The following is a 107,582-nucleotide window of genomic DNA, read 5'->3' on the forward strand; positions in this document are numbered from 1 at the left end:
ACGAGCCTTAGCTACGTCGGCAGCGTTTTCCGCGCCTGAGATTCGGAACTTCAGCTGCTTCCAAATCATGCCGGCCAAATCGCGCTTCTTGATGAAGCCGCGCTCGACCAAACCCATGGCAAAGAGGAAGATTGATGCGCCCTGGACAAGCGTGTTGTCCACATCGAAGAAAGCGGCTGCGCCTTGATCGCGTTCGACACCTGGAATGGGCTGCGAGAGCACACGTGCACCGCCAGCGGCATCTTCGGCACCCGCTACACTGCGAAATCCCGTAGCCAGTTCTTCGCCGCCGACGTCGTAGACTTCGCCGAGAGCTTCCAGTGCATTTGCAGCCGCTGCAGCACCAGCTTCCTCCTGTGCTTCGTCATTGAGCGGAGCGAGAACTACCTGCTCGAGGAAGTTGCGGACGTTACCCTGCGAGGACGCAAGGTCACCCAGCATGTCGATGGGGAAGGGGGAGCGGTTGTCGGCACTGAACTCACTCACGGCACGAAAATCTCTTTCCACGGTGTATGCAACCGACATCCGTTATCGGAAGCTCTTGTTGAATATTATCCGCTCTTTAGGCAAAGCTGCGCGCTGAGATTCAAGGAGCGGATAGGGGCAAGGATAAGAAGAGTCACTTTTGCAGGGGAAGTGTGGGGAGGGGGACGTCGTAAAGCGAAACAGTCGACCTTTAGACTGGCCGTTATGGTGACTGTGACGGTGATGAGTAGGAAGACGTGCGGTTCGTGCGCCCGAGTGATTGCGCAGATTGAGCCGCTAGTTCGGGACCAAAATGCGCAGTTCCAGGTGGAAGACGTCGATACCGATCCGAACTTGGCCATGGAATTTGGCGATCGCGTGCCGGTGATTTTGGTCAATGATGAGGAAATCGCTTGCTGGGAAATCGATGATGATGAACTCCTGGAAGCGATAGCGGAGGCCGAATAAGTTCGGGAGACAACTCTGCCAAACTGCTAGGAGCTGCGGAGACATGGCAGAATGTGGAGTAGCGGCAAAGAAGCAGGGGAGTGCTGCGAACATCGAGGTAGAGACTAAGTAAAGTATGCCTTTGTTGTGACGAGATGGCAGGGTTGTCTAGCGTTAACAGTCATAGCTGTGTGAAAAAGCCCGTAGCGGGGCCTGTGAAGGAGCAATAGAGCGGTGATTGAGCGGTGAGTGTGCTTCTCGTCGGAATGTCGTACCGGTCTGCACCGGTGACCCTTCTTGAAAAGGTCTCCGTCGGTGAAACTGAGCGAGAGGCCATTTTGGCTCGGCTGGTCGCGGATGAAGCGATCAGCGAAGCGATGCTGTTGTCGACCTGTAACCGCGTTGAGTACTACGTGGTGGCCAACGGCTTCCACTCTGGGCTATCGGCCGTGGTCCGTGAAATTGTCGGTCGTACTGGGCTCGAACTCGATGAACTGACACCGCACCTCTATGTGCGGTACGCACAGGCCGCAGCGGAGCATGCCTTCTCGGTGTGTGCTGGTCTTGACTCGATGGTGCTGGGGGAACAGCAGATTATCGGTCAGCTTCGCAATGCTTACCAGGAAGCGGACGAAGCCGGCACCGTCGGTCGCATGCTGCATGACTTGGCGCAGAAGGCGCTGCACACAGGCAAGCGAGTCCACAGCGAAACACTGATCGATAATGCGGGCGCATCGATGGTCTCCGTGGCCATCGACGAGGCGATTGCTGCGCTGCATCCTGGGTTCAACTCTGGTGTTGACGTCGCTGAGGGTACCGATATTCTGGCCGGACGTTCGGCCCTTATCCTCGGTGCCGGCGCGATGAGCTCGCTGGCCGCCAGCTACCTGGGGCGCTGCGGCATTGACCGTCTGATTATTGCCAACCGCACCGTTGACAGGGCGCAGAACCTGGCTAACCACTCCATCGAAGCGGGCATCCCCGCCACTGCGATTGCATTGCATGATTTCGCCGATGTCCTCGATGATGTGGACATTCTCGTCAGCGCCACCGGAGCCATGACTCCAGTGGTTTCAGCTGCCGATGTCATCGACAACGGCTCGCTCGCCATCGTCGATTTGTCTATGCCTCGCGACGTCGCGGAGGATGTCTCCGGGCTTGAGGGGATCGCACTCTTCAACATCGAATTGCTGCAGATGACTCGCACGGAGGTTCCGGGTCGTGATGATGAGGCTGCAGCGCGCGACATTGTGGCCGAAGAGTTGGAGTCCTACCTCACGGCGCAGCGCGCAAGCGAGGTAGCACCGACTGTTCGCGCTCTGCGTGAGCGCGCGGCGGATGTGGCGGCGGCTGAGCTCGCTCGCCTGGAGGCGAAGACACCGGGTCTTACTCAAAAGGAACGTCGCGAGGTCGAGTCCACGGTTCGCCGCGTCGTCGATAAGCTCTTGCACGCGCCAACGGTACAGGTCAAGAAGCTTTCTAGCCAGCAGGGTGGTGGCAACTACGCGCTTGCCCTGCAGAAGCTCTTCGACCTGCCCCTATCCGCCCCCTCTGGCCTGTATGCTGACACCGATATCCCCGCAGATCTCATGGTAGAGGGCCGAATTGGGCGGATGCAGGGATTTGAGCAGTATGGTCTTGACAGTAGTGCCATCATTGAAGGCGTTGCTGAAACCACCAAGAATTAACACCCGGAGGGAAACATGCCTGACCCAGCGACTATTCGTATCGGTACCAGGGGCTCGGAACTGGCCACGACACAGGCCGGTCACGTCCGTGATGCACTGATTGAGCTGGGGCAGCCTGCAGAGCTGGTGATTGTGAAGACCGCCGGTGACCATAACCGCCACGACCCGGTGGAAAAGATTGGCATCGGTGTCTTCACCCAGGCGCTGCGTCATGCACTCCGCGAGGGGGTGTGCGATATTATCGTGCACTCGTTTAAGGACTTGCCGACGTTGCCGGAAGACGACATGATGGTCGCAGCCGTGCCGGAGCGCGTCGATCCGCGAGAAGCGCTGATTTCCCGTGATGCTACGCCGCTGATGGACCTGCCTGAGGGTGCTCGAGTGGGTACCTCCGCGCCGCGTCGTGTCTCTCAGTTGCGTGCGCTGCGCTCCGACCTGGAACTTGTACCACTGCGTGGAAACATCGAAACCCGCATGGGGCGTGTCTCTGAGGACTTGGACGCTGTCATTCTGGCTCGCGCCGGACTGGAGCGCACGGGTCGCCTCGGAGAGATTGCGGAATCCCTGGACGTGGACGTCCTCATGCCGGCCCCGGCTCAGGGCGCCCTGGCGCTGGAGTGCCGCACTGCTGACCGCGAAATTGTGGATATTCTGCGCAAGATTGACCACCCGGTGTCCCATGCCCGCGCTGTCGCTGAGCGCGCGGTACTCAATGAGCTGGAAGCGGGCTGCACCGCTCCGGTCGCGGCCTACTCAACCGTGAGCGACAGTGGTGAACTCACCCTGCAGGCGGGGGTGTTCGCACTCGACGGTTCGCGTCAGTTGCTCGAGACCGCTACCGCAAACGTGGATAAGGCCGATGAGCTTGGCCGGAAGGTTGCGGCGGCCCTGCTCGAACGGGGTGCTCATGAGGTAATGGGCGATACCCTGCGGGAATCTCAAAAGTAACCGGTTAGTTAATTTGGCTCAAACCCTTTATGCTAATAGGCCTGTATGCATGCCGTTGGGATAAGGGTTTCCTTCGTGCGCTCGCATGTGAGATTCAGGTATCTACCTGCCCCTCACATGCGTTGGCGCATGTCCGCTTTCTTCCTTAGAGACTCATCGGCACGAAAAGTGAACAACCAATAGAAAAGAAATCACTCCGCAACGATGAACACCTCCCTCCCCTCAGCAACGGGACGCATCCTGTTCGTCGGCGCTGGTCCTGGAAATCCCGACCTGCTGACGCTTCGCGCCCGTGAGATTCTCGCAGACACCGCTATCGCCTATGTCGACGCCGATGTCATGCCGGGGGTTCGAGAGCTCGTCGCAACCGATGTGCCTGTTCCTCCCGAGCTGCTGAAGGAAGCCGAGGAAGAGTACGAGCGCATGTGCGCCGCAGCCAAGGCCAAGGGATCTCGTCGTAAGCCGCCGCGTCCGGCACCACCGACCGCCGCAGATCTGCGCACGCCTATCGACGATCCCAAGAAGATGGCCAACCTGCTGGTCGAAGAAGCCGCTAAAGGCAATGACGTGGTGCGTTTGGTGGCAGGCAATCCGCTGACCAACGATTCGCTGCTGGCCGAAATCAACGAGGTCTCGCACGCCGATGTTGAGTTCCAGATTGTCCCTGGCATGTCCGTGCCCTCCACCGTCCCGGCATTTGCCGGTATCGCGTTGGGCTCGACGTACACGGAGACCGATCTCGGTCGCGCCGATGTGGACTGGGACGAGCTGGCCCAGGCACCACAGCCGCTGGTACTGCAGGCCGTGCAGGACGACCTGTCCGCCATTGCAACTGAGCTCGGCGAACGCGGCCTGCCGTCGTCGTTGCCGGTGTCGGTGACTGTCAACGGTACGACTCGTCTGCAGCGCACCTACGACGTCACGCTGGGCACCTTGGCGCAGCTCTCGGGTGACCTGACCGGTCCGCTGGTGGTCACGCTTGGCAAGGGTGTGGACAATCGTTCGAAGTACTCATGGTGGGAAAACCGCGCTCTCTACGGATGGAAGGTGCTGGTCCCACGTGCCAAGGCGCAGGCAGGGCCGATGAGTGCCCGTCTCGTTGCGCACGGCGCCATCCCGATTGAGGTCCCGACCATCTCAATCGAGCCACCGCGCAGCCCGGCGCAGATGGAACGCGCCATCAAGGGGCTTGTCGACGGCCGTTACCAGTGGGTTGTCTTCACTTCCGTCAACGCCGTCACCGCAGTGTGGGAGAAGTTCCAGGAATTCGGCTTGGACGCGCGCTCCTTCGCCGGGGTCCGCATCGCAGCAGTCGGCCATCGCACCGCCGCTGCCATCCGCGATCTCGGCATCACTCCGGAGCTGCTTCCGGATGACACTCGTCAAAATGCCGCGGGCATTGTCGACGTGTTCCCGGAGTACATCGAGGATCTCGATCCGGTCAACCGCGTGCTGCTGCCGCGCGCCGATATCGGCACCGATGTGCTTGTCGACGGTCTGATTGACCTGGGCTGGGAAGTTGATGATGTGGTCGCTTACCGTACCGTGCGGGCAGCGCCACCGAGTGCGGATATCCGCGACATGATTAAGTCCGGTGGCTTCGACGCAGTGTGCTTTACCTCGGGGTCGACGGTGAAGAACCTGGTCGGCATCGCGGGTAAGCCGCATGCTCGCACCATCATTGCCTGCATCGGGCCGATGGCCGCAGCCACGGCTCGCGAGTACGGCCTGCGGGTAGATGTCGTGCCGGAGCGCGCAAGCATCCCGGAGCTGGTGGATGCGCTGGCAGAGCATGTTGCGCAACTGCGGGCGGCAGGGCAGCTGCCACCACCGCGCAAGAAGCGTCGTCGTTCGCGTAAAACCAAGGACTGAGCAGGGGCGTACCGGAGCGAGTTCGCGTTTTGATTAAGGTTGTCTTTATGACTACATCTGGAGCTTCTGAATCATCCCGCGAAATCGATCTCGAACAGTTTGGATTTCCTCTCCCGATTCGTCGCCCACGCAGGCTGCGCACCAACCCGGTGATGCGTGCGATGACGGCGGAGACGACACTGACTCCGAAGAATCTCATCCTGCCCATGTTTGTTGCAGATGGTATTGATGAGCCGAAGCCAATCAGCTCCCTGCCCGGGGTAGTGCAGCATACCGAGGACTCCCTGGTAGAAGCTGTGCGCGAGGCTGTTGAGGCAGGTATCTCGGCAGTTGACCTCTTCGGTGTCCCGCTGGATGCGGACAAGGACGGCGAGGGCTCTGAGTCCTGGAATCCGGAGGGCGTACTCAACCGTGCCCTGCGTCGTCTCCGCGACGAGTTCGGGAATGACATTTTGATCATGGCCGACACTTGCCTGGATGAGTTCACTGACCACGGCCACTGTGGCGTGCTGGGCACGGATCGCTTCGGCAACACGGTCGTTGAGAATGACCGCACGCTGATTAACTACGTCAAGATGGCCGTTGCGCAGGCCGACGCCGGTGCACATATCGTGTCCCCATCGGGCATGATGGACGGCCAGATTGCCGCCATTCGCGAGGGTCTGGATGCCGCTGGCCATGAGGATGTCTCCATCATGGCGTACTCGGCAAAGTACGCGTCCGCCTTCTACGGTCCATTCCGTGAAGCCGTTGGCAGCTCGCTGCAGGGCGATCGCCGTACCTACCAGCAGGATCCTGCAAACCGTCGTGAGTCCCTGCTTGAAGTGCAGCTCGACGTTGACGAAGGTGCGGACATGGTGATGGTCAAGCCGGCCATGAGCTACCTGGACATTCTGCGCGAGGTCGCGGATATGTCGCCGGTGCCGGTTGCCGCCTACCAGGTCTCTGGTGAGTACGCGATGATTCACGCCGCTGCCGCCAACGGGTGGATTGACCTGGATGCTGCGATGATGGAGGCAGTACTGAGCATTCGCCGTGCCGGTGCGGAGCAGATTTTGACCTACGCAGCGGTGGACTTGGCGAAGAAGCTGCGCGCCCAGTTCTAATTCGCTCGGGTGAACGTGCAGTAATAATTATCGAGAAGTGGACGGATGACTAAAGAAGAGAAGAAGCCTGCAATTCCCGAGCAGGTCGAGGGAGCTAGGCAGGCGTGGCGGGTTACGGCCGTGTTGCAGCTGCTCGTCGCTGCGGTAGCTACGGTGACCTACTGGCTGCATCCGGAAATGCTGATGGGCCCCTCAACCGCTAAGGAGAATTTCCCGGGGTTCAGCGAGGGCCAGATTGATGCTGCCATGAAGGCGACTATCGTTATCGCGTTCTTTTTCGCAGTGGGGCTTTGCATCGCGTTCTTCGCCATCATCGAGCGAATGCGCAAGGGGAGCGAAGGTGCTCGCACCGTGCTGGTTATCGGCTCGCTTTACCTGGCACTGTCGGCGCTGATGTCCTTCTTCTCTTCTACGGCTTCAGAATCGGGAGTGCCGGCATCCCTCGTTCTTATCAGCGGAATTGTGCGAATCGCCTCGGCCACTGCCGCGGTAGCGGGCCTAGTGCTCGCCGCTTCGAAGGAATCCAAGGACTACTTCGATCATCAGCGCCCGTCGAAACCGTGGACGCCGTCCGCTCCGGAATCGCATCTGCCGAGAGCGTCGAAGCATGGCGCTGATCCAAAGCGGCAACAGCAGCTGGGCCAGTCACAGCCCAAGCAATCCAAGCAGCCTGAGGAGTCCAAGCGATGATGTCCCTGCCGAGTCGGCCCTGGCAGTGGGTGCTCTTCGTCGCGCTCATCGCCCAGATTGTCCTGAGCTTGATACTGGTCACCGGCGACTACTCGCAGGCTCCCGCCGCCGTTGGCCGCGATATCTACATCGTCGCCGGTGTGACGCTGGTCTGCTCGCTTATTGGTAGCGGCTGCTTGCCGACGGCCACTGAGTTCAAACTCTCCCGGAACTGCCTGCTCATCATGGTGATTATCACGGCTCTCGCCATGTTCTTTGCCATTATGGCTGGAGCGCTGACTGTATGGGTTATCGCGCCCAGCCTGGCGATGGCGTGTGGACTACTGTTGCTCTATCGTGAATTAGCGCTCACGCGCGCCAACCAGCCACAGGATTAGACGGAAAGTTTCAAAGGCCATGAGTGACACCGGTGAGTTTGATTTCTCTCTGGACAATCGCGTTGAACAAGCGATTGTGGATGCCAAGGTCGCTGCTCGTAAGGCATTGCCACGAAGCCGTCAGGACATCGACGAAGAAAGTGCCCATCAGCGGCTTGCACACCGCAGAGGCCAGTCCAACACAGCTTTCGCACTCATCCTGGAAAACTTGGAAAACGCCGAGAGTGCTGAGCGTGCTGAGCATGTTTTGGAATCCTTTCCAGATGTGACGGCCTCTGTGGTCTACAAGCCCGGACGCGCGTGGATTACAGCGCCCGATACCATCGATCCGAATCAGTTCATCGAAGCTCTCCGCGAAATTGGGGTCGAGTCGTACCTCACGCGCAGCACGCTTCGGCGTCGTGCAACTCGGCTGGATGTGTCACAACATCGCCGTCCCGCTGTTCCGGCTGCCGCTCAACAGAATGAGGAGGAGCGCATTCGCCGTCGTGAAGCGGCCCTGCGCCGAAGCGGCGGCGGTGCGGAAGTATTGTTCACGGCGCGTGAACTGGTGACCAAGCAGCGCTTTTGGGGCAGCCTGTTCCTATCGATTCCGGTGCTGGTGACGTCGTTGAACGTCAACTGGCAGTTCCCGGGTTGGCAGTGGATGTGTCTTGTGCTGACCACGATTGTGGTGTGGTGGGGTGGCTGGCCGTTCCACCGTGCAATGGCGGCGTCTCTGCGTCGGCGGATGTCGGCGCTGGATGGGGCGAGCTCCATTGCCATCCTGCTGGCGTGGCTGTGGTCACTGGCGCAGCTTATTTTTGGCCCCGCGGGACAGATTGGCTATACCACTGCGCCCACGTGGTTTGCTTTCAACTACCGGGAAAGCGCCTCGGCAGAGGTGTTTTTCGACGTTGCCTGCGGTCTGACCGTGCTGTTGCTAACAGGTCGCATGTTTACGCGCTACAACAAGGTGCGTACTGGACAAATCTTGCGCAACCTGCGCATTCCAGCTGAGCGAAACGTGACAGTCGTGCGCAAGAGCGCTAAATCCGCGGAGCCGAAACGGGTGGAGGTGACGGTCGCGGAGCTCAATATCGGTGATGACATCGTGGTTCCACCGCACTCGGTGATTCCAGTTGATGGCTCAGTCATCGGTGGTGCGTCCACGATGGATGCGCAGCTACTCGGTATCGGCGTTGAACCACAGAAGGTCAAGGTCAATTCCAAGGTTTGGGCCGGCGCAATCAACCTGGATTCGGAGCTCAAGGTGCGTGTGGAGCGCACTGGTTTCAAGACCCGGGCGTCATCGATAGCACGTTGGCTGCGTCAAGCGGTTCGAGAAGAAACGGTGATGCACCAGACCGCAGTGCACTCGGCATCAGAGCTGGTGCCATGGACGCTGTCGTTGGCGGGCGTGGCTTTTTGCGGTTGGTGGCTGGCGACGGGCACGATGAGCGGTGCCCTCGCGGTGGCGCTGGCTATGCTCTCGGGCATCGCGCCGGTGGCATTGGCAATGTCTACGTCGACCGTGCAGCGCATCGGGATTCTGGCCGGTGCTAGTAACGGAATCTTGATTCGTGGCAATGAGACTTTCCGAAAGCTGGCCGCTGCTGATGTGGTGATTTTTAACCGAGTTGGAACGCTGACCGAGGGTGACACCCACGTGCTCGGTGTCGCCGCTGAGCGCAATGAAAATCCGGATCTGGTTCTGCGTGTGGCGGGCGCTCTCATGATGGAGAGCAACCACCCGGCATCAGCGGCAATCGTGCGCGCGTGCCGTGTATCCCGCGACGCCGGTTCCGGCGGTGGTGAGGTGCCGCACTGGATTGAGACTGTACACGTCGCAATTGCGGAAGACGGTGCGTTCGTTGGCCAGGTAGAGATCCCGGTGAAGGACTCGGACGACAAGTTGGAGATGCGCTTTGTTGAGGGGCGTGTTTGGCGTCCGCGTGATCTCACTGCACTCAGCGAGAAAATGGCCGTGGCTGCGCTCAGTGGCGGTACTCCGATGGTGGTGTCGTGGCGTGGCAAGGTCCGTGGTGTCATCACCATTGGTGAGGACATTAAGCCCGATGCGGTCGAGAGCATCGACCAGCTTGAAGATATGGGCGTGGACACCATGATGATCACGCGAGATCCGTATCCAGTAGCCCGTCGTTTTGCTGACCGGCTGAATATCTCACGAGTATTCGCGGGCATCATTGCCTCCCGCAAGGCCATTGCGGTGCGTTCGGTCCACAGTGACGGCGAGACTGTCGTGATGGTTGGCGACAAGGACATCCGGGACTCTCTGCGTGCCGCTGACGTGGGTGTTTTGATGGACAATACCGAAGGCAATCAGAATCTTGATGTTGATTACGCCGATGTCGTGGCACTGCGTAACAACGTGTTGTCGATTCCGGAGGCCATTGAAATCGCACGTGCTGTGGTGCGGATGATGGACTCCAACATCTACTTTGCGTGGTTCTACAACGTTGCGGTCATCCTGCTGGGTATGACCGGTATGATTCACCCGCTGCTGGCATCGCTTTTGATGATTTTCTCCAGCTTGTGGATCGACTGGCGATCCCGTCGAGTGTCCTCTCGCCGCAAGCATCTATTCAGGGTGAAGCTGGGACGTTGGTAGGGCAGGGTAGCCCTTCATCCGAGTGGCCGTCTACGATGGTCACCGTGACTCAAGACATTAATGCTCCTCATGTCCCAGAAAACGTTGAGCTCACCGATCGTTCGGCAGAGTTCTTTACGCAGGCTCAGGCAGTGACGCCGGGTGGCGTGAACTCGCCGGTCCGCGCCTTCGGTTCCGTCGGTGGCACCCCACGTTTCATTGACCACGCCGCGGGCTCTCGTCTCGTGGATGTTGATGGCAACGAATATGTGGACTTGGTCTGCTCGTGGGGTCCAATGATTCTGGGCCACGCGAACCCGGCAGTGGTGGAGGCCGTTCAGAGCGCCGCCACTCGCGGTTTGTCTTTCGGCGCTCCGACGACGGCTGAGACCGACCTGGCTCGTCACATCGTTGAGCGCACGTCGGTAGATGAGGTGCGTCTGGTCAACTCCGGCACTGAGGCCACTATGTCCGCAGTACGCCTGGCTCGCGGTTTCACTGGCCGTTCCAAGATCATCAAGTTCGCCGGCTGCTACCACGGTCACGTGGACGCGCTGCTGGCATCGGCCGGTTCCGGTGTCGCTACTTTTGGTCTGCCGGATTCGCCGGGTGTCACCGGTGCATCGGCTGCCGACACCATTGTTGTTCCTTATAACGACATTGAGGCCGTCAAGGCCGCATTCGCTGAGAACCCGGGCGAGATTGCCTGTGTCATCACTGAGGCGGCAGCGGGCAACATGGGTACCGTCGCACCGCAGGACAACTTCAACGCGAAGTTGAAGGAAGTCTGCCACGCAGACGGCGCACTGCTGATTCTCGATGAGGTCATGACTGGCTTCCGCGCTTCCTACAACGGCTGGTACGGCATTGATGGTGTGGCCGGTGACCTGACCACCTTCGGCAAGGTCGTCTCCGGTGGTCTGCCGGCAGCTGCCTTCGGTGGTCGCCGCGACGTCATGGAGTACTTGGCTCCGAACGGTCCGGTGTACCAGGCAGGCACACTCTCCGGTAACCCGGTCGCTATGGCAGCTGGACTGGCCAACCTGGAAAATGCCACGAAGGATGTCTATGACACCGTCGCAGCCAACGCAGATCGCCTGGCCACGATTCTGTCCGACGCCCTGACCAAGCAGGGCGTGGCCCACCACATTCAGCGTGCGGGCACGATGCTCTCGCCACGCTTCGCCGAGGGCGAGGGCCATAACTTTGAGCAGATGCAGGCAGCGGATACTTTCCGCTACCCGGCTTTCTTCCACGCCCTACTGGCCAATGGTGTCTACCCGCCGGCTTCTTGCTACGAGACCTGGTTCGTCTCCGCTGCGCTGACCGACGCCGACTTCGAGATTATCGAGCGTGCAGCAGCCCGCGCGGCCGAGGCGGCGGCAACCGCCAAGCCGGAGTAGGTGACACGTGCCGAACAAGACCAATTCGCAGGCCGAGCAGCAGGAATCGCAGCCGACACAGCCGGAGAACCAGGCATCCAAGCGTGCAACAAAGCACGCCAAGACCACGGTCGTACATCTCGTCCGCCACGGCGAGGTTTATAACCCGGATAAGATTCTCTACGGTCGCCTGCCCGGCTGGCACTTGTCTGAGCGCGGTCAGCGCCAGGCAGCGGCCACGGCCTCGTCCTTCGAAGGCCACGACATCCGCTACTTCGCCTGCTCTCCGCTGCAGCGCACGCAGGAAACCTCGCGGCCCTTCACCGAGGTAATCGGCATGAAGCCGACCCTGGATGAAGATTTGCTGGAGGCTGGCAACTCCTTTGAGGGTTTGCACATCAAGGGCATTGACTCCGCACTGTGGAATCCGAAGTACTGGCCACGGCTGCGTCGTCCGAGCGTGCCCAGTTGGGGCGAGCCCTACGAGGAGATCGCGGACCGTATGTTCCACGCCATCGAGCGAGCCCGCGAGGCCGCCGAAGGAGCGGAAGCGGTGCTGGTGACGCACCAGCTGTGCATCATTGCAGCTCAGCGTCGTGCGCGGTACTTGAAGCTCGCCCACAACCCGGCAACTAGGCAGTGCGATCTGGCGAGCGTGACCTCTTTGATCTTCGTCGGAGACACCATTGTCGACGTGCGCTACAGTGAACCGGCCGGTCACCTGTAAGGTGAATAAATAGTCTTGTTGAAGTTTCACTGACCCCGGAAGGTGGCACCCCAGGTGGCCAAGGTCTCATCGTCCCGAATTGCAGCAACGCTGGCGGCAGCAACTCTGTCTCTGTCGCTCGTGGCATGTAACCCCGGAGAGTCGGTGGGACACGACGCCGTTGCCGTTGGCGGTCAGTTCGAGTTCGTTTCTCCGGGTGGTCAGCAAATCATTGACTACGCACCGGAGGAGCGCAAGCCGGTCGGCAATGTCTTCGGTCCTTCTCTCGAGGACGACGACAAGGAAATCTCCCTCGATGACTTCAAGGACCAGATTGTGGTTCTGAACGCCTGGGGCCAGTGGTGCGCACCGTGCCGCTCCGAGTCGGATGACCTGCAGTACGTCCAAGAACAGATGGAAGAGGAAGGCATCGGCACTGTCCTCGGCATTAACGTCCGCGACAATGTCCGCCAAGCTCCCATCGACTTTGTGAAGGACAACGGCATCACCTACCCGTCCATCTACGATCCGGCTTTCGTCAACGCCGGTGCGCTCGGTGGTATCCCGGCGTCGGTGATTCCGACGACCATCATCCTGGACAAGCAGCACCGCCCGGCGAAGGTCTTCCTCCGCGAGGTCGATCACACCATGCTGATGAAGGCTGTCAATGAAGTGAAGGCGGAGGGCTAGGCCCCGGCATGTCAACTCTTGCCATGGACACGATCTTTTCTGCCGATGGCATCGGCCAACAGTTCGCCGACGTCGCCACCGGCGGTCCCATTGTGTTGGGGCTGCTCGCCGCTGCACTGGCCGGTCTCGTCTCCTTCGCCAGCCCGTGCGTTATTCCGCTTGTGCCCGGTTATGTCTCCTATCTCACTGGTATTTCCGGAGCATCGGGGGCGCAGGGCAATGGCGTGACGACGGGAGTTGCGGACGCAACCGCCGTCGATAAGCATGACGGCGATGGACACCGTGGCCAGCGTTCCTCAACAGCCCGCGTCGGCCTGGCTGCGTTGCTGTTCGTGTTGGGCTTTACTGTCATTTTTGTGCTGGGTTCGGCCTCTATTTTCGGGCTCGTGTCCACGTTGCGTTTGCAGGCGCGCACGCTGACGATTGTTGGTGGCGTGGTGACCATCGTGATGGGACTTGCCTTCATGGGCATGGTGCCAGCGCTGCAGAAAGACACCCGCATGGCGCCGAAGCGCTGGACCACGTGGCTGGGAGCGCCACTGCTCGGCGCGGTGTTCGCGCTGGGGTGGACGCCGTGTCTGGGCCCGACGCTGACTGCAATTATTTCGGTGTCCGCAGGTACACAGGGCATGACTGCGGCCAGGGGAGTGGCGCTGATTATCGCTTACTGCCTGGGGCTGGGGCTGCCGTTCATTTTGGTGGCGCTGGGGTCGGCACGTGCGATGCGTGGAGTGGACTTCTTGCGTAAGCACTCGCGAACCATTCAGCTCATCGGTGGTGTGGCGCTGGTGCTGGTCGGAATTGCCCTGGTCACGGGACTGTGGGATGTTTTTGTTGCCTGGGTTCAGGCCGCTTTTATTACTGATACGGTAACGCCAATTTAGTGAAAGATTTTTTCAATGTCGGTGAATTGGAATAAGGTACGACAGCCCTTCCAGCAGGTCTGGAATTGGTTGACCAGCATGCGCACGGCGCTGATTCTGCTGTTCATCCTCGCTTTCGCAGCGGTTCCGGGTGCCCTGTTGCCGCAGCGCTCGCTGAATAAGGACAAGGTCGACCAGTATCTTGCCGCCAACGGCAAGACCGCCGAGATCATGGATAAGCTGCAGCTTTTCGATGTCTTCTCGTCCGTCTGGTTCGTCGCCATCGTGGCATTGCTGCTGATTTCCCTGGTCGGCTGCATTATTCCGCGCACCATCGACCACTACAAGGCCATGAAGACACCACCGGCTAGGGCGCCGAAACGGTTGGCGCGTCTTCCGCTTCACGACGAAGCCGTGGTCGATGCTTCCGCGGACGAAGTTTCTGAGCGGGTGCGTGAGCGCCTGAACAAGTGGGCGTTGACCGAGACTCCAGCAGATGAAGATCGCGCCGGGGCACGCTCCTTTTCCGCGGAGAAGGGCTACCTGCGTGAGCTCGGCAACTTGGTATTCCACCTGGGCATTGCGCTGCTGATTATCATCGTCGGCTTGGGGCGCATGATCTATTACGAGGGCCAGGTCATTCTGCTGACCAACACCGGCACCGAAATTTCTGATGACAACGTCAACAGCGCGGTGGGCGTTCCGTTCTGTAACACCGCTGCGGCGAACTATGACTCGCTGCGCTCGGGAAACACCTTCGACGGTACGACTTTGAACCCGTTCTGTATTCAGGTAGAGGACTTCGCGGCCGATTACCTGCCGAACGGCCAGGCCAAGATGTTTACCTCGCACATCCGATTCGCAGAAGAAGAGGATATGCGTAAGCCTGTCGATGAGTGGGAGAAGACCACGCTGCAGGTCAACCACCCTCTGCGCGTCGCCGGTGACCGCGTCTACCTGCAGGGGCACGGCTTTGCGCCTGCGTTCAAGGTGACCTGGCCGAATGGCGAGTCGCGTACGTCGATTGTCCAGTTCCGTCCGGATGATCCGACCTTCTTCCTGTCCTCTGGTGCGCTGCGCTTCGACCCACCAGCAGGCATGTACCCGGACTTGTTCGAGCGCCGCCAGAACCAGATTGCAATCGAGGGACTGTTCGCTCCGACCGCGGAGTTTACTGGTGAAAAGGGTGCTCTGCTGCAGTCCTCTTACCCGGCGATGCAAGACCCGGCCGTGGCTGTCGACATCTACCGCGGCGACGCGGGCTTGGACACCGGTCGTTCGCAGGGGCTGTTTTCCCTCGACCGCGATCTGATGCACTCGGGTCAGCTGGCTAAGGAAGCCCGCGTCAACCTCAAGCAGGGCGAATCCACCGAGCTTGCCGACGGCACCAAGATTGAATTCCTCGGTGCGAAGGAATTCGTCAACTTGCAGGTTTCGCACGATCCCACGCAGTTCTGGGTGCTGGTGGCAACTGTGGCCGCACTGGCGGGCATGGTTCTTTCGTTGGGCATTAAGCGCCGACGTGTTTGGGTGCGCATGTTCCCGCTGGAAGATGGCCGCACTCGCGTTGAGTTCGGTGGCCTTGCCCGCACCGACAAGGCAGGTTGGGGCGAGGAGTTCCAGTACATCGTAGATGACATCCTGGAACGTGACAGTGATGACGAGGATGCTGCTGACAACAATGCTGCGACCGACGAGAGCGCGGACGACAAGGACAAAAGCTAACTGACCACTAAGTCTGGTCCATCATTACTGCAGGGTGAATGCGCGGGGGCGAGAATTGCGCCTCCGCGCATTTTTGCGTCCCCCGTGTCCCCGGTCCCCTTTTGCTTAGTCCTGCTTTAGTACTAGGGTTTGAAGAAGTATTCCGCTAATTCCACACTTTGGAGCCAAGTACATGCTCGTCAATAAGACACTGGCGCAGTTTTCGGACTGGTCGTACTTCACGGCCTTCGCCTTTTATCTTGTGGCCTTTGTTATTTCCATTGCCTACTACAGTCGTCGTATCGCGGCCGCTGAAGCGAAAAGCCAGGTTGCGGAACGCGAGCTGGTAGCCGCCGGTGCGGGTGAGGGAGCTACCACCGCTAGTGTTGCTGACTCGGGGGAGTCGGCGACGAAGTCGTCGGCAAGCGAGCCTAAGAACCAGGTGCTGACGAACCGACTCGGCGTTGTGACGGAAATGCTGATTTACGTCGGGGTGGCCGTGCACTTTGCATCGGTGCTGCTGCGTGGCCTGGCCGTGCAGCGTTTCCCGTGGGGCAACCTCTACGAGTACGTATCAGTTTCAATCCTCTTTGCTATGGCAATTGCAGCTGGCGTACTGCATCGTGAAACCATGCGTGTGTTCTGGCCGTGGCTGTTGGCTCCGATTCTGGCGCTGATGTTTTACGGTGGTAAGAACCTATATGTTGAGGCTGCTCCGGTGGTGCCGGCACTGCAGTCGATTTGGATTCCGGTTCACGTCTCGATTATTTCTATCGGGTGCAGTATCGCACTGATTTCCGGTGTTGCCTCGATTCTCTACATGCTGCGGATGTACAACCGCGAGGGCAAGGAAAAGGGCTTCCTGGGCAAACTGGTCGCGCCGCTGCCGGATGCTCAAAAGCTGGATGCGATTGCTTACCGCACCGCTATTTGGTCCTTCCCACTGTTCGGTCTGGGCATTGTGCTGGGCGCTATCTGGGCCGAGTCCGCATGGGGTCGTTACTGGGGCTGGGACCCGAAGGAGACCACGGCGCTGATTACCTGGATTATCTACGCCCTGTACCTGCACGCTCGCGCGACTTCGGGTTGGCGTAATACCAAGGCCGCGTGGATCAACATCTTCGGTTTTGCCACCATGGTGTTCAACCTCTTCTTCATCAACCAGGTGGTTTCGGGCCTGCACTCCTACGCTGGTCTGAACTAAGTCTTCACACTTGTACAAAGCCGGCATCGCCGGGTGAACTAGAATCGCTTCCATGCGCGTTCTCGTCACCGGTGGTGCCGGCTTTATTGGTTCCAACTTCGTTCTCCGCACTCTGGCTACACGGCCCGATGTGAATGTCACGGTGCTGGACGCTTTCACCTATGCCGCGAACCCTGCGAGCTTGGATGGCGCGGACTGTGAAATCATCCGCGGCGATGTTCGTGACGCGGAGCTGATCGATCGCCTCGTGCCCCGCTTCGACGTGGTCGTCCACTTCGCCGCAGAGAGCCATAACGACAATTCGCTGGTGGATGCCGATCCCTTCGTCACCACTAATGTCATGGGCACCGTGAATCTGGCCAAGGCTTGCGCCACCCACGACGTCCGCCTTCACCACATCTCCACCGACGAGGTCTTCGGCGATCTCGCTCTCGACGATCCAGCACGCTTTACGACGGCCACCGCGTACAAACCCTCCAGCCCCTACTCGGCCTCCAAGGCTTCAGCGGATCACTTTGTCCGGGCGTGGGTGCGCAGCTTCGGGTTGGTTGCGACGATTAGTAACTGCTCGAACAACTACGGGCCGAGGCAGCATCCGGAGAAGCTGATTCCCCGCCAGATCTGTGGTCTGTTGCGCGGTCGTAGCCCTCGCGTGTACGGCACTGGCGAGAATGTTCGGGACTGGATTCACGTCGATGACCACAACGACGCGGTCTGGGCAATCTTGGATTCTGGCGAGGTGGGGGAGACCTACCTGATTGGTGCCGATGGCGAGCGTTCCAACCTCGACGTGGTCGGAGACATCCTGGAGGGCTTCGGTCGTGAGCGGTCCGACTTTGTCCATGTCACTGACCGCCCGGGGCATGACCGTCGTTATGCGATTGACCCCGCATCCATCCGCAGCCTTGGCTGGCAGCCGCGCTACCAAGACTTTTCCGCGGGGCTCGCCGAGACCATCGACTGGTATCGCGCCAACGAGTCCTGGTGGGCGGCGGCCTACGATGCCGCTGAGGCTGGCTACGCGGAGCGCGAGCAGGAGTTGTAGTTCGCTGCTGGGGCATGCCTAGCGAACCCTCAACGCACACTCAGTGCACACTCAACGCGTGCCACAGCCTCAGCCCGGGCGCCCCGTCTACACTTGTTACCCATGAGCCCTAAGAGCACATTCCAGCCCACTTCTATCGACGGCGTTTTCACCTTCGAACCGGTCATCCACGGCGACAGCCGCGGTAGTTTCCACGAGTGGTATCGCCTCGACGCATTCGCCGAGGCCACGGGCTACCCGTTCTTCCCGGAGCAGGCCAACATGAGTGTCTCCGCCGCAGGCGTTGTCCGTGGCCTGCACTTCGCTGACGTCAGCACCGCGCCAGATGGCCACCCCGGCCAGGCGAAGCTGGTTACTTGTCCCGCGGGCCACATCCTCGACATTGCGGTTGACCTGCGTCGCGGCTCCGATACCTTCGGCAAGGTCGAGGTTTTCGAGCTCGACAGCAAGACCCGCCGAGTGGTCTATCTGCCCAACGGCATCGGACATGGCTTCGTCTCGCTTGCCGACGACTCTGTGCTCACTTACCTCACTTCCACCGGTTACAACCCGGAGGCAGAGCGTGCTGTTAGCATCCAGGACCCGACTCTCGGAATTGACCTGGCTGCGCTGCTGGCCAAGGGTGGTCTCACCGACGCGGACATGATTCTCTCCGAGCGCGATCAGAAGGCTCCGACTATCGAGCAGTTCGAGGCCGAGGGCAATAAGCTCCCCAGTGAGTTTGACTGCAAGGATCTTGAGAACATGGCTCGCGACGAGTGGGCAATCGCCAACGAAGCGGCCGGGCAGTAAGGCAGAAAGGCGCGAGCACTATGAAGGGCATCATCCTCGCAGGTGGTACGGGCTCTCGGCTGTTTCCCATCACACTTGGCGTAAGCAAGCAGCTGGTTCCCGTCTATGACAAGCCGATGATCTACTACCCGCTGAGCACGCTGATGCTAGCGGGAATCAGGGACATCCTCGTCATCACCACGCCACATGATGCCCCGCAGTTTGAACGCTTGCTTGGCGACGGCTCGCAGTGGGGCCTCACCCTCACCTTTGCCACCCAAGACGAGCCCCGTGGTCTCGCTGAAGCGTTCATCATCGGTGCGGACCACATCGGCGATGACTCCGTTGCCCTCATCCTCGGCGACAACATCTTTTACGGTGCTGGCTTGGGCACGCAGCTGCGCCGCTTCCATAACGTCGATGGCGGAGCGATCTTCGCCTACTGGGTCGCAGATCCCACAGCCTATGGAGTCGTGGACTTCGACCAAAGCGGCAAAGCCGTGGCGATCCAGGAGAAACCGAAGAAACCACGCAGCCATTTCGCGGTGCCTGGTTTGTACTTCTATGATGCCGAGGTTGTTGAGATAGCTCGCTCGCTGCAACCGTCGTCACGCGGCGAATTGGAAATCACGGATGTTAACCGCGCCTACTTGGAGCGCGGGAAACTGCAGGTAGAGGTGCTGCCGCGCGGCACGGCATGGCTGGACACGGGCACGGTGGACAATCTGATGGCCGCGGGCGATTTCGTGCGCACGATTGAGCAGCGCCAGGGGCTAAAGATTGGCTCGCCGGAAGAGGTGGCGTGGCGCATGGGATTCATCGACGATGCAGCGCTTAGCGCGCGTGCCGACGCCCTCAGCGCCAGCGGCTACGGGGAGTACCTGCAGCAGTTGTTGCTGCGAGGCAAAGACGTTTAGTCGGTTTCGCTGGGATTATCGGGGTTGTCGTCCTGCTCCCGTTCGCGCCGCTCCTGCAGCTCCTGCTCACGTTTACGGCGATCGAATTCGGCCTTCTTGAGCTTCCAGAGAAACTCCGGATCATCGTCGGGAGCGAGCGGACGGGGTTCCGGTTGCGGAGCGGAAATACGTCGCATGCCGTTGCCGCGACTGCCGGGGCCAAATGCCTTCCACAGCATGACTACGACAAGGATGATGAACAGCAGCAGAATGAGCCGACCCATGTAATAGCTAACCTCCTGGATTTACCGACTAGAATACGCAACGAGTCCCGTAGTGCCCACGAGGGGTATCGCACTGCATGCGGTACGGCGTACAGAGTTCGTTAGGGTACAAAGGAACGTTGGACACGAACAGCCATGGACGCTAGCAACGCCCGGGCACAGCACAGGCGTAACACGTAGAGGTGAGGGTTTAATGACCAATCCAGCAGAGCAGGACAAGTTGGCTTCTGAGGCTCAGATGCCAGCAGCTCCGGTGACCAAGAATGCTGGTCGCGGCAATGCCATGAAGGGGCTGTTCTGGTACGGCCTTGCTCGTCTGCTGCTATTCCTAGTGCTGTTCTTCATTCTGCTCGTGATTATCTACCTCGTTAATGTGCAGATTCCGGCTGCAATTACGGCTGTGTTCGCACTGATTATTGCGATGCCGCTGTCGGTTTTTGTGTTCCCGAAGCTGCGCGTCCAGGCCAATGAGTCTGTTGCAGTGTGGTCGGAGAACCGCCGCGCGCACAAGGAATACATTGCGCAGCAGATTAAGGACCGCGAGGAAAACTAGCGCACCTTCTCTAACACTCGCTCGATTGCCCGGTTCACCGCTTCAGGCGCCTCCAGCGGCAACATGTGGCCGGCCCCGTCGACTTCAACCAGTTCGGCGTCCGGCCACTTTTCCATAATTAGGTCTGCTTGCTTGCGCGGAGTGACATCGTCCTTCGTGCCCACCAGTACCGCTCCTGGCAAGCTCGCCAAGTAAGGTCCGGCCGCGAACTCGTCGTGATCCTGCAGGTCGTCGAGATATCCCACGAAAGTTTCCAGCGGTGTTTCATTAATCATGGCCGCGTGGAACTCGATGATCTCGTAGTCCGTGCGCCGGGCGAACACCGCCACCGCCAACGACGGCGCCATCAGTGACGCGATTGCCTCGCGGAACTTGCGAATCTCCTTCGGCGAGGACTCAATTGCATTGCGCGCCGCATCCGCCACCGGGGACGCCAGAATCTGCGGCACACCCTGGGCGGCCAGCTTGTCGATAGACGTGGAAATCAACACTACGCCCGCGATCCGACGGCGAATGCTCTCCTCGGCAGCCCGCACCATGTGCAGTGCAATCAAACCGCCTAGCGAATGCCCAACCACAATGAGCTTGCCGGTCGCGGCACGTTCCGCGATCACGGCAAGCGCATCGGCCGCAGCCCCTTCGACCGTGCAGAGTGAAGCCGGAACCGCACCGGTCTGGCCGTGGCCGCGCAGATCCATAGTCAACAGGCGTGCTTCCGGGTGCGACTTCCGCAGCGCGTTGAACTGCCGGTACCAGGACTCGCCAGCCAGGGTGAAGCCGTGGACGAAGACGATGGTCACGGGTTCTTTGGCGGGTTCGCTAGGTTCAACCTCGTACCAGTGCACCGGAATATCGGTGGTGACAGCATCCGGCTTGTCGCTGGCCTTCCGCTCATCGTCCTTGGCCGCAATCTCGGCTGTGACCGGTGCGGTCTTGATATGCACCACGCCGGTTGACGTGAGATTGGTGAGTCCCGGTTCACGGGTCTGTGAATGCAGCGCGCCGTGCTCCAGCGCCAGTCGGCGTCGTCCCGATTTGGTCAGGCGCAGAGCAGCGCTGCGGGCGAAAGCTGGAGCCTTGGCTGCTGTGTCGCCAACTCGGGTTGCGGCCTCCTGGACGTCGTCAAGCGCCTTGTGCGTCAGTGTGCGGAAGTCCATCGGTACCCCCTAGCTGAGCGCGAGTGCGAGTGCCGTAATGACGGACCAGGCAAGCATCATCTTGCCGGTAAGCCCCAGTACCGGGATGAGCTCCTTGCCCTTCTTATGCATGCGAATTGGCTCGGAGGCCTTCACCCACAGCGGCACGATGAGCAGACCCACCAGCGCCCATGGGCGCCAGAAAGCGATAAAGATGCTGGCCAGCGCGGGCATGAGGGAGAGAATCTGCCAGACGATGCGGGTGCGGAAGTCGCCCAGGCGAACTGCCAAGGTGATCTTGCCGGTGGCGGCGTCGGTGGGGATGTCGCGCAAGTTGTTCGCCAGGTTCACGGCAGAAGACACCGAACCAATACCAATTGCGCAGGCCAGGCCGACCCAAGACAGCGAGCCCGTCTGGGTGAATTCCGTGCCGAGCACCGCGACGAGACCGAAGAAGACGAAGACCGAGACCTCGCCAAGTCCGCGATAACCGTAGGGATTTTTACCGCCGGTGTAGAACCACGCAGCCGCGATGCACAGTGCACCGACCAGAATGAGCCACCACGCGCTCATCAGGGACAGCGCCACACCGGCAAGACCGGCGACACCAAAGGAACCGAACGCCGCGTACTTCACAACCTTCGGCTCGACCAGACCAGAACCCGTCAGGCGCAGCGGGCCCGAGCGGTCATCGTCAGTGCCGCGGATGCCATCGGAGTAGTCGTTGGCGAAGTTCACGCCCACAATCAACGCCCACGCGACAACCAGCGCGAGCACCGCACGTCCCCAGATAATCGGCGCGTGCGTCGATGCCGCTCCGACACCGACGATGACCGGCGCAAACGCATTCGCCCAGGTATGGGGGCGCGCGCCTTCCAGCCAATCGCTTAACGACGCCGTTGCAGGACTCTTTGGTGCTTCAGACATGAATTAATAATAGGACGTGACACCAAATGCCTTGAACTAATGCGTGTCTGAATGAGCTAAAAGAGCGCCGCGACTTTCTTCCGGTCGACCTTGCCCGGACCAATCAGTGGCAGGACCTCCACGCGACGCAGGTCCTTGGGAATCATCCAGTGATTGATTCGCCCGGCGTCTTCAGCATCGCCGAGCCCGTCCATGACATCGCCGAGCTCAGCGATGCCTTCATACGCTGCGACGATAGCGTGGCCGAGCCGTGGGTGTGGCACACCGACCACGCAGGCTCCCGTAACTCCATCGATGGCGAGCAGTTCACGTTCGAGGACTTCGGGGTGCAGCTTCAACCCGCCGGAGTCGATGATGGTGTCCAGGCGTCCCGTAATGACTAGTCGGCCATCGTGGATCTCGCCCGCATCGGAGGTGGCGAACCAACCTGGTTTATGGAAAGCCTCGTGACTGGGCGCGTTGCGGTAACCGTGTGCAATCATCGGTCCGCCCAGCCAAACGCGACCATTTTCGATGGCGACCTGTGCACCTTCGATGGGCTGTCCGTCATAGACGCAGCCGCCGGCTGTCTCGGAGGAACCATAGGTGGTCACGACGTTGATGCCGAGTTCTTCGGCGCGCGCTGCCACCTGCGGGTTCAAGGCTGCGCCGCCGACAAGTACGGCATCGAAGAGGCGCAGGGCAGCCGCGCCAAAGGGTTCTTCCATCGCCTTGGCCAGCTGCATCGGAGCCAGCGAGGTGTAGGCGCGGTGGCCGGCGCCAGCGCCTGTGAGAGCCTCGGCGCCGTCGGCGAATGCGGCTACATCAAAACCGTCTGTCACATCCACACACACCGGATCCGTGCCCGCGAGCAGCGAACGAATGAGAACCTGCAGGCCAGCGATATGGTAGGCCGGCATCGCCAGCATCCACTGTCCTTCACCGCCGAGCCACTGATGTGTAGCGGTAGCAGAGGAGACCAAGTTATCCACCGTCAGTTGTGCACCCTTGGGAGTGCCGGTGGAACCGGAGGTGCCGACAACAAGCGCGATGGATTCATCAATTGGCTCACCTGCGCGTTGTGAGTTCCGCAAGATTGAGGCGCGCGTGCCGTCGTGAAGCGGAACGGGAAGAAAAGAGACCTCGCCGTTCAGCGCGGCTCGGAGGTCGGGCAGGATGGCGGTCGGGTCGTGGGGATTGACGGAAAGCAGGCTGAGCGTACGCACAACCCAAACCATAGCCCGTGTTGTGCCGTAGTTTCTGGTGGCGAGGTCGGAACAATCGTGGCCTCGGGCGCGTTGCGCAGACCAAAGACAGTCATAGATAGAAGGGCATCGAAAATGGGTTGGATTTTTGGTAGGTCAGCGGAGCTGGTGCCGGAAGATGAGGCACTAAAGGGCGGCTCGCACCCGGTGTTGGAAAATCCGAAGCCGCATGCGGTGCTCGGCACGCCAATCACCGGTCCATGGGAGGATGGCCAGGAGGTCGTCTACATCGGTATCGGCTGTTACTGGGGTGCTGAGAAGCTGTTTTGGGAAACACCGGGTGTGCTCAGCACGTCGGTCGGGTTCGCCGGTGGCGTGACGCCGAATCCCACCTACCGCGAGTCCTGCACTGGGCGGACCAACCACACCGAGATTGTGGAGGTCGTCTATGACCCGGAGCAGATTAGCTTCGACCAGTTGGTCGCGAAGGCCTTCGAGGCCCACGATCCCACGCAGGGCTACCGCCAGGGTAATGATGTCGGCACGCAATACCGTTCCGCGATTTACACGACGACGCCCGAGCAGGCGCGCCGGGCGCAGGAGATCGCCGATGCGTACGCACCGAAGCTTGCCGACGCTGGCCTGGGCCCCATCACCACGGAGATTAAGCCACTGTCGGAGACCCCAGCAGGGGAGTACTACCGAGCTGAGGATGAACATCAGCAGTACTTGTTTAAGAATCCGAACGGCTACTGCCCAGTGCATTCGACCGGCGTGGCCTGCGGAATTTAAAGGCGAAACTTCGTAGAACGCCTTATTGCAATTAGTAAAACTCACTGAGAAAAGTAAGGTGGTTGTATTAATCCGATAGTCGAATAGGAGTGAACCCTTGTGGTGAAGCAAGTACTGCGCGTTGCATTTGCTTTCGTCGGCATCGTCGTCGGCGCGGGCTTTGCGACGGGTCAGGAAATCATGCAATACTTCGTCGCCTTTGGCATCAATGGTGTCTGGGGTGCCGTTCTCTCGGCGGTGATTATGAGCCTGATGGCGATGATTATTTTGCAGCTGGGAAGCTACTTTCAGGCCAGCGAGCACGGCGAAGTTTTCCGACGCGTATCGCACCCCATCTTCTCGCGAGTACTGGACATTGGCGTGATTATCACGCTCTTCGCCACCGGGTTCGTCATGTTCGCCGGTGCCGGTGCCAACATGGAGCAGCAGTGGGGTATCCCCGTGTGGATCGGTGCCGTAATCATGGTGCTGGTGACCATCGCAGCCGGTTTCCTCGATGTTGACCGAGTGACCACAGTGATCGGTTCCATCACGCCGTTTATCGTCGGCTTTATCCTGCTGGCCAGTGTTTATACGCTGGCGTTCACCGAGGCCACCCCAGCCGCGGAGCAGGCAGCTGCCGTTGCGGAAGTCCCGACCACTCTGCCGAACTGGGTTGTCGCCGCAGTGAACTATGTCGGCTTTAACCTGATGGTTGCGGTTTCCATGGCGATTGTTATTGGCGGTAGCCTGTTCAATCCCCGCGCCGCAGGAGCCGGTGGATTTACCGGTGGTTTGATCTACTCCGCGATGCTGCTGATCACCACCATCACGCTGTTCCACACTGTTGGTACCGTCGCCACCGATGCCGTGCCAATGCTCACTGTCATTAATCGTCTGCACCCGTGGCTGGGCCAGGCCATGGCCGTGGTGATTCTTGGCATGATCTTCAACACGGCACTTGGCATGTTCTACGCGCTGGGGCGTCGCGTCACCGCTAAGCACCCGGAAAAATTCAAGATTGTTTACGTCAGCCTGGTTCTGCTCGGTTTCGCCTTGAGCTTCATGGGCTTCCAAAACCTGATCGGTTGGGTCTACCCAATCTTGGGCTACATCGGGCTGCTGCTCATTACTGTCATGCTTGTTGCCTGGTTGCGCGGCCGCGAGCGCATCAGTGAAGAAACTTCCCGCCGCAAGCGCATCTTCCGCCTGGTCCGCCGAGGACGGAACCAGGAAGCTCGCAAGGAAATTGAAGACTCCAACCTCAGTGTCGAAGAGGTTCGCGAGGCTATCGAGGAGTAGGTGGGGTGGCGCGTGACTGCAGTCAGCTCTGCTGTTTGCGCCGCCGTCAGCTCCGGGTGCGGATGGCCTTTAGCGATGTCGCCCGAGCCCAAGCCACGAACGCCGCCATCACAATGGCGGACACGAGAACCATCACTGGCCACCGATCGGGGTAATCACGGACTACCCAAGTCCATCCCCATTCCGAGGTCCACCACAACGGTGAGGCGCTGAGGACATCACCGCCAACCATCACCGCCCAACCCCCGAGCGCGACCGAGACAAAGATTGCGGCCGCCACACTTTGCCGCGCAATTAAGCCGGTCACGGCCACAATTATCGCGGCCACAAGAGACGCGATTACCGCCTGGTACGGCCAGGGGTTAATGCCGGTCTGGCTATTGGTCTCGCCGCCTGCACCACTGATAACCACCGCAACCACCAGCACCGGCACGAGAAACGCCATATCCAAGGCAAACAGTCGGAGCGTGATGCTGCGTCGCGCACGCCGATACATCAGTGCTGGCCAGGCATCGGCTTGCGAAGTCCATGTCATGATGGCCACCACTGTTGCGGCCGTCGGCACGCAGACGAAACTCAGCAGCCCCAGCGCATACTCCGGGTTCCACACCACACGCACGACCGCAAGTCCGGCAAGCATCAGCGCTGCGAGACTCCACCAGGTGCGCCAGGGAAGGGTCGCGCTCATGCCATGGCTTAACGACGAAGTGCTGCGTTCCCGGCCCGTCGGCAAGCTGAGAGATTTTCCGTGCGCAAGCAATGCGATGGCAAATAGACCTAGCCCGAGGAGTAAATGCAGCAACGCGGGCGGCAGGATGGCGATGTTCCAGATCTCGCTGTCGGCGGGAGCCGAGATGGAATTAGCCTGCACTCCGTGGATAGGTAACGTTGGGCGGATTGCCCAGGTCCACGGGAGAACTTTCCAGTTTGGGCTCATGGCGTCCAGTGTTCCTGCGATGGCCCAAGCGATGGAAGCGAGCGGAGCGAGGAAGAGAGCTGCGCGTGGCACAAGGCGCCATAGGGCAAGGCTGAATGTCCAGAAGACGAAGAATGACAACGTGCTAAAGAGCGTGAATTGCAATGCGGTGCTCACGCTCCGGGCAAGGAGTGCAGCCATCAATGCGTGACCGAGGGCCGCGGAGGCAATGACAGTGGCTGCGCGGGCAAGGAGCACTCGAGTGCCCGAGATATTGCGCCAGATTAGGCCGCCTTGGCGGAGTTTTTCTTCACGGTTTTGGCCGATGACGGACGTAATAGCAGCCAGGGGAGGAAGCAGGATAAGCGAGTAGATGTGGGCGCTCGCCATGGCGGTGGCGTCAACGCCTCTAGAAAAGACCATGCTGACCAGAGCGATTGCCACCATGATGATGGGAAGAAACATGGTGAGTGACCACTTTGCCCGCAGTAGCTCGGCGCGGAAGTAGCGGCGGGCAGGAACGGTGCGCGTGTTAAGAGTGCGCGTGTGCGGTTGAGTGCTCATCGGGCAACACCTACTGCGGTGAAGAAAGCTTGCTCGAGGGATTGACCAGCAGCCGCAAAGTCAGCCAGCGGGCCTTCGTAGACCAGTCGGCCACCAGCAAGGACGCCAAGGTGGTCAACGCTCTTCTCGACCTCTCCGAGTTGATGGGAGGACACCACGACGGCCTTGCCACTAGCGGCAAGATTTCGCAACAAGGTGCGCAGGCCCACGATAGCTTCGGGGTCGAGGCCGTTGGTGGGCTCGTCGAGAAGCACAATGTCGGGGTCGGTGAGCAGCGCCATCGCTAGCGAGAGACGAACCTTCATGCCGGTGGAGAAAGCGCGGGCACGCTTGTTACCAGCATGAAGTCCGACCAAGTCGAGGACTTCGGCGATACGGCTCTTGTCCGTGCCGGTCAGATGTGCGTGCACTTTGAGATTGTCGGTGGCTGAGAGCTGTGGGTAGAACGCCGGGCCATTGATGGAGGCGCCGATGCGGTCCAGGTCGACAACGGACCACGGGTGTCCCGCGATGCTGATTTCACCGGAGTAGGGAATTAGCCCAAGCACCGTGCTCATCAACGTGGATTTACCTGCCCCGTTGAGTCCCAATAGCCCGTAGACCTCGCCGGCGCGGACGTTCATATCGAGGCCGTTCAGGACAGGTTCGTTCTTGCCGTAGGAGACAGTGATGCCGCGCAGCTGAAGGAGGGGAGCGGCGGCATCTGCGGAAGGGCCTGAGGTAGGGGTTGGTGCGTTCATGCCTTAAGTAATAGGAGTGTTTGGCACGGTTCGCGCCCTCCCTGAGGATGAGGTGGCGGAAACATCCTCCCTAGGGAGGAGGCGATAGCGAGGATGACGGTACCAGCGAGGAGAAGCTACAGCAGCCCGTTTTTCGCAGCCCAAATGACAAGATCCACGCGACTGCGTGAGCCCGTCTTGGTCAACAGGGATTTCACATGGGTTTTCACTGTCGTTGTAGCAACAACCAACCTGCGAGCAATTTCGTCATTGGAAAGCCCTTGGCAGACGAGGTTCAAAATCTCCTGTTCGCGGGGTGTGAATTGGGTTCCTGTGTGAGTGGGGTCTGAGTCAGCGCCATGTGTCGAGAACGCTCTCGCTGGCTGTCCTGAGTGCGGTGCGCGCGGTGAAACATGCCGCAACACCATCGGCGTCACCTTCGGATCGATGACTCCTTCACCACGGTGGATACGCATGATGGCCGAAAGCAGCTCACGGGGATTGGAGTCTTTGAGCAAAAAGCCTGCGGCCCCAGCTTCTAAAGCGCCGAGCACCAGGTCTTCTTCGCGGAAAGTGGTCAGTACCAAGACTTTTGGAGTGGAAGCGCGAGCCGCACCTCCGGACGGCACGCCTCGCACAATCTGCCGTGTGGCCTCGATACCGTCCATCACGGGCATTCGAATGTCCATGACGACCACATCCGCACCGGAGGCACGACGCACAGCCTCGGCGCCGTCGCCCACGGCACCAATGACTTTCATCTGCGGGTGGGCATCAATAAGCTGCGCGAAAGACTGTCGAATCAGAGCCTGATCTTCAGCCACTAGTACTCGAATTACACCCATTGCTCGTCTTTCTCGACAGAATCGCCAGTCAGCCTTGCTTCGGTCGAACTGCTTACAGCCGAATACTGACGCGGAACATGCCGTCGCTTTCACCATAAGTCATCTCACCACCGAGCTGCGCCACGCGTTCATCCAGACCAATCAGGCCAGCGCCAGCTCGCTTCCTGGGTTCCAAAGTATCGCTCGCAGCCCGATTTGCGGTCACCAAATGTACCCGCGCCGGGCTGTCATCAGCATCGGCAGGTGGATCGATTACCAGTGCCAGCTGACCAGCGCCCGATGAGTGCTTGGCCATATTCGCGGCCAACTCCGTCACTGCCCGCACCAAAGTCAAACGCTTCGCGAGTGGCCAATCCACCAGGTCTCCATAAGACTCCGGCAGAGTCACCGAAACATCGCGACCCGGCGGACAAACTGCCGCAACCAGACGCGGAATCTCATTCGGGTCAGCGCTAATCTCGCCGCCATCACGTAGCGCATCGACAAGCGCATGCACATCCCGCAACGATTGGTCTGCGGTCTGGGCAATACCTTCCAGCGTGGTCTTTTCAGCAGCGGATTCCGCTCGTGAGCCATCCATCTCCGCCAGGTACAGAGCGGTTTGGGCCTGAACCTTAATAGAGGTGAGTCCGTGCCCCACGACGTCGTGAAGCTCCCTGGACAACTCCAGCTTGTTGAGCGCCACGACGTTCTCCAACTCCGCGGCATGTTCCTCGGCGTTGATGCGCAGCCATAGTGGCACTGCGTACGCGCTCGCCGTGATAAGCACCGCCGGTAGTCCGAAGACCAATAGTCGTTCCGGGGTAAAGCCGAAGGCAGGAACTGCCGGGTTGAGGAAGCTGCCAATCAACCCTAAAAACAGCCCAACGATGCCCCAGGTGCGATTCGGTTCCCACCTGGTCACAGCCCATAGAGATAGTGGGGCAGCAACAATAATGGGGTCTAGCCCAAGGTTCACTGGGGATAGCCACACCAGCAAGGCGAGACCCGCTAGGGCACTGTACGTAACCACAAACGATGCACGCACTGCTTTACGACGAAACGCTGCGGCCCCGGCAATCATCGCGGACAGAATCACATTGGTGACATAAGTAAAGCTCGGGCCATAAGTAAGTAGCGGCGTCATGCTCAACCAGCAGCACAGCAGGAAAGCAGTCGCAATAGCGAGATCGGCAGTTGGGAACGAGCCGACAAAGAAACGTACCCGGCTGCGCCAGTCGAGTGGGGCAGGGGTCTGCGCGGTGGCAGGCTGTGCGTGCATGGAGGAAGCGGTGCGCTGCATGTGTCTAGGCTAGCGGTCGGTGGCTTGCGCGGTTTAGTGTGAGTTTTCCACTTGCCGGAATGTGATGTTGATGCGGCCCTCTTTAAGCCCGCACCCTTCCGGCAGCGTGCCCGGACGAGTCTTGGGCACACCATGAAACGCAAGCCGCTTCGGACCACCAAACACAATCACATCCCCGCTGGCGAGAGTCACGTCATCCCAGGGTTTGTTGCGGTTTTCAGTCCCGCCAATGCGGAACAGAGCCTCATCGCCGATAGAGAGTGACACAATCGGGGCAGGGTAGTTTTCGTTTCGATCCTGGTGCATCCCCATGGTGGCCCCGGGCGGGTAGTAGTTGACCAACGCCATGTCGGGCCGAAAAGTGGTGGGCCACTGGCTGAGGGATTCGTCGTAAAGCGCGGCAGCGCCGAGTGCTTCGGTAGCGAGCTGTAGCAGGTTGTCAGGCACGGGCGGGACGCGAACGCCGCCTGCGTGCGTGACGTAGCGGTAGGGATTGGTGGCCCACATGCGGCCGAGATGCAGCATAAAGACCTGCATCTGACCACTTTTGAGCTGCGGGCGAGTCATGGCCAGGGGAGTGCCGGCAACGTCGCGGGCGATGTCGCGGAGTTGCGTGATGATGCCCGCCTGCCGGTCCAGGGGAAGCCATCCCGGCAAATGAACAACTCCCGGCGTGATGCGGGCATCGTCGCGCGGGAGTTGATCGAAGAGCATAGGTCTAGTTTGCCTCTTAACCCGCGATGATTGCGTTAACCGGGCGGGAAAGGAACTGCGGACCAATCTTGCCCAGGTAGCGCAGGATAAAGTCTGCCGCCGACACCGAGTAGAAGTGACGCTGGCGCTCAATGAAGTTCTGCGGGTGCGTTGCCTTCCACACAGCATCAGCGACTTGGTTCGGCGTAATGCGCACGCCAAGACGACGGGTGGAACCGGCGGAAACGTCCGCCAGCTTGGTCTTCGCCCACAGCGGCATGATTGCGACGACGCGGATCTTGTCCTTGCGCCACTCCAGATCCAGAGCCTGCGTCAGACCAGAGACGTAGAACTTCGACGCGGAGTACGGCGCGATGTGCGGCTGGCCGTAAATGCCCGAAGCCGAACCCATGTTGACCAGGTGAGACCCCTTAGTGCGCTTCAGGTACGGGTGCGCCGCCTTCGCGCCCAGTGTCAGGCCGGTGCAGTTGATGTCCACCTGCGCGCGGATAATCTCCGGTGACTGGTCAGTGATATCGCCATCGCCGATGATGCCCGCGTTATTGTCCAGCACCGTCAGCTTGCCGCCGGTGTGGGAGGTGAAGTCCGCAAGCGCGTCCTCCCACTGCTTAAAGTCCGTCACGTCCAGCTTGCCGACGATTACCTCCGGGCGCTCAGCCTTGAGCTTCGCCAGGGCATCCTCATTGATGTCGTAGACGCCGACGGTCCAGCCTGCAGCCAGGAACTTCTCGGCCACCGCGCGGCCAATGCCCTGCGCGCCGCCGGAGATGAAAATGGACGGGGAATCAGAAGTGGCCATGGTGTCTCAATCCTGCCTTTTCTTGCTGTTTTTATAAGTGGATAAGTGTTATTCGCCAGCTTAGGCGAGCATTTGTTGTTTAACAGCGGATTGGAGGAAACGGGACCCGATCACAAACGCGTCCTGACTACACTGGCCACCATGCAACCCCTGAACATCCCGCCAGGCCCTGGCATCCCAAAGGGCCTTGTTATCCCCGCAGCGGAGCTCACCGAACGCTTCGCGCGCTCTGGAGGGCCGGGCGGTCAGGGCGTTAACACCACGGACTCCAAGGTGCAGCTATCGGTGGATATCGCCGAGCTCAGCGTGCTTTCCGACGTCCACCGCCGCCGCGCTCTCCAGAACCTCAGCCACCGACTCGACGGCACCACACTCACCGTGTCCGTTACCACGCAGCGCTCCCAGGTACGCAACCGCGCGGAAGCCAGGCGGCGCTTAGCGAAACTCATCCGAGAAGCCGTGCAGCCACCGCCTCCGAGGCGCCGGCGGACTCGACCGAGTCGGGCCTCGATTGCCCGTCGTAAAGCGCAGAAGCAGCGCCGCTCCGAGCTCAAAGCCAGCCGACGTCGCCCCAGCCCCTACTAGGGAATATGGGATTTTCGCGCATCCGTTGCAATATAGATGGTATGAGCGAAAACCAGGCCCCTACTGAAAAGGCAGCTGAAACTGTCGCGGAGTTCAACCGCGTGCCCTCGATTCTGTCCATCCAGTCGCATGTGAGCTATGGCCACGTGGGCAACTCCGCTGCGGTCTTCACGCTGCAGCGCGCAGGTTTTGAAGTGTGGCCGGTCCACACCGTCGATTTCTCCAACCACACCGGCTACGGCCAGTGGCGCGGCCCGATGATTCCGGCCACGGATGTGCGCGAGGTCATCAAGGGTATCGATGAGCTGGGCAAGCTTGACGACGTCGACGCGATTATCTCCGGCTACCAGGGCGGTAGCGATATTGCGGATGTCATCATCGAAGCTGTGGCGCTGGCCAAGCAGCGCAATCCGAAGGCTATCTACTCGTGTGACCCGGTGATGGGAAATGCCAAGAGTGGCTGCCACGTGTCGGATGACATTCCGCCGCTGCTGCGCGACAAGGTCGTGCCGGTGGCAGACGTGATTACGCCGAACCAGTTTGAGCTGGGATACCTGACGGGCCGCGAGGTGAGCGACCTGGAGTCCACGATTGCGGCAGCCCATGCTGCTCGTGAGATGGGGCCGGAGGCCGTGTTGGTGACCAGCGTGCTGCGTCCGGAGCGCAAGGAGGGCGAGATTGAGATGCTCGCCGTCAACGGCTCGGGCGCATGGCTGGTGGCGACACCATACTTGCCGCTGAAGCGCAACGGCTCCGGCGATGTCGCGGCTGCGCTGTTCGCGGGCAACCTGCTGCGCGGTCGCGGTATTGACGGTGACCTTTCGGTCGCGCTGGGCAACACCGCGGCCAGTATCTTTGAGCTGCTAAAGGTCACGCACGAGTCCGGCTCTGGCGAGCTGGAGCTCGTTCGTGCGCAGGAGGCCTACGTCCACCCGGAGCAGCGTTTTGAGGTTACGAAGGTGGGGTAAGGCTGGGCAGTAGGGCTGGGGGTTCACGCCGCTAAGCCAGCCCTAGCAGTGTCCCAACAGGCCTAGTAATAGAACGGGAACTCGTCCCAGTTCGGGTCGCGCTTTTCCAGGAACGCTTCCTTGCCCTCGACGGCCTCGTCGGTCATGTACGCCAGGCGAGTAGCCTCACCCGCGAAGACTTGCTGACCCATCAGGCCGTCATCGGTCAGGTTGAAGGCGAACTTCAGCATGCGCTGCGCCGTCGGGGACTTACCGTTAATCATGCGACCCCACTCGACCGCGACATCTTCCAGCTCAGCGTGGTCGGCGACCTCGTTGACGGCGCCCATGCGGTGCATGGTCTCAGCGTCGTAGGAGCGGCCGAGGAAGAAAATCTCGCGGGCAAACTTCTGGCCAACCTGCTTCGCCAGGTAGGCCGAGCCATAGCCGGCGTCGAAAGATCCCACGTCAGCGTCGGTCTGCTTAAAGCGGGCCTCCTGGCGCGATGCGAGCGTCAGGTCACACACGACGTGCAGGGAGTGTCCGCCACCTGCGGCCCAGCCATTGACCACGGCAATGACAACCTTCGGCATAGTGCGAATTAGGCGCTGCACCTCCAGGATGTGCAGGCGGCCTCCCTCGACCTTGGCGCGCGCGGTATCGATGGTGGATGCGTCCGCGGTAGCGTCGTCATGCTCGTGGGACGTTGCGTACTGGTAGCCGGAACGACCGCGAATGCGCTGGTCACCGCCCGAACAGAATGCCCAGCCACCGTCCTTGGTGCTCGGGCCGTTACCGGTCAGCAGCACTACGCCGACATCCGGGGTGCGGCGCGCGTGGTCGAGCGCGCGGTAGAGCTCATCGACGGTATGCGGGCGGAATGCGTTACGAACCTCCGGGCGATCAAACGCAATACGCACAATACCGTTCTCGCGGCCCTCGCCGACGTGCCGGTGGTAGGTGATGTCGGTCAAATCCTCAAAACCATCAACCGTCTTCCACTGCTCGGGGCGGAAAGGGTTATCGGTCGAGTACTTCGCGGTATCAGTCATGGCTTCCAGCATAAAGGTCTCTAGCATGAGGGGTATGTCTGTGTCCGCTGCGCCCAACATCCAGCTTCCGCCAATCGACGACATCCTCGACCGCGCCCACGTCGTCGCGCTGCCCATGGCAGTGAAATTCCGTGGCGTCACCACCCGCGAGGCACTCCTCATCGACGGCCCCGTCACCTGGGGCGAGTTCGCTCCCTTCCTGGAGTACGAGGCGTCCGAGGCCGCCGCGTGGCTGCGCTCGGCCATCGAATGCGCATACGTCGGCCTGCCCACCCCGAAGCGCGAGTTTGTCGAGGTCAACGCCACCATCCCCGCCGTCACACCCGACCAGGTGCCGGAGGTCTTGGCGCGCTACCCCGGGTGCCGCACGTTTAAGGTCAAGGTCGCAGAGAGCGGCCAATCGCTTAACGACGACATCGAGCGCGTAGCCGCCGTCCGCACCGCGGTGGCCGAAGCCTATGGCTATGAACCTGTGGTGCGGGTGGATGCGAATCGTGGCTGGTCGGTGGAGCAGGCCATCCGCGCCGCTCATGAGTTGGGGCCGCTGGAGTACATGGAGCAGCCCGTTGCGACTGTCGCCGAGCTCCGCGCGGTCCGCGACACAGTGGGGGAGTTTTGCCCGATCGCTGCCGATGAGTCGATTCGCAAGGCCGAGGATCCGTATTTGGTTGCGCGCGAGCAGGCTGCTGACGTGGGCGTAATGAAGGTTGCGCCGCTTGGCGGGCCACGCCGTTTGCTTCGGTTGGCCGAGGAACTGGAGATGAAGGTGACCGTCGCCAGCGCCTTGGATACCGGCGTTGGTATGGCCGCCGGTTTGTTCACGGTGGCGGCCCTGCCTGCTACCGAGCTGCAGCCGGAGCCGAACGCGGCGGGTTTGGCCACGTCCTCGCTGTTTATCGAGGACGTCATCGAGCCCCGGCCACTTATCGATGGCCGACTGCCCGTCACCAACCCCGCGCCCGACCCTTCCCGCCTGGCCGAGCTCGCCGCGCCGGGCCCCCGCCGCGATTGGTGGTTCGACCGCCTCCGCGCGGCGTACGCCCATCTATAACGCCAAGAAAGTGACTAGGTTTATGACACTTTGAGCCCGAAAAACGGCTTCCAAACTGACATAAACCTAGTCAGTAACTTCCGGCAAGTAGCCTATTGAGTGTGAACGACAACCAGGACACCTCTCAAGACCCGGACACCGGCGCGGCCGAAACCACTCACGCCGTCCAGTCCACACAAGCCCCATCCGCAGTGGTAGCGGGCCTCATCGTCGATGAGCTGCTGCGTCTCGACATGGTCGATGCCGTGGTGTGCCCGGGTTCCCGGTCCGCCCCACTCGCCCGCGCTCTGGTCCAGGCCGCTGACGCGGCGAAGGTTCGCCTACACGTGCGCATCGATGAACGCTCCGCGGCCTTCCTCGCCCTCGGCCTGGCCTCGCGCACCCGCAAGGTGACCCCGGTAATTACAACGTCCGGCACAGCAGTGGCGAACCTCGTGCCCGCCATGGTGGAGGCCACCGCGTCGGGCATTCCGCTGCTGGCACTGACCGCCGACCGCCCCGCGCATTATCGCGGCACCGGCGCGAACCAGACCATCGTCCAGGACCGCCTGTTCGCTGATGCCTCCGTCGTCGAGTTCGATCTGGACGGCACCGCCCCGGTCACGAAGGCCACCGCCGCGCAGATCCGCGCTCGCATTGATCGCGTTGTCGCCGGCATGGGATCCGGCGCCGGCCACCTTAACGTCCGTTTTGTCGAACCGCTCGTGCCTGACGACGACTCCGTCGCCGACATCCCCGAGGGCCGCGCCGACGGCGGCCCCTGGACCACGATTGCGCCTACCAACAGCAACAACGTCGGCGCGGCCGCCATCGCAGCCAACTCGGCCACCGCAACCGGCCCGGCCAACGCGGCTAGCACAGCCACAATTGACATCAGCCGCCGCACACTCGTGATTGCGGGTTCGAATGCCCCGCACCTGCCGGCGCTGGAGGATCTGCCAACCATCGCTGAGCCGAATGCATATGCGCCGGCGCACCCGGTGCACCCGCTTGCGGCGGGCACTTTCGCGCAGATTCCGCCGGAGCAGATTGTGCTGGTCGGCAGGCCGACGCTGCACCGAGGTATCTCTAAGCTGCTGGCCAATCCGGATATCGAGCTGACCGTTGTCTCCGAAGCGGAAAACCACGGTTTTGGGGTGGAGTTCCCGGATGTGACGGCGAACGCAAGGGCCGTCGTTAGGCATGTGCAGACTGTGGGGGAGCAGGACCCGCAGTGGACGAAAATCTGTGAGGCCGCCAGCGAGTTGGCGGTGAAGTCCGTGCGAGAGACGCTTACCGAGTCGATTGAAGCGGAGGAACCGCTGACCGGATTTCATGTGGCGGCGGCTCTGACGGACAGCCTGCGCACGGGTGACAATGTGGTGCTGGGCGCGTCGAACCCGGTGCGCGATGCGTCGTACACGGGCCTGCCTTTCCCGGGGGTGAACACGTATGCGGGACGAGGTGCCGCGGGCATCGACGGCACGGTGGCGACGGCAATCGGTATTGCGCTGGCGTCCGACCGCGAGCATGCCGACGAGATCCGCCCGCCGCGGACGATTGCACTTATGGGTGACCTGACGTTCCAGCACGACTCCGCAGCGTTGGCGATTGGTCCGCTGGAGCCGAGGCCGGAAAACCTCACCATCGTGGTGGCCAATGATGCCGGTGGCGGTATTTTCGAGACGCTGGAGGCGGGCAGCCCGGCTCTGCGGGGAAGCTTTGAGCGCATCTTCGGCACCCCGCAGGACGTGGACTTTGAGGGCATCTGCCAGGCTTACGGGGTCGAGCACGTGCGCGTTGACCGCCTCCCAGATCTGCTCGCGCAGTTGCACCCGGATACCGACGTCGATGGCATCCGCGTCATTGAGGTGGCGACCACGCGTGCGACGCGTCGGCAGTTGCATCACAAGCTGGCATACAATGCGGAGATTGGGGTGCTGGACAAGCACTAGCTGGACAAGGCTCGCTGGACAAGCACTAGCCGGCCGGCAGCATCCAATCAGAGCTGGAAACAATCAGGGACAGAAAAATAGGGAGGTCGCGACCGCCATGCAGTGGAAAACTGCCCTGGCCAATTGGCCGCGCCTCCTTCGTCAGGTACTGCTCTTTGTGATGATTTGCCTGTTGCTGTCGTGCCTGGCCATGGTGGTTGGCTGTTTCATTAATGACCGCAATATCGAGTCGAACATGGGGCAGTCCGTAGCCAATGTGCGCTCGGTCGAGCTCCTTCGCACCACGGTTGATTTCGTCGACGAGAATGGCGATTTTCAGTCGCCACCAACCGGTTTGCTCTATCCCGTTGGTCTGGAAGAGGGGCAGCGCGTCCGCGTCGAATACGACCGCACTGATCCCAATGTCGTCCGCGTCGCCGGGCGCACATGGACGCTGTCACTTCTCCCGGCGACCAGTATCGCTGTGGTTACATTTCTCGTCGTCGCGCCGTTGTGGTGGTCGTCGTTGCGCGCAACCCGTCGTTTACAAAGAGATCCCCAAAAGGTAAACAGAGGGTCACTTTCGCTTTCCGACGAGATGGAAAACTAGCACCATGCGCGTTGCCATCATTGCTGAAAGCTTCTTGCCCAACATCAATGGAGTGACAAACTCCGTGCTGCGGGTGTTGGAACACTTACGCCGTGAAGGACACGAGGCGCTGGTGATTGCGCCGGGTGCTCGGGACTGGCAGGAAGAGGCAGAGTTCTACTGCGACTACCGCATTGAGCGTGTGCCCACTGTGATGGTGCCGTTGATTGATTCGCTACCGATTGGTGTGCCGAACCGTCGGGTAGCGTCGGCGCTGACGCAGTTTAAGCCGGATGTTGTCCACTTGGCTTCGCCATTTGTACTTGGCGGTGCGGGCGCGTTGACTGCCAAGGCACTGGGCATCCCGGCTGTGGCTATCTATCAGACTGACGTTGCGGGTTTTGCCAAGAACTACAAGTTGGCGGGGCTCTCCACGGCCGCGTGGTTGTGGACGCGCGTGATTCACAACTCCTGCGCCCGAACGCTGGCGCCGTCCTCGCCTACTATTGAGGACCTGCAGAATCACAAAATTCGTGATGTCTACCGCTGGGGCCGCGGTGTTGATGCGGTTCGCTTTACTCCGACAAAGCGTAGTGAAGAGCTCAGGAAGCAGTGGAGCCCGGAGGGCAAGCCGATTGTTGGTTATGTCGGCAGGCTCGCGGCGGAGAAGTCCGTGGAGCGGCTGGCAGCGCTGAACGGCCGCGATGATATCCAGGTGGTCATTGTCGGCAATGGCCCGGAGCTGCAGAAGCTGCAGAAGCAGATGCCGAATGCCGTCTTTACCGGACAGCTCACCGGCGATAAGTTGGCAGCGGCATTCGCCAGTCTGGACGTGTTCGTCCACACTGGTGACTTTGAAACCTTCTGCCAGGCGGTACAGGAAGCCCACGCCTCCGGTGTGCCGGCCATCGCTCCGAACGCAGGCGGCCCGCGCGACCTGATTACCAACGACGTCAACGGCTACCTGCTGGAACCCAAGACTTTCACCCGCGATCTGTCTGAGGCGGTCGACAAGCTACTGCTCGTCGACGATGAGCTGGCACGCAAGCAGCTGCGCAACCGCTGCCGCGACACCGTGACCGAACGCACCTGGGAAGCACTGTGTGCAGACCTGGTTCGCCACTACGAGGAGGTTTCTGGGGTTTCCGCGGCCGAGACGTCAAGCAAGGTCGCAGCAGATGCGATTGATGCCTCCCATGCAGGTGCTGCTACGCGTCAGAAGTCGGTCGCGTAATCTGGACATCGTGTCTAGGGCTGATTTAACGAAAAATCCCAGCGAAGTCGCCTCGATGTTCGACGGCGTGGGGAAGAATTACGACATCACTAATACCGTGCTCACCGGTGGCATTGACCACTACTGGCGCGTGCGCACGGCAAAGCGCCTGAACCTGCAGCCTGGCCAGAAAGTCCTCGACCTGGCCGCCGGTACGGCTGTTTCATCAGTGGAGTTGGCAAAGTCTGGCGCATACGTCGTTGCCTGTGATTTCTCCCGAGGCATGCTCAAGGCCGGTGCACACCGCGATGTTCCCAAGGTCTGCGGTGACGGCATGAAGCTGCCATTCCCGGACAACACTTTCGACGCGGTGACCATCAGCTTCGGTCTACGCAACATCGTGGACTACAAGGCGGGCCTCGCCGAACTAGCCCGCGTAACCAAGCCCGGAGGCCAGCTAACAGTCTGCGAGTTCTCCACCCCCGTGGTGCCGGTGTTCAGCACCTTCTACAAGGAATACCTGATGCGGGCACTGCCGCAGATCGCCAAGGTCGTCTCCTCGAACCCGGAGGCCTACGTGTACTTGGCGGAGTCGATTCGCGCCTGGCCAAACCAGCCGCAGCTTGCCCGCGACATCAATGCCTCCGGCTGGGAGGATGCCGGTTGGCAGAATCTCACCTTCGGTATCGCAGCGCTGCACTCGGCAACCAAGCCCGCGCAGTAGCTCGCTAGCTCGCAGCAAAGCCCGGTCGCAGGGCCCGTCGTAAAGCGATTCCTACTGCCAGGGCTGGCGCCCGAACCACTTATCGGAGGCCAGCGCTGCTCTCCCCGAAGCGCGCCAGAGTCGCGCCACTACGTCGCGGTCGTGTTCCGTGACCAGGTTGCCCATCAGGCGTGCGGCAACACCCATGAGCTGGCTGCCCCACGGGGCACCGATGGTCAGCGGGCCGACCGTGGGAAGGAAGCTCGGGTACGTCAGCGTCAGCGCCAACTTGCGAGCCAGCGAGAAGCCGGTGCCGTAGTGCTCGCGAAGGAGGGCGGGCCAGGAGTGAGTCAGCCCATCGCGGCCCGCACCAATCGAACTAATCAGCTCCACCGCCAGCCGCGCCGACTCCATGCCGTAGTCAATGCCCTCACCGTTGAGTGGATTGACCAGGCACGCAGCATCACCGAGCAACGCCCAGTTCGGCCCCGCCACATTCGATACAGCACCACCCATCGGCAACAGCGCCGACGTCACGTGCTCTGGTTCGCTCATCTGCCACTGATCACGCACCTGCCCGTGGTACTCGCGTAGCAACTTCTTCACGTTCGTGCGCGCCGGGCGTGCCGACGTCGCCAGCGCCCCACACCCCACATTCGCCTGGCCTGCTCCCAGCGGGAAAATCCAGCCATAGCCCGGGTGCGTCTGCCCCTCGGAGTCGCGCAGTTCCAGGTGCGAGTGAATCCAGTCATCCGCTACGTCCGCGCTGTCGAAGCTGACATATGACCGCGCGGCCACGCCAAACACGCTGTCCCGATGCCACGCACGCCCCAGCTGCTTGCCGACGGTACTTCGGACCCCATCGGCCACGAGCAGCCAGCGGGCCGAGATGGTGTGTGGCTTGCCTTCGCGGTCGGAAAGTTCCACCTCGCGCACGCCGTGGCCCCGCGTGCCGCCAGTGTTCAGCGCTCCGAGAACCACCTTCCGCGCAGCGACCCCATCGAAGACCTGCGCACCGGCATCAGCGGCGGCATTGAGCAAGAAAGTGTCGAGCTCAACTCGCGGCATCGCGGATCCGACAGCGGGGAAAGTGCCCGAGGCATCATCTGGCCAAGGTGCGGTGATGGAGCCGCCGAAACCGTGTAGCTTGAGTCCGCGGTTGCGGTTGCGGCGCAGGAGCTCGTCGTCAAGCCCTAGACGACGTAGCTCAGCGATGGCACGAGGAGTGAGCCCGTCGCCACAAGTTTTGTCGCGCGGGAAGCGCTGGGAGTCGACCACAGTGACCGAAAAACCGGCGCGGGCGGCGTGAATTGCGGCTGCGGAGCCGGTGGGGCCTGCGCCAACAATGAGCACGTCAGTGCTGCTGGGTAGAGCGACGGTGCCGTCGAACGTGGGGGAAACTCGCGAAATCGGGCTTGAGGTCATTGCCCCAGCGTATAACGACGTTGAAACAAATATGGGAACTGGTCTGCTAGCCACTATGCTCGTAAGGTAGTTTATTTAGCAGTTTCTTATCTTTTATCGTCAGTTAGGCAGGTCTCGAATGCGTACTGGAGACTACTCCGGGCTTAGTTCCGGAAGTGCTCAGGGCACTGGTGAGCACACCGCCACTAGTTCTCACTTCGTTGATGAGGCGCTGGAAGCAACAATCACCGAGGGAATGCGCAAGAGCGAGGACCTCCTGATTACCGAGCTGGGGCGCGGCGAGGACTTCCTAGTCGAGCGGGTTTCCCACCTAGCTCACGCTGGTGGTAAGCGCTTCCGCCCGATGTTTACCATGCTGGCCGCGCAGTTCGGGGAGAACCCGGAGAGCGATAAGGTCATCACCGCCGCGACGGTGCTGGAGCTGACGCACCTGGCGACGCTCTACCACGACGACGTCATGGATGAAGCGGATAAGCGCCGCGGCGTGCCCTCCGCAAACTCGCGCTGGGACAACACCGTCGCCATTCTGGCCGGTGACTACCTCTTCGCTGCTGCGTCCCGCCTGCTGGCAGAGCTCGGCTCCGAGAGCGTGGCTCACTTCGCTGAGACCTTCGGTGTTCTTGTCACAGGTCAGATGCGCGAGTGCCTCAACGACTTGGACCTGCCGATAGAAGAGCGCATCGAGCGCTACCTGAAGGTCATTGCCGAAAAGACCGGTGTGCTCATCGCATCGGCCGGTTATCTCGGCGCCTATCACGCCGGTGCGTCGGCCGAGATTTCCAACGCGCTGCGCCGCTATGGCGAACTAATCGGTATCGTTTTCCAGATTGTCGACGACATCATCGACATCTCCTCCAATACCGATCAGTCCGGCAAGACTCCGGGTACTGACTTGCGCGAGGGCGTCTTCACGCTGCCGGTGCTCTACGCGCTGCAGGAGGATACCCCAGCCGCTGACCGCCTCCGTGAGATTCTCGTCGGCCCAGTTTCCGACGACGCGCTTGTCGACGAGGCCCTCGAGCTCCTGGCTCAGACCAACGGTGTGGCTCGCGCGATGGAGAAGGTCAATGAACTGCTGGATGAGTCCGACCGCGTCATCGCTGACCTTCCTGACTGTGCGGCCAAGGAGTCCCTGCGTCACGTTGCTCGCTACACCGTGGAGCGCGTGGGGTAGTGGATTGAGCTCCATCGGCGAGATGGGCCTAGGGGCGAGCACTGCTCTGAGGTGAGCTCTGCTCTGGGGTGAGTTCTGCTGAGGGGTGAATCCAGGTAGGGAAATATCCTCTCGACCTGCCGATTTGTGTAAATGACAGAGTAGTGGGTAGCATTCCATTCGCACCGTTTAAGAGTGCACGCCAGATTGCCCGAGCGGCCAAAGGGAGCGGATTGTAAATCCGTCGGCATTGCCTTCGTTGGTTCGAATCCATCATCTGGCACAGTGAAATCACCGCGAGAATTTTCTCGCGGTGATTTTTTTGTAGGGCCCGTTGATGGGGATGCGGGGCGGGGGTTTGGGGTAGGGGTTCGAGTGAGGGGCTCTGGATTAAGCGGGGGCAGGGGCTCGAGTTAGGGGCTCGGGTTAGAGGGCAGACACTCATCGATGAGCTATTCACTTATGGTTCCGCTGGAGCTCATCGATAAGTGAATAGATTATCCATAAGTGCGCGCCAAATGTCTGCAAACGTGACAAGAAATACCGCTGCCTACCTGCTGATTTGTGCTTAGTGGTGATTTCGGGTTAATCTTTGCAAGGCTTCACGGAGAGCACAGAGCGAAACGAAGCGGTCAACAATTGGCCACGGAGTTACGTGCTGAGTTCAACGGATGCTGATGCCCCCTTAGCTCAGTCGGCAGAGCGTTTCCATGGTAAGGAAAAGGTCGACAGTTCGATTCTGTCAGGGGGCTCTGTTCTTTTATACGGACTTATGTCCGGTAGAGAATAGGGGCGATGTAGCTCAGATGGTGAGAGCGCACGACTCATAATCGTGAGGTCGGGGGTTCGATCCCCCCCATCGCTACTACGGACAGTGATGTTCGTCGAACCCCGCCTTGATTATGCAGCAATGCAGTAAGGTGGGACATTGTCAGCTAAGGACTGGAAAGTTCTTTTGCTGGTGGTGAAGGGGCGTGGCTCAATTGGTAGAGCAGCGGTCTCCAAAACCGCAGGTTGCAGGTTCGAGTCCTGTCGCCCCTGCAGCTACCCGTCATCCAGGGCGTATGAAAATGCGTCTGGGTGGCGGGTTTTTCGTTTATGTTCGGTGGCGGTGGGGCAATGCGAGTTACTGACTGCGTTTATGACAAAAACAGCCCGAAAAATGGCTTGAAAGTGTCATAAACCCATACAGTTTCACATTTGCAGCCCGAGCGAGCAGCCCGTAGCTCTTTGGGGTTGTCAGAATCGAATCTCGAAGCCTGCGGTTCCCACGAAGGGCATTTCTTCGATAGTGTGGATTATCGGCTAGAATTTACGCACTGAACCAGACTTGCTCTGCACAGTGGGGGCTTGGCTCCGGAGAACTTCCCCGGAGTTTGCCCTTGAAGAATTCACGTTTGAGTTTCACTGTGCAGTATCTTTAGGTCTCATATGCACGAAGTAGCGAAGGAGCATCGTGTCTGAGGAAAACCAGACTTTCCAGGCGGCGGCTCGCCCGTCCGGTAAGCGCCAGGCGACGGGCGCGCAGACCACCGTGGCGAAGAAGCCTGCGCGTGAGAAGGAGACCAACGAGCTTTCGACTCGTAACCCTTTGGTTTTCATCAAGCAGGTTGTTGACGAGCTGCGCAAGGTGATTTGGCCGACCGGCCGCCAGATGGTCACCTACAGCATCATCGTGATTCTGTTCTTGATTGCCATGATCGTTCTCGTGTGGGGTGTGGACACGCTGGCCGGTCTGGGTGTCCGATCGGTGTTGGGTAAGTAATCGGTTATACTGTTTCGCAGTGATGCTTTTCATCCCGCCTCCGAGTTCCGGACGGCGGGATTATTCGTTAGCGCAGCTGGTGTCTGGCTGTGCGAAGTGATTGCGGATGGCATATTGGCTCTTAGGACTCTTTAGGCGAAGATGCCAATGTCGCGAACCGTTGATGTAGATACAAGAGGGGTTAGCACGACATGAATGATGGTCAGAATATTTTCTCCGACGCCCAGTCCGCGGATGCTGCCGCAACTGAGCAGGATGCGCAGGACGCACCGGCTCAGGTAGAAGCTTCGGCCGAGGGTGCAGTCGCAGCCGCAGCCGACGCAGCCGCAGCTGACACTGCTGCAGCAGAAGCAGCGCCGGCAGAGGAGACTGCCGCTGACGCTGAGGCACAGGCAGCTGCTGACGCAGATGCCGAGTACCGTAAGCGCCTGCGCGAGTTCCAGCGTGAGCTCAAGCGTCGTCCGGGCGACTGGTACATCATCCAGTGCTACTCCGGCTACGAGAACAAGGTGAAGACCAACCTGGAAATGCGCGCCCAGACCATGGGTGTCGATGAGCAGATCCACGAGGTCATCGTTCCGGTTGAGGAAGTCGAAGAGCGCAAGGACGACGGCAAGAAGAAGATCGTTAAGCGCAAGCTGCTGCCGGGCTACGTTCTGGTTCGTATGAGCCTGGATGACCCGTCCTGGTCCGTCGTCCGCGACACCCCGGGTGTTACTTCCTTCGTCGGTAGCGAGGGCCAGCCGTCCAAGGTCAAGATTCGCGAGGTCGCTAAGTTCCTCATGCCGAAGGAGACCATCACCGCGGACGCCGCTGAAGAAGCTGCAAATGCCGACGGTGAGCTGGCTGTCGCAGCGGCGCCGCAGGCGGAGAAGAAGGCCGTCGCCATCGACTATGAGGTCGGCGAGTCCGTCACCATCCTGTCCGGTCCGTTCGCATCTGTGGCTGCGACCATCTCCGAGATCGACCCGGACACCGGCCGCATGAAGGCTCTGGTTTCCATCTTCGGCCGTGAGACCCCGGTCGAGCTGGGCATCGATGAGGTCGAGAAGCTGAACTAGGCCCGACCTCAAGCCAGGCGCAGAGCCAAGCGGAGAGCACCGCCAAGCCAAGCGCCGAGCAAGGCACCAGCTAGCTCGCTCGCGCAACCAATCCGGTAACGGATTTTGATGCACGCCATACGCTGCGGTAACGTAGCCAGGCGTGCATTTTTGTGCCTTGAGCACAGATGCGCCAAGTAATTCGTATCCCCGGTGGCTGGCACCAACTCAATGACCAGCGCCAGTGGCCATGATGGTCGAGGGCGCAAGGGTCGTCGTAAAGCGTCGGCATCCGGACGGGGTGAGTCGCCTTTTCATCGGGGCGGCGTGCCCCGGTAACTAGGAAGTAGGTTAATCCGATGGCTCCGAAGAAGAAGCTTTCTGCGATTATTAAGCTGCAGATTCAGGCTGGTCAGGCTAACCCGGCTCCGCCGGTTGGTCCGGCACTGGGTGCCCATGGTGTCAACATCATGGAGTTCTGCAAGGCTTACAACGCAGCAACTGAGAACCAGCGTGGCAACGTTGTCCCGGTTGAAATCTCCGTCTACGAAGACCGCTCCTTCACCTTCGTTCTGAAGACCCCGCCGGCAGCTAAGCTGCTGCTGAAGGCCGCTGGCATTCAGAAGGGCTCTGGCGTTCCGCACACCAACAAGGTCGGTTCCGTGACCTGGGAGCAGTGCAAGGAAATCGCCGAGCTGAAGAAGCCGGACCTGAACGCTAACGACATCGAGATGGGTGCACGCATCATCGCCGGTACCGCTCGCTCCATGGGCATCACCGTCGAGGGCGCAAAGTAAACCGTCAGCGTTTAGCTGCTCCTTCATCAAGTGGTAGGGCCAGCTTCGGCCCGCTACACACCACAATCCAACCATTTCACTTAATTGAGATTGGACTTTTCATGAGCAAGAACTCTAAGGCATACCGCGCCGCCGCCGAGAAGATCGACGCCGGCCGCATCTACTCTCCGCTCGAGGCCGCTAACCTGGCCAAGGAGACCTCCTCCAAGAACTACGACGCCACCATCGACGTTGCCATCCGCCTGGGCGTTGACCCGCGCAAGGCTGACCAGCTGGTTCGCGGCACTGTCTCCCTGCCGAACGGCACCGGTAAGACCGTCCGCGTTGTCGTCTTCGCTGCTGGCGAGAACGCCACCAAGGCTGAAGAGGCCGGCGCTGACTTCGTCGGTTCCGAGGAGCTGATTGAGAAGATTCAGGGCGGCTGGACCGACTTCGACGCTGCTATCGCTACCCCGGACCAGATGGCCAAGGTTGGCCGCGTGGCTCGTATCCTCGGCCCGCGTGGTCTGATGCCGAACCCGAAGACCGGCACCGTTACCCCGGATGTCGCTAAGGCTGTCACCGAGATCAAGGGCGGTAAGATTTCCTTCCGCGTCGACAAGGCTGCAAACCTGCAGGCTGTTATCGGTAAGGCTTCCTTCGACGCTGAGAAGCTGGCCGAGAACTACGGTGCGCTTATCGACGAGCTGATGCGCCTCAAGCCGTCCGCTGCTAAGGGTAAGTACCTGAAGAAGATCACCGTCTCCGCCACCAACGGCCCGGGCATCCCGGTTGACACCAGCGTGATCAAGGACTACACCGCCTAAATCAGCATCAGCCGATAGGCGAGTGTGCTCTTCACGAGTCACTCGAGAGTGACTCTGAGCAAAGCTCTTTAAAACCGCCGCCGCGCGCACTTTCCAGAGTGTGTGAGGTGGCGGTTTTGCATTGGCATAAGGGGTATCGATAGCGCGGTGGGGGCTTGGGCGCGGTAGACGTCGTAAAGCGAATTGCTAATCCAAACAACTAATCCAGGCGAAATGGACTCACAGCCAAAGTTTGTTGCTTAAAATCGCGACTATGACGTTAATTTTGGAACCCGAAGAAGGGCTGGAGGCGCTCGGCGAGATTAATCGCCTGGCGCAGCTCGACGACGGTTCCGGAATTATTGAACCGCAGCTCATCTCGTATCTCGACTCGTTGGGCGACGACGCCTATGACATGCCCTGCCTGCGCATCGCGGGACAGACTCTGCTGGGCGAGGTACTGACGGGGCTAGGGGAGGACGAGCGCGTAGCTGAGGTCCTTCGCCGCAATATCCAGGACTCTGTGGTGCTTCCGGGGATGAGTGAGGAGGAAGCTCTACAAGCTCGGGCGGCGCAGGTCGTGGTCGTGCGGCTGTTGCGCATCATCGCGCGGATGGAGGCCGTCGAGCTGCGTAATGTCGTGGCGCAGCAGTGCCTGGCATCGCAGATCCCGCCGGTTGTGCGCGTGGCACTGACACTCACCGTGGATATTCTCGACGCCGCCAGATTGGACGCACATCCCGACGACATGGTGCGCGTGGTGCTCGACTACGCCGACCAAGTGCTCTGGCTTGCCGACGACGACCTGAATGCGTACTTTGCCGAGCTCGAGATGATTGTCCAGCAACGTGAGAAGGACCTGGAGTTCGGCCGCTTCGGAGAGCCAGGTGCGGCGCGGTTTGGATAGGCGATTTGGTTAATTGCCAGGGTCTGGTATAAAGTTTCGTCACGAAGTTTGACCGGCTTCCAATCGGTACCAACATCGAGTTGGGAAGATGGAGGTTGGTACTCAAGTTTCACCGAAGACCGTCGGTCATTCGCTTTGAAAGAAGCGGATTGAAGGTTTCATTGTAGGAATACAGTGAGCGGCCCACGCAGGAGGACTTGGAAGCGCTTGCGCAGTTTGACTTCACCTGTTGACCTTAGGGTCGGCGGAGTTGAAGTGGAACATGCCAAAAGAATTGTGCGCCCCATCCTTGTGCGAGGATTGGGGCGTTTGTTGTATTTGCGCAAAAGAATCCTTCACTTGGCCGAGCGGAAAATTGCAAAGACCAGGAAGGAGGCGAGAGTACACATGGCAGCAAATGCTGAGAAGATTGCAGCTGTTGCAGCGCTGAAGCAGGACGTTGAAGAGTCCAACGCTATCGTGCTGACTGAGTACCGCGGCCTGTCCGTTGCGGAAATCACGGAACTGCGTCGCGCCCTCGGTGCTGATGTTAAGTACTCCGTCGCCAAGAACACCATGATCAAGATCGCTGCCGACGAGGCAGGGATTGAGGGTCTTGATGAGCACCTGAACGGCCCGACTGCAGTCGCCTTCATCAAGGGCGAGGCTGTGGATGCGGCTAAGGCGATTAAGAAGTTCGCCGGTGACAACAAGAACCTCGTGATCAAGGGCGGCTACATGGACGGTGCTGCAATGGATGCAGCACAGTTCGAGGCTCTTGCGGATATGGATAACCGTGAGACCACGCTGGCAAAGCTGGCTGGTGCCTTCAACGGCGTTCTGGCGAACGTCGCTGGCCTGCTCGACGCTCCGACCTCCTCGGTTGCCCGCCTTGCTGCGGCACTCGAGGAAAAGAAGTAATCCCGAGCGGCTCGCGATCTACGCGAACTAAATCACGCGAAAAACTTTTCAATATCACTTTGACGGCTTCGACCCCAGGGATCTCTGAGGGGAGCGGCCGCACCACACTCATAGGAGAATATCCATGGCTAAGTACACCACTGAGGAACTGCTCGAGGCTTTCAAGGAAATGACCCTCGTTGAGCTCACCGAGTTCAAGAAGGCTTTCGAGGAAGAGTTCGACGTTACCGCTGCTGCTCCGGTTGCAGTTGCTGCTGCAGGCGCTGCTGGCGGCGAGGCTGCTGCTGAGGAGAAGGACGAGTTCGACGTCGTCCTCGAGGACGCTGGCGCTAAGAAGATCGGCGTTATTAAGGCTGTCCGCGAGATCGTCTCCGGCCTGGGCCTGAAGGAGGCTAAGGAGATGGTTGAGTCCGCTCCGAAGGCTATCCTGGAGGGTGCTTCCAAGGACGACGCTGAGGCTGCTAAGGCTAAGCTGGAAGAGGCTGGCGCAAAGGTTGCCCTCAAGTAATTCAATTACTTGCCTCGGCCCCGGTAGCGGCCTAAAGCTACCAATTCTGACCGCCAATTCTGGGCTTCGTGCCCGGGGTTGGCGGTTCTTTTTTTCTGGGGCCTTTGCTAACCCACCTGACCCGGGCAAAACCTCACTAATCTCACCCGTCACAGGGAGTTGAGGCAAAAACCAGCCCACTCATTGTCTTGATTACCCTTATTGGCCTGTAAAGTATCTAACATGCTCTCACGGCCGAGAATTCTGTCTATCCTTCTGTTGGGTCTAGGCACCGCACTGCTTGCTGCTGGCATTTTGCTGCCCAAAGTGCTCAATGTTGATCCCAAAATGCCGCTTGACCTGCCGCCGGTGTCGTATACCCTGCGGGCGGAAGACGGCGTATCCACCAGGATTAACGAAGAGGGCAAGCGGGAAGAAGTGCACTCGCCGCTGCAGCGACAGCTTCACGGCGTGCTCATCGAACCCGCGGATGCGGACAAGGTTTCGCTCCGCGTCGGCGTGACTGAAATGCGTGAGCTTCCCCCTGAGGTTATCGGCACCGACCCGCTGACGGAGCTTATCGAGGCCAATATCTGGACAGTTACCATCGACCGACTCACCGGCGAGGCGCTGGCTCCTGCGACGCTTGTCGACCGCATGGCGGGCGTTCCACGGTCAGTGGCTTTCGAGGGGAACTGGGTGAAGCTCCCGGCCGACACGGAGGAAAAGGAATACCTGATCTTTGATGATCTCCTCCACGATTCCTTGCCAGCAAAGTTTGTCGGGGAAGAGGAGCGCGGTGGTAACCGTGTCCTGCATTTCCGTCAGGACATTGAGAAGACGAATCTCGCCCAGAAGTACCGTTCTTATGTCTCTCAGCTAACCCAGGATGACAAGTCCGGCTTCCTCCAGTACCAGGGCACCCGTGATTTGTGGGTTGAGCCCAAGTCTGGCTCGGTCATCGATATGGCCGAGGACATCCACCTTTGGTGGGAGACCCGCGACGGCGAGCCGATCATGGACTACCTGCGCTTCAACGGCAAGATGGACGAAGGCCTTTCCAATCAGCTTCTCTTTGGCGCAATACAGAATTTCCAGCGCCCAGCTCTAGAGCCGTGGTCAATCGGCCTCATTGCGTCCGGTTCAATTCTGGTATTCATCGCAATCGTGGGCATCGTGCGTCCTTCGACCCGTCGTAAAGCAGAGTAACGCTTTACGACGGCCATAGCGCCCAGGCCTCATCGTTATATCGGTAACGGGTGAATGCGACACGCCCGATTTGTCAAGTTGTACTAGACAACTGCCAGTTTTTGATATAGGCTAAATCGTTGCGCTGGAATTAGTGTATCTGTCGCCAGCTCTTTTATAGTTTGCGCTCGGAGCGCGGGGCTATTACGTAGCACCGTTTTTCGTGCATCTAGCTGTTAAAGGAGTTGCTGCGGCGCCGCCGTTAGGGCTCGGGGCTCGCCTTTAAAGGCTGGTCTTGGAGGCCAAGTGGCGGGGGAATCACTTTCGTGTGTGACCAAAGGTTAGACGCAAAGTATCCCGGTGCGCAACAGAAATAATTCCTGCAACTTGAATCGCGTATAAACCAAGCGGGCGGAGCGCACCACCGGTTGCCGGTGTGCTCCACCGCGTGAGGTGCTGGAAGGACGCATCTTGGCAGTCTCCCGCCAGACCAAGGCAGTAACCGGTATTCCCGGAGCTTCGAAGAGGTACTCGTTTGCAAAGATTCAGGAGCCGATTGCGGTTCCTGGTCTGCTCGACCTGCAGCGTGAGTCTTTCGCATGGCTCATTGGCACGCCTGAGTGGCGTGCTCGTCGCCAGGAGGAGCTCGGAGAAGACGCTCGGGTTACCAGCGGTCTCGAAGATATTCTAGAAGAGCTCTCTCCGATCGAGGACTACTCCCAGAAGATGTCCCTGACGCTGTCGGACCCATGGTTCGACTCCGTCAAGAACACCGTGGATGAGTCCAAGGATAAGGACATCAACTACTCGGCTCCCCTCTACGTCACCGCGGAGTTCACCAACCGCGAGACCGGTGAGATCAAGAGCCAGACCGTCTTCATCGGTGACTTCCCGATGATGACGGACAAGGGTACGTTCATCGTCAACGGAACTGAGCGTGTCGTTGTTTCTCAGCTGGTGCGCTCTCCGGGCGTCTACTTCGATGAGACCATCGACAAGTCCACCGAGCGCCCGCTGCACTCGGTGAAGATTATTCCGTCGCGCGGTGCGTGGCTGGAGTTCGACGTCGACAAGCGGGACACCGTCGGCGTTCGTATTGACCGTAAGCGTCGCCAGCCGGTCACGGTTCTGCTGAAGGCTTTCGGCTGGACCACCGAGGAGATCAAGGAGCGCTTCGGCTTCTCTGAGATCATGATGGCCACCCTGGAGAAGGACGGTGTTGCAAACACCGACGAGGCCCTGCTGGAGATTTACCGCAAGCAGCGCCCGGGTGAGCCGCCGACGCGCGAGTCCGCGCTGGCTCTGCTGGAGAACAACTTCTTCAAGCCGAAGCGCTACGACCTGGCTAAGGTCGGTCGCTACAAGGTCAACCGCAAGCTGGGCCTGGGCGCTGATGCCTCCGGCGAGATGGTTCTGACCGAGCAGGATATTGCTACCACCATCGAATACCTTGTGCGCCTGCACGACGGCGAGAATGTTATGACCTCGCCGGAAGGTGTCGAAATCCCGGTTGAGACCGACGATATCGACCACTTCGGTAACCGTCGTCTGCGTACCGTAGGCGAGCTGATTCAGAACCAGGTCCGCGTGGGTCTGTCCCGCATGGAACGTGTGGTTCGTGAGCGCATGACCACTCAGGACGTGGAGTCGATCCAGCCGACCACCCTGATTAACGTGCGCCCGGTTTCCGCGGCTATCCGTGAGTTCTTCGGTACTTCCCAGCTGTCCCAGTTCATGGACCAGAACAACTCGCTGTCGGGTCTGACCCACAAGCGTCGTCTGTCCGCACTGGGCCCGGGTGGTCTGACCCGTGACCGTGCTGGCCTTGAGGTTCGAGACGTTCACCCGTCCCACTACGGTCGCATGTGTCCAATTGAGACCCCAGAGGGTCCGAACATTGGCCTGATTGGTTCGCTGTCCTGCTACGCACGCGTGAACCCGTTCGGTTTCATTGAGACTCCGTACCGTCGCGTCCGCGATGGTGTCATCACCGACGAGGTCGACTACCTCACCGCTGATGAGGAAGACCGCTACGTCGTCGCGCAGGCCAACACCCCGATCGACGAGAACGGCCACTTCGTTCAGGAGACCCTGTCTGTTCGTAAGAAGGGTGGTGACGTCGAGTCCGTCCGCGCCGATGAGGTCGACTACCTCGATGTTTCCCCGCGTCAGATGGTCTCCGTGGCTACCGCCATGATTCCGTTCCTCGAGCACGACGACGCTAACCGTGCCCTGATGGGTGCGAACATGCAGCGCCAGGCTGTGCCGCTGCTGCGTTCGGAGGCTCCGTTCGTCGGTACTGGTATGGAGCAGCGTGCTGCTTACGACGCCGGCGATGTCATTGTCGCTTCGGCCACCGGTGTGGTCGAGACCGTGTCGGCTGACTTCATCACCATCATGGATGATGAGGGCCAGCGCCACACCTACCTGCTGCGCAAGTTTGAACGCACCAACCAGGGCACCTGCTACAACCAGAAGCCTCTGGTTGACGAAGGCCAGCGTGTTGAGGCCGGCCAGGTCATCGCTGACGGTCCGGGTACCGACAACGGTGAGATGGCACTTGGTAAGAACCTGCTCGTGGCATTCATGCCGTGGGAAGGACACAACTACGAGGACGCCATCATCCTGAACCAGCGCATGGTTGAGGAGGACATCCTGACCTCGATTCACATCGAGGAGCACGAGATTGATGCCCGCGACACCAAGCTGGGTCCGGAGGAAATCACCCGTGACATCCCGAACGCATCCGAGGAGATGCTGAAGGATCTGGATGACCGCGGTATCGTCCGCATCGGTGCTGACGTTCGCGACGGCGACATTCTGGTCGCTAAGACCACCCCGAAGGGTGAGACTGAGCTGACTCCGGAGGAGCGCCTGCTGCGCGCTATCTTCGGCGAGAAGTCCCGCGAGGTCCGTGACACCTCCATGCGTGTCCCGCACGGTGAGTCCGGCAAGGTCATCGGCGTCCGCGTCTTCTCCCGTGAAGACGATGACGACCTGGCACCGGGTGTCAACGAGATGGTCCGCGTCTACGTTGCGCAGAAGCGCAAGATCCAGGACGGCGACAAGATGGCAGGTCGCCACGGTAACAAGGGTGTTATCGGCAAGATCCTGCCGCAGGAGGACATGCCGTTCCTGCCGGACGGTACCCCGGTCGACATCATTCTGAACACTCACGGTGTTCCGCGTCGTATGAACATCGGCCAGGTCCTCGAGGTTCACCTCGGCTGGCTGGCGAAGGCCGGCTGGAGCATTGAGGGCGACCCGGATTGGGCTAAGCGTCTTCCGGCAGACCTGCACGACGTTCCGTCCGACTCCCTGGTCGCAACCCCAGTGTTCGACGGTGCTGAGAACGAGGAGCTCGCTGGTCTGCTCGCGTCGTCCCGCCCGAACCGTGACGGCGAGGTGCTGGTCAACGCTGACGGTAAGGCCACGCTGTTCGACGGCCGCTCTGGCGAGAAGTTCCCGTTCCCGGTTTCGGTGGGCTACATGTACATGCTGAAGCTGCACCACCTGGTCGACGAGAAGATTCACGCTCGTTCCACCGGTCCGTACTCCATGATTACCCAGCAGCCGCTGGGTGGTAAGGCCCAGTTCGGTGGTCAGCGCTTCGGTGAGATGGAGGTGTGGGCAATGCAGGCATACGGCGCTGCCTACACCCTGCAGGAGCTGCTCACCATCAAGTCCGATGACGTGGTTGGCCGCGTCAAGGTCTACGAGGCAATCGTGAAGGGCGACAACATTCCGGATCCGGGTATTCCGGAGTCGTTCAAGGTGCTTCTGAAGGAACTGCAGTCGCTCTGCCTGAACGTTGAGGTCCTTTCGGCCGACGGCGTTCCGGTTGAGTTGGGCTCCTCCGACGATGAGGAACTCGACCACGCGACCGCTTCCCTCGGCATTAACCTGTCCCGCGATGAGCGTTCCGACGCTGACTCCGCATAGTTTCTCGCTTAACGACGAAACATTGCGTGAGTATCAGGGTCGGGAAGCCCTAACTCGCGAATAACCCAACACAGACGACAACGTACAAAAACCTCCGCAGAGAATTTGGTTTCCGCATTACTTCGATGCGGAGGGAAAGGGAAAACAGGTGCTCGACGTCAACAACTTTGACGAGCTCCGGATTGGGCTCGCTACCGCCGACGACATCCGCCGCTGGTCTCGCGGTGAGGTCAAGAAGCCCGAGACGATTAACTACCGTACGCTGAAGCCGGAAAAGGATGGCCTTTTCTGTGAGCGTATCTTCGGCCCGACCCGTGACTGGGAGTGTGCTTGTGGTAAGTACAAGCGCGTTCGCTTCAAGGGCATCATCTGTGAACGCTGTGGCGTTGAGGTGACCAAGTCGAAGGTTCGCCGTGAGCGCATGGGCCACATTGAGCTGGCCGCTCCGGTCACTCACATCTGGTACTTCAAGGGTGTGCCGTCCCGCCTCGGCTACCTGCTCGACTTGGCTCCGAAGGATCTGGAAAAGATCATCTACTTCGCCGCCAACATCATCACTTCTGTGGATGAAGAGGCTCGCCACAACGACCAGGAAACCCTCGAAGCAGACATGCTCGTGGACAAGAAGCTGGTTGAGGACGACCGCGACCAGGAGCTGGCCGAACGCGCCCAGACCCTGGAAGAGGATCTGGCTGAGCTCGAGGCAGCCGGTGCCAAGGCTGACGCCCGCAAGAAGGTTCAGTCTGCAGCCGAGCGCGAGATGCGCCACATCCGTGAGCGCGCCCAGCGCGAGCTGGATCGTCTCGACGAGATCTGGAATACCTTCATCAAGCTCGAGCCGAAGCAGATGATTATCGACGAGGGTATTTACACCGAGCTCGTCGACCGCTACGAGGATTACTTCACCGGTGGTATGGGTGCTGAGGCTATTCAGACCCTGATTCGCAACTTCGACCTGGCCAAGGAGGCCGAGGAGCTGCGCGAGATTATTCGCGACGGCAAGGGACAGAAGAAGATGCGCGCCCTCAAGCGTCTGAAGGTTGTCACTGCATTCCTGCAGTCCGGCAACGACCCGGCCGCTATGGTGCTTGACTGCATCCCGGTGATTCCGCCGGAGCTGCGCCCGATGGTGCAGCTCGACGGTGGCCGCTTTGCGACCTCAGACCTGAACGACCTCTACCGTCGTGTTATCAACCGCAACAACCGCCTGAAGCGCATGATTGACCTCGGCGCTCCGGAGATTATCGTCAACAACGAGAAGCGCATGCTTCAGGAATCCGTTGACGCACTGTTCGACAACGGACGTCGTGGCCGCCCGGTCACTGGTCCGGGTAACCGCCCGCTGAAGTCCCTGAGCGACCTGCTCAAGGGTAAGCAGGGTCGTTTCCGTCAGAACCTGCTGGGTAAGCGTGTTGACTACTCCGGCCGTTCGGTTATTATCGTCGGCCCGCAGCTGAAGCTGCACCAGTGTGGTCTGCCGAAGCTGATGGCTCTCGAGCTGTTCAAGCCGTTCGTGATGAAGGAGCTCGTGGCCAAGAGTTACGCGCAGAACATCAAGAGCGCAAAGCGCATGGTTGAGCGTCAGCGCCCAGAGGTGTGGGACGTCCTCGAAGATGTCATTACCGGACACCCGGTTCTGCTGAACCGTGCACCTACGCTGCACCGCCTGGGTATTCAGGCGTTCGAGCCGGTCCTGGTTGAGGGTAAGGCAATTCAGCTGCACCCACTGGCATGTGAAGCTTTCAACGCTGACTTCGACGGTGACCAGATGGCAGTCCACCTGCCGCTGTCCGCTGAAGCACAGGCCGAGGCTCGTGTCCTGATGCTGTCCTCGAACAACATTCTGTCGCCGGCTTCCGGTAAGCCGCTGGCTATGCCGCGTCTGGATATGGTCACTGGCCTGTACTTCCTGACGCTGGAGAAGCCGGAGCTGCCGGGTGGCCACCAGGATGCCACCAAGGACGCACCGGAGCAGGGTATTTACACCAGCCCGGCCGAGGCCATCATGGCTTACGACCGCGGTGCAATTGGCCTGCAGAGCCCGATTAAGGTTCGCATCAGCCACCTGCGTCCGCCGGCTGAGATTGAATCCGAGCAGTTCCCAGACGGTTGGAACAAGGGCGATACTTGGCTGGCTTCGACCACGCTGGGCCGCGTTATGTTCAACGACCTGCTGCCGTGGAACTACCCATACGTCGAAGGTGTTATGGCTAAGAAGCCGCAGGCTGCGATCATCAACGACTTGGCTGCCAAGTACCCGATGATCACGGTCGCTCAGACCGTCGACAAGCTCAAGGATGCTGGCTTCTACTGGGCTACCCGTTCTGGTGTCACCATTGCTATGTCTGACGTGCTGGTTCTCCCGAACAAGCGGGAGATCCTGAACGGCTACGAAGAGAAGGCCGCCACGGTGGAGAAGAAGTTCCGCCGCGGTAAGCTCTCGGCTGCTGAGCGTCACGAGTCGCTGGTTAACCTGTGGAAGGCCGCGACGGCTGAGGTCGGTGAAAAGGTCGAGGCTCTGTACCCGGATGACAACCCGATTCCGATGATCGTGAAGTCGGGTGCTGCCGGTAACATGGGCCAGATTCACTCGCTGGCCGGCATGAAGGGTATGGTTACGAACCCGCGTGGTGAATACATCACCCGTCCGATTAAGACCTCCTTCCGCGAAGGCCTGTCGGTTCTCGAGTACTTCAACAACTCGCACGGTTCCCGTAAGGGTCTGGCCGATACCGCGCTTCGTACCGCTGACTCGGGTTACCTGACCCGTCGTCTGGTCGACGTTGCGCAGGACGTCATCGTTCGCGAAGAGGACTGTGGCACCCACGATGGTGTCATTGTCGAGATCGGCGAGGATGTTCTGGACGCAGCCGGCAACCCGACCGGCGAGATCCGTCGTGCGAAGTATGTCGAGACCGCCGCGATTGCTCGTGTGCTGGCAGCCGATGTCACCGACGCTGAGGGCAATGTCCTTATCGCGGCTGACACCGACCTGAACGACGACCACATCACCCTGGCTCTCAGCCACGGTGTCAAGGAAGTCAAGGTCCGCTCGGTTCTGACCTGTTCCACCGCAACCGGTGTCTGTGCCAAGTGCTACGGTCGCTCGATGGCAACCGGCAAGCTGGTCGACATCGGAGAGGCTGTCGGTATTGTTGCTGCGCAGTCCATTGGTGAGCCGGGTACCCAGCTGACCATGCGTACGTTCCACCAGGGTGGTGTCGGTGGCGACATTACCGGTGGTCTGCCGCGTGTCCAGGAGCTGTTTGAGGCCCGCGTGCCGAAGAACAAGGCTCCGCTGGTCCGCGAAAACGGTCGCGTGCGCCTGGAGGAGGACGAGCACTTCTACACGCTCACCCTCATCCCGGATGCCAACAGCGAGGACGAGGTCGTATACGACAAGCTGTCCAAGCGTCAGGGCCTGGCTGAAATCACTGTCGATGGCCGTCGTCGCGCCATCCGCGATGGTGACCACGTGGTCAAGGGTCAGCAGCTGCTCAAGGGCGCTGCCGATCCGCACGAGGTCCTCGAGGTTCTGGGCCGCCGAGGCGTCCAGCGCCACCTCATCGAGGAAGTCCAGTCGGTCTACCGTGATCAGGGTGTGGCCATTCACGACAAGCACATCGAGGTTATCGTCAGCCAGATGCTGCGCCGCGTGATTGTGTCTAAGCCAGGTGACTCCGACCTGCTGCCAGGTGCACTGGTCGAGCGCTCCACGGTCATGGCTAAGAACCGCGAGATTGTCGCCTCCGGTGGCAGCGTCATCGAGGGCCGTCGCGTGCTGATGGGTATTACCAAGGCATCGCTGGCCACCGAGTCCTGGCTGTCCGCCGCCTCCTTCCAGGAGACGACGCGCGTGCTTACCGACGCCGCTATCAACAAGCGCTCGGATAAGCTCATCGGCCTGAAGGAGAACGTGATCATCGGTAAGCTGATCCCGGCTGGTACGGGTATCTCGCGCTACCGCAACATCACGGTTGAGCCGACTGAGGAAGCTGCCCGCCAGGCAGCCGCTCCGTTCGCTTCCTTCGGTGAGGGCTTCTACGGCGCCGAGGACACCTACGGCATCGACCAGGTCGGTTCCGCAGTTCCGCTGGATGACATCGGAACCTTCGAGTAAAAACCAATAGCTTTGCGGCAGTGGCTGGGGGAGCGGGAGAATTCCATCGGTCACTGTCTGGCAAAGCACCTCGCCTAACAGTTGGGGCTTCGTGCTCTACCTGTTAGGTGGCAACCGGAAAAATCCTCCGGCACAGTTGTGGCTTACTAGCGGATTGCTAGTTCGTCACGGTCGTGCCGGAGGATTTTTCTTTGTCGAGGAAACCCAACTGGAAAACTCGGCTGGAGACTGAAGAAAGGCGATAGGAACAGAGGCAGAGGCAGGGGAGGGAGGGAGGGCTAGGGGTCCGTCCCGGCCTCCTTCCTCTACATCTTGAGAGCCTCTGCAATCGGGGTGTTGCCCTCGTTGAAGTTAATCATGCGACCAACGGTAGCCTCGTTGAACACGGTCTGCGCGATGACATTGGCAACGGTCGCACGAGCGACCTCGCCTGCCTTGTCCGCCGTGGTGTCGATGGAATCCTGGCCCTCGTTGAGAGTGAGCGCACTCGGGCCGAGAATGGTCCATTCCAGGTTTGAAGCGCGCAGCGCTTCGTCGGCTGCAGCCTTGGACTCGGCATAGGCAAAGAAGCTGTGATCCTCTGGAACGCCATGGTCGTGGCCCGCACCAAAGTAAGAGACCATCACGTAGCGCTTAACGCCAGCCTGCTCGGCTGCGGCAATCGAAGTAATAGCTGCGTCGCGGTCGATCGCGTAGGTCCGTTCTGGTGAACCTCCACCAGCGCCGGCGGACCAAATCACAGCGTCGTGCCCGCTGAGAAGGTCCGCAAACTGTCCGGTCGAGAGACTGGCGATGTCGTAAACGGCTGGTGTGGCGCCGAGAGCCTCGATATCCGGAACCTGGTCGGGGTTGCGAATAACAGACGTGACCTCGTAGCCATCGTCGATAAGTAGGGGAGTAGCGATTTGAGCCACCTTGCCGTGGCCGCCAATGACAATAACCTTCTTAGACATGTCCCCACCTATACGCTGCCAGTACACTGCTGGCAATGAAGAAGGCATTCGCCTGTGGTGAACATGGCGATTAAGTTTCTCCAGTGCTGATGCAGGACAGTACTATGGGCAAACCGAACGGACGGCCGAATTGGCCGAGTTATCGATTCAAACCGGCATAGTAACGTCTGCGTCTTTTGGGGCGAGGCGCGCCGTGCTGAACACCCAAAAATTTGATCACCAAGCCCACAAGCGCTCAAAGTGCTTGAAATTTTTGTGCCATTACCAGGGTGTTTGGACTAAACCCGCAGCTCGCGTACTGTTATACAACGATCCCAGAAAAGAATTGGGAACTTGAGACATTACCCAGTAGGCCAGCGAGAGCGGCTGACTGGGTTTCGCACGTTCAAAATCCCTCCATTTCTTGCGTTCAACCGATGGGCTCACCACTGGATGAGTAATAACTTTTCTTGTGATGCATTCACACGGAAGGTGGTTACTCCGCTGCGGTTGGCATCGGTCGTGAGAATGTCCAGCGAGGATTGAAAACAGAAAGAGGCTTCATGCCCACTATTCAGCAGCTGGTCCGCAAGGGCCGCCATGACAAGAAGGCTAAGGTTGCAACCGCAGCTCTGAAGGGTTCCCCTCAGCGCCGCGGCGTTTGCACCCGTGTTTACACCACCACCCCGAAGAAGCCGAACTCGGCTCTTCGTAAGGTCGCTCGTGTTCGCCTGACCTCCGGTGTCGAGGTTTCGGCTTACATTCCGGGTGAGGGCCACAACCTGCAGGAGCACTCCATGGTGCTCGTTCGCGGTGGTCGTGTTAAGGACCTCCCGGGTGTCCGCTACAAGATCGTCCGTGGTTCCCTTGACACCCAGGGCGTCAAGGACCGCAAGCAGGCTCGTTCCCGCTACGGCGCAAAGAAGGAGAAGTAAGCCATGCCACGTAAGGGCCCAGTACAGAAGCGTCCTGTCGTCAACGACCCGGTCTACGGCTCCCCTCTGGTGTCGCAGCTGGTCAACAAGGTTCTGATCGACGGTAAGAAGTCGACTGCAGAGCGCATCGTCTACGGTGCACTTGAGATGTGCGAAGAGAAGACCGGTACTGATCCGGTGCTGACTCTGAAGCGCGCAATCGAGAACGTCAAGCCGGCTCTTGAGGTTCGTTCCCGCCGTGTTGGTGGCGCCACCTACCAGGTCCCGGTCGAGGTTCGCCCGGGCCGCGGCACCACGCTGGCACTGCGCTGGCTGCTGATGTTCTCCCGTCAGCGCCGTGAGAACACCATGACCGAGCGTCTCGCTAACGAGATCCTTGATGCATCCAACGGCCTGGGTGCATCCGTCAAGCGTCGTGAGGACACTCACAAGATGGCGGAAGCTAACCGCGCATTCGCTCACTACCGCTGGTAATCGCTTATCGACGGAGGCCGCGAGTGGTCACCGTCGTAAAGCAGCTGCCGGTATGTCAACGGCGCGCGTCGGTCGCGGTCCACGGATCTTTAAGGGTCACTCAATAGGGGCCAGCCCGGCGCTTACACCCGATGTCTTGCGTAGAATTTACGCAATAGGTGTACGTCACGGCGCGACTTCGCGCCAAGACGGTGGCATTATAGATAAAGCAAACCCGACCGACGGCGGATTTGACGGCCAATTGCAATCCCGTAATTGAGTCTCACCGCCAAACCGATTTGAAACGAGTGGGGAATCAAGTGGCTGAAGGTGCACTTCCCGTAAAGAAGGACCTCCACAAGGTCCGCAACATCGGCATCATGGCGCACATCGATGCTGGTAAGACGACTACGACCGAGCGCATCCTGTACTACACGGGTATTAACCGCAAGGTCGGTGAGACTCACGATGGTGCGTCCACAACCGACTGGATGGAGCAGGAGAAGGAGCGCGGTATCACCATTACCTCCGCTGCTGTGACCTGTTTCTGGAACGACAACCAGATCAACATCATCGATACCCCGGGCCACGTCGACTTCACCGTTGAGGTTGAGCGTTCCCTGCGTGTGCTCGACGGTGCCGTCGCAGTCTTCGACGGTAAGGAAGGTGTCGAGCCGCAGTCTGAGCAGGTTTGGCGTCAGGCTCAGAAGTACGATGTCCCGCGTATTTGCTTCGTCAACAAGATGGACAAGCTGGGCGCTGACTTCTACTACACCGTTGGCACCATCGTTGACCGCCTCGGTGCTAAGCCGTTGGTTATGCAGCTGCCGATTGGCGCTGAGGATGACTTCGACGGCGTTGTTGACCTGCTGGAGATGAAGGCCCTCATGTGGCCGGGCAAGGTTGAGATCGGTACTCCTGCGCAGGTCGAGGAGATTCCGGCGGACATGGTCGACAAGGCTAACGAGTACCGTGAGAAGCTCATTGAGACCGTCGCTGAGTCCGACGAGGAGCTCATGGAGAAGTACTTCGGTGGCGAAGAGCTGACCATGGACGAGATCAAGGGTGCCATCCGCAAGATGGTCCTGAACTCTGAGGTCTACCCGGTCTACTGTGGTACCGCCTACAAGAACAAGGGTGTTGAGCCGCTGCTCGACGCTGTCATTGACTTCCTGCCGAATCCGCTGGACATCGGTGAAGTTCACGGCCACCAGATGGGCGACGAGGACGTCGAAATGGTCCGTAAGCCGTCTAAGGATGAGCCGTTCTCCGCTCTCGCATTCAAGATTGCTGCTCACCCGTTCTTCGGCAAGCTGACCTTCGTCCGCGTTTACTCCGGTCGCGTGGAGCCTGGTCAGCAGGTCCTGAACGCCACCAAGGACAAGAAGGAGCGCGTCGGTAAGCTGTTCCAGATGCACGCCAACAAGGAGAACCCTGTTGACGAGGCAGTGGCAGGTAACATCTACGCCTTCATTGGTCTGAAGGACACCACCACCGGTGACACCCTGTGTGCACAGGATGCTCCGATTGTTCTGGAGTCCATGTCCTTCCCGGATCCGGTTATCGACGTTGCTATTGAGCCCAAGTCCAAGGCCGACCAGGAGAAGCTGAGTACCGCTATTCAGCGTCTGGCTGAAGAGGATCCGACCTTCACTGTTCACCTGGATGAGGAAACCGGCCAGACCGTTATCGGCGGTATGGGCGAGCTCCATCTCGACGTCCTGGTTGACCGCATGAAGCGCGAGTTCAAGGTTGAAGCAAACATCGGTAACCCGCAGGTTGCTTACCGCGAGACCATCCGCAAGCCGGTCGAGAAGTTCGAGTACACCCACAAGAAGCAGACCGGTGGTTCGGGTCAGTTCGCCCGCGTCATTATTGCTCTGGAGCCGTACGCTCCGGCTACTGACGAGGTGGAAGAGGGCGAGTCCACCACTTACAAGTTTGTCAACGAGGTCACTGGTGGTCGTGTTCCGAAGGAATACATCCCGTCTGTCGACGCTGGTATTCAGGACGCAATGCAGTACGGTACCCTCGCTGGCTACCCGCTGGTGAACATCAAGGCAACCCTGCTCGATGGTGCTTACCACGAAGTTGACTCCTCTGAAATGGCCTTCAAGATCGCTGGTCAGCAGGCTATGAAGGAAGCTGTTCAGAAGGCTAAGCCGGTCCTGCTCGAGCCGATGATGGCCGTTGAGGTCATTACTCCGGAAGAGTACATGGGCGAAGTTATCGGCGACATCAACTCCCGTCGTGGCCAGGTCAACTCCATGGAAGACCGCACCGGCGTCAAGGCTGTCAAGGCTCTGGTTCCGCTGTCCGAGATGTTCGGCTACGTTGGTGACCTGCGCTCCAAGACCCAGGGTCGCGCTAACTACACCATGATCTTCGACTCCTACGCTGAGGTTCCGTCCTCCGTGGCCGAGGAGATCATTGCAGCTCGTACCGGCGCTTAAATCGCGCCGGCAGGGTGGGGCACTCAATCAGAGCTGACCCCATCCCTGCACGCACTGCAGTGTCGCTCTTTTTAGGGAACGCAGTGCGAGGGTCTGCAGCTTTAGTAGATTCCCTCTAGCTTTGACTGTGCTAAGACATCGTCAGACTGTTGGCGTGTGTTAGCACAGGCAAGCTCTAGGGGGTAGCTGCTCGCAATTCATATCGTTGGGCGATTTTAAATCGCAACTCAAATATCTAGCATTTATGCAGGTAAATGACGATGTGAGTTGCTGGCCGTTACCCACCCTTAACTAGGGGGTTGGTCTGGTTTGGAAAACTCCAGTATCCTGCCCTAGTATCGAGTAACTGGCACAGTGAAAGAATAGTGCTCTTTTGCGCGCGCACGTTCCGAAGTCGTAAGCGAACAGCTTGAAGGCTTCTGATGTTGTGAAGGCGGATTGAGTGACCACAAAATTGTGGCTGCGAGAGTCGTGGCCACCTAGACCTCCAGGAGGACTAAAAGTGGCAAAGGCGAAGTTCGAGCGTACGAAGCCGCACGTCAACATCGGTACCATTGGTCACGTTGACCACGGTAAGACCACCACTACCGCCGCTATCACCAAGGTTCTGGCTGACAAGTTCCCGGACCTGAACGAGTCGTTCGCTTACGATGCCATCGATAAGGCACCGGAAGAGAAGGAACGTGGCATTACCATCAACGTTTCCCACGTTGAGTACCAGACGGAGAAGCGCCACTACGCTCACGTCGATGCCCCGGGCCACGCCGACTACATCAAGAACATGATTACCGGTGCTGCTCAGATGGACGGCGCAATCCTGGTTGTCGCTGCTACTGACGGCCCGATGCCGCAGACTCGCGAGCACGTTCTGCTGGCTCGCCAGGTTGGCGTTCCGTACATCCTCGTTGCGCTGAACAAGTGCGACATGGTCGACGACGAAGAGATCATCGAGCTCGTCGAGATGGAGGTCCGCGAGCTGCTGGCTGAGCAGGACTACGACGAGGAAGCTCCGATTGTCCACATCTCCGCACTGAAGGCTCTTGAGGGCGAAGAGAAGTGGGTCAACTCCATCGTCGAGCTGATGGAAGCTTGCGACGAGAACATCCCGGATCCGGTTCGCGAGACCGACAAGCCGTTCCTGATGCCGATTGAGGACATCTTCACCATTACCGGTCGCGGCACCGTTGCTACCGGTCGTGTTGAGCGCGGCGTTCTGAACGTTAACGACGAGGTCGAGATTCTGGGCATCAAGGAGAAGTCCCAGAAGACCACCGTTACCGGTATCGAGATGTTCCGCAAGCTGCTGGATTCCGCTGAGGCTGGCGACAACTGTGGTCTGCTGCTCCGCGGTACCAAGCGTGAGGACATCGAGCGCGGTCAGATCGTTGCTAAGCCGGGCGCTTACACCCCGCACACCGAGTTCGAGGGTTCCGTCTACATCCTGTCCAAGGATGAGGGCGGCCGTCACACCCCGTTCTTCGACAACTACCGTCCGCAGTTCTACTTCCGCACCACCGACGTCACCGGCGTCGTTTCCCTGCCGGAAGGTGTCGAGATGGTCATGCCGGGCGACAACGTTGACATGTCTGTCAAGCTGATCCAGCCGGTCGCAATGGACGAGGGCCTGCGCTTCGCTATCCGCGAGGGTGGCCGCACCGTCGGCGCTGGCCGCGTTACCAAGATCGTTAAGTAAGGTTTCTCCCCATAGGGGAAATGCTTTAACTTAAGTCTTAGAAGAATCCCGACTCCGCGTAAGCGGAAGTCGGGATTTTTGTATCTGTGCATAGCCGACACTAGACGGAGCGGGGGCGGCGCAATAGCCGTCGTCAAGCAGACTGTGCCGTAATGGGTGTGATGTACGTTGCACTTTGGAATCGTGATTTTACATTCGTAGCCCGGACGTGCTTTAATACGGAGGTTGCTTTAACAAAGGCGTTCGCGCCAATTGTTGTATCAGGCCCAGCTGGGAACCAGTACGAAATTGGATTTAGCGCCTATGGTAAGGCGAGCATGACCACGTAGGGAAGTTTCTTCCCAATCGTGCCTCACGGAGAAAAACGGGCGACACGCCCGACCGCGGGGGTCGGAGGTGGCATGGCAAATTAACAGCGGCAGTAGGCAAAATGAAGAGCCCCACGAGGGGGACTTGTTTTCCACTGGGATTTGAGTGCAAGGCGTTATTCGTCCGCTCGGGTCATGGCCAAAAGTTAATTTGCCATGACGATCGAAGACGAAATCGCTTTGAAGTAATGCACAACCCAGTTTTAATTTCTGGCGCTGGCCATAGTTGCTGACGGCGTCGAGAAACATTGACAGGGTCGACGCCCCTTTAATTGGGGCGCGCCGACCGAGGAGAGGACAAGCGTGGCCGGACAGAAGATCCGCATCAGGCTCAAGGCCTACGACCACGAGGCTATCGACGCTTCTGCGCGAAAGATCGTGGAGACCGTTACCCGTACGGGTGCACGCGTCGTTGGCCCGGTGCCGTTGCCAACCGAAAAGAACGTTTACTGCGTTATCCGTTCGCCGCACAAGTACAAGGACTCGCGCGAGCACTTCGAGATGCGCACTCACAAGCGTCTGATCGACATTCTCGATCCAACGCCGAAGACCGTCGATGCACTTATGCGCATTGACCTTCCGGCAAGTGTCGATGTGAACATTCAGTGATCCTGGACTTTTGGTAGCGGAGACAAGATAAATGAGTGAAAACGAGATCAAGGGCATCCTGGGCACGAAGCTCGGTATGACTCAGATCTTCGACGAGGAGAACCGCGTTGTTCCGGTTACCGTCGTTGAGGCTGGGCCGTGCGTAGTGACTCAGGTGCGCACTAAGGAAACCGACGGCTACGACGCCGTCCAGATTGCATACGGCGAAATTGACCCGCGTAAGGTCAACAAGCCGGAGGCCGGCCACTTCAAGAAGGCCGGTGTGACCCCGCGTCGCCACAGCGTTGAGATTCGCACCCCGGACGCCTCCTCTTACGAGGTCGGCCAGTCCGTTGGTGTCGACATCTTCGGCGAAATTGAGTACGTCGACGTCACTGGTACCTCTAAGGGCCACGGCTTCGCCGGTGGTATGAAGCGCCACGGCTTTGCTGGCCAGGGTGCTGCTCACGGTAACCAGGCTGCTCACCGTCGTGTTGGTGGCATTGGCGCTTGCGCCACGCCAGGACGCGTCTTCAAGGGCAAGCGCATGGCAGGCCGCATGGGTAACGACCGGGTCACGACCCAGAACCTGAAGATCCAGAAGGTTGACGCTGACGCGAACCTGCTGCTCATCAAGGGCGCAGTTCCGGGTGCACGCGGCGGCCTCCTGGTTGTTAAGACTGCCACGAAGGGTGGTGCTCACGCATGACCAACCTCAAGCTAGACGTACACACCGCTGAAGGCGGCGTGAACGGTTCGGTTGAGCTTCCTGCTTCCGTGTTCGACGCGGAGGTGTCCATCGCCCTGATGCACCAGGTTGTTGTCGCACAGCGTGCAGCAGCTCGCCAGGGCACCCACAAGGTCAAGACCCGCGGTGAGGTTCGCGGCGGTGGCCGCAAGCCGTGGCGCCAGAAGGGTACCGGTCGCGCTCGTCAGGGTTCGATCCGTGCTCCGCACTGGACCGGCGGTGGCATTGTCCACGGCCCGGTGCCGCGCGACTACAGCCAGCGCACCCCGAAGAAGATGATTGCAGCTGCTCTGCGCGGCGCACTCTCTGACCGTGCTCGCCACGACCGCATCCACGTTGTCGAGGAACTGGTCCCAGGCCAGACCCCGTCCACCAAGGCAGCTCGTACTTTCGTCGAGCGTCTGACTGAGCGCCGCAACGTGCTCGTCGTTCTGCCGCGCGAGGACGTCAACTCGTGGAAGTCGGTTCGTAACCTGCCAGGTGTCCACATCCTGTCTGAGGATCAGCTGAACACCTACGACGTTCTGAAGGCCGATGACGTCATCTTCGCCGTTCAGGCACTCAATGACTTCATCACTCGCACCGCCGGTAAGGAGGAGAAGTAATGGCTACCATCGCAGATCCCCGCGACATCATTGTTGCACCGGTAGTGTCTGAGAAGTCCTACGGACTCATGGAGCAGGGCGTTTACACGTTCCTGGTCCACACCGACGCTAACAAGACCCAGATCAAGATCGCGGTCCAGGAGATTTTCGGTGCCAAGGTCGCTTCCGTCAACACCCTCAACCGTGAGGGCAAGCGCAAGCGTTCCCGCACCGGCTACGGCAAGCGCAAGAACACCAAGCGCGCCTACGTGACTCTCGCGGCCGGCAGCGATCCCATCGACATCTTCGGCGGTTCGGCAGCTTAGCCGCTAGCCGACGAGGAAGTTAAGGAAGAGCAAAAGTATGGCTATTCGTAAGTACAAGCCGACTACGCCGGGTCGCCGCCAGAGCTCCGTCTCCGAGTTCAGCGAGATTACTCGCTCGACTCCTGAGAAGTCTCTGCTGCGCCCGCTGTCGAAGACTGGTGGCCGTAACGTTCACGGTCACATCACCACTCGCCACAAGGGTGGCGGACACAAGCGCCAGTACCGTGTCATCGACTTCCGTCGTAATGACAAGGACGGCATTCCGGCAAAGGTCGCTCACATCGAGTACGACCCGAACCGTACCGCCAACATCGCACTGCTGCACTATGCAGACGGTGAGAAGCGCTACATCATCGCTCCGAAGAACCTGAAGCAGGGTGCCATCGTTGAGTCCGGCGCTAATGCCGACATCAAGGTTGGTAACAACCTGCCGCTGCGCAACATCCCGACCGGTTCCACTATTCACTGCGTGGAGCTCAAGCCGGGCGCTGGTGCACAGCTGGCACGTTCTGCTGGTGCTTCTATTCAGCTTCTCGGTAAGGAAGGCAAGTACGCAGTTCTGCGTATGCCGTCCTCTGAGATCCGCCGCGTCGACGCACGTTGCCGTGCAACCGTCGGTGAGGTCGGAAACCAGGATCAGATTAACATCCGTTGGGGCAAGGCCGGCCGTATGCGCTGGAAGGGCTGGCGCCCGACTGTCCGCGGTGTTGTCATGAACCCGGTCGACCACCCGCACGGTGGTGGTGAGGGTAAGACCTCCGGTGGTCGCCACCCGGTTTCCCCGTGGGGCCAGAAGGAAGGCCGCACCCGTAAGCCGAACCGTCCGAGCGACCAGCTGATCGTTCGTCGCCGTCGTACCAACAAGAATAAGAAGCGCTAAGGAGGGAACTGAGAATGCCACGCAGCCTTAAGAAGGGCCCGTTCGTCGATGAGCACCTCCTCGCGAAGGTCGATGCACAGAACGAGAAGGGCACCAAGCAGGTCATCAAGACCTGGTCTCGCCGCTCCACGATTCTCCCCGATTTCATCGGCCACACCTTCGCCGTTCACGACGGTCGCAAGCACGTGCCGGTGTTCGTGGATGACTCTATGGTCGGCCACAAGCTGGGCGAATTCGCCCCGACCAAGACCTTCAAGGGTCACGTCAAGGATGACAAGAAGGGACGTCGATAAGCCATGAGCAACGACATTACTTCTGCACGCGCAACTGCGCGCTTCGTCCGCGTTACTCCGATGAAGGCACGTCGCGTCCTGGACACCGTTCGCGGTAAGTCCGTCGACGAGGCACTGAACATCCTGGAGTACGCTCCGCAGGGTGCTGCTGATCCGGTTGCCAAGGTTGTTGCGTCTGCAGCTGCAAACGCTGAGAACAACTTCGGCCTGGACCGTCGTACTCTGGTCATCTCCGAGGCTTACGCCAACGAGGGACCGACCATGAAGCGCTTCCGCCCGCGTGCGCAGGGCCGTGCTTTCCACGTCCGCAAGCGCACCAGCCACATCACCGTGGTCGTCGAGAGCCAGAAGGAAGGTGACCGATAGTGGGACAGAAGATCCATCCACACGGTCTTCGCCTCGGTATTTCCAGCGACTGGAAGTCCCGCTGGTACGCCGACAAGCAGTACGCTGACTACCTGGCCGAGGACATCAAGATCCGCGATCTGCTGTCCACCGGTCTTGAGCGCGCCGGCATCTCCGATGTCGTTATCGAGCGCACCCGTGACCGCGTGCGTGTGGACATCCACACCGCACGCCCGGGCATTGTTATCGGTCGTCGTGGCTCCGAGGCTGACCGCATCCGCGGCCAGCTCGAGAAGCTCACCGGCAAGCAGGTTCAGCTGAACATCCTCGAGGTCAAGAACATTGACGCGGATGCGAAGCTGGTTGCTCAGTCCATCGCTGAGCAGCTCGCCAACCGTGTCGCTTTCCGTCGTGCAATGCGCAAGGCTATCCAGTCTGCAATGCGTCAGCCGCACGTCAAGGGCATCAAGGTTGTCTGCTCCGGTCGTCTCGGCGGTGCCGAGATGGGCCGCACCGAGCGCTACCACGAGGGTCGCGTTCCGCTGCACACCCTGCGTGCGGAAATCGACTATGGCACCCACGAGGCTCACACCACCTTCGGCCGCATTGGCGTCAAGGTGTGGATCTACAAGGGTGACGTGATCGGTGGCCGTCGCGAGTCCGAGATCAACGCCGGCAACGACCGCCAGCGTCGCGGCAACGACCGTCCGCGTCGTGGTGGCAAGCGTCGTCAGCGTGCATCTGAGAAGAAGGAGGGCTAATTCATGCTCATCCCGAAGCGCGTTAAGTTCCGTCGCCAGCACCGCCCGACCCGTTCTGGTATGTCCAAGGGCGGCAACAAGGTGACTTTCGGTGACTACGGTCTCCAGGCTCTCGAGCCGGCCTACATCACCAACCGTCAGATTGAGGCAGCGCGTATTGCTATTAACCGCCACGTCAAGCGTGGTGGTAAGGTCTGGATCCAGATTTTCCCGGACCGTCCGCTGACCCAGAAGCCACTGGGTGTTCGTATGGGTTCCGGTAAGGGCCCGGTCGAGAAGTGGGTTGCAAACGTCAAGCCGGGTCGCATCATGTTCGAGATGTCCTACCCGGACGAGGCAACTGCTGTCGAGGCACTGAAGCGCGCAGGCGCTAAGCTGCCGATTAAGACCCGAATCGTTCGGAAGGAGGATCAGTACTGATGTCGAACGGCATTCCCGCCCACGAGCTTCGCTCGCTGGATAACGATGACCTGGTTGCCAAGCTCAAGGAGTCTAAGGAGGAGCTGTTCAACCTCCGTTTCCAGAGCGCTACCGGTCAGCTGACCAACAACCGCCGTCTCCGCACTGTCCGCAAGGATATTGCTCGCATTTACACCGTTATGCGTGAGCGCGAGCTCGGCCTGTCTGCTGCACCAACCGATGGTGATGCAGCATGAGTGAGGAAAACATGAACACCACCGAGGCTGGCGCACGCAAGGTGCGCACCGGTTACGTCGTGTCCGACAAGATGCAGAAGACCATCGTTGTCGAGCTCGAGGACCGCAAGCAGCACGCCCTGTACGGCAAGATCATGCGCACGAACTCTAAGGTCAAGGCGCACGACGAGAACGAAGAGGCTGGCGTGGGCGACCACGTCCGCATCGAAGAGTGCCGTCCGCTCTCCAAGGACAAGCACTTCCGCCTGATCGAAATCATCGAGAAGGCTAAGTAAAACCCATAGGCTGAGCAATCAGCTAAGGCTTTACGACGAGAACCCCGCCGCGGGAAACACGAAAGTGTTTTCTGCGGCGGGGTTTTTGTTTGTGCCTGATGCAGATGGCTTTCGGGAATCTGGTGCGCCTTATTTCGGAACTTTTCCACTGCGCAAGTCCTCTAATACGTGAACACCGGCTATTAGAGACGTGCTTCAATGCGATTGGAAGCGATATTTGGTCCGTCGGTGGTTGATTATCACGTTGACCAGGAGGCGCAGTGGAAAGCCAGTTACCGCTCAAGAACGATTTCATCGATTTGCTGCTCGAGCAAACCGCTGAGGACGAGGGACTGACCTTAGAAGAGTATATCTTTAGGCATATTCGGCAGTACGAGGATCAAACTGGTGAAGAACTTCAAGAGCTGTTCGCAGCCGGGGAATTGGATAATGAAGATCTAGAAGAGCTGTTATTGACCAGTCATTTGGCGACTCATGAAGTAAACGAGGTAACCGAACAGTACTACTACGAACTCCGAAAGGGAATGACTATCGGGGTTATATCCGTTGTGTCTCTCGTGGTCGGCATAATCTTTGGGGTTATCGCCGTAGTGTGCGCTTACAACGGCGCTTATGACGCTAGTCTTACCTGCGGAGCAATTGGTGTGCTCTTAGCTTGTGTACGTCTGGGGACGATTATTTGGGCGAGCACGGATTAGCTGTCTTCTACTTGGTGTCTGGGTTTTATGGGAGGCTCTACAGCTAAGTGCTGTGCCTGTGCGAGATGGAGCGTGAACGGCCTGGCCGCTGATTCGGAGTCAAGTGGTGAAAGCGTTCGACAACATCATGTTCTGCGAATAACCCACGAGTTTTGCCCCTAAGGCTCTTTCCCGAAAAGACTGAAAAATTTCGTATGAACAGGGAACTTTTTGGGTGCGCGCGGACTCTAACAATCATGATGAGTTCAATTCCCGGTAGAAAGCCCCAACGGCTGGTGATAAGCAGCGATTCCATATCGTCCTTGGAGGATTGCCCACGCGCTCAGGCGTCTGAAGATCGCCCACGTCCTGACAACCAGATTGGAAACAAACAGGCTTCGGAGAGATCGCGATCTAAGAAAGCGGTTTTGAATAATCGTCGTATAGCTGTTCTTTTGGTCTGCACCGGAATGCTCCTTGGTTCAGTTGTATTTGCTTATTCGAAAGTATCCGAGGCGAAGAACTATGTTTATACACCGCCTGGGATGCCACATACCTTGGCTGAGAAGTTACCTCCGCTTTTACGAGCTATTAGCTACGTTGATGAAGAATCCGATGGAGGGCGAACTGTAAGTCTTGGAGACGAGAACGTCGAGGGTTTCTCATATGGGATCGATTTGCCCGGGGCATGTACAACTCCTTCTTATTCATTGATTTCAGACCAAAAAGTAGTCAGGAGGCATCTTTCAGGTGTCGAGTCTCTTGACGGCTACAATGGTTTGTCCATACCTGGGTATAACGCATTTTCATATATAAGTGAACCGTTTGCGGGTGCAAGTTGGACAGACTATAGAACAGTTCTTTATCCCGATGATGAATCATTCTTGATAGAAATCAACTGTACCCATTTTTGGCGTACAGACTCTACAACAGATATTGAAGAGTGGCATGAGCGACTCTATGAACTTTTGTCTGTGGATGGAGGGTTTTAAATGGGGAAGTTCGGAAAGATGCCTATCGAAAACGAAGCCAACATTAAGAGATTTAACGTAATTGATATCAGTTTAATTGTTGGCACTTTACTGTTAGCTACGTGTGTATTCGGTGGTAGTATGTGGTATGCGGGGTCGAATGGCGCCGGCGGTCACGATGAGGTTCGCCTTTATGATGGACCAAGTATCGAAGGATTGCGGCCCACGCTGACCTCTAAATCGCCTAGTTTAATTCCTGCGACCTCAACGAAATGTTCGCTGGATATGATTTGGAGTATCCCAAATATTGAGGTACCCCAGGTAGCGGCGCAAGTTTGTGATAGCTATATTTATGTCGGTGTGGAATCGTGGATTGAGCGAGTCTATGCGCATCGGGAATCTTGGCCGAATTATAAAGAATATGAATTGCCTGGATTTACGGCGTTCGAATTTGGGTATGGAGGTCAAGCGATGGTGATTAATGATAATCGTGATTTGGCGATTTATATTCGCCATATTGACCGTCATAAAAATAATGAATTATTGAAAGATAGCTTTGAAGATGGCGGTAGTTTCGAGCGATTTGTACAGAGGATGCGGGTCTAGAACGTTCTTAACGGTTGTTCCTAGCATTCGGCTGGCTTGGCTTGTCTAGAGCTCGGAACCGCAACATACCGGTCAGCTTCGTTCTCTGTGGGGTTAAACCTCCTGCTTGCCGGTATGGTCTAAAGAGGTCGGTGCAGCCGGTACCAAGTCCGAGTAGCGGGAGGCATGCTGGATAATGGGCAACACCAGAAACCTTCATGATCGAGATCTCGAGTCCGCACTTCGCTCACACGATGTGGCGACGCTTTCTCGGCTTCTAGCGGAAATTGATCCCAAGGCTGCCGCACGAAAGATGCGCCGCCTCAACCATGAAGAACGTGCGTTGTTCTACCGCACGCTACCGAAAGACACCGCGGTTGAGACCTTCGATGAGCTGGACTCGGCTCTGCAGGCGCACCTAATTGAAAGCTTGCGCGATCCTGAAGTCACTGCAGTCTTTGCAGAGATGGAACCGGATGACCGAGCTGAGTTGCTCGATGAGCTACCAGCCTCGGTTGCCTCGAAACTGCTCGCCGATCTGCCGGATGATGAGCGCGAGCTCACCAATGTTGTTCTCGGCTACCCCGATGGATCCATTGGCCGCCGCATGAGCCCGGAGCTGGTATCGCTTCACGACGATATGACGGTGGGTAAGGCCTTGGAGACGGTCTATAACCATTTGGATGATGCCGAGTCTATCTACACCTTGCCGGTATCGAACCGGAATCGCCGACTGGTGGGCGTGGTCAGCCTTCGTGATTTGATGCGCGCCGACAGTGATATCCATGTATCGGCAATCTTGAGGAAAGCCGACTACGCAGAGGCCACCGAGTCCGAAGAGAAGGTGGCTCGCATGTGTGCTGATCGCAAGCGCTTAGCTCTACCGATCGTCGATAGCGAGCAGCGTGTTATCGGTCTGCTCACGGTGGACGACGCACTCCGGGTCCTGGAGGAAGCAGACTCGGAGGACCAAGCTCGTATTTCCGGTTCTGAGCCTCTGCGCTTGCCCTACCTTGCTACGCCGATCTTTGAGATCGTTCGCTCCCGTGTGGTCTGGTTGCTTGTACTTGCCATCGGTGCAACATTAACCGTGCAAGTCCTAGAAACTTTCGAAGAGACTCTGTCTCAGATGGTAGTTCTCTCGGTATTCGTACCGCTGCTGATTGGTACAGGTGGCAATACCGGCAACCAGGCTGCAACCACCATTACGCGTGCCTTGGCGCTGGGAGATGTCCAACCTCGCGACATACTCAAGGTCATACTCCGAGAGGTGAGAGTTGGTGCGTTCCTCGGCCTGCTCCTGGGTACTCTCGGCCTACTCTTGGCGGGGTTGGTTTACGGCTGGGACATAGGCCTCGTTATCGGCCTGACGCTGCTGGGCATTTGTACTCTTGCTGCCACTGTCGGTGGCATTATGCCGCTGATTGGTAAGAAGTTCGGCATTGACCCGGCGGTCTTCGCCAACCCATTCATTACCACGCTTGTCGATGCCTCCGGCCTAATCATCTACTTCCTGATTGCTAAGTCGGTTTTGGGAATCTAGGCATTCACTCGATTTTGTAGGCGCTTTCTGGAGAGACAACCAGTTAAGGCTTAATTCCTAATTCGGCAAAGTCGGGAACATTTCGGTGCTCGGACTCCTCTAATACATGAACCCCATGAGTGTTTGTGTGCGGCAAAGATTGCCGTGACTTGAAGAGGAGGCCTTCCCAAATGAGCGGGATTGATTTATACGCAGTTTTTGCGGTGGATCCTAGCCAGCCTGGAGCTGTTGTAGCTAACAAAATTCAACAGCAGATTAACAGTACCGACTCTCAAAGTTGGGATGCCGAAAAGAAAGAACTTGCAGGTTATGCAGTTGCAATTTTCGCAGATGAGAGCAAAAAACAGCGCTATGACCAGGCATTGCAGAGTCCCTTTTCTCCGCCGGAGGTAACGACGGATTTCTTAGCGGATTTGGCGACAACGAGAAGCTCCCAGGGGCTAACTGCTTTAGGGCAGGGAGGTGTTGATGCTCCGCGTGGTCACAGTGCTGTCGGTGACATGACTCCGACCGTGTCTTCGGAATCCCACAACAGTGTAATCATGCGGACAGTCACCACGACGTTTGCCCCGGTGCAACCACTAGCGCCGGAAGCAACGCTTAAAGACGTGTGGGTACGTACACCAAAGACTATTCAGGCCGCTATCGTGGCGTTGGCCGGTTTAGCAGTTTTCTTGATTGGTGATGGAGTCTTTACCTTTGTTCAAAGTCTCGAAAATTCTGGATCGCCCTGGCTCAGGTTCTTGTACCTGGTAACAAATTCGTTTTCTCTGGTAGCAATTCTGGGAACAATTGCTCTGACCTTGGTGAGTGGATTCACAGTTGCTAGAATGTATCGTCGACTTAAAATTTCCCTTTTGATGGCAGCAGCACTGGTACCCGGTCTTAATCTGATTAACGACATCGTTCACATTGTTCGATACGAAAATACCTGGGTTGTTGGCTACTTCGAACTCAATTACTGGTGGGAATTCACTTGTTATTTTGGGCTGTCAATCCTCGCTCTAATCCTTTGCTTGCTTCCACAATCGCTGGCGTGGTACCGCGGCATGACGCTGGTTAAGACAACATCTCAGGGCTCCTAGCCTCAAACAATCCCGCCTTTGGCTAAAGGCGGGATTCGTCGTTTCTCCGCCCGTTTTAGCATCGCCAACGTGCAGCGAGAACGCATGTGGGCCAGTTTCATCCTTTTTGCGTCTGGCCTTGAAATCCAAATCAGAAAAAGTTTTTAGCGTTCGTCAGGAACATTTTGACCCGCGGCGTCCTCTAAGGAGTGAAAGTCGCAAGGAATTGAAGGAATCGACAAGGGCAAGGATTGTTTCCAAGTTCACTTCTCTTGTCTCCTTCCGCGACTTAGGTCCTTACGTCACCTCCTCCCAAGGAAAGAGAATCTCGAATGAATCAGCAGAATCCCAATAACTCGGTTCGCCGCACCGTTCAGCCACGCAGAGCCGGAGGCCAGGCAGGAGTTTCTGGTGCCCAGCCACAGGCCAACACACAGTTTGGTTTCGGGGCTCCTCAACAGCAGCAACCTCAGCTGTCGCAGCAGCCCCTATACGGCCAGGAAAACCCGTACATTATGCCCACGCAGTCTGTCGCGAATCAGCAGCAGCCGTACCAGTCCTCATCCGCTACGGGGCAACTATATGAACAGCCCCATCATTTTCAGCAGTCGGTAGCACATCCGGGTATGGCTCAAGTTGCTCCGGTAACCCTGCACGAACAGCAGTGGGCAGATCCGACTTATACAAATGCCTCCCTGGGGCAAAGGGCTGGTGCCTACCTCATCGATGCGCTAATCATCAGTCTTATTCAGTTCGTGATTTACGTGGTTTTTGTAGGCGGAGGCAGTGCCGCGGGCAGTGATGAGGCAGTAATTGGAGGCATGATTATTAGTGCAATTCTTATGTTCATCCTTGGCTTCGCCTACAAAGTTTGTCTAGAGGCCACCATGGGGCAGACTCTCGGAAAGAAAATCCTTGGCCTACGTTTGATCACTACGGATGGTCGACCAATGGGATTTGGCCACGCGGTAAAGCGCAACATCAACCTTTTCTATTCTTTGGTGCCATTTATCGGAAGCTTTGCAGCGGGCATTGCGTACGTGGTGCGCTTCTTCTCCGTCATGAATTCGCCGTACAACCAGGGCTACCATGACCGCTGGGGAAACACTCGCCTGATTAAAGAGCAGTAAAGCGAATCGCTAGCCATATTCGTAACTATTTCGAGTTCTCCCCATGATGTCTTTTGTTGCGCCGACTTCAGCAGAGTTGGCTCAGAAAATTAGTGACGGTGTCACGCGCAATTATCAATCACAGCTGTCGACATTTGAGGCTGAGATCAACAAAGCGAAAACTCAGGTCTCGAATTATCAATCTCATATCGGAGCTCTCTGCGATCAGCGTGATGAAGTTTCTTCGGAGTTGCAGGGGTTCCGTGATGATTTGGATGCTGTTGCTTCTAAGCGCGCCTCCTACTCCGGTCGGCTAGCAGCAGCACGTCGTCAAGCTGAAGATGCGCGGGATCGGGTATCGTCTGCTCGATTGGCAAAGCAGCAAGCAGAATATGAGTTTCACCAGGCTGAAAACCGACTGCACTCTTTGCAAAAGCCGGTTGACGATGGTCGATTCAAGTTGGAGATGCAGCGCTGGGAAAGCCGGATTGATGATATCGATAGGCAAATCCAAGATGCGACGCGAAAGCTCAAAGACGCTCAGCAGTATTCCGAAGACCTCGACCGGCAGATTCGTGACTATGACGGCAATGACTACTTTGAGCGACAGCGGTTAGCTGATGCCCACCGGCAATCGGTAGAAGATGAATATCGTCATCAGCAGCGAATCGACAGCCTTGAAGATTCCAAACTGCAATTTCCGAAACCGATTGATGACGGTCGCTTTGACCGCGAAACAGCTCAATACAATGCTGATAAAGATCAATATGAAAGAGCACGCAAGCAAGCAAAATCGCTGCTCTCTGACGCCGAGAGTGCTTTACAGTCAGCCGAATCCGACTTTCGTCTTGCCAACAGCGATGTAGATGAGTTGCTGGCAGAACCAGCGCAATTGGATGCAGAGGAAAGTCGTCTGCCAGACCTTATTGATGGGAAGGAAGACGAGCTCAGCGAGGTTAATGATGACATCGCCAGCGCACAGCAAAAGTTGAGTGCTTGGAAGCAAACGCTTCAACAGTCGACAGCTAAGAAGGCTCGGGTTGAGTCCACCCGCGATTCGGAGGCTCGAGCAAAAGCACAGGCTTTTCAGCGATCTAATCATGGCCAAGTTGTAAGTTCCTGGCACCGCATCACAGAAAACTATTCGAAGAATAGGCGGATCTGGGAGGACTGCGTCAGCAATGTCGCGCAAGCCGAGGACAAAAAATGGGCAAATCTAGCGTTACCTGAATACGTAAAAGCGCACAATGACCTCAAAGCTCAGAAAACGACTAATGAGAGTTTTCGCGCGCGTGCGCACGGCGACGTGGAGTCTCAGCAGCGTCAAATCGCAGATGTTGTCGCTGCACACTTAGCAGGTGATCGACGGAACCGCTGGGCGCTATATTCGCCAGACACTGGTCGGCATACCGTGCTCAATCAGGAACAATCGCAAGCTGAAATTCAGAAATACATCGCAGGTTTCGGGTCGAATCCCGCTTGGGGAAACGTTCAATTAGTTTCTGTTCGTACCAAGCCCTTGACGACTTTTTGGATTTTGCTTGCAATCACCGTGTTGAGCGTTTTCACCCGGCTTCTTATTGGCGATGTGTTCGGCCTTACGACGATGGCAGTGTGGATCTGCGGCCTGGCTGCATTTGGAAACCTTGTTTATCGAGGAATCACAAAATCGCAGGGAACAAATGTGGAATGGGTTGACGAGCAAAAGGACTGGTCAGTTATTGCAGGGAATCTGTATAGAGCAATTAGCTCAGCTAACCAGTTCGACCAACGAGCGGCGCAGATTACCGCGAAATCCCGACAGATTATTGAAAGTAATAAACAAGCTGTGGCTCGTAAACGAGCGCAAATTACGGTTGCAGATGTTGAACCGCATGTCCACCGTGCAGTACCGCAGTTTTGTGTCTTTCCCCGCAGGGACAGCGACGCGATAGCGAGCTATTGCAGTCAAGTGGTCAAGGACTTCGTTGCGCAGGGAAATTCGAATGCTCAGTTAAACCTACAGGCTTCAAAGTATCCACTTTCTCCGAAGGTTAAGTACTCGGGCAATGACCATTACGTACAAGCCGCAATAAGCCAGTACGACTCACGAAAAATACGGTAAAGGAGACCAAAGCAATGGATTCCATGAAATCTCAACCGCCTCGGCGAAAAGGTTCTTCCGGAGGCGATTCCTTTAATCCCAACAACGCAAGCAATCCTGTCCGTCGGACGCAGAAACCCCGTCGTAAGCAGGGTGCTATGAACAAGCCAGTAGGCCCGGAGACCCCGCGCGAATCGGGGCCCGGATCTGCTCCCGAGACCGGGCAGCAGCGTGCATGGAGTGAGATGCCCGCGGCGCACCACCCAGTGGAAGAATCGGCCTCTTCATTCACTGAAACAACACAATTTCCTGTGGAAAACTCGGCAAGTGTAGGTGATGCTCCAAGGGCGTCCGATTTTTCCGCAGGCTCAAATGTTCCCAATGCGCCAAAGAAGAATTCGTCGGCACCGGCGGTCATTTTGAGCATCGTGGCTGTGCTGGCGCTCTTTGGTGTAATTGTCGGCGGTTGGGCCGTTTGGAACAACAATCAAGAGGACAATCGGGCTGCAGAAACCACGGCTTCGGCTTCTGCCGAGCCCACTTCCACCTCAACGCGGACAAGCGATTATTACACTCCTACGTCGACCTATACGACAACAGAAACCAGTACGACCGTTGAAAGCACTACGACAACTGAGGAATCGGTTGATTCGGATTACAGTTCAGGATCGGACTACTCCGAACCCGAAGAACAGTTCCCGTCTCCTCCGTACTCACCGCCATCGAACTACACCTGGATCCTCAACGGTCCATATGGAACCGGTACGTCGTCCAACTGCATCCAAATCGCGGACAGTGAATACCAAAGTGGTGGCTCGGACGACTACTCGGAGTGCTTCGAGATGAGCGATGGCTGGTACTACTACTCCCTGCGAGGTGCCGGTTAATTAATATCAGTTGCCCAATGTGTGAGTCGCAGGATGGCAACGTGGAGCCTAACCTGGAATGCTAAAATGCGACTAGTCCGACCAAAATAAGGAGTAGCTTTCGTGAGCGCTACTGATGGAGCCGATAGTCCCAAACCCTGGGATAATGAGGCTGTCGAGCCTGTGCTGCCAGATTTGCTGGGAGACACGCAAAACGTGCTTTCCGACGACGTTTTTGAACAAATCCTGGCTGCTGCCATGGAACCTGACTCCGACCTGGCGGATGAGTCCCTAATCCCAGCCGATGATGATCCTGAGTTGACCGAAGATGGTCATTTCGTGAGTCCTGAAGAGGCTGAGCTGTTTCTTGATGATGCAGCGGATGATGAGGACGATGACGATGAAGAAGCCGAAATGGAAGTCGAAGATGATGACGACGATCATCGTGATGCCTCCGACGACGGTGACGATGACGACCATGACTTCGATTTCGATGACCTGTACTCCGGTGATGACAACTCGGACGATGATTTCGGCGGGGTGCTGTCATAATGGAAACAAAGGTTTTGGAACGGGAGTTAGTTCAGCGTGCCCAGAGTGGCGATCAAGCAGCCTTCGCTGAACTCATCAGGCTGTATAAGGACAGCGTTTTTAGCGTCTGCTTGCGTATGTGCAGCAATTACCACGACGCCGAAGATGCCTTTAGCGTCGCTGTAGCATCTGCATATAAATATTTGGATAGGTTTCGGGGCAATTCCTCTTTCAAAACTTGGTTCACCAAGATCGCGCTGAATGCCTGCAAGAAACAGGGGCAAAAGATTCAGAAGCGCACGGAGATGATGCAGCTCGATTCCGAAGCGGGCGCGAACATGCGTTCTGCCGGGAGCGATATTGATACCCGGGTAGCAGTAGTCGACCAAGTCCAAACTGCGTTGAACCAACTGAAACCGAACTTCCGAGAAGTCTTAATCCTCCGTGAATTGGCCGGCTACACCTATGAGGAAATCGCGGCCAAACAGCGTATCCCGCTTGCGACGGTCAAGAGCCGATTAAACAGGGCACGAAGGCAAATGCTCGAGTTGCTCAAAGAAGAATAAGGCGGATTTTTATGACGCCGGCCACTTCTAATACGAGCTCAAGTTCAGGTGTCGGTATCAGCGAGGATGCCACTTTAATTCGTAAAGCGGCTGAATACTTTGATGCCGTCGGCAAGCGAGAAGAAGCCCGACTCCTCGGAGCTCCGCTACAGGCGAGTAGAGAAGCGACGGTAGTCGCCGTTATCGGTGAGGTCGGATGCGGCAAGACGATGCTGGTGGATGCGCTTTCTGGAAGTGCGTCCACCAGTCATTCCGCATGCGAAACGGGTTTCAGTTTTGGTCCCGATGTGGAGGAGATTTCCGGTCAGGAAAACTTTGGGCTAGGGGAGGGGGCAATCCGAGGCGGAGAGTCGTTGGCAGATGACAGTTTCATTGATTGCCCTGGTTTTAATGGCGCTGATTCGGAAATCTCGAAAGCTGCGATTGCGCTTACTCGTAATGCCGGTGTTGTGGTGTTTGTGCTTGAGGCAACGACTACGATTACCGAACCGGAACTTGCCACCCTGAAAGGAATCGCTGCAAGCACACCAGGACTTGTAGTGGCAATCACCAAGAAAGACAAAAATCTGTTGGGTTGGCGAGAGATTGAAAGAGCTACCCGTCAGCAGATTCAGCAGCATTTGGGAGAATTAGTTTCCGAAGTACCTATAGTCAGTGTCTCTCCGCTGCGGTACCTTTCTGCCCTCAATGGCAATCCTTTTCTAGCCGACGAGGTTATCAATGACTCGGGGATTCCCCGGTTACAAGAGGCGATTGTTGAGGCGCGCAGCCGGCTGCAGAAAAATGCGTATACCCCAGTTATGCGGCAAGCGTTGGTTCTGCTGAATAGTGAATATGCCGAGCTCGAGAGCGAGATTTCAGCAGATAGCACGGCCATGCTGACCCGATTGGAAGAGAAGAAGGTGGAACTTGAGCACCTCACTTCCGACCGGCGTCGAGGACAACAGCTACTTACGTCAGGGCTGTCTCAGGCCAGAAGTGAAGCCGTAAGTATGGCTGAAACACAGTTGGTGGAGATTCGAGAGAAGTGGCACTCGTACTTCGCGTCGACGCCGCCACGTTATATTCGAGCCCATCGGGATGCAGTTTTCTTTCAAATCGAATCCGAACTGTCCGAATTGTTCGAGGACTCAATCCGCTACTTTATGGCTCGGTCTCGCGAGGTCTATGTAGGTGTCACAGATGGCGTTGCAGATTGGCACAGCGTGATTGATGCCCTTAATGAAGTTGCCGCGGGTATTTCCGTTTCTAGCAAACCTGAGAGCGAGAATTCCGTAGCCAAAGTCGTAGATCCGTCCCTGGTGTCACTGACGATTGCTGGTGGTTTCGGGCTTACCCACGTTTTAGGTTTTGTACCGGGGATTGGTGCGGCGATTATTGGGAGCGGCGGTACTGTCCTGCCATTCGTTGCAATGGCTGGTTTGTGGCTCGGTGTGAATGTCTATCATCGATCGTCTAAAACTGGCCGCGTTGAACTAGCAAAATGGCTAGATCAAGTGATTCTGCAGGTGCGCAGACAGCTCAATCAGGGAATCGAGACTGTTTACAATGAGTTGCGACCGTTACTAATCAACCAGTTCAATGACAATCTTGAACTGCGTATTCGTCGAACTAAACACCAAATTCAGCAGACGAAACAGGATTGTCAGTCGGCGCTTGGAGACAGACAGGTCGCTCGGCAGGAAGCTAAGAAGAAGTCCGCTTATGTTGCCAGACTTCGTGGTGAATTACTGAGTCGGGTGGATGCCAATGCAGAGTAATGCGAATGTCGATTCTGCAGCTAAACAGTTGATTGCCACCGTCGATTCTATGCTTCGTGAGCTGATTGATCGCGCTGGTGAATATGACGATAAGCAGCAGAGAATTACAGCTGTTGCCAATGAGTGCCGTCAGCTAATGCAGACTCCGCCAACAATTTTGGTGAGTGGACGAATGAAGGCTGGAAAATCGACACTCATTAATGCTTTGGTGCGCCAGAAAATTGCAGAAACTGCGATCCTCGAGTGTACGAATGCCGTCACCGTGTACACCAAGGGAACGCCGGAGCGAATCGAGAATGTTTCGTTAGCCAGTCGAGGCGCCCTCCATAGTGTCCAGAGTGCCCAAAGTGTGGCTGATTTGGATGGGCGCGTGAAGGTTCACTATCTCCCATCGCAGGCATTGTCGCAGCTAAACTTCGTCGATACGCCCGGTCTTGGAACGGTTGATGCGGCAAATCATCAAATTGTCGATGGACTGCGCGAGTTGACCCGTGTGCCGTGGAACCAACAAGGCGCCGCCATTGATGGCTTGATCTATGTGTTCGATTCCACCTTGCGTGACGACGAGATTGCGCATATCCGCTCCCTAGGTTTTACCACTCTGTCATCGGTGGGAGTGCTTTCGCGCGCAGATGATTTCGGTGCCGGCGCCTTTGGGCCAAGTGATCCAATCGAAGCAGCTAGGAACAGAGCCACTGAACTGTCGAATGACTACTCTCGCTATTTTTCTTCGGTATTAGCAGTTTCCGGTCTTATGGCGGAAAGCGCGGAGACAGGTGCAATCACCGAGCCGCTGGCTCGAGTACTCAGCAGCCTTGACACGGTGGCTCGTGACACATTGATGCATGAGTTAGAGACTGAATTTCCCAATTGTGTCAGTGCTAGTAGCCGTCATAAACTGCTGGAAGTGCTGGGGTCCTATGGAGTCCTAGAGGGACGAAATAGTGCCAGCGGTGGCGCCGTACAACTGCAGGGATTCTTACGTCAGGCCTCGGGAATCGATTCCTTAGCAGGTCATCTGGGCGAGAGTATTACTTTTGCAACGGTGCTGAGTCGCTGTAGCTATGTGCAGGAAAAACTAAAAGACCTGGCATTTTCTTGTGATGCCGCCGAGGTGCTCGACTATTGGGAAGAGTATTTGACTGCCCAGCAACGGCTGGCGGTAACCATTTACCACCTGCTGAGCCAGAGCCCCGGTAGTCGCGTATCTGCAGAAGGAGTATCTCTGGCTGAAGAGACACTCCAGATGGGGACAGTGGAGGACGCTCCACGTGCTGCTGAGATACATGCTCTGGCCAGCAGAAAGCTTCTGGGGTTGGTTTCGCCTTTGGAGGAAAAGCTCTTAGGAGCTGTGTGCTCATTCACTGAGCTCATTGCCCCGTAGGATCTCTTCGGCGGTTGTTCGTACTTGAGCGATGTTTTCAGCTACAACGTCCTCTGGAAGTCCAAAAAGGATGGACAGTTCAGAGTTGCTCAGAGGGGAATACTGTTCCAGCGCTAGCAAGGTTAGGTCTTCTGGTTCCATGTAAGCACGCAGGGCATTTACTCGGCACAGAGGATCGTGGCCACTCGGCGAAAAACCACCTTGTGTTCTTGCTTCTTTCGCAGTGAGAACTCCTAAACCCGTCTGCGCAAGCGCAAAGTAGGTTTCACGGCGTACCAGAGCGTCATGGGAGGCTCCTGCTTTCTCAGCTAAAACGGAGACCGATTTCCATGCATTGCCGAGGCCATGAGTGAGAATGGTTTGAGCAAGATGGCGGCTTCCTCCGAACACAAGCGCAATTGACCACAGGCGATCTTTTTCGGCCAGAGCACTTCGTTGGAACCGTCTTGCGACAAGTTGTCTGTTGAATTCATAACGGGCAGTCATTTTGAGTCCCCACTGAAGTTGCTTTCCGACGAGTGACCTAAATCAGCTGCGAGAGTTGCAGAATTGAGTCGACTTTCACCAGAAATTGGTGGCAGGGAACCGGACTGATCCACGACATCCGTTCCAAAAATGGTCAGCATAATGTCATCGACGAGGTTTTCAGAATCTGCTTCACCATCAATTTCCGCCATTAGCGATGCGATAGCTGTGTTCTCTTTTTCAGTACTCATGTACTACTCCTTCCCTTTTTCTGGAGAAATTGGGTGTGAAATTTCTGAGAAGTGGTTTTCAAGTGATGGGTCTGTTCCAAAGGCTCTGGATAGGGCGATATCCAGTACTTCCTCAGCGCAAGGAGTTACCGTGAGTACCTCTGCTTCCGTTTCCCATGCCGTATCCGCTGTTGACTGTGGGAAGCGATGTTCTGTTTCGCATCGGAGACTGACCAGATCAAGATATTTCAATGACCTCATTGTGAACTGTCCTTAGACTCGTCCATGCGAACCAAGAGCCAGCAGAGGTTCACGATAAACATGATGAGCATGAAGAAGCCGGAACCCGGATGACCCCCGATAAAGTTCATAAGACACAACAGACCTGCCAGAATGGTCCAGGTAATTGGCCATCCAAGACCCTTCTTCTCTGTTGAGTTGGTGTTGCCATTAGCCGGTTGGGTGGCGGTTGTAGAAGTGGCATTTGTTGATGCCGGAGCCGTGGTTTGTATGGTTGCTGGAGTGTTGCCAACGGCATTAGTCGAAACAGCCGAGGGCACAGGCCTTCCCTGCTTACGCCGTGAAATGGTCTTCGTCGCGGTAGAGGTGCCACCCGAGGTCTTAGCCAAAGTGGTTTGCGTCTTAGTTGGGGCGACTTCTGCTACCTCGGTAGATGCCTTTTCCTTCCCCTCGCTAATCGCACCGAGCCAATCGCGCGGAGTAGGCCTGCTTGAGCTGGAAGCCGTGAGCGCACGCTGAGTGAGGGATCGAACGGAGCTCACGGTCCCCGCAGGTAGGTCATTCGGGTTGCGAGTGGACTGGTCGGAAGCCAGCAGCCGTAGTGCAAGCAGCCCAAACTTGTATGCATCGCTTTCTTTAGTCTGCGGTTTCTCCCCATTCGGCACGTCCCAGCCAGGTGTCTGCACATCAGGTCCCTCAGACGGGCCAATACTCATAGAGTCGCAGTCCAGCAAGTACACATGTGGGCCGGTGGAGTTGTGGCAGAAGAGCAAATTCTTAACCGAGATGTCCCCGACACGGATCTCAGCGCCATGAAGGACGCGCAGTAGGTTCGCAAAATCCTCCAAAAATTCGTAGCGTTGACGTTCGCTTACCTTCAGGCCGATGCTCTGTTCAAACTCAGGGCCATTCAGCAGATACTGCAATTCCGCCGCGCGTTTCGTGGTGCTTGTCGACGTAGGAGAGAGAAGCTGGAAGAAACGATCGGGAATTAGCGGCATGATTATTCCGACGGTCTTTCCATTATCACGCACTAAATGAGTCGGCCATGCCGCTTGATTGAGCAGCCACTCTTTGCGATCTGGGGCGACTTCGCCGAGTTTGTTAATGAACTTGACTAGTTTCTCCAGGTGAGACTCGTTGACCTTGTCGGGTGACTTGTATTTTTTGAAAGCACAGGGGCGAGACGAAAAATGCGTAGAACCGAGCTTGTAGACGACTCCTTCGCCACCGGATCCGAGCTTTTCCAGGCCGGAAGGCAGTTCACTCAGTTCAACTACAGGAGTGGTAGTAGTTGCTTCGTGTGCGCTCATTAAAAGGGGTCCTTTGAAAAGTGTGGTGTAACAATCTGATTGGGGCTAGAGACGGCTAGCTATCCGGAACTCCAATGTGGGCTGGCCAAATCGCAACTAGGGTGCGGTCGTCGTCAAAGCCGGCCTTGGAGAAGTCCACTAAGTGACAAAATTCAGTAGTCGATGGCACCCGCTTGTAAAGGCGTTTGACAAAGAGGTCAGACAACGGGCCACCACCGCCACCGAGGGGGTCGCCGATGCCGTCGGTTCCAAAGAGCACCGTTTCGTCACCAGCGCTTTCGAAATAGACGGCATTCAAGTTTTCTGGAACCAGTGGGAGTGGATTTACAGCTGATGAGCTAATTGCAGAGTCACTTTCTTCCTTCCCACCTTCAATCAGCTCCACACCATTAGCGGTGACAGTCCAGGAACCCGAGTCGCCGATTGACAGGACATGCCCGCGAAGTCCGGTACCATGCTTCGAAATAGCAGCGCAGACCAGTGTGGAAGCGAAGTCCATTGGGTCTTCTCCGGCTTCTTTTGCCGCAGTCTGAATGCTGTAGGAAGCTCCCTTCGCCAGCGAAATCCATTCCTGTTGGCTCAGGTTGTCCTTGTACATCTTCTTCAGCCAGCCGATGGCGTAGCGTGCTGCGATAGCTGAACCTCGGTGGCTTTGTGGGGCGGCTGAAACTCCATCGGCGACTGCTACGAAGAGGGTGTTGCCATCGTCGGAAAGCAGAGTAAGTACGGAGTCTTGGCGAGGTGCGCCGTTGTACCGGTGCATGCGCCCGCGCAAGCTGACAGAACGCATCGCAAACTGCTTAGAGCGCCAGCCATCGATAACGGTGTCGGGGACTTGGCGACCAGTGCCGAACTTTGCATCAACGATGATGGGATCGACTTCTGCGCCGGCATCACCGACAACCAGCGGGGCAAGGCCATCGTCATGCGAAGTGGCGGTGATTTCCGTGCTGAAGGCGCGGTTTGTCGCCGATGTGGACTTTGGCTTGGGGCTGGGGGCTGGTTTGGAGGCGTTAGACGGGGCTCCGGAGTTCTCGTCTGCCGGCTGAGCAGGCTGGAAGGAACTAGCGGGGCCAGCGTGGTAATCCGAGTAGCCGTGTTCCGGCATGATGTGAGTGTCGCGGCCGGCAGTTTCGTAAGCGCGTGGGACGCCAGCGTGAGAGTCTCGGCGCGGAGAGTTGGGGTTCGAATAGGGTGAGGCAGTAGAAGGTCGGCTGTCGAGGCGACGCGAGGAAGGGTAGCCACTGTTCTGGCTGGTGTTCCAGTCTTCGACCGCACGCGGATCATTAAAAGGATGGAGTAAATCTTTCGGACGGACGCGAACGAGTTCTCCGAGAACGCGTGAGACCAGGCTCTTCTGTGGTGGATTGTGAAGATAACGCTCGTGCTGAGGGTAGTTTGTCATCGCAGTTTTCCTTACAGCTCGTCCATGTCGATCTTGACGAAGTCATCGGGAATATCAGTGATAATTTCCGGTGAACCATTGGCGACGGACGTGCCAGAGCTGATGACAGACTGAGTTAGCGAAGACATGAACTCAGACAACATGGCACCGGTGTCTGCGCCCTGCGCTGCTTGGAATGCCCAGCCGTTCTTGCTGGCCATTTGACCGATAATCTGTGCATCCGATTCGCCGATTCCGAATGCCAAGATATTCGGGTGGTGTGGCGCGTTCTGGAGATCACTCAGCGCCTCCTGCCAGAGATCATCGGACATGGGGTAGCCGTCGGTAAGCAGGAAGACTGCTGGGCGGTTGACTCGGTAGCCTTCGGCCTTGAGCTGCGCTACATCGTCTGGGATTTGAGCATTGAGTAGGTCAAACGCAGTAGAGAAATATGTTGCGTACCGTGCGGAAAGAGTTGGCATCTGCTCAACATGGCGCAAGTCAGCGTTGCTGAGGTACAGGCGTGCCTCGTTGTCGAAGCCAATCACAGAGAAACGAACATTTGCGGCAGCAAAAGGCGCCATTCGAATCTCGTTGAGCAGGGATTGAAGGCCGGAGTTGAGCTCAGCGATGTCCGGCCCCATTGAGCCAGATTCGTCAGCGACGAAATAAATCGGCAGGATATTTCCGCGGGGTTCCATGTTCATTCCGGTAGTCATGAGACGTCCTTTTCGAGGTAGAGCGAGTGGCAAATAAGTAGTAGGGGGAATCGGGAATAGAGAAAGCTACGCTGTTACTCCGGGGTTTACTCGGAGTTTGAATTGGGCTTTAGCTTGCTCTTTGCAGACTGTGACGATTGCGATTCAGACTCTGAAGTCGACGTTGTCGGCTGGCTTTGCTCTTGGCTAGTTTCCGAACCTTGGGTGTAAGAGGAGTCTTGCTCGTAGGAGCCACCATTTACGTCATTGCTCGATGGCTGTTCGTTCACGCCATAGCCCGTTTCGTCCGAATTCGATGAGGGCGAACCTGCCGATTCAGAATCATCTTCCGATGGAGTCTCGCTTTGCTCTGAGGAAGTTGGAGTGGACGAAGTCTGGGATGGCGTAGTGGGGTTCTGATCTTCATCGGCTGGGCCTGATAGTGAAGAAAAGATGTTGATGAGCAGCACCAACACGATCACGATGCTAATAAGCCATGCAATAAATACGGCGATGGTGCGAGCTTGCGGGTCTTGCGTTGGGCCTCGGCCACGCGGGGGCGTGAGGTTCGGGGACGTGCGAACCATGCGGTTCCCTCCTGGAAATAAGGTCGGCGTTTCAATGTGTCTGACCTATAGAGGAGGGAGGAGGCGAAAAAGTTCCCGGCTTCGTCAAAAATTTTCCGTTTAGAAAAATTCAGACCATGAGGATAGGCTTGCGAAGCTAAACATATGAGTGTTGTGCGCCGACGGGGCCAATGGAAGGTTGTGGGCGGCACATAGAGCTTAAAAAGACGACTGGAACCCGTCATTCGGCGCCAGATTTAATCAGCACGGGAGTACAACTAGTTTTGTCATTCTAGTCGTTGAAGGCAATGCGGTCGATATTTCGTGCAAGCTGCGAAAGTGTAGGTAATGCATCCGGGTAGAGTGGCCCACGTATTGGGGCAGATAGGATGAGGCAGTTTCCTTCGGCTGCTTTTGTTCTCTTTTTAAGTATTTTGGGTTTTGAATCGCAGCGGTAAAGGTTGATTGACGGATATTTAGAATTTTCGAACGTCAGTCGAGAGTCTCCTACAGAAAGTGGCTGGCTGTTGCCAGGGATATAAGAGAAGAACTCCCAATTTGGAAGATGCTCATATTTTAGACCGGCGGCATCGACAAGGTTGGACGAGGGGAGATTAAAATCGCTATCGGAACTTGTTGTAATTAAACTAATTGGAATTGCGTCGTAAAGATCTGGAGGGAGAAAACTATTCTTGAGGCTTTCTCCAGATTCGAACTTTAGCCAACAGGTGACGCTCTTCTTGTCAGGTTCGACGCGGTAAAGTGGAGTTCCTGTGGGTAAAGAGAGTGGTTTCAGCATATCAATGGGAATGCGTTCAAAGTTACCGACTAGGCCAATTTCTTCCTGCTGGACAATTGAGGTACTAAGAATATATGAACGGCAGTCGAGTGTATTTCCGTTACGAAATGTCGGTTGAGGAGTGGTAAGGGTATTTGTGAGAGCAGGTTCTTTGTTTTTAGGATAGTTCTTCTCTGCTTCTATAGATACGCCTAATGGGTGTGCGATTGCGTTAACAAAGTTCTTCAGGAACTTTATTGAATTTTGTTCCTGGATAGGGGATACGTCTTCTTGGGGGAATCGTATGATGGCAGTCAAGCATCCCATTTGAGGATCTATCAGGCGGGCGGCGAACCCCATTGACAACGGGTCGCCGATAGCCCGCTTAAATATTTGCCATTCTTGCCCGGGCAGAGGGGAAAATTCGTCCAGGATTATTTTATCAGTTGACCGGATATTCGGGTCGTATGGTGGGCATGAGCGTAATGTGCTGATGCCAAATGAGCGGTAATCTAAAGGTAGCTTAAGGGATCTAAGTGATTTTCTGTCGATAATTGCATCTTCTCGTTTGCTGTGATCCAGTCCGGCGATATCTCCCGTTGGAATATGAGATACAAAGCAATAGGAGTTACCGTCAGGGTCTCTGGTCGGTTTAAATGCGTCTACCGACGATTCGTGAGAGATTATGCCAGGAATGTTCTGCATAATCCGCAAGGGTACGGAATCACGTAAAGTGGAGCAATCGAACTTTCCGTTCCGGACGAGAAAAGGGAAGCTATCTGAATTCGCGTCTCTAGCAGGATTAGCAGGGTCGAAGGAATTTTTCTCGTTAGACTTATCGGGTAGTGATGCAAAAGTTATAACGATGACAATGATGCATATTATGGCGAAGGAAAAGAATGCCCTAGATCGATGAGGGGGATGGTATCTTTTATTGTTTTTAACAAGTATTTTCAATGAAAAACTCTTAATCGCTACGAGGTAGTTTATTGGAGGGACTAAGGTCGCTTAGGCTGTAATTCCCCGTCAAGAGCAGCTGCGACATCTTGAAGAACATTTTTCTCAATTATCTCGCCAGAAGTCGACTCGACGATAAGCCAGCCGAAGTCACGTACATAGACAAAAACCTGAGCAGGTTCGAGGTGGTCAATGCCGCCCTTTTCCTTTTCGTACCAGTTCGCGATTCGCGAATCGGAAGAAGGATTGACGGTAGATACGGACATCGAGGTTCCGGCTGGGGTGAACGTCCTAATAGAAAGAGAACCGTCCGGTGCGCTGTCCGTGCCGCTGAATCGACATTCGGACGTGCCTGCAAAACCGGAAATATCAGGGGTCGCCTGGGGGAAACCCTTGATGCCGTCCAATTCATCTTTTACTGCGTCGATCATTGGTTCACAGGAGAAATAGCCATCTTTGAACGCCGGCGCATCTGGCTTTAAGACGGTCGCTTTGAGGTTGCCAATGGACACATTTGGATACGTGTGAAGGGTTGCAGAAGCATCGCTTTCCGACGAGGCTGCGGGGTCTGCAGCCTGCCTGGAGGATTCATCGGAACCGTTACCGACAAAGTAGAACATGCCTGCGGCGATTACGAGGCCTGCTACCACTGCGCCAATGCGTGTGGCCGCTTTTGGTGAGAGCGCTCGTTTCTTTGAGGTGACGCTGTCAGCATCGTCAACCGGATGGGTTAGGGTGCCTCCGCTGGTAGGTTTGCTCGCCTGTGCAAGCAAGATCTTCCCGTATTCAGCGGCCCCGAGAGCTACCGCTGTAATGGGCTCCTCAATGGGGAGAACCTCCATCGACTGCTGAACGACGCGGGAAATAGCAGGGGTTCGGACCGTACCACCCACGAGTAGGCCGCTGAGCATTCCTGGAGCTTCACCGAGCAAACTGGTCTTGTCGGCGATAAGAGCGCGAATCCGCTCAACATCGTCCGCAATAGCCGCTTCGAACTCGTCACGGGTAATGAGAAGCTCTTCGCTGTCGACAGTGAAGCTAGCATCTGGGGATTCCGAGAGCGCCTCACGAACCTTCTTCGCCTGTGATTGGAATTCGAATTGTCCCTCGACTGAGTGAATTTCTTCAGGCAGTTCCCCAAATTCTTCGAGAGTCCGAGACTCCATGAGCTCAATCATGGCGAGGTCGAAGTTGTTTCCACCGATTGTGTTCTCGCCGCCGTCGGCAAGCACACGTGGTGACGCGGTATCCATATCGACGACCGCGACATCGCAGGTACCGCCACCAACATCGAGGACGAAAAGCTTGCCCGTGCGGTGTCTTTGCGAGACAGAGTAGGCAGCGGCAATTGGTTCAGAGACCAGCTCGATGGTGTCTTCATCGAAGCCAGCAGACTTGGCGGCGTCAATAAGTACTGTGCGTGCCGACGAAGGCCACGCTGCAGGGTGCGTAAGTATGAGCTTCGTTGGAAAGTCGGAAAGAGAAGAATCCCTATTTCCCAAATGCATCAGAGCCGAGCGGCGGACTTTCTCGATGATTGTGGCGAAGAGTTCCACCGCGCGCTGGTTATCTGAGCCGACGAAGCGCTTAGGGGAGTGTGCGAAAGCACTCGGCGCATCGGCTGCGTGATCAATTGCCTGCTGACCCGTGTAGACCGTATCGCTGGTGAGGAACACGGCCGCAGGCATCCAGGATCTAGCTTCGGTGCCCGTGCTATAGCCGAGGGGAACGATGGATGCGGGGTTGTCGTCGATTGCTGCCGCAGCGACAACGCTGGAATTACCAATATCGAGAGCGAGTAGCCAAGACATAGAGGACATAACTTTCACATAAGACGGACTGGCAGGCTTAGGGAGACCCAATACCTAGTCAGCGGTGAGCGTACTAGCGTGACGTGAGTACCGGATCTACGCGCTGAGCAAGCTGTATGAGATTCGAAATCGTATCGTTGCTGAGAGAATTCGGGTTTAGCTTGGAATAAAACCTTTGCTCCTCGGCCAGAGCTTCTGAATCCGGCCCATTTTGTCGCACATCTTCAGGGTTCTGTTCTTCCAACGGATTGTCGAGGTAAAAGGTGGCGATATCAAAAGATGTCAAATAGTTAGTAGGAATCGACATGATTAGGCAGGCAGACTTTTCTTTGCTTGCCACCTCGGTGCCGTTTTCGGCATCTTTGCTGTCGGCAGTGTCGTTCCCATTTGAATGACAACGGTAGACATTCAGCGTTGGAGTTTCGGCTTTTTCCAGTTCCAGAGTTGGTTGGGAATTCTCATCGCTGCCGGAAAGTGGTGCGCTTTCACCTGGGATATACACGAAATAGTGCCAATCAGTCAGAGCATTGTCTGAATCGGGAGCAACATCCTTCAACGACATGGAGTTCGGCAGACGGAGTTTGCTGTTGGCGCTAGTGGTGGTGACAGCAACCGGGACGGAGCTGTAGGTTTCAAACTCCACCGGCGAGAATGTGTTCATGCCGCCGAGATTGGAATTGAACCAGCAGGTAACACTCTGCTTGTCAGAAGCGACTTTAAACAGCGGAGTATCATCTCCAATTTCAGGGCTGGAATTGTAGTCGCCGGGAATGCGATGGAAGTCGGAGACAAGACCAGTTTCGTGCTGGTGAGTCAGAGAAGAATTGAGTACGTACCGACGGCAGTCGAGGCCATGCTTCGTTACGAAAGTTGACCGCTCGATTGCAAGATTCTGACTGTTAGGGGCATGTTTCCCAGGGGCCTTAGCCGCCGCGATCGAGGTAGATAGCGGTTCAGCGGCAGCATCGACAAACTTTGCTAGAAGATCGCGGGAGGAGTTTGTCTGGTCCGGCGAAATAGTTCCTTCTGGGAACAGCACTTTTGCAGTTAGGCACCCGAGCTGCGGATCCGATAGACGTGCTGCGACTGCTGCGATGCCAGCCTCATCAGGAGCAAGGTTGAGAACTTCCCACTTTTGGTCCGGCCTCGGCGTGAGCGAGTCGATAGATTCTGGGGTCTGCTCAGCCTCCGTCGGAGCACAGGTAGAGCTGGACTCAATGACAAAGGACCGATAGTCCATCGGCAATTCGAGGTACAGCAACATGTCATGAGTGCTGGTTGCGGCCTCGGTACTGGCGTCGTTAATTCCCCCGACATCACCCGTGGCTACGAATGTCATTGGGCAAACGGTCGTGCCATCATCTCGCCTTTCGACGGCTAGTTGACGTTGCCCCTGTGCCTTGCCCAGTGTGCCGGGAATTTGTTGGCGCACGCTAATCGGAATTGTTTCGTCCAAAGTTGTGCAGTCGAATTTTCCGTCGCGGACAAGGAAGTTCGTCGGCTTTGTGGCGACATCAGAAGCTGCATCGGCGGAGGCATCCGCAGGAGCACCGGATTCTGCCTCTTGCGATTCTGAGCGCTGCCACCAGAAAATAGCCGTTGCTACGAGGGCGATAAGCACTACGACAGCCGCAACTACTAGAGCCTTCTTCATGGGTGCTGAAGCACTCGGCTTACTAGATTGCTGCTCCGTGGTGGTGCTGGTTTGCTGACTGTCAGGAGTGCTCATTACTTCTGTTCCTTGTCATTCGTAGCGGGCTGATCAAGGGACTTCTCCAGAGCAGAAAGCGACCCAGCAACTGGTGAAATCTTTGCTAGTACCTTCTGCAAATCGGGCAGATTGCCCTGGTCACTGTAAGACCGAACAACAACGCAGCCCTTAGCTTCATCCTTGTGCAACAGATTCAGAGAGATCTCCCCCTGATGCTTACCGTCCGAGGCGTACTGTGCTGGTCGTGGGTCAACAAAGTACGACCACTCCGGCAGCTTTTTCAACGCGACCCCGCTGTTCGCGGTGCAGACAGAATGTTTTGGGTCGGTCACGGTAATGATGTCAACCTCGTCGAAGTTATGCGAGAAGCCGCATAGCTCAGTGCCTGGCACGGAGGAGTCAACGTTTTCAGTGTCCTGGGGTGAGCTAATTCCAGCCTTAGCTCCTGGCAGCCTGGGGATTTCCAGACCGATCTCTTTAGCCGCTTTCATCGTCGCAGTATCCATAAATGCTCGACAGCTGTAGTGACCATTGCGGTAGAAGGTGAGAGATGACTTTTGAGAAGCGTCCGCAGATGTTTTCGCGTCCACGGTTTTGTTTGCAGCTGCTGCTTTCACACTGCGATCCAGAATTGGAGCAATCTTTTCGGCAACGTCCCTGGCTTTCTTCGCCGCCACAGCATCCGCCTCCGGGGTCGTGCCCGTCGCCACATGGATATCGCGCATAGCGGCTACGAGCAGAAAGCCGCGCTCCTCATCGCTGTAAAAAGAGCCATAGCCCTGAATTTCCGCATCGTCGTTCTTGATGGGAATTTCGTGAACCCAGCCGAAGACATCGGGCTCTGCATCTTCCGGTTTTCCATCCCACGGAGTGGTTTTGGAAACGATGAAGTAGTTGAACTGTACTCCGTCTTCTACTGAAGCAGCACGTTCACAAATTATTCGTCCGTCTGCACCTGTTGAAACGGACTTCTCAGTGAGCCGATTGAATTCCGGAATATAGGCAATTCCCGACTCGACCAACTGCGTTAAAGAGGCCTGGTCAAAAATAGTGGAACAGTCGAACTTTCCATCACGAATCATGAAGGCTGAATCAGCGATGGCGGATGGTTCCTCAGCCATTAAGGCCGAATTGCTCTCGTCGACGTCGTTAGGCGTGACGTGCACAACTTGCATCACGACGACCGCCGCGACCATACAGGCAGCGAGAATTAATGAAGACTCGGCCAATGTTCGCCGAGCAAAACGGCTACTCAGTTGAGATTTTGATGACTGTGCCATTTCGTGCTCTCGTACAAAATTCCTATTTCGTAGTTGCGGAGTGCGGTAACTAAGATTTTCTCACTTTATTATGGCATTTACTCGCTGATAAATGTTTTTCAACCGCTGCGGGAACTTTTTCCCTTCTGCGCACCTCTAATGGGGTGAAACACTATGCAGCGGGGTCTTGTGACAATCCGCTGCCACTAGCTTTCGCCAGCAGTTTAGAAACTGACTGCGGTGTATATGGAGGAGGAAAGTTGCAGGACAACGAGCCGGTGCGCAGGCAGGGGCCGCGTCGTAAAGCAGGCTCTGAGGGGATTCCCGAAGAGCAAGAACGGACACCGCGTAATGAGCAGAGCGCAGCGCCCGCTGTGGACGCTGATGCGGCGAAACGCGATGCGCCGAGGAAGAAGACCGAGGGTGCCGGTGGTGTGGCCAGTGCTGATTCGAAATCGTCGAACTCCAAGGTCATCCTTGGCACGGTAATTGGTCTCCCGCTTGTTGTCGTCCTTGCTGTGGCGATATTAGCAGGGCTGAACAGGGAAGACGGCAACGAAGCGGTCGCAGCTGATGATGCGTCTATGAGTACTTCATCGACCCCGACAGTCGAACCGATTGATTATGACGATGCAGAATTTTCGGCGGGTCTCTATTGCTACGATGCACCGGTTACTAAATATGAGGAAGATTGGCGGGATATCCATGACACGTGTGTCCAGCTTGTGCTGGAGGAAATCCGAGACGATGAGGAGGGCTTCCGTAACGCAGCATTAAGTGGAGATTTCGGTCGAATAGATGTAGACGCAATCGAAGAAGTGCTCGGCGATCCCGAAGACTTCTTAGAGACCCACAGTTACACCACCACAACGTCGACGACGACAACCATAAAGTCGACAACGCCCCAATCGTCGACGACCTATACGCCTAGCCCCACGTACCAGGAGCCGGAACCGACCTATGAGGAGCCCTCAAACTCGGGCGGAAACGCAGATGCAGGAGTTGGCGGTGGCGGACGCCAGCTCGCGTGGCGAACCGTCGGCCCCTTCGGCGGGCTGCAAGGCTGTGAATATAGTGCCAGCCAACAGCCACTTTATGCCTCCGAGTGCTACGTAGGCTCGGACAATCTCTACTACTACGACTCAAAGGTGCAAGCCGGTTAACGTATCCTGCCCCCGACCAGTCGCTGCACAGCTACGCCATAATGGGTGCCATGAGCAATGGCATCCACAATCACCGCACTTGGAAAGAAATTATCACCGCCGATCCGCAGCATTCCCGCCGGTACGCCAACCGGTGGCGGGGATTCGTGCGCGAGGGCCGCGATATTGACGGCGAGGCGCGGTTGGTGGATGCAATCGCGCCACGCCACGCTCGAATTCTGGATGCCGGCTGCGGGCAGGGGCGCGTCGGCGGCTACTTGGCGAAGGCTGGACACCAGATTGTCGGCGTCGATGTCGACCCCTATCTCATCGACGAGGCAAAGCGACAGTTCCCGGAGGCGACGTGGTTGGTCGGGGACTTGGCGCAGCTGCCGCACGTGCTTGACGACGGGCTGGAGAACACACCCCACGATGACACGGCATCCGCCTTCGACGTCATCATTTGCCCCGGCAATGTGCTGACTTTCGTAGCGGCAGAAGACCGCGCGAAGGTACTGCAGGGCTTCGCGGAGGTGCTGAATCCGGAGAACGGTCGTGCCATTATCGGCTTCGGCGCTGGCCGTGGTTGGGACTTTGCCGATTTTGAAACCACTGCGCAGGAGGCTGGGCTCACCGTGATTCAGCGTTATTCCACGTGGGATCTTCGTCCCTTTGACGGTGAGTCTCAGTTCCTGGTTGCAGTGCTTGAGCGAGCTAAATCGAGCGGACTAAGTAGTGCCGCCTAGGAATCCTTGGCCAGCAGTTCCTCGACTTCGGTTTTCGTCGGCGGCTGAGCTCCCTTACGGGAGACAGTAATGGCAGCCGCGGCGGCCGCATAGTGCAGAATCTCGCGCCACTGATCTGGTGATACTAAAGTCAGGTCAGCGACTGTTAGGCCACGCTCGTCGAACTGTGCCAACAGCGCGCCCATAATTGTGTCCCCAGCACCGATGGTGTCAACGACATTCGCGTTGACGGCTGGGACATCGATGCGGTTTCCGTCGGCAAGCAAAGTGAGCCCATCGCCACCTCGGGTGATGACAGCGGCCGGAACTTTAGTCAGCGCCTCTTCGCCAAGGAACTCGACTTCCTCATCCGAGAGCTTCAACAAATTGACGTAGGGGAGCAAGCCCATGAGGAATTCGCGGTGTGCATCCGTTGCGTACATGGGGCGAATGTTCGGGTCCAAAGCGACTAGGGTGTCGTTGGCTGCGAACTGCTTGAGCAATTCCGCGTATCGGCTGGCACCCGGTTCCAGCGCCAGCGACAGCGTGCCAAAACATGCGATATTCGCATCGATGAGCTTCGGCTCCACAAGTGGGGTGGCCGTGCCGTCGGTGTAAAAGGTGTATGTTGCAGAGCGATCGTCGTGGATGGTGGTTACCGCCAGAATGGTCGGCTCTGGGCCACGTTGAACGTAAGTGGTGTCGACCCCTTCGGTTTCCAAGTGCTTGACCAGCTCATTTCCGAATCCATCCGTAGACAGGCGGGACTGGAAAATAACATCCGCACCGAGGCGAGAGGCCGTGACCGCGACGTTGTAGGGACCCCCGCCTAGCGCCGGCACGTGGTTATTGAGGCTGCCAGGAGATACCGGAACGAGGTCAACCAGACCTTCGCCGCAAACACAAATAGCCATGACTTCAATAATATCGGGGGGGGGGTATGACCTATCGGCCGAATTACCATCTGTCACCGCCACAGGGCCGACTGAATGACCCGAATGGCCTTTTCGTGGACGGCGAGACACTGCATGTGTTCGACCAGCATGATCCATGCTTTCCACATGCTCCGAAGAGAACTGGGTGGGGGCATGCGTCCGCGTCGCTCACGACAGCGGAGCGGTGGCGTCATCACCCCGATGCGCTGTATCCGGACATGCCCTATGACAAGCATGGTTGTTATTCGGGCGGCGCGGCTGTTGATGGCGATGATGTGTGGCTCTTTTATACCGGAAACTTGAAGGCAGACGGACGCCGTATACCATCGCAGAACCGCGTCCGTGCGCTTGCTCCCTCCGGCCCGGAGGGTGGGATTCATCTTGCCGATTCTGGTTATCTCATGGATTCTGGCAACGATTGAGAAGTTCTTCCATAAGCGTCTCAAGGGCACTGTCGACTTCATGCTGACACCACTGTTGACGTTGCTCATCACTGGTTTCATCACCTTTGCCGCCATTGGTCCAGTACTGCGCACTGCAGGTGAATGGCTGGGTATTGGTCTTGCAAATCTGTACGAATTCGCGGGACCTGTGGGTGGCTTCTTGTTCGGCTTGGTCTACTCGCCAATTGTCATCACTGGTCTGCACCAGTCCTTCCCTCCAATCGAGTACATGCTGTGGGATCAGGGAGGCTCGTTCATTTTCGCGACGGCATCGATGGCCAATATTGCCCAAGGTGGTGCCGCACTGGCGGTGTACTTCCTGGCCAAGAGTGAGAAGCTTAAAGGTCTGGCTGGCGCCTCCGGTATGTCGGCGCTATTCGGTATTACCGAGCCGGCCATCTTTGGTGTGAACCTACGTTTGCGCTGGCCGTTTTACATCGGTATGGCTGCCTCGGCCATTGCCTCAACCATGAAGGACGAGCCGAAGTCAGAAACTGCTGCGAAACCTGCTGTTACCGCAGAGAAGAAGTAAATCTGCCTCTCTTCGACGGTGAATCGCAGTTCCTGGTTGCAGCGCCTAGGGGGGGTAGGGCGCTGTGACCGTCGTAAAGCGGTTGCGATTCCGCGTCAGCCTGTCGTTATTCTTTTATGCGAATAACTGCAATTAACGGCACGCAGGGAAAGGCTTCGGCGGTGACGCTATACGAAACGCTGGATACGGCTGGCGACAAGAAACAGGAACTGTTGACGCAGGACTACGGACGATTTGCCGTGCGAGCGGTCCTGGCGGGTATGTACCTGACGCTCGGGACGGCCTTTGCAGCGGTCGCTGGACAAGTGGCAGAGGGCGTCGCGCCGGGGACTGGGGGACTGGTTTTTGCGTGCCTGTTCGGGCTTGGGCTGTTCGCCATTGTGGTGCTCGGTGCGGAGCTTGCGACCGGCAGCATGATGTTTGTGTCCTGGTCCGCCGCACGCGGACGCATGGCGTGGGGAGTGGCCTTTCGAATGGTGGCCGTCGCTACGTTCTACAACTTCATCGGTGCGGCGATTGTGGCGCTGGTGCTCAGCCAGAGCGCCAAGCTCGGTGGGATCGATGACACACATCTGATTTCCACCTTGACTGAGGGGAAGCTGGCCAAGCCGTTCTTCGGCGCTTTCGTAGAGGCCATGGGTGCGAACTTCGTGGTCAATATGGCTGTCCTAGGTGCACTTCAAGCCAAGGAAATCATTTCGAAGTTCGTTGTGATTCTGCCGATTATTGCAGTGTTCGTTGGGCTTGGACTCGAGCACGTGATTGCGAACTTCTCGTTGTTTTCCTTGGCCTTTTTCGCTGATCCGCATCCTGCAGCCTTCGATGGTCTGCACATAACTGTTAACTGGGTGGCCGTGTGGCTGGGCAACTTCGTAGGTGGTGGCCTGGGGATCGGCGCGGTCTACGCCTGGTTGAACCAGACGAAGACCAGCTATGTTGACTAGGTTTTGAGTTTCGCTGTGCGTTAACCGGGCACCTATTTGACGGTCTAACCGACAGCCTGCCCGAAGAGCAGACCGACGAAGTAGGACACAATCAAACCGAGTGCACCACCAATCACCAGGCGTAGCGCAGCCTTGCCGGAGTGCGTGGAGCTGAGCTTGGCGCTGATGTAGCCGGTCAGGGCCAGAGTCACGATGGTGACAACGGTGACTGCGATTGCGCCAGAGGTGGGGCCGGTGAAAATCAGTGCCGCAATCATTGGCAGGATGGCGCCGAGTAGGAACGACAGTGCCGAAGAACCGGCAGCAGTTCAGGGGTTGGTAAGTTCCTCACCGTCAATGCCCAATTCCAGCTTTAGGTGAGCCGCCAGCGGATCGCTTTGTGCGATGCCGTGGGCAGCATCTTCGGCGATATGTTCTGGGATGCCGTAGCTAGAGAGAATCCCCACGAGCTCTTTATGCTCTTCATCTGGAAAGTCTTTAAGCTCGGCCTTTTCTTTGGCAATCAGTGCCCGCTCAGTATCGCGCTGGGTTGAAACCGAGACGTATTCACCCAGGGCCATCGAGATAGCCCCAGCGATAACGGCCGCGGCGCCAGCAGTCAGAATGGCTTCGCGAGAGGAACCTGCTGCAATCACGCTGAGCAAGATTAGAGCAGTGGAGACGATACCGTCGTTGGCTCCGAGGACTCCGGCGCGAAGCCAGTTGAGTTTCGCCGTCTCAGATGCCTTATGTGGTTCATGAGGATGTGTGTGCGTGGTCATGGCAGGACCTTTCTCCCATGTCAGCCCCATGCCTACGGGTGGTACGAGGCCGCACCATCGATTTAATGCCGATTCGGGCACATTCTCAACCAGTGAAGTGAAACGCGGGGAGTCCTCTCGCTCGTAGCTCTTATGGAAGTCGGTGTGAGCGTTTGTGGAGGTCGGCGCGCGTCAATGTCAACACCGCGGTCAGTGCAATCAATGCACAGGTCAACATCGAAATAGCCATCGAGAGGGGCAGATTGGAACCAAGCCCCACCAACGGGGAAACCGTGGCGGCCGCGAGGAACTGTGTGAAGCCCATGAGACCGGAACCTGAGCCAATTCCGATATCTCGAACCTCCTCAATTCCGAGTGCCGTGGCATTGGCGAAGATTAGCGGCATCATCGGTACCGTAATGAACAGCAACAGCCAAGTAGTGAAGAAAGTAATCCCGACGGTGGCATTAATAATCAGGCCTATCGACGTCACGAGCATGACCGTAAGGGCAATTAAAATGCCCTTGCGGGGATGAAGCCGGTTGATCATCTTGCCGTTGAGGATTGACACAAATGTCAACATCGCTGCATTGGATGCGAATACGAGAGAAAACTGAGTAGGGGTTAGCCCCAGCAGCTCCTGGAAGATAAAGGGTGACGCAGCGATGTACGAAAACATCACCGAGAAGCCACCAGCGAAAGCCAACAAGTAGCCGACAAATACTGGCCGCCGCAGCAGCCGGCCAATATTGGGTAGGAGATTGCGCAGAGCACCTGTGGAGCGTCGCTCAGGCGGCAGAGTTTCCGGAACCATCAGAACCACAATCGCGACCATGGCGACGTTGATGGCTGCGAGAAACCAGAACACGCTGCGCCAGCCGAATGCGGGGCCTAGAAAACCGCCCACAAGGGGAGCGATTGCCGGGGCGATGGAGGAAATGCCCATCAGCGTGGAGAAAGCTCTCGCTGATGCCTTGCCCGTCAAGAGGTCTGGTACTACAGAACGAGCCAGAACAACTGTGGAGCCACCAGCTAACCCCTGGAACAGGCGCATTGCAATAAGCGTGCCAATATTCGGTGCTACTGCACAGAGGATTGACGAGCCCAAGAACACCAAAGTCGCAATGAGAAGCAGATTCTTGCGACCTAAACTATCGGAGAGGGCGCCAATGACGAGCTGCCCAGCAGCCATACCAATCATGAAGGTGGTCAGCGTGAGCTGAACCATGGATTCGGAGCTAGAGAACTCGCGTGCAATCTCCACGAAGGATGCCAGGTATGTATCTGCGCCGAACGGGGCGGCGGCGGATAACAAGGCCAACCCGGCAAGTAGCGATACCGGTAGCGTCTGTGCTGGCTGCGTCTGAGCACTCTCGGAATGTTGATTTGTCACTGTCTTAGTATAGGGTTGCCGCAGAAGGCATAAACCATGTTGGGGGCATGAAACTAAGGGATTTTGTTGTCCCGTACGAACGTGCCATAATACACAGGTTGCGCGAAGTGGCTGCGTGCTGCTCTCAACGGTCTATGGCCGTAGTTAGCACGAGGTCAAAGCGATAGGAAAGCTACCTCTAGCAGGTGCTTCCGTCGTAAAGCGTAAACGCAAGACATAAAGACCGCGTGCGTTTAGGACGGAAATCTGACGCACAATGCAACCAGGTCAGGAGAAACGCAGTGATTCAGCAGGAATCCCGTCTGCGCGTTGCCGACAACACTGGTGCACGTGAAATTCTGTGCATCCGCGTTCTCGGTGGCTCGACCCGACGCTTCGCTGGCATTGGCGACACCATTGTCGCAACTGTCAAGGAAGCTACTCCGGGCGGCAACGTCAAGGCAGGCGAAATCGTTAAGGCAGTCATCGTTCGCACGAAGAAGGAGACCCGTCGTCCGGACGGCTCCTACATCTCGTTCGACGAGAATGCAGCTGTCATCATCAAGGCTGACGGTGAGCCGAAGGGCACCCGTATTTTCGGCCCGGTCGCGCGTGAACTGCGCGACAAGAAGTTCATGAAGATTGTCTCGCTCGCACCGGAGGTGATTTAAGTGAAGATCCGTAAGGGCGATACCGTGCTGGTTATCTCCGGTCCGGACAAGGGTGCTCAGGGCAAGGTCATCGAGGCCTACCCGAAGCGCGACAAGGTCCTGGTCGAGGGCGTTAACCGTATCAAGAAGCACGTTGCAAACTCCGCTGCGGAGCGCGGTGCATCCTCGGGTGGCATTGTCACTCAGGAAGCTCCGATTCACGTGTCGAACGTCATGCTGGTCGACGAAGATGGTACCCCGACTCGCGTTGGTTACCGCTTCGATGAGGATGGCAAGAAGGTTCGCATCTCCCGCCGTACCGGGAAGGACATCTAAGCATGAGCGAAAATTACACCCCTCGTCTGAAGGCCCGTTACCGCGATGAAATTCGCGGCAAGATGCAGGAAGAGTTCTCTTACGAGAACGTCATGCAGATTCCGGGCGTTACCAAGGTCGTCGTCAACATGGGCGTCGGCGCTGCTGCTCAGGATAAGAAGCAGATTAACGGTGCTATCAACGACCTGACTCTGATCACCGGTCAGAAGCCAGAGACCCGTCGTGCTCGCAAGTCGATCGCTAACTTCAAGCTTCGTGAAGGCGACGCCATCGGCGCTCGCGTCACCCTGCGTGGCGACCGTATGTGGGAGTTCCTGGATCGTCTGCTGACCGTGGCTCTGCCGCGAATCCGCGACTTCCGCGGTCTGTCTGATCAGCAGTTCGATGGTCACGGTAACTACACCTTCGGCCTGTCTGAGCAGACCATGTTCTACGAGATTGACGTTGACAAGATCGACCGCCCGCGCGGTATGGACATCACCGTTGTGACCACCGCTACCAACAACGAGGAAGGCCGCGCGCTGCTGCGCGAGCTGGGCTTCCCGTTCAAGAAGTAGTTTTGCCTCTTCGGTAGCTTTTGCCTGAAGCCCCGGATGCCGCTTGGCCTCCGGGGCTTTTTGCTGCTCTGTTAACTGCTTATGTTCGTGGGGGAGTGAGGTCGCTGTGCGGGGCCTGCGTAAAAGTTACCAGTGTTGCTGGTGGGAAAGTTGACCCTTTTTGGGGGTTGGAAATTAGTAAAGCCACAAGGTTTCTCAGTTGAAAGTTAGGCGTTTGTGATGATTTCGTTGTAAACTGCCATTCGTCATAGTGACGGCCGCCAAAATGCATTGTGGTCGTTATCAATTTGGGCAAGACTTAAGTGACTTCAGCTTCTGTGTGATTGAGCCAGTGGTTCTACACAGAGCGGTTCTTAAGTTAAAACGCAAAGGGATTAACTACATGAAGAACTTCTCCGTGGCCGTCCGCTCGGCTGCTATTGCAACTGTTGCGGCTCTGGGTCTGAGCTTGGGTGCAGGTGCTGCCAACGCACAGCCGGCACTGCCGGAAATGCCGAACATTCCGATTCCGGGTATCGGCGACACCGGCCCGAAGGGCGTCAAGCAAATCGTTACCTTCGGTGACTCCTTCACCGCTAATGCCGGTAAGGGCGGCCCGCGTGGCCTGGCGCCGGGACAGAACGCACTGGTCGCTAACTGCGCTACCGACATGGAAAACTGGCCGAAGATTGCAGCTTCGAAGCTGAACAAGTCCCTGGGTGACTGGTCCTGTAACGGTCTTGGCGGCTTCCCGGGTCAGCTCCTCGCATACCTGGAGGCTTCCATCCAGTACGGCGACATCGGAGAGGGCACCGAGAAGGTTGTCCTGATGTACGGCGGCATGGACTGGGTCCAGTGGGTTGACGTGGCAGGCGAGCTTGTCGCAAAGCCGGATCCCCAGGCTCCATCCGCGTTCAAGCAGACGCTGCGTCAGTTCACTGACCGCGTCCACCAGGTTGCCCCGGGCGCTCAGGTCGTCCTGGCGTCGTACCCTGAGTACGCCACTGATGATCAGCTGTGCCTGGTCAACACCTCGGACCAGACCTTCCCGATCCCGGCACCGGGTGCCAGCGAGATCCAGGGTGCATTCCGTGACAGCATTCGCTCCGCATCTCACCACGTAGGTGCCGGCTTCATTGACGTCTACGAGGCAACCCTCGGCCACGGTACCTGCAACCCGAACCCGGATGAGCGCTTCGTCGCCGGTTTCGCAGACCCGGTGATGGGTCCGATGACCAACCACCCGACGGTGGCTGGTGAAAAGGCAATGGGTAACATCATCGCCGACCAGCTCTACTAATTTCCTTTCGCCGGCACCATGTCGGCTAGGAATTGAGTTCCACCGCTAGTTGGTGGGGCTTCACGCCGTGAGCGGACTAACGTCCGTCCGCGGCGTTTTTGCATTTCGGCCGGTATTTGTTAATATCACCAGGTCTGCCCTCTATAAGAGGTGCGGCAGTAAAAATGTAAGAACTTTGCTGTAGGCCCCTCGCCTCGCATCGTCTCTGGCGTCACCTGGGTGGCGAGCTGACTCGGCTATTGAACCGAGTTGGCGAACAGTAGCCCTTAAATCGCCGGAATCACGATATTGGTAATCACTCCAACTTAAGCTTTTGCCGTGTGACAGTTGCTGTTTGCGCGGTCATTGGAGTTAGCCACGAGGTGGGAAGGAACCGCAGCGAGAAAGGAAGCGGTCACTAACCATGACCATGACTGACCCAATCGCCGACATGCTGTCGCGCGTGCGCAACGCTAACAACGCGTACCATGACTCTGTCTCGATGCCGTCGTCCAAGCTGAAGGCTAACATCGCCGAGATCCTCAAGTCTGAGGGTTACATTGCGGACTACGCAGTCGAGGATGCCAAGGTCGGCAAGACCCTGACCCTGAACCTGAAGTACGGCCCGTCCCGCGAGCGTTCGATCGCTGGCGTGCGTCGCGTCTCCAAGCCGGGTCTGCGTGTTTACGCAAAGTCCACTAACCTGCCGAAGGTCCTCGGCGGCCTGGGCGTGGCTATCATCTCCACGTCTCAGGGCCTGCTGACTGACCGTCAGGCTTACGAGAAGAAGGTTGGCGGGGAAGTCCTCGCTTACGTCTGGTAAAGGGGGAACTACACAATGTCTCGTATTGGTAAGAACCCTGTCGTTGTCCCGGCAAACGTTACTGCCCAGGTCAACGGCCAGGACGTTTCCGTCAAGGGCCCGAAGGGCGAGCTGTCTGTCTCTATCCCGGCTCCAATTACCGTTGAGCTGAAGGACAATGAGATTGTGGTCAACCGCCCGGATGACCACCGTAAGAGCCGCTCCCTGCACGGTCTGTCCCGTTCGCTGATTAACAATATGGTTGTCGGTGTGACCGAGGGCTACACCATCAAGATGGAAATCTTCGGTGTCGGTTACCGTGTCGCCAAGAAGGGCAAGGACCTCGAGTTCTCCCTGGGCTACTCGCACCCAGTCCTGATCGAAGCACCGGAAGGTATCACCTTCGACGTCGACGGCACCACCAAGCTGTCGATCACAGGTATTGATAAGCAGCAGGTCGGACAGCTCGCAGCTAACATCCGTCGTCTGCGTAAGGATGATCCTTACAAGGGCAAGGGCATTCGTTACGATGGCGAGCAGATCCGTCGCAAGATCGGAAAGACGGGTAAGTAATGAGCAACACCAACGAAAAGCGCCTCCCGGTAGGCAAGGACATCTCGACTCGTCGTCGTGTCGCCCGCGCCCGCCGTCACGCACGCTTGCGCAAGAACGTCCGCGGCACCTCCGAGGCACCGCGCCTCGTCGTGCACCGCTCTTCCCGCCACATCACCGCTCAGGTTATCGACGACTCCATCGGTCGTACCCTGGCAGCTGCTTCCACTCTGGACGCAGATCTCCGTGGCTTCGAGGGCGACAAGAAGGCCAAGAGCGCCAAGGTCGGCGAGTTGATTGCTGCTCGCGCTAAGGATGCTGGCATCGAGAAGGTCGTTTTCGACCGCGGTGGCTACCAGTACCACGGCCGCGTTGCTGCTCTGGCCGAGGCTGCCCGTGAAGGTGGTCTGAAGTTCTAATGCGCACTTACAAGTCCAACGGAAGGAATGCGTGATGTCGGAACGCGATAAGCGCGAAGGCGGACGTAACTCCGCTGACAACAAGAACAACAACCGTCGTGGTGGCCGCGGTAACGACCGTCGCCAGCAGGACGAGCGTTCGCAGTACATCGAGCGCGTAGTAACTATCAACCGAGTTTCCAAGGTCGTCAAGGGCGGTCGTCGCTTCAGCTTCACCGCTCTGGTCATCGTCGGTGACGGCGAGGGCATGGTCGGCGTCGGCTACGGCAAGGCCAAGGAAGTACCGGCAGCTATCCAGAAGGGTGCTGAAGAGGCTCGTAAGAACTTCTTCCGCGTCCCGATGATTGCTGGCACCATCACCCACCCGGTTCAGGGTGAGACCGCTGCTGGCATCGTGCTGCTGCGCCCGGCTGCTCCGGGTACCGGTCTGATTGCCGGCGGCGCTGTCCGCCCGGTTCTCGAGTGCGCCGGTGTTCAGGATGTTCTGTCCAAGTCGCTGGGTACCAACAACTCCATCAACGTTGTTCACGCAACCGTTGATGCTCTCAAGCAGCTGGTCCGCCCTGAAGAGGTCGCCGCACGTCGTGGCAAGTCCCTCGAAGAGGTTACCCCGGCACGTATGCTGCGCGCACGCGCAGGTCAGGGAGCGTGATTTCCATGGCACTGAAGATTACCCAGGTCCGTGGTACCGCTGGTACCAAGCAGAAGCAGAAGGATTCGCTGCGCACCCTCGGCCTGAAGCGCATCAACGATTCCGTCGTCCGCCCGGATTCTCCGGCTGTGCGCGGTCTCGTGAACGTTGTGCGTCACCTGGTCGAGGTTGAAGAAGTAGCGGGGGAGTAGGTAAACCATGAGCGAACCAATTAAGCTCCACGACTTGGCCCCGGCTCCGGGTGCTAAGAAGAAGAAGACTCGCGTCGGCCGTGGTGAGGCTTCCAAGGGTAAGACCGCTGGTCGCGGCACCAAGGGCACCAAGGCCCGCAAGCAGGTTTCGGCAGCATTCGAGGGTGGCCAGATGCCACTTCACATGCGTCTGCCGAAGTTGAAGGGCTTCAAGAACCCGGCGAAGGTCACCTTCCAGGTGGTCAACGTTTCGGATTTGGAGCGTCTGTTCCCGAACGGTGGCGACGTCACCATCGCCGACCTGGTTGCAAAGGGCGCCGTCCGCGCTAACCAGCCGGTGAAGGTCCTCGGCGACGGCGACATCAACGTCTCCGTCAACGTCACCGCAACCAAGTTCTCGGGCTCCGCAAAGTCCAAGATCGAGGCTGCAGGCGGCTCTGTCACTGAGGCCTAAAGCATTTAAGCTTTAACAAAAGAGCTCTTAAACCC

104 protein-coding genes, 4 tRNA genes and 3 pseudogenes (1 of these 111 only partly in view) are annotated in these 107,582 nt (G+C 57.8%); 84 read left to right on the forward strand and 27 right to left on the reverse strand.

Features of this window, described 5'->3' with window-relative positions; translation table 11 throughout:
- Positions 1–525: the beginning of an HAD family phosphatase gene (locus CRD20_RS06585; protein WP_070603566.1), read on the reverse strand. It extends 600 nt beyond the left edge of the window; only the first 525 of its 1,125 coding nucleotides appear in the window; the start codon lies at positions 523–525; its stop codon lies off the left edge, out of view.
- Positions 526–690: 165 nt separating this feature from the next.
- Here CRD20_RS06585 and CRD20_RS06590 point away from each other — a divergent pair, with 165 nt between their 5' ends.
- The 17 genes from CRD20_RS06590 to rfbA all read left to right on the forward strand — a co-directional run bounded on the left by CRD20_RS06590 (position 691) and on the right by rfbA (position 19,465).
- Positions 691–933, forward strand: coding sequence for a glutaredoxin family protein (locus CRD20_RS06590; RefSeq protein ID WP_016421985.1), 243 nt, complete (start codon positions 691–693; stop codon positions 931–933).
- 224 nt (positions 934–1,157) lie between these two features.
- Positions 1,158–2,600 carry a glutamyl-tRNA reductase gene (locus CRD20_RS06595; protein WP_149420993.1) on the forward strand — a complete coding sequence of 481 codons (1,443 nt, stop codon included), beginning with the start codon at positions 1,158–1,160 and terminating at the stop codon, positions 2,598–2,600.
- A 15-nt stretch (positions 2,601–2,615) separates the two neighbouring features.
- On the forward strand, positions 2,616–3,548 hold the full coding sequence (hemC, locus tag CRD20_RS06600; protein ID WP_049190547.1) for a hydroxymethylbilane synthase: 933 nt from the start codon (positions 2,616–2,618) through the stop codon (positions 3,546–3,548).
- Between the two features lie 204 nt (positions 3,549–3,752).
- Positions 3,753–5,420, forward strand: a complete 1,668-nt coding sequence (locus CRD20_RS06605) for a bifunctional uroporphyrinogen-III C-methyltransferase/uroporphyrinogen-III synthase (protein WP_049190550.1) — start codon at positions 3,753–3,755, stop codon at positions 5,418–5,420.
- 47 nt (positions 5,421–5,467) lie between these two features.
- Entirely contained in the window at positions 5,468–6,526 is a 1,059-nt protein-coding gene (gene hemB, locus CRD20_RS06610; protein WP_070438168.1) for a porphobilinogen synthase, read from the forward strand.
- A gap of 45 nt (positions 6,527–6,571) precedes the next feature.
- A complete protein-coding gene (locus CRD20_RS06615) occupies positions 6,572–7,216 on the forward strand; it encodes a hypothetical protein (RefSeq protein ID WP_187405104.1) in 645 nt (214 codons plus the stop codon).
- Positions 7,213–7,593 (forward strand): hypothetical protein, encoded by a 381-nt coding sequence (locus CRD20_RS06620; RefSeq protein WP_016421991.1) that lies wholly within the window; start codon positions 7,213–7,215, stop codon positions 7,591–7,593. Before CRD20_RS06615 ends, CRD20_RS06620 begins: the two co-directional genes overlap by 4 nt.
- Positions 7,594–7,612: 19 nt before the next feature.
- Positions 7,613–10,204, forward strand: coding sequence for a cation-translocating P-type ATPase (locus tag CRD20_RS06625; RefSeq protein ID WP_016421992.1), 2,592 nt, complete (start codon positions 7,613–7,615; stop codon positions 10,202–10,204).
- A gap of 35 nt (positions 10,205–10,239) precedes the next feature.
- Positions 10,240–11,586 carry a glutamate-1-semialdehyde 2,1-aminomutase gene (hemL, locus tag CRD20_RS06630; protein ID WP_070438036.1) on the forward strand — a complete coding sequence of 449 codons (1,347 nt, stop codon included), beginning with the start codon at positions 10,240–10,242 and terminating at the stop codon, positions 11,584–11,586.
- A 7-nt stretch (positions 11,587–11,593) separates the two neighbouring features.
- Positions 11,594–12,292, forward strand: a complete 699-nt coding sequence (locus CRD20_RS06635) for a histidine phosphatase family protein (protein ID WP_083280602.1) — start codon at positions 11,594–11,596, stop codon at positions 12,290–12,292.
- A gap of 54 nt (positions 12,293–12,346) precedes the next feature.
- Positions 12,347–12,961: a TlpA disulfide reductase family protein gene (locus CRD20_RS06640; RefSeq protein ID WP_049192980.1), complete on the forward strand. Its 615-nt coding sequence runs from the start codon at positions 12,347–12,349 to the stop codon at positions 12,959–12,961.
- A gap of 23 nt (positions 12,962–12,984) precedes the next feature.
- Positions 12,985–13,845: a cytochrome c biogenesis CcdA family protein gene (locus tag CRD20_RS06645; protein WP_070438174.1), complete on the forward strand. Its 861-nt coding sequence runs from the start codon at positions 12,985–12,987 to the stop codon at positions 13,843–13,845.
- Between the two features lie 15 nt (positions 13,846–13,860).
- Complete coding sequence (locus CRD20_RS06650) at positions 13,861–15,549, forward strand: cytochrome c biogenesis protein ResB (protein WP_070438040.1); 1,689 nt, start codon at positions 13,861–13,863, stop codon at positions 15,547–15,549.
- Between the two features lie 172 nt (positions 15,550–15,721).
- Complete coding sequence (gene ccsB, locus CRD20_RS06655) at positions 15,722–16,732, forward strand: c-type cytochrome biogenesis protein CcsB (protein ID WP_016421998.1); 1,011 nt, start codon at positions 15,722–15,724, stop codon at positions 16,730–16,732.
- Positions 16,733–16,784: 52 nt separating this feature from the next.
- The gene (gene rfbB, locus CRD20_RS06660) at positions 16,785–17,777 is read left to right on the forward strand and encodes a dTDP-glucose 4,6-dehydratase (protein ID WP_016421999.1); all 993 of its coding nucleotides are present in this window, start codon (positions 16,785–16,787) and stop codon (positions 17,775–17,777) included.
- A gap of 102 nt (positions 17,778–17,879) precedes the next feature.
- Positions 17,880–18,569 (forward strand): dTDP-4-dehydrorhamnose 3,5-epimerase family protein, encoded by a 690-nt coding sequence (locus tag CRD20_RS06665; protein ID WP_016422000.1) that lies wholly within the window; start codon positions 17,880–17,882, stop codon positions 18,567–18,569.
- Between the two features lie 20 nt (positions 18,570–18,589).
- Positions 18,590–19,465, forward strand: coding sequence for a glucose-1-phosphate thymidylyltransferase RfbA (rfbA, locus tag CRD20_RS06670; protein WP_016422001.1), 876 nt, complete (start codon positions 18,590–18,592; stop codon positions 19,463–19,465).
- Here the strand turns inward: rfbA and CRD20_RS06675 are convergent.
- Entirely contained in the window at positions 19,462–19,728 is a 267-nt protein-coding gene (locus CRD20_RS06675) for a hypothetical protein (RefSeq protein WP_187405105.1), read from the reverse strand. The two genes, rfbA and CRD20_RS06675, sit on opposite strands and share 4 nt — an antisense overlap.
- Before the next feature lie 193 nt (positions 19,729–19,921).
- Between CRD20_RS06675 and CRD20_RS06680 the strand changes: the two genes are divergently transcribed.
- Entirely contained in the window at positions 19,922–20,281 is a 360-nt protein-coding gene (locus CRD20_RS06680) for a DUF4229 domain-containing protein (RefSeq protein ID WP_016422003.1), read from the forward strand.
- On the opposite strand, the gene CRD20_RS06685 is transcribed toward CRD20_RS06680, so the two are convergent.
- Genes CRD20_RS06685 through menE form a run of 3 tightly spaced genes read right to left on the reverse strand, consistent with a single transcriptional unit; the run spans position 20,278 to position 23,561 of the window.
- Complete coding sequence (locus tag CRD20_RS06685) at positions 20,278–21,438, reverse strand: alpha/beta fold hydrolase (protein ID WP_083296847.1); 1,161 nt, start codon at positions 21,436–21,438, stop codon at positions 20,278–20,280. The genes CRD20_RS06680 and CRD20_RS06685 overlap by 4 nt on opposite strands.
- Positions 21,439–21,447: 9 nt before the next feature.
- Entirely contained in the window at positions 21,448–22,344 is an 897-nt protein-coding gene (locus tag CRD20_RS06690) for a 1,4-dihydroxy-2-naphthoate polyprenyltransferase (RefSeq protein ID WP_049192984.1), read from the reverse strand.
- Between the two features lie 56 nt (positions 22,345–22,400).
- Positions 22,401–23,561, reverse strand: a complete 1,161-nt coding sequence (gene menE, locus CRD20_RS06695; RefSeq protein ID WP_187405106.1) for an o-succinylbenzoate--CoA ligase — start codon at positions 23,559–23,561, stop codon at positions 22,401–22,403.
- A 102-nt stretch (positions 23,562–23,663) separates the two neighbouring features.
- On the opposite strand from menE, the gene msrA reads away from it, so the two are divergent.
- Positions 23,664–24,320 (forward strand): peptide-methionine (S)-S-oxide reductase MsrA, encoded by a 657-nt coding sequence (msrA, locus tag CRD20_RS06700; RefSeq protein WP_187405107.1) that lies wholly within the window; start codon positions 23,664–23,666, stop codon positions 24,318–24,320.
- 99 nt (positions 24,321–24,419) lie between these two features.
- Positions 24,420–25,601: a hypothetical protein gene (locus CRD20_RS06705; RefSeq protein ID WP_187405108.1), complete on the forward strand. Its 1,182-nt coding sequence runs from the start codon at positions 24,420–24,422 to the stop codon at positions 25,599–25,601.
- Positions 25,602–25,647: 46 nt separating this feature from the next.
- Here CRD20_RS06705 and CRD20_RS06710 read toward each other — a convergent pair whose 3' ends face one another.
- From CRD20_RS06710 to CRD20_RS06735, 6 genes are all read right to left on the reverse strand, one after another.
- The gene (locus CRD20_RS06710) at positions 25,648–27,081 is read right to left on the reverse strand and encodes a hypothetical protein (protein ID WP_187405109.1); all 1,434 of its coding nucleotides are present in this window, start codon (positions 27,079–27,081) and stop codon (positions 25,648–25,650) included.
- Complete coding sequence (locus tag CRD20_RS06715; RefSeq protein ID WP_048732385.1) at positions 27,078–27,821, reverse strand: ABC transporter ATP-binding protein; 744 nt, start codon at positions 27,819–27,821, stop codon at positions 27,078–27,080. Before CRD20_RS06715 ends, CRD20_RS06710 begins: the two co-directional genes overlap by 4 nt.
- 116 nt (positions 27,822–27,937) lie before the next feature.
- On the reverse strand, positions 27,938–28,624 hold the full coding sequence (locus CRD20_RS06720) for a response regulator (RefSeq protein ID WP_370546043.1): 687 nt from the start codon (positions 28,622–28,624) through the stop codon (positions 27,938–27,940).
- 73 nt (positions 28,625–28,697) lie between these two features.
- Complete coding sequence (locus CRD20_RS06725) at positions 28,698–29,927, reverse strand: sensor histidine kinase (RefSeq protein WP_187405111.1); 1,230 nt, start codon at positions 29,925–29,927, stop codon at positions 28,698–28,700.
- 33 nt (positions 29,928–29,960) lie between these two features.
- Entirely contained in the window at positions 29,961–30,641 is a 681-nt protein-coding gene (locus tag CRD20_RS06730; RefSeq protein ID WP_070546371.1) for an alpha-ketoglutarate-dependent dioxygenase AlkB, read from the reverse strand.
- Between the two features lie 16 nt (positions 30,642–30,657).
- Positions 30,658–31,440, reverse strand: a complete 783-nt coding sequence (locus CRD20_RS06735) for an SDR family oxidoreductase (RefSeq protein ID WP_070546372.1) — start codon at positions 31,438–31,440, stop codon at positions 30,658–30,660.
- Between the two features lie 141 nt (positions 31,441–31,581).
- Here CRD20_RS06735 and arfB point away from each other — a divergent pair, with 141 nt between their 5' ends.
- Both arfB and pdxY read left to right on the forward strand, forming a co-directional pair.
- Positions 31,582–32,025, forward strand: a complete 444-nt coding sequence (gene arfB / locus CRD20_RS06740; protein WP_187405112.1) for an alternative ribosome rescue aminoacyl-tRNA hydrolase ArfB — start codon at positions 31,582–31,584, stop codon at positions 32,023–32,025.
- Between the two features lie 41 nt (positions 32,026–32,066).
- Positions 32,067–32,993 (forward strand): pyridoxal kinase PdxY, encoded by a 927-nt coding sequence (gene pdxY, locus CRD20_RS06745; RefSeq protein ID WP_187405113.1) that lies wholly within the window; start codon positions 32,067–32,069, stop codon positions 32,991–32,993.
- 62 nt (positions 32,994–33,055) lie between these two features.
- Here pdxY and CRD20_RS06750 read toward each other — a convergent pair whose 3' ends face one another.
- Positions 33,056–34,036, reverse strand: a complete 981-nt coding sequence (locus tag CRD20_RS06750) for a 1,4-dihydroxy-2-naphthoyl-CoA synthase (protein WP_016422029.1) — start codon at positions 34,034–34,036, stop codon at positions 33,056–33,058.
- A 13-nt stretch (positions 34,037–34,049) separates the two neighbouring features.
- On the opposite strand from CRD20_RS06750, the gene CRD20_RS06755 reads away from it, so the two are divergent.
- The 5 genes from CRD20_RS06755 (at position 34,050) to CRD20_RS06775 (ending at position 39,514) form a co-directional block, all read left to right on the forward strand.
- Positions 34,050–35,075 (forward strand): o-succinylbenzoate synthase, encoded by a 1,026-nt coding sequence (locus tag CRD20_RS06755; RefSeq protein ID WP_187405114.1) that lies wholly within the window; start codon positions 34,050–34,052, stop codon positions 35,073–35,075.
- A 101-nt stretch (positions 35,076–35,176) separates the two neighbouring features.
- A complete protein-coding gene (menD, locus tag CRD20_RS06760) occupies positions 35,177–37,009 on the forward strand; it encodes a 2-succinyl-5-enolpyruvyl-6-hydroxy-3-cyclohexene-1-carboxylic-acid synthase (RefSeq protein ID WP_370546047.1) in 1,833 nt (610 codons plus the stop codon).
- 97 nt (positions 37,010–37,106) lie between these two features.
- On the forward strand, positions 37,107–37,598 hold the full coding sequence (locus CRD20_RS06765) for a DUF3592 domain-containing protein (RefSeq protein ID WP_187405115.1): 492 nt from the start codon (positions 37,107–37,109) through the stop codon (positions 37,596–37,598).
- A 4-nt stretch (positions 37,599–37,602) separates the two neighbouring features.
- On the forward strand, positions 37,603–38,811 hold the full coding sequence (locus CRD20_RS06770; RefSeq protein ID WP_048732401.1) for a glycosyltransferase family 1 protein: 1,209 nt from the start codon (positions 37,603–37,605) through the stop codon (positions 38,809–38,811).
- Between the two features lie 10 nt (positions 38,812–38,821).
- A complete protein-coding gene (locus CRD20_RS06775) occupies positions 38,822–39,514 on the forward strand; it encodes a demethylmenaquinone methyltransferase (RefSeq protein ID WP_048732404.1) in 693 nt (230 codons plus the stop codon).
- 51 nt (positions 39,515–39,565) lie between these two features.
- Here the strand turns inward: CRD20_RS06775 and CRD20_RS06780 are convergent, their stop codons facing one another.
- Positions 39,566–40,918 carry a geranylgeranyl reductase family protein gene (locus tag CRD20_RS06780; protein WP_222866237.1) on the reverse strand — a complete coding sequence of 451 codons (1,353 nt, stop codon included), beginning with the start codon at positions 40,916–40,918 and terminating at the stop codon, positions 39,566–39,568.
- A 118-nt stretch (positions 40,919–41,036) separates the two neighbouring features.
- On the opposite strand from CRD20_RS06780, the gene CRD20_RS06785 reads away from it, so the two are divergent.
- The 15 genes from CRD20_RS06785 to CRD20_RS06855 all read left to right on the forward strand — a co-directional run bounded on the left by CRD20_RS06785 (position 41,037) and on the right by CRD20_RS06855 (position 58,002).
- Positions 41,037–42,092: a polyprenyl synthetase family protein gene (locus tag CRD20_RS06785; protein WP_016422037.1), complete on the forward strand. Its 1,056-nt coding sequence runs from the start codon at positions 41,037–41,039 to the stop codon at positions 42,090–42,092.
- A 180-nt stretch (positions 42,093–42,272) separates the two neighbouring features.
- Positions 42,273–42,354 (forward strand) — tRNA-Tyr (locus CRD20_RS06790).
- A gap of 396 nt (positions 42,355–42,750) precedes the next feature.
- Positions 42,751–42,823 (forward strand) — tRNA-Thr (locus CRD20_RS06795).
- Between the two features lie 39 nt (positions 42,824–42,862).
- A tRNA-Met gene (locus CRD20_RS06800) sits at positions 42,863–42,936 on the forward strand.
- A gap of 103 nt (positions 42,937–43,039) precedes the next feature.
- A tRNA-Trp gene (locus tag CRD20_RS06805) sits at positions 43,040–43,112 on the forward strand.
- Between the two features lie 415 nt (positions 43,113–43,527).
- Positions 43,528–43,836, forward strand: coding sequence for a preprotein translocase subunit SecE (secE, locus tag CRD20_RS06810; protein ID WP_049170051.1), 309 nt, complete (start codon positions 43,528–43,530; stop codon positions 43,834–43,836).
- Positions 43,837–44,027: 191 nt separating this feature from the next.
- Positions 44,028–44,897: a transcription termination/antitermination protein NusG gene (gene nusG, locus CRD20_RS06815; protein ID WP_070546900.1), complete on the forward strand. Its 870-nt coding sequence runs from the start codon at positions 44,028–44,030 to the stop codon at positions 44,895–44,897.
- A 338-nt stretch (positions 44,898–45,235) separates the two neighbouring features.
- On the forward strand, positions 45,236–45,673 hold the full coding sequence (gene rplK, locus CRD20_RS06820) for a 50S ribosomal protein L11 (protein WP_016422043.1): 438 nt from the start codon (positions 45,236–45,238) through the stop codon (positions 45,671–45,673).
- A gap of 101 nt (positions 45,674–45,774) precedes the next feature.
- A complete protein-coding gene (gene rplA, locus CRD20_RS06825; RefSeq protein WP_016422044.1) occupies positions 45,775–46,479 on the forward strand; it encodes a 50S ribosomal protein L1 in 705 nt (234 codons plus the stop codon).
- Positions 46,480–46,732: 253 nt separating this feature from the next.
- Positions 46,733–47,365 (forward strand): hypothetical protein, encoded by a 633-nt coding sequence (locus CRD20_RS06830; protein ID WP_069359387.1) that lies wholly within the window; start codon positions 46,733–46,735, stop codon positions 47,363–47,365.
- A 387-nt stretch (positions 47,366–47,752) separates the two neighbouring features.
- Positions 47,753–48,265 carry a 50S ribosomal protein L10 gene (gene rplJ / locus CRD20_RS06835; protein WP_016422046.1) on the forward strand — a complete coding sequence of 171 codons (513 nt, stop codon included), beginning with the start codon at positions 47,753–47,755 and terminating at the stop codon, positions 48,263–48,265.
- Between the two features lie 124 nt (positions 48,266–48,389).
- Entirely contained in the window at positions 48,390–48,773 is a 384-nt protein-coding gene (gene rplL / locus CRD20_RS06840) for a 50S ribosomal protein L7/L12 (RefSeq protein ID WP_016422047.1), read from the forward strand.
- Positions 48,774–48,995: 222 nt separating this feature from the next.
- Positions 48,996–49,961 (forward strand): DUF3068 domain-containing protein, encoded by a 966-nt coding sequence (locus CRD20_RS06845; RefSeq protein ID WP_049170045.1) that lies wholly within the window; start codon positions 48,996–48,998, stop codon positions 49,959–49,961.
- Between the two features lie 432 nt (positions 49,962–50,393).
- Positions 50,394–53,882, forward strand: coding sequence for a DNA-directed RNA polymerase subunit beta (locus tag CRD20_RS06850; RefSeq protein WP_042388391.1), 3,489 nt, complete (start codon positions 50,394–50,396; stop codon positions 53,880–53,882).
- A 148-nt stretch (positions 53,883–54,030) separates the two neighbouring features.
- Positions 54,031–58,002: a DNA-directed RNA polymerase subunit beta' gene (locus CRD20_RS06855; RefSeq protein ID WP_187405116.1), complete on the forward strand. Its 3,972-nt coding sequence runs from the start codon at positions 54,031–54,033 to the stop codon at positions 58,000–58,002.
- Positions 58,003–58,307: 305 nt separating this feature from the next.
- On the opposite strand, the gene CRD20_RS06860 is transcribed toward CRD20_RS06855, so the two are convergent.
- Positions 58,308–58,955 (reverse strand): SDR family oxidoreductase, encoded by a 648-nt coding sequence (locus tag CRD20_RS06860; RefSeq protein WP_187405117.1) that lies wholly within the window; start codon positions 58,953–58,955, stop codon positions 58,308–58,310.
- 542 nt (positions 58,956–59,497) lie between these two features.
- On the opposite strand from CRD20_RS06860, the gene rpsL reads away from it, so the two are divergent.
- From rpsL to CRD20_RS06995, 27 genes are all read left to right on the forward strand, one after another.
- Positions 59,498–59,869, forward strand: coding sequence for a 30S ribosomal protein S12 (gene rpsL, locus CRD20_RS06865; RefSeq protein WP_038627636.1), 372 nt, complete (start codon positions 59,498–59,500; stop codon positions 59,867–59,869).
- 3 nt (positions 59,870–59,872) lie between these two features.
- Positions 59,873–60,343 (forward strand): 30S ribosomal protein S7, encoded by a 471-nt coding sequence (gene rpsG / locus CRD20_RS06870; RefSeq protein WP_049193220.1) that lies wholly within the window; start codon positions 59,873–59,875, stop codon positions 60,341–60,343.
- 299 nt (positions 60,344–60,642) lie between these two features.
- A complete protein-coding gene (gene fusA / locus CRD20_RS06875) occupies positions 60,643–62,775 on the forward strand; it encodes an elongation factor G (RefSeq protein WP_080985608.1) in 2,133 nt (710 codons plus the stop codon).
- 502 nt (positions 62,776–63,277) lie between these two features.
- Entirely contained in the window at positions 63,278–64,468 is a 1,191-nt protein-coding gene (gene tuf / locus CRD20_RS06880; RefSeq protein ID WP_016422054.1) for an elongation factor Tu, read from the forward strand.
- Between the two features lie 671 nt (positions 64,469–65,139).
- Entirely contained in the window at positions 65,140–65,445 is a 306-nt protein-coding gene (rpsJ, locus tag CRD20_RS06885; RefSeq protein ID WP_003938093.1) for a 30S ribosomal protein S10, read from the forward strand.
- Positions 65,446–65,476: 31 nt separating this feature from the next.
- Entirely contained in the window at positions 65,477–66,133 is a 657-nt protein-coding gene (gene rplC, locus CRD20_RS06890) for a 50S ribosomal protein L3 (RefSeq protein WP_005509762.1), read from the forward strand.
- Positions 66,130–66,777, forward strand: coding sequence for a 50S ribosomal protein L4 (gene rplD, locus CRD20_RS06895; RefSeq protein ID WP_049190610.1), 648 nt, complete (start codon positions 66,130–66,132; stop codon positions 66,775–66,777). The genes rplC and rplD overlap by 4 nt, the downstream gene beginning before the upstream one ends.
- Positions 66,777–67,082, forward strand: coding sequence for a 50S ribosomal protein L23 (gene rplW, locus CRD20_RS06900; RefSeq protein WP_005509869.1), 306 nt, complete (start codon positions 66,777–66,779; stop codon positions 67,080–67,082). The genes rplD and rplW overlap by 1 nt, the downstream gene beginning before the upstream one ends.
- A gap of 37 nt (positions 67,083–67,119) precedes the next feature.
- Positions 67,120–67,962, forward strand: coding sequence for a 50S ribosomal protein L2 (rplB, locus tag CRD20_RS06905; RefSeq protein ID WP_016422056.1), 843 nt, complete (start codon positions 67,120–67,122; stop codon positions 67,960–67,962).
- Between the two features lie 14 nt (positions 67,963–67,976).
- Positions 67,977–68,255: a 30S ribosomal protein S19 gene (rpsS, locus tag CRD20_RS06910; RefSeq protein ID WP_005509882.1), complete on the forward strand. Its 279-nt coding sequence runs from the start codon at positions 67,977–67,979 to the stop codon at positions 68,253–68,255.
- 3 nt (positions 68,256–68,258) lie between these two features.
- Positions 68,259–68,621 carry a 50S ribosomal protein L22 gene (gene rplV / locus CRD20_RS06915; protein ID WP_005509775.1) on the forward strand — a complete coding sequence of 121 codons (363 nt, stop codon included), beginning with the start codon at positions 68,259–68,261 and terminating at the stop codon, positions 68,619–68,621.
- Positions 68,621–69,361: a 30S ribosomal protein S3 gene (rpsC, locus tag CRD20_RS06920; RefSeq protein WP_016422058.1), complete on the forward strand. Its 741-nt coding sequence runs from the start codon at positions 68,621–68,623 to the stop codon at positions 69,359–69,361. Before rplV ends, rpsC begins: the two co-directional genes overlap by 1 nt.
- Before the next feature lie 3 nt (positions 69,362–69,364).
- On the forward strand, positions 69,365–69,781 hold the full coding sequence (rplP, locus tag CRD20_RS06925; RefSeq protein WP_016422059.1) for a 50S ribosomal protein L16: 417 nt from the start codon (positions 69,365–69,367) through the stop codon (positions 69,779–69,781).
- Positions 69,781–70,017 (forward strand): 50S ribosomal protein L29, encoded by a 237-nt coding sequence (gene rpmC / locus CRD20_RS06930; RefSeq protein ID WP_005509851.1) that lies wholly within the window; start codon positions 69,781–69,783, stop codon positions 70,015–70,017. Before rplP ends, rpmC begins: the two co-directional genes overlap by 1 nt.
- On the forward strand, positions 70,014–70,292 hold the full coding sequence (gene rpsQ / locus CRD20_RS06935; protein ID WP_187405118.1) for a 30S ribosomal protein S17: 279 nt from the start codon (positions 70,014–70,016) through the stop codon (positions 70,290–70,292). Before rpmC ends, rpsQ begins: the two co-directional genes overlap by 4 nt.
- Before the next feature lie 260 nt (positions 70,293–70,552).
- Positions 70,553–70,990 carry a hypothetical protein gene (locus CRD20_RS06940; RefSeq protein WP_187405119.1) on the forward strand — a complete coding sequence of 146 codons (438 nt, stop codon included), beginning with the start codon at positions 70,553–70,555 and terminating at the stop codon, positions 70,988–70,990.
- Between the two features lie 236 nt (positions 70,991–71,226).
- Positions 71,227–71,961 (forward strand): hypothetical protein, encoded by a 735-nt coding sequence (locus CRD20_RS06945; RefSeq protein ID WP_187405120.1) that lies wholly within the window; start codon positions 71,227–71,229, stop codon positions 71,959–71,961.
- Positions 71,962–72,546: a hypothetical protein gene (locus CRD20_RS06950; RefSeq protein WP_187405121.1), complete on the forward strand. Its 585-nt coding sequence runs from the start codon at positions 71,962–71,964 to the stop codon at positions 72,544–72,546. It begins immediately after the preceding gene.
- A 175-nt stretch (positions 72,547–72,721) separates the two neighbouring features.
- Positions 72,722–74,068: a magnesium transporter gene (gene mgtE / locus CRD20_RS06955; protein WP_187405122.1), complete on the forward strand. Its 1,347-nt coding sequence runs from the start codon at positions 72,722–72,724 to the stop codon at positions 74,066–74,068.
- Positions 74,069–74,238: 170 nt separating this feature from the next.
- Positions 74,239–75,153, forward strand: a complete 915-nt coding sequence (locus tag CRD20_RS06960) for a hypothetical protein (protein WP_187405123.1) — start codon at positions 74,239–74,241, stop codon at positions 75,151–75,153.
- Between the two features lie 311 nt (positions 75,154–75,464).
- Positions 75,465–76,262, forward strand: coding sequence for an RDD family protein (locus CRD20_RS06965; RefSeq protein ID WP_187405124.1), 798 nt, complete (start codon positions 75,465–75,467; stop codon positions 76,260–76,262).
- 43 nt (positions 76,263–76,305) lie between these two features.
- On the forward strand, positions 76,306–78,345 hold the full coding sequence (locus CRD20_RS06970) for a hypothetical protein (RefSeq protein ID WP_187405125.1): 2,040 nt from the start codon (positions 76,306–76,308) through the stop codon (positions 78,343–78,345).
- A gap of 137 nt (positions 78,346–78,482) precedes the next feature.
- Positions 78,483–79,211, forward strand: a complete 729-nt coding sequence (locus CRD20_RS06975) for a hypothetical protein (RefSeq protein ID WP_187405126.1) — start codon at positions 78,483–78,485, stop codon at positions 79,209–79,211.
- A gap of 102 nt (positions 79,212–79,313) precedes the next feature.
- Entirely contained in the window at positions 79,314–79,742 is a 429-nt protein-coding gene (locus CRD20_RS06980; RefSeq protein WP_187405127.1) for a hypothetical protein, read from the forward strand.
- Positions 79,742–80,287, forward strand: coding sequence for an RNA polymerase sigma factor (locus tag CRD20_RS06985; RefSeq protein WP_187405128.1), 546 nt, complete (start codon positions 79,742–79,744; stop codon positions 80,285–80,287). The genes CRD20_RS06980 and CRD20_RS06985 overlap by 1 nt, the downstream gene beginning before the upstream one ends.
- Positions 80,288–80,298: 11 nt before the next feature.
- Positions 80,299–82,047 (forward strand): GTPase domain-containing protein, encoded by a 1,749-nt coding sequence (locus tag CRD20_RS06990; protein ID WP_187405129.1) that lies wholly within the window; start codon positions 80,299–80,301, stop codon positions 82,045–82,047.
- Positions 82,037–83,431, forward strand: coding sequence for a dynamin family protein (locus CRD20_RS06995; protein ID WP_187405130.1), 1,395 nt, complete (start codon positions 82,037–82,039; stop codon positions 83,429–83,431). The genes CRD20_RS06990 and CRD20_RS06995 overlap by 11 nt, the downstream gene beginning before the upstream one ends.
- Here the strand turns inward: CRD20_RS06995 and CRD20_RS07000 are convergent.
- From CRD20_RS07000 to CRD20_RS07045, 10 genes are all read right to left on the reverse strand, one after another.
- Positions 83,405–83,917, reverse strand: coding sequence for a hypothetical protein (locus CRD20_RS07000; protein WP_187405131.1), 513 nt, complete (start codon positions 83,915–83,917; stop codon positions 83,405–83,407). The genes CRD20_RS06995 and CRD20_RS07000 overlap by 27 nt on opposite strands.
- Complete coding sequence (locus CRD20_RS07005) at positions 83,914–84,147, reverse strand: hypothetical protein (RefSeq protein ID WP_005509885.1); 234 nt, start codon at positions 84,145–84,147, stop codon at positions 83,914–83,916. Before CRD20_RS07005 ends, CRD20_RS07000 begins: the two co-directional genes overlap by 4 nt.
- 236 nt (positions 84,148–84,383) lie before the next feature.
- The gene (locus CRD20_RS07010) at positions 84,384–85,679 is read right to left on the reverse strand and encodes a hypothetical protein (protein ID WP_187405132.1); all 1,296 of its coding nucleotides are present in this window, start codon (positions 85,677–85,679) and stop codon (positions 84,384–84,386) included.
- A gap of 55 nt (positions 85,680–85,734) precedes the next feature.
- The gene (locus CRD20_RS07015; protein WP_187405133.1) at positions 85,735–87,084 is read right to left on the reverse strand and encodes a protein phosphatase 2C domain-containing protein; all 1,350 of its coding nucleotides are present in this window, start codon (positions 87,082–87,084) and stop codon (positions 85,735–85,737) included.
- 11 nt (positions 87,085–87,095) lie between these two features.
- Positions 87,096–87,782, reverse strand: a complete 687-nt coding sequence (locus CRD20_RS07020) for a VWA domain-containing protein (protein WP_048760650.1) — start codon at positions 87,780–87,782, stop codon at positions 87,096–87,098.
- A gap of 86 nt (positions 87,783–87,868) precedes the next feature.
- Positions 87,869–88,348, reverse strand: coding sequence for a hypothetical protein (locus CRD20_RS07025; RefSeq protein WP_187405134.1), 480 nt, complete (start codon positions 88,346–88,348; stop codon positions 87,869–87,871).
- A gap of 271 nt (positions 88,349–88,619) precedes the next feature.
- On the reverse strand, positions 88,620–89,810 hold the full coding sequence (locus tag CRD20_RS07030) for a hypothetical protein (RefSeq protein WP_187405135.1): 1,191 nt from the start codon (positions 89,808–89,810) through the stop codon (positions 88,620–88,622).
- Between the two features lie 293 nt (positions 89,811–90,103).
- Positions 90,104–91,882 carry an Hsp70 family protein gene (locus tag CRD20_RS07035; RefSeq protein ID WP_187405136.1) on the reverse strand — a complete coding sequence of 593 codons (1,779 nt, stop codon included), beginning with the start codon at positions 91,880–91,882 and terminating at the stop codon, positions 90,104–90,106.
- A gap of 64 nt (positions 91,883–91,946) precedes the next feature.
- A complete protein-coding gene (locus tag CRD20_RS07040; RefSeq protein ID WP_187405137.1) occupies positions 91,947–93,602 on the reverse strand; it encodes a hypothetical protein in 1,656 nt (551 codons plus the stop codon).
- On the reverse strand, positions 93,602–94,864 hold the full coding sequence (locus CRD20_RS07045; RefSeq protein ID WP_187405138.1) for a hypothetical protein: 1,263 nt from the start codon (positions 94,862–94,864) through the stop codon (positions 93,602–93,604). Before CRD20_RS07045 ends, CRD20_RS07040 begins: the two co-directional genes overlap by 1 nt.
- Positions 94,865–95,103: 239 nt before the next feature.
- Between CRD20_RS07045 and CRD20_RS07050 the strand changes: the two genes are divergently transcribed.
- Both CRD20_RS07050 and CRD20_RS07055 read left to right on the forward strand, forming a co-directional pair.
- Positions 95,104–96,006, forward strand: coding sequence for a hypothetical protein (locus CRD20_RS07050; RefSeq protein WP_187405139.1), 903 nt, complete (start codon positions 95,104–95,106; stop codon positions 96,004–96,006).
- 41 nt (positions 96,007–96,047) lie between these two features.
- Positions 96,048–96,731: a bifunctional 2-polyprenyl-6-hydroxyphenol methylase/3-demethylubiquinol 3-O-methyltransferase UbiG gene (locus CRD20_RS07055; protein ID WP_187405140.1), complete on the forward strand. Its 684-nt coding sequence runs from the start codon at positions 96,048–96,050 to the stop codon at positions 96,729–96,731.
- On the opposite strand, the gene CRD20_RS07060 is transcribed toward CRD20_RS07055, so the two are convergent.
- Positions 96,728–97,624: a carbohydrate kinase gene (locus CRD20_RS07060; RefSeq protein ID WP_187405141.1), complete on the reverse strand. Its 897-nt coding sequence runs from the start codon at positions 97,622–97,624 to the stop codon at positions 96,728–96,730. The two genes, CRD20_RS07055 and CRD20_RS07060, sit on opposite strands and share 4 nt — an antisense overlap.
- A gap of 26 nt (positions 97,625–97,650) precedes the next feature.
- On the opposite strand from CRD20_RS07060, the pseudogene CRD20_RS07065 reads away from it, so the two are divergent.
- From CRD20_RS07065 to CRD20_RS07075, 3 genes and pseudogenes are all read left to right on the forward strand, one after another.
- Positions 97,651–98,034: pseudogene (locus tag CRD20_RS07065) on the forward strand (glycoside hydrolase family 32 protein); the annotation flags it as partial.
- Positions 98,018–98,560: pseudogene (locus CRD20_RS07070) on the forward strand (PTS transporter subunit EIIC); the annotation flags it as partial. The pseudogenes CRD20_RS07065 and CRD20_RS07070, both read left to right, overlap by 17 nt.
- A 221-nt stretch (positions 98,561–98,781) precedes the next feature.
- A complete protein-coding gene (locus tag CRD20_RS07075) occupies positions 98,782–99,564 on the forward strand; it encodes a formate/nitrite transporter family protein (protein ID WP_070438090.1) in 783 nt (260 codons plus the stop codon).
- A gap of 44 nt (positions 99,565–99,608) precedes the next feature.
- On the opposite strand, the pseudogene CRD20_RS07080 reads toward CRD20_RS07075, so the two are convergent.
- Positions 99,609–100,325: pseudogene (locus tag CRD20_RS07080) on the reverse strand (VIT family protein).
- A 130-nt stretch (positions 100,326–100,455) separates the two neighbouring features.
- Entirely contained in the window at positions 100,456–101,697 is a 1,242-nt protein-coding gene (locus CRD20_RS07085) for a multidrug effflux MFS transporter (protein ID WP_370546065.1), read from the reverse strand.
- Positions 101,698–101,978: 281 nt separating this feature from the next.
- Between CRD20_RS07085 and rplN the strand changes: the two genes are divergently transcribed.
- The 10 genes from rplN (at position 101,979) to rplO (ending at position 107,547) form a co-directional block, all read left to right on the forward strand.
- The gene (rplN, locus tag CRD20_RS07090) at positions 101,979–102,347 is read left to right on the forward strand and encodes a 50S ribosomal protein L14 (RefSeq protein ID WP_070438093.1); all 369 of its coding nucleotides are present in this window, start codon (positions 101,979–101,981) and stop codon (positions 102,345–102,347) included.
- Positions 102,348–102,662 (forward strand): 50S ribosomal protein L24, encoded by a 315-nt coding sequence (gene rplX / locus CRD20_RS07095; protein ID WP_005509963.1) that lies wholly within the window; start codon positions 102,348–102,350, stop codon positions 102,660–102,662.
- Between the two features lie 2 nt (positions 102,663–102,664).
- Positions 102,665–103,219 carry a 50S ribosomal protein L5 gene (gene rplE, locus CRD20_RS07100; RefSeq protein ID WP_005509901.1) on the forward strand — a complete coding sequence of 185 codons (555 nt, stop codon included), beginning with the start codon at positions 102,665–102,667 and terminating at the stop codon, positions 103,217–103,219.
- 382 nt (positions 103,220–103,601) lie between these two features.
- The gene (locus CRD20_RS07105) at positions 103,602–104,498 is read left to right on the forward strand and encodes a GDSL-type esterase/lipase family protein (RefSeq protein ID WP_049170004.1); all 897 of its coding nucleotides are present in this window, start codon (positions 103,602–103,604) and stop codon (positions 104,496–104,498) included.
- 403 nt (positions 104,499–104,901) lie between these two features.
- On the forward strand, positions 104,902–105,300 hold the full coding sequence (gene rpsH / locus CRD20_RS07110) for a 30S ribosomal protein S8 (protein WP_005509822.1): 399 nt from the start codon (positions 104,902–104,904) through the stop codon (positions 105,298–105,300).
- Positions 105,301–105,315: 15 nt separating this feature from the next.
- On the forward strand, positions 105,316–105,852 hold the full coding sequence (gene rplF, locus CRD20_RS07115; RefSeq protein ID WP_005509895.1) for a 50S ribosomal protein L6: 537 nt from the start codon (positions 105,316–105,318) through the stop codon (positions 105,850–105,852).
- Positions 105,852–106,250, forward strand: coding sequence for a 50S ribosomal protein L18 (gene rplR, locus CRD20_RS07120; protein WP_005510009.1), 399 nt, complete (start codon positions 105,852–105,854; stop codon positions 106,248–106,250). Before rplF ends, rplR begins: the two co-directional genes overlap by 1 nt.
- A 34-nt stretch (positions 106,251–106,284) precedes the next feature.
- The gene (gene rpsE, locus CRD20_RS07125) at positions 106,285–106,902 is read left to right on the forward strand and encodes a 30S ribosomal protein S5 (RefSeq protein WP_005510059.1); all 618 of its coding nucleotides are present in this window, start codon (positions 106,285–106,287) and stop codon (positions 106,900–106,902) included.
- Between the two features lie 5 nt (positions 106,903–106,907).
- Positions 106,908–107,093: a 50S ribosomal protein L30 gene (gene rpmD, locus CRD20_RS07130; protein WP_038629359.1), complete on the forward strand. Its 186-nt coding sequence runs from the start codon at positions 106,908–106,910 to the stop codon at positions 107,091–107,093.
- A gap of 7 nt (positions 107,094–107,100) precedes the next feature.
- On the forward strand, positions 107,101–107,547 hold the full coding sequence (rplO, locus tag CRD20_RS07135) for a 50S ribosomal protein L15 (protein ID WP_016422071.1): 447 nt from the start codon (positions 107,101–107,103) through the stop codon (positions 107,545–107,547).
- Positions 107,548–107,582: the final 35 nt, after the last annotated feature.

Source organism: Corynebacterium sp. LK33 (assembly GCF_014334955.1).
Classification (GTDB): domain Bacteria; phylum Actinomycetota; class Actinomycetes; order Mycobacteriales; family Mycobacteriaceae; genus Corynebacterium; species Corynebacterium jeikeium_D.

Excerpts from the sequence above, each read along its gene's own strand:
- CRD20_RS07000 (WP_187405131.1), bottom strand. The coding sequence starts at position 83,917 with ATGACTGCCCGTTATGAATTCAACAGACAACTTGTCGCAAGACGGTTC.
- CRD20_RS06680 (WP_016422003.1), top strand. The coding sequence starts at position 19,922 with ATGACCAATCCAGCAGAGCAGGACAAGTTGGCTTCTGAGGCTCAGATG.
- rpsE (WP_005510059.1), top strand. The coding sequence starts at position 106,285 with ATGTCGGAACGCGATAAGCGCGAAGGCGGACGTAACTCCGCTGACAAC.
- CRD20_RS06995 (WP_187405130.1), top strand. The coding sequence starts at position 82,037 with ATGCAGAGTAATGCGAATGTCGATTCTGCAGCTAAACAGTTGATTGCC.
- CRD20_RS06725 (WP_187405111.1), bottom strand. The coding sequence starts at position 29,927 with ATGCAGCGCACCGCTTCCTCCATGCACGCACAGCCTGCCACCGCGCAG.
- CRD20_RS06615 (WP_187405104.1), top strand. The coding sequence starts at position 6,572 with ATGACTAAAGAAGAGAAGAAGCCTGCAATTCCCGAGCAGGTCGAGGGA.
- CRD20_RS07060 (WP_187405141.1), bottom strand. The coding sequence starts at position 97,624 with ATGGCTATTTGTGTTTGCGGCGAAGGTCTGGTTGACCTCGTTCCGGTA.
- rplV (WP_005509775.1), top strand. The coding sequence starts at position 68,259 with ATGAGCAACGACATTACTTCTGCACGCGCAACTGCGCGCTTCGTCCGC.
- arfB (WP_187405112.1), top strand. The coding sequence starts at position 31,582 with ATGCAACCCCTGAACATCCCGCCAGGCCCTGGCATCCCAAAGGGCCTT.
- rplR (WP_005510009.1), top strand. The coding sequence starts at position 105,852 with ATGAGCAACACCAACGAAAAGCGCCTCCCGGTAGGCAAGGACATCTCG.
- rplB (WP_016422056.1), top strand. The coding sequence starts at position 67,120 with ATGGCTATTCGTAAGTACAAGCCGACTACGCCGGGTCGCCGCCAGAGC.
- hemC (WP_049190547.1), top strand. The coding sequence starts at position 2,616 with ATGCCTGACCCAGCGACTATTCGTATCGGTACCAGGGGCTCGGAACTG.
- CRD20_RS06715 (WP_048732385.1), bottom strand. The coding sequence starts at position 27,821 with ATGAACGCACCAACCCCTACCTCAGGCCCTTCCGCAGATGCCGCCGCT.
- nusG (WP_070546900.1), top strand. The coding sequence starts at position 44,028 with ATGAATGATGGTCAGAATATTTTCTCCGACGCCCAGTCCGCGGATGCT.
- CRD20_RS06950 (WP_187405121.1), top strand. The coding sequence starts at position 71,962 with ATGGGGAAGTTCGGAAAGATGCCTATCGAAAACGAAGCCAACATTAAG.
- rpsL (WP_038627636.1), top strand. The coding sequence starts at position 59,498 with ATGCCCACTATTCAGCAGCTGGTCCGCAAGGGCCGCCATGACAAGAAG.
- rplC (WP_005509762.1), top strand. The coding sequence starts at position 65,477 with ATGAGTGAAAACGAGATCAAGGGCATCCTGGGCACGAAGCTCGGTATG.
- CRD20_RS06685 (WP_083296847.1), bottom strand. The coding sequence starts at position 21,438 with ATGGACTTCCGCACACTGACGCACAAGGCGCTTGACGACGTCCAGGAG.
- rplP (WP_016422059.1), top strand. The coding sequence starts at position 69,365 with ATGCTCATCCCGAAGCGCGTTAAGTTCCGTCGCCAGCACCGCCCGACC.
- rplW (WP_005509869.1), top strand. The coding sequence starts at position 66,777 with ATGGCTACCATCGCAGATCCCCGCGACATCATTGTTGCACCGGTAGTG.
- CRD20_RS06590 (WP_016421985.1), top strand. The coding sequence starts at position 691 with ATGGTGACTGTGACGGTGATGAGTAGGAAGACGTGCGGTTCGTGCGCC.
- CRD20_RS06645 (WP_070438174.1), top strand. The coding sequence starts at position 12,985 with ATGGACACGATCTTTTCTGCCGATGGCATCGGCCAACAGTTCGCCGAC.
- CRD20_RS06730 (WP_070546371.1), bottom strand. The coding sequence starts at position 30,641 with ATGCTCTTCGATCAACTCCCGCGCGACGATGCCCGCATCACGCCGGGA.
- CRD20_RS06990 (WP_187405129.1), top strand. The coding sequence starts at position 80,299 with ATGACGCCGGCCACTTCTAATACGAGCTCAAGTTCAGGTGTCGGTATC.
- CRD20_RS06960 (WP_187405123.1), top strand. The coding sequence starts at position 74,239 with ATGAGCGGGATTGATTTATACGCAGTTTTTGCGGTGGATCCTAGCCAG.
- menE (WP_187405106.1), bottom strand. The coding sequence starts at position 23,561 with ATGGTTTGGGTTGTGCGTACGCTCAGCCTGCTTTCCGTCAATCCCCAC.
- CRD20_RS06675 (WP_187405105.1), bottom strand. The coding sequence starts at position 19,728 with ATGGGTCGGCTCATTCTGCTGCTGTTCATCATCCTTGTCGTAGTCATG.
- rplF (WP_005509895.1), top strand. The coding sequence starts at position 105,316 with ATGTCTCGTATTGGTAAGAACCCTGTCGTTGTCCCGGCAAACGTTACT.
- mgtE (WP_187405122.1), top strand. The coding sequence starts at position 72,722 with ATGGGCAACACCAGAAACCTTCATGATCGAGATCTCGAGTCCGCACTT.
- CRD20_RS06620 (WP_016421991.1), top strand. The coding sequence starts at position 7,213 with ATGATGTCCCTGCCGAGTCGGCCCTGGCAGTGGGTGCTCTTCGTCGCG.
- CRD20_RS06780 (WP_222866237.1), bottom strand. The coding sequence starts at position 40,918 with ATGACCTCAAGCCCGATTTCGCGAGTTTCCCCCACGTTCGACGGCACC.
- hemB (WP_070438168.1), top strand. The coding sequence starts at position 5,468 with ATGACTACATCTGGAGCTTCTGAATCATCCCGCGAAATCGATCTCGAA.
- rplK (WP_016422043.1), top strand. The coding sequence starts at position 45,236 with ATGGCTCCGAAGAAGAAGCTTTCTGCGATTATTAAGCTGCAGATTCAG.
- CRD20_RS06845 (WP_049170045.1), top strand. The coding sequence starts at position 48,996 with ATGCTCTCACGGCCGAGAATTCTGTCTATCCTTCTGTTGGGTCTAGGC.
- rpsG (WP_049193220.1), top strand. The coding sequence starts at position 59,873 with ATGCCACGTAAGGGCCCAGTACAGAAGCGTCCTGTCGTCAACGACCCG.
- CRD20_RS07025 (WP_187405134.1), bottom strand. The coding sequence starts at position 88,348 with ATGGTTCGCACGTCCCCGAACCTCACGCCCCCGCGTGGCCGAGGCCCA.
- rfbB (WP_016421999.1), top strand. The coding sequence starts at position 16,785 with ATGCGCGTTCTCGTCACCGGTGGTGCCGGCTTTATTGGTTCCAACTTC.
- ccsB (WP_016421998.1), top strand. The coding sequence starts at position 15,722 with ATGCTCGTCAATAAGACACTGGCGCAGTTTTCGGACTGGTCGTACTTC.
- CRD20_RS07005 (WP_005509885.1), bottom strand. The coding sequence starts at position 84,147 with ATGAGTACTGAAAAAGAGAACACAGCTATCGCATCGCTAATGGCGGAA.
- CRD20_RS06710 (WP_187405109.1), bottom strand. The coding sequence starts at position 27,081 with ATGAGCACTCAACCGCACACGCGCACTCTTAACACGCGCACCGTTCCT.
- CRD20_RS06605 (WP_049190550.1), top strand. The coding sequence starts at position 3,753 with ATGAACACCTCCCTCCCCTCAGCAACGGGACGCATCCTGTTCGTCGGC.
- rplJ (WP_016422046.1), top strand. The coding sequence starts at position 47,753 with ATGGCAGCAAATGCTGAGAAGATTGCAGCTGTTGCAGCGCTGAAGCAG.
- rplD (WP_049190610.1), top strand. The coding sequence starts at position 66,130 with ATGACCAACCTCAAGCTAGACGTACACACCGCTGAAGGCGGCGTGAAC.
- CRD20_RS07055 (WP_187405140.1), top strand. The coding sequence starts at position 96,048 with ATGGGTGCCATGAGCAATGGCATCCACAATCACCGCACTTGGAAAGAA.
- rplE (WP_005509901.1), top strand. The coding sequence starts at position 102,665 with ATGAGCGAAAATTACACCCCTCGTCTGAAGGCCCGTTACCGCGATGAA.
- CRD20_RS07020 (WP_048760650.1), bottom strand. The coding sequence starts at position 87,782 with ATGACTACCGGAATGAACATGGAACCCCGCGGAAATATCCTGCCGATT.
- rplL (WP_016422047.1), top strand. The coding sequence starts at position 48,390 with ATGGCTAAGTACACCACTGAGGAACTGCTCGAGGCTTTCAAGGAAATG.
- hemL (WP_070438036.1), top strand. The coding sequence starts at position 10,240 with ATGGTCACCGTGACTCAAGACATTAATGCTCCTCATGTCCCAGAAAAC.
- rpmD (WP_038629359.1), top strand. The coding sequence starts at position 106,908 with ATGGCACTGAAGATTACCCAGGTCCGTGGTACCGCTGGTACCAAGCAG.
- rfbA (WP_016422001.1), top strand. The coding sequence starts at position 18,590 with ATGAAGGGCATCATCCTCGCAGGTGGTACGGGCTCTCGGCTGTTTCCC.
- rpsH (WP_005509822.1), top strand. The coding sequence starts at position 104,902 with ATGACCATGACTGACCCAATCGCCGACATGCTGTCGCGCGTGCGCAAC.
- rplO (WP_016422071.1), top strand. The coding sequence starts at position 107,101 with ATGAGCGAACCAATTAAGCTCCACGACTTGGCCCCGGCTCCGGGTGCT.
- CRD20_RS06785 (WP_016422037.1), top strand. The coding sequence starts at position 41,037 with ATGCGTACTGGAGACTACTCCGGGCTTAGTTCCGGAAGTGCTCAGGGC.
- CRD20_RS06690 (WP_049192984.1), bottom strand. The coding sequence starts at position 22,344 with ATGTCTGAAGCACCAAAGAGTCCTGCAACGGCGTCGTTAAGCGATTGG.
- rpsS (WP_005509882.1), top strand. The coding sequence starts at position 67,977 with ATGCCACGCAGCCTTAAGAAGGGCCCGTTCGTCGATGAGCACCTCCTC.
- CRD20_RS06650 (WP_070438040.1), top strand. The coding sequence starts at position 13,861 with ATGTCGGTGAATTGGAATAAGGTACGACAGCCCTTCCAGCAGGTCTGG.
- CRD20_RS07040 (WP_187405137.1), bottom strand. The coding sequence starts at position 93,602 with ATGAGCACTCCTGACAGTCAGCAAACCAGCACCACCACGGAGCAGCAA.
- CRD20_RS06985 (WP_187405128.1), top strand. The coding sequence starts at position 79,742 with ATGGAAACAAAGGTTTTGGAACGGGAGTTAGTTCAGCGTGCCCAGAGT.
- CRD20_RS06770 (WP_048732401.1), top strand. The coding sequence starts at position 37,603 with ATGCGCGTTGCCATCATTGCTGAAAGCTTCTTGCCCAACATCAATGGA.
- CRD20_RS07015 (WP_187405133.1), bottom strand. The coding sequence starts at position 87,084 with ATGACAAACTACCCTCAGCACGAGCGTTATCTTCACAATCCACCACAG.
- CRD20_RS07035 (WP_187405136.1), bottom strand. The coding sequence starts at position 91,882 with ATGTCCTCTATGTCTTGGCTACTCGCTCTCGATATTGGTAATTCCAGC.
- rpmC (WP_005509851.1), top strand. The coding sequence starts at position 69,781 with ATGTCGAACGGCATTCCCGCCCACGAGCTTCGCTCGCTGGATAACGAT.
- CRD20_RS06860 (WP_187405117.1), bottom strand. The coding sequence starts at position 58,955 with ATGTCTAAGAAGGTTATTGTCATTGGCGGCCACGGCAAGGTGGCTCAA.
- CRD20_RS06945 (WP_187405120.1), top strand. The coding sequence starts at position 71,227 with ATGATGAGTTCAATTCCCGGTAGAAAGCCCCAACGGCTGGTGATAAGC.
- pdxY (WP_187405113.1), top strand. The coding sequence starts at position 32,067 with ATGAGCGAAAACCAGGCCCCTACTGAAAAGGCAGCTGAAACTGTCGCG.
- rpsQ (WP_187405118.1), top strand. The coding sequence starts at position 70,014 with ATGAGTGAGGAAAACATGAACACCACCGAGGCTGGCGCACGCAAGGTG.
- CRD20_RS06665 (WP_016422000.1), top strand. The coding sequence starts at position 17,880 with ATGAGCCCTAAGAGCACATTCCAGCCCACTTCTATCGACGGCGTTTTC.
- CRD20_RS06975 (WP_187405126.1), top strand. The coding sequence starts at position 78,483 with ATGAACAAGCCAGTAGGCCCGGAGACCCCGCGCGAATCGGGGCCCGGA.
- CRD20_RS07030 (WP_187405135.1), bottom strand. The coding sequence starts at position 89,810 with ATGCAGAACATTCCTGGCATAATCTCTCACGAATCGTCGGTAGACGCA.
- CRD20_RS06755 (WP_187405114.1), top strand. The coding sequence starts at position 34,050 with ATGAGGGGTATGTCTGTGTCCGCTGCGCCCAACATCCAGCTTCCGCCA.
- CRD20_RS07045 (WP_187405138.1), bottom strand. The coding sequence starts at position 94,864 with ATGGCACAGTCATCAAAATCTCAACTGAGTAGCCGTTTTGCTCGGCGA.
- CRD20_RS06970 (WP_187405125.1), top strand. The coding sequence starts at position 76,306 with ATGATGTCTTTTGTTGCGCCGACTTCAGCAGAGTTGGCTCAGAAAATT.
- CRD20_RS06625 (WP_016421992.1), top strand. The coding sequence starts at position 7,613 with ATGAGTGACACCGGTGAGTTTGATTTCTCTCTGGACAATCGCGTTGAA.
- CRD20_RS06830 (WP_069359387.1), top strand. The coding sequence starts at position 46,733 with ATGACGTTAATTTTGGAACCCGAAGAAGGGCTGGAGGCGCTCGGCGAG.
- CRD20_RS06735 (WP_070546372.1), bottom strand. The coding sequence starts at position 31,440 with ATGGCCACTTCTGATTCCCCGTCCATTTTCATCTCCGGCGGCGCGCAG.
- CRD20_RS07105 (WP_049170004.1), top strand. The coding sequence starts at position 103,602 with ATGAAGAACTTCTCCGTGGCCGTCCGCTCGGCTGCTATTGCAACTGTT.
- msrA (WP_187405107.1), top strand. The coding sequence starts at position 23,664 with ATGGGTTGGATTTTTGGTAGGTCAGCGGAGCTGGTGCCGGAAGATGAG.
- CRD20_RS07010 (WP_187405132.1), bottom strand. The coding sequence starts at position 85,679 with ATGAGCGCACACGAAGCAACTACTACCACTCCTGTAGTTGAACTGAGT.
- CRD20_RS06750 (WP_016422029.1), bottom strand. The coding sequence starts at position 34,036 with ATGCTGGAAGCCATGACTGATACCGCGAAGTACTCGACCGATAACCCT.
- rplA (WP_016422044.1), top strand. The coding sequence starts at position 45,775 with ATGAGCAAGAACTCTAAGGCATACCGCGCCGCCGCCGAGAAGATCGAC.
- CRD20_RS06965 (WP_187405124.1), top strand. The coding sequence starts at position 75,465 with ATGAATCAGCAGAATCCCAATAACTCGGTTCGCCGCACCGTTCAGCCA.
- CRD20_RS06765 (WP_187405115.1), top strand. The coding sequence starts at position 37,107 with ATGCAGTGGAAAACTGCCCTGGCCAATTGGCCGCGCCTCCTTCGTCAG.